The following is an 86308-nucleotide window of genomic DNA, read 5'->3' on the forward strand; positions in this document are numbered from 1 at the left end:
GGTCTTCCACGACCCGAAATGCGACGGGAGATCACGCCACGGAATACCTGCCCGGTAGCGGTAAATGATGCCCTCGGTCATCAACCGGTGGTCATTGAAAGGCCGTCCCGGTTTGCCGGACGAATCAGGCATCAACGGGGCAACGAACTCCCACTGGGCATCAGACAACAAGGCGTATCGCGAACTCACCCCTAAATCTTGCCAAATAGCCTACCCAGCCATTAGGAGACACGCCCTAGAAAGCGGGCCAGAAGTCAGGGCTAGGAGGCAAACACTCCGCGAAAAGGGCGCGCACCAGCAGCTTAGGCCGGGGTGGCGGTCATCTTCCATCCGCTAGTCAAAGTAATCATTTCGCCCAACCTCCTTTTCTGTTCAGCCGTTGCACCAGCAGACTGGCCCGGCAACGTGCGCCGTGACCTCGGCAAAGACGCTCTGGGGTCAGGACTAAAATTGTCTTACGACTGCGGCCGTTCGCCACTTAATTCGCAAAGATTTTTTCAAGAAAGTTTATGAATGGAGGTTTATAGTCCCCACCGGACAATGGCCGGCGTCTTTTTGTCCCAGCCCAAGGTGCAGACTTTCGCGGTCCCCAGCACGAAGTGGCGTCCTTCGGTGGGGGCCAATTCAAGCCAGCGCGCGGTAAGGATCCGGGAGAAATGTCCGTGGGCCACGATCAGGACGTTGTCGAGTCCTGATTCCAGCACGCGGGCCACAACCTTGTCCGCGCGGGCTGCCACCTCGTCCAGGCTTTCGCCGTTGGGCACCCCGTGCGACCAGATCAGGTAGTCCGGGTTGTCCTTGCGGATCAGGTCCGAGCTGATGCCCTCATAGTCGCCGTAGTTCCATTCCACTGCCAGGGGCTCGTGCTGCGCGCCGGGGAACCCGGCCAGTTCGGCTGTCCGCCGGGCGCGGCGCAGCGGTGACGTCAGGACCAGGTCAAAATCCACCTGGTCCAGCACCTTCCGGGATTCAACTGCCTGCTGCTCACCTTCGACAGTCAGGGGCAGGTCCGTGAGGCCGGTGTATTGCCCGCTCTTGGACCATTCGGTCTCACCGTGGCGCAGGATCCAGAGCTGGGGGCGGGGCGCAGTGTTCGGGACAGTCATTTGGACTCCTCGTTCGGGGAAGGTTCGACGGCGGCGGCTGGCTCTGGTGCTTCCGGAACCGGAGGTGCCGCCTCGGGCTGCTGTGCCCACCAGGCGAGCAGCCTGGTTTGGGCGTCCTCCGGCTGCAGCGGGCCGTGCTCCATCCGTTCCTCCAGCAGGAACTTGTAGGCACGGCCCACCACCGGACCGGGTCTGAGGTTCAGGAGGCCCATGATCTGGGCCCCGTCCAGGTCGGGGCGGACGGCCTCCAGGGACTCCTGCTCGCGCAGGGTGGCGATCCGGTCTTCCAGGTCGTCGTAGGCGAAGGCGAGCCGTTCAGCCTTCCGCTGGTTGCGGGTGGTGACGTCGGAGCGGGTCAGCCGGTGCAGCCGTTCCAGCAGGGGCCCGGCGTCCGTGACGTAGCGGCGGACAGCGGAGTCACTCCAGCCGGCGTCGCCGTAGCCATAAAAGCGCATGTGCAGTTCCACCAGCCGGGCAACGGCCTTGATGCTGTCATTGTCGAAACGCAGGGTTTTCATCCGCTTTGACGTGAGTTTGGATCCCACCATGTCGTGGTGGCGGAAGCTGACCGCGCCGCCCGGTTCGAAACGCCGCGTAGCCGGTTTGCCGACGTCGTGCATTAACGCTGCGAACCGCAGCACAAAGTCGGGGGCCGGCACAGCGCCGTCGGCCTCGGTTTCCAGGGCCGCGGCCTGCTCCAGCACCTGCAGGGAGTGCTGGTAGACGTCCTTGTGTCGGTGGTGCTCGTCAGATTCCAGCCGCAGGGCGGACACTTCGGGCAGCACGAACTCGGCCAGTCCGGTGTCCACCAGCAGGTCCACACCAATCCGGGGGCGCGCGCCGCAGATGAGCTTAACCAGTTCGTCGCGGACGCGTTCGGCGGAGATGATGGTGATGCGTTCGGCCATCTGGCTCATGGCCCGACGGACGTCGGGGTGCACTGACACGCCCAGCTGGGAGGCGAACCGGGCGGCGCGCATCATGCGGAGGGGATCGTCGGAGAAGGAGTCCTCGGGGGAGCCGGGTGTAGTCAGGACGGAGGCGTGGAGGTCCCGGACGCCGCCGAACGGGTCAACGAGTTCAAGGGACGGGAGCCGCAGGGCCATGGCGTTGATGGTGAAGTCCCGGCGCAGCAGGTCGTCAGTCAGCGACCTTCCAAAAGCTACTACCGGCTTGCGTGACTCGGGATCGTACGCCTCCGCCCGGTAAGTGGTGATCTCGATCTGGAAACCGGCCTTGCGCATGCCGATTGTCCCGAAGGCCCGGCCGATTTCCCAGTAGTTGTCCGCCCATTTCTTGATCAGGGCTACGGTCTGGTCCGGGGTGGCGTCCGTGGTGAAGTCCAGGTCCAGCGAAGTGCGGCCGAGGAAAAGGTCCCGCACCGGGCCTCCCACCAGCGACAGTTCATGTCCGGCGTCGACAAAGCGCTGGCCGAGCTCCAGGACCACCGGGTCCACCTGGAAATCGACGGTGTGGGAATCAGTCTTGTGATGTGCGTGCGCCATAGTTACTTAAGCTTGGCAGAAACCAGCGGCTTGGCAGGCCAAATTCCGGTCAAGTTCGTGCGGATTCCCTCACGGGCCCGCAAAGTGCGTCACACGCAGTCCATCTTGATGTCATGTTCCGGTCATCAAGATTGGGCAAGAGTAGTTAGAGTGGACTGCATGGCCCATCCCGTACCGAGCGCTCCCGGCAGGAGGACAAATCCACCTTTGCCGTCGGCAATTGGTTCCCACGTCGCGCCTGCCCTGCATTCGGCTCCGGCCTCGCTCCCTACGGTGGAGGAAATCTCTGCGGGCGGCGTTGTGGTGGACACGTCCGATGCCGAACTTAGGGTTGCGATCATTGCCCGCCTTAACAGGGGCGGACGGCTGGAGTGGTGCCTGCCGAAGGGCCATCCGGAAGGCAAGGAAAACAACGAGCAGGCGGCTATCCGCGAGATTGCCGAGGAAACCGGCATCGAAGGCGACATCCTGGCGCCGCTGGGCAGCATCGACTACTGGTTCACCGTCAGCGGACACCGCGTCCACAAGACGGTTCACCACTATTTGCTGCGCGCTACCGGCGGTGAACTTACCATCGAAAACGATCCTGACCACGAAGCCGTGGACGTTGCATGGGTGCCCCTCAAGGAACTCGCACGGAAGCTCTCTTTTCCCAATGAACGCCGGATCGCAGACCTGGCCCGGGACGTTCTGCCCGAACGCCTCTGAGCGTGCCGCCCGCGGCCGGTGTCCTGCCAAGGACGACAGAGCAGGCCGGGCCGGTGCGGAACAAATAGGGTCCGGGTGAGACGATGAACTCGATGTCAGCTTCCAATTTCCCCTCCGAGAGAGCACGCCGCGCCGGACACACCGGTCCGGCGGCCGAGCCGACGGCTCCAGGCCACAATGCGCTTCCCGCCGAAGATCCGGCCAGCGATCCGGTTCCCCCCGAACCGGACGTTCCCACCGGCGCGAGCGAAACCCGGTCCAGCGCCATCATGGCCGCCGGTACCCTGGTCTCGCGTTTTCTCGGCTTCGGCAAGACCTGGATGCTGGGTGCCGCCCTGGGCCTCGGCTCCACCGTCAATGACACGTTCATCAACGCCAACAACCTGCCCAACCTGATCTTCCTGTTGGTGGCCGGCGGCGTGTTTAACGCCGTGCTGGTTCCGCAGATCATCAAGGCGAGCAAGGCCCCGGACAGGGGAGCGGACTACATCAGCCGGCTGCTGACCCTGGCGGTGCTGCTGCTGCTCGGCCTCACTGCGCTGGTCACGCTAGCCGCGCCCTGGGTGATTGAGCTGACCACCCAGGGCTACTCGCCCCAGCAACAGGCCGTCGCTGTGTCCTTTGCATTCTGGTGCCTGCCGCAGATCTTCTTCTACGGCCTGTACGCCCTCCTCACACAGGTCCTCAACGCCAATGGAGCGTTCGGCCCGGCCATGTGGGCCCCCATCCTGAACAACGTGGTGGGCATCGCCGGCCTGGGCATGTTCATCTGGATCTTCGGCCAAAACGCCATCAACCCGCACACGCTGGATAACTGGGGTCCCAACCAGACCCTGCTCGTGGCCGGCTTCTCCACCATCGGTGTGGTGGCCCAAACAGCCATCCTGCTGATCCCGGTCTTCCGGCTGAAACTGGGCCTCCGGCCAAAGTTCGGGTGGCGGGGCGTGGGACTGGGCCAGGCAGCGAAGCTGAGCGTCTGGACGCTCCTGACGGCCGCCGTCGGGCAGTTGTCTTTCCTGTATGTCATGCGCATCGCCACTATTCCCGGTGCAGAGCGCCTCCGGTTGAAGGAGGCGGGGGATCCGGCGGCGGACATGCTGCCCGGCAACGCTGTCCTGGAGGTGGCCAGCCAGCTGTACCTGCTGCCGCACTCGATCATCGCACTGTCCCTCGCCACCGTCCTCTTCAATCGGATGACGCGCGCATCGCAGGACGGCAACCGGGCCGAGCTGCGCGATGCCCTCTCGCACGGGCTCCGCACCATGGCCGTCGCCACCGTCTTCGGTGCGCTGGCACTCTTCGCCCTGGCCGGGCCGCTGGGCATGTTCTTCTCCGGCGGGCTGCGCCAGGACGGCGTGATGCTGGCACAGACGCTGACCATCCTGGCGCTCAGCACACCGTTTATGAGCGCCAACTTCATGATGTCCCGCGTCTTTTACGCCAACGAGGACGCCCGCACGCCGTTCTACATCCAGCTCCTGCTGGCGCTGGTCTACGTGGCCGGGGCGTTTGCCATCCAGTTCATGCCGGTGGGCCAGATCATCTACGCCATCGCCATTCTGTACATGGCGGGCAACATCCTGTCGGTGGTCATCAGCGCCTATTTCCTGCGCCGCATGCTCGGCCACCTCGACGGTCCACGTATTGCCAACTCCTACATCCGGATGGGTTATGCGGCGCTGGGCTCGGCTGTTGCCGGTGCCGGCGCCCTGTGGCTGATGGGCAGCTACAGTGCGGACGGCTTCGCCTGGAGCGACCGGCTTGCCGCTCTGCTCACTCTGGTGGTGGTCGGCCCCATCATGCTGGTGGTTTACCTCTTCCTGCTCAAGATATTCCACGTCGCGGAGCTCCGCGATCTGCTGCGCCCCCTGCTTGGACGGCTGAGACGCGGCGGCGGGGGACCGTCGGGCGGAACCGGGGGGACGCCGTCGTCGTCAGCTTCCAGCACGGGTTCCCGTTCCGCAGCGGAACGTCCGACGTCGGAACGCGCCACCGTCTCGGTGGACACCGGCCTGATTCCGCGGATTTCAGGCGAATTCGACGCGACGTCGTTCCGTGCCGGACCGGCGCCCGAACGTCATGCGGCTCCGGCACCTCCCGCCGCTCCCTTGGAGCACGGTTCGCAACCCGAAGGGGAATATCTGCCGGCTGAAGACGTGCCTGGCACTGCACGCGGTGGCCTGCTGCGCGACGAGATCCCGTTGCCAGGCCGGCGCACGTTCCAGGGCCAACCCGGCCAGAACCCGCATTTCCTTCCCCGGCGGCCCCGGAAAAAGTGAGCCTCCCTGACTTTCCGGTTGCCTGTCGCCCGCGGCGCCTATGGCCAGTCCGCTAGGATCGACAGTGAACAGGGGTAGTTGCAGGCAAGCGTAAAACGGCCGCCTGCCGGTTTTTGACCGGCGGCGGCATCGTCTACGCCGGCAATTCCCGGACAGTCTAGGAGGAACACGTGTCCCACCCGATCGACGTTGGATCAGTACTCGGCGGCCGCTACAAGGTCACAGCCACGGTATTGACCTCGCACGACCAGGATCTGGTGCTGGACGGGGTGGACCAAGTACTCAACCGTCCGGTCAGCATTCTGGTCGCAGGCCCGGACAACACCGAGCAGGTGGCCCAGAGCGCACGCGAGGTTGCTACCGGTGAGCGTCCCGGCAGCGTCCAGGTCCTTGACCTCGGCGTCACCGATGCTGCCACGTACCTTATTACCAACCACACTTCTGCGGCAGATCTGCTCGATCTGGTGGTCGGGGCCGATGCGCCCTACGTTGAGCCGTTCTTCACGGATACCCTCGGCAGCGAAATTTTCGGCCAGGCACGTTCACACGAGCCTGAACCGTACGACGACGAAGAGAACGTCGACGCCGGCTACATCAACTACGCGGACAATCACCCCAGCCAGGTTGACCCATACCGGTCAGCTCCCTCTGGTCCGCCTGTGGCACAGCCAGTGGTTCCGTCGCGGCCACCGATTCGTCCGGCGACGCGCCCCGCCGCTGGTGCCGCTGCTGCCCCGCGTCAGCAGGTCACCGCACCGCAGCAGGTGCTGCCGCCCGAGCGTGAGCCGGTTTCCGGCTCCGGTGCCGCGGCGGCCAGCCGGCCGGACAACCCCTCGGGCCCGGATACACCGAGGGTTTCACTATGGTCCGAGGACGACTACTCCCACGGTGACCAGGACACTGACTACGACGAATCCGTTGACTCCCCGCCAGCAAACCAGTCCAATCGTGCAGCGGCTGCCTTCCCCTCCCTGGCCCGGAAGACGTCCCCTGCGGCGTCGCCGCCAGCCGACGGTTCAGGCGCGTACTACGATGACGATGACGACGACGACGAGCCGGAGCGCGAGCCCCGTTCCATGCGGTGGCTCGTGGGCGGACTGCTTGCCGTAGTGCTGATTGCAGGGCTGGTGTTCGCCCTCACCAATCTGGGCAGCCAGTTCCAGTCCGCCCCCCAGGCCAACCCCGCTCCCAGTTCAGCCGGCACTACCGGTAAAGGCACGGGAACGGCTACCGCGCAACCGAGTTCGGCACCCCCAGCCGTGCCGCCAGCCGTGCCGCCAGCCATTGAAAACATCACCCGCCAGGGAAATTTTGACTTCGCAGCCACCTACGATGTGGACCTTGTGAAGGCGTTTGACGGCAACGCTGCCAGCTACTGGTCCGACATGGAGTTTGCCACTGAAGGTTGGGGCGGCCTGGCCGCGGACGGTGTACCGCTGTTTGTGAAGTTGAAGAGCCCCGCCAAGGTCTCTTCCATTACGCTGACCCAGCTCGGAGCCTCGGGCGGAAACCTCAGTGTCTACACCAACGACCGTCCGTCACTGGACGGTGCCAAGCTGGTGGGGACCAACAGCTTCACTTCCACCGACCTCACCCTGCCCCTGGCCGAACCGGTTGAAGCCCAGTACGTGATTGTGGCCATCAAGGCGCTGCCCAAGCTGGCCGCCCCGAAGACCCGTTACGGCTACGGAATCCGCTTGGCCGAAATCAAGGTCCAATAGCGGAAAGCCTGCATCGCTGCCGCTGAGCCGCGTCTGTCCTGCCCGGAGATGGTCCGAGTAACAGACGCGGCTCAGCTGTTTCCAGGCGGTAATCTGGAAAGGCACGCTGTTGAGGCGACTCTGTCATGACCATTCATGGTTCCTTCGTTCGTGCGGTGCCCGGAATATTCATCACCAAGATTCAGTTGTGCCATGTGGCCGGTCCATAAAGCCGGCGCATCGACTAAGGAAGAGGTTCACCGTTCAGTGAGCAACGCAGAAAACACCGCGTCCGAAGTACGTGATGTCATTATCGTCGGCTCAGGCCCGGCTGGGTACACGGCCGCGGTCTACACGGCCCGAGCCAACCTCAAGCCCCTGCTTCTGGCAGGTTCAGTCACCGCCGGCGGCGAACTGATGAACACCACCGACGTCGAAAACTACCCAGGTTTCCCTGAGGGCATCATGGGACCGGACCTCATGGAGAACTTCGAGAAGCAAGCGGCCCGTTTTGGCACCGACATCCAGTTTGAAGACGTCACAGCGCTTGACCTCGAAGGCGACATCAAGACAGTCACGATTGGTACCGGCGAGACCTTCCAGGCTCGGGCGGTCATCCTGTCCACCGGATCCGCCTATCGCGAGCTTGGCCTCCCCAATGAAAAGCGCCTCTCCGGTCACGGAGTCAGCTGGTGTGCAACCTGCGACGGTTTCTTTTTCAAGGACCAGGACATTGCGGTCATCGGCGGGGGAGACTCGGCCATGGAGGAAGCCCTCTTCCTCACCAAGTTCGCTAAGTCTGTCACCGTGGTCCACCGCCGCGACTCGCTCAAGGCCTCAAAGATCATGGCCGACCGGGCCCTGGCCCACGAGAAAATCTCGTTCCTTTGGAACAGCGCCGTGGACGACATCATCGGCGGGGACAAAGTTACCGGCCTGAAGATCAAGAACCTGCAGGACGGGACCGTATCCGACCTCGCCGTCACCGGCGTTTTCGTAGCCATCGGAAACGACCCCCGCACCGACCTGGTAAAAGACGCGCTGAAGATCACGGCTGAGGGCACCATCGCCGTGGACGGCCGAAGCTCCAGGACCAGCGTCCCGGGCGTCTTTGCTGCCGGTGACGTCGTGGACCCCACCTACCGCCAAGCGATCACCGCATCAGGTTCCGGCTGTGTCGCCGCAATCGATGTGGAACACTACCTCGCAGACCTGCACGCCTAATCCGCGTCACCGCTATTCGAAGAGAGAGACAAAGCTATGAGCAACGCTAAAGACGTAACGGATGCAAGCTTCGGCACGGACGTACTGTCAGCCGACAAACCGGTGATTGTGGATTTCTGGGCTGAATGGTGCGGTCCCTGCCGCAAGCTGGGACCCATCCTCGATGAGATCTCCGTCGAGTACAGCGAGAAGGTCAACGTCGTAAAGGTCAATGTCGATGACAACCCGGGGATTGCTGCCGAGTACGGCATCACCTCCATTCCGGCCGTTTACCTCTTCCAAGGTGGCGAAGTCAAGGGCACCGTCATTGGAGCCCGGCCGAAGCAATTCTTCGAGAAGGAATTCGCTGACGTCCTTTCGTAACGGCACGGTCCGTTCGAACTGCGCTAGGCTGCGCTGAACTGCACCCAAATGCGCTAGGAACGCAATGAAGTCCAGTCCTCTATGTCTTGCCCCTGGGGCGGATGCCTTCGAGGCTAGCGCTGTGGGTTTGTGGCCACTGCTTCTGTGAAGCGGTGGCCACAGCCATTTTGCCCTTCGGGACGATTGGTTCGAAACAAACTATCAACGTTTCAGACCGTCATCCAATGCTCCCGGTCATCTCTGGCCTGGCAGAAGCCGGGCCCACCACGGTGGCGGTGTCTTGCTTGCAGCAAAACACGCAGTCAGGCCGCCACTAAGTCCGCGGAACCGGTGGTGCCCCCTAGGTGGCGTCCGATATTGAACCGCGAGCCGTGAGGGCCTTGGCCGCTATGCCATGTTTCACGTGAAACAACCTGGGCAGCGACTTGCCTCATCCGGCCTTCCTGTATCTCTGGCCCTCCAGCCGTTGGCGCGGTCAGGGACATAAAACCAAACCCCCTTGCAAAAAGACCATTGACCAGAATTCCGGGTGGATGGGGGATGATCGAATTCGAGGGCTCTCCGACCACAGCGCGACTTACCTGGCGAACTTGACCCGACCGGGAACTGTGAGTGAAGGAAGATCTGCCGTCTGATTCAACCAATAATTGTCCAGGCAGTAGCACCCAAGAAATGGATAGGGGAAGAACTGGCTGTGGCGCCGGTCCTTCCTCCCTTCGTCCGGCGTACCTTGTACCTGAACAATGGGTGATAACCGCTCCTTCCGGCCTGGTCTGCATACACAACAGTGGGCAATGATTGGCGTGACGTACCCATCGACGCACGTTCGCTTCCATCCGGAGGTCATCGCGCCCTTGGGTGATCCTGAGCGTCTGTTACGGGCGCATCTCATTCGCAGACTGCGGCCCAACAAGTTCGGGCGATCTCAAGAGGCCGACGCGATCGCCTGTTGAGGGCACTCGATTCACTGATGACTCCTGGTTCCACCGCTCCGTTTCACGTGAAACATCGACGCTATCCGCTGCCGATCTAACGAACATTCAACGTAACAAGAATTTGCCTCGACGACCAAAGCAGGGGGACGTCTATTGGGACGTACATAGTGCATCTAGCCAAAGTGGCCTTGTCGGACGCCCGTTCCGGGCTGAAAATGATGCCGTGGACGCCCGCTGACGCCGTTCCCCCTATTGTTTCCTTGGAGCCGCCAGCTAGCCGGGCGTTGGGGGTCACGCTGTGGGCCCCCCTTGTTTCTTTGTCGAGAACGCGGATTAGTTTCTGAGGGCGCTTCGCTCCGCCCTGGGGATGGAAATTTGAGCGCGTCGCCTCCGCCTTTGTGTATGTCTGGTGCTTTCTGAGGCTCTGCCCGACTTGGTGTATGTTTTGGTCGACCCCGATCCGTGGATGTTGCCGGTGAGCCTGTGGATTAGTTTGGCGGTGGAGGGCACAGCTTTGTTGTCCGCGGGACCGCGGGGTCAAGTCCAAATGCGTGGTGTATTGCGGTTGCCGCGTGATCCTTGGTTTGTTTAGGCGCTGAGCGCCAGTTCTGTAGTTGTCGTTGGCTCCTTGGTTGTCGGGGTGCCGACGGTTTGGGCCTGTTGGATGAGCTCGAGGCCGAGGTAGCGGCGGGCTTCGATCCAGTCATCGTGTTGCTCGGCCAGAACGGCGCCGACGAGTCGGATCAACGAGTTCCGGTCGGGGAAGATCCCGACCACGTCGGTGCGGCGGCGGATCTCCCGGTTCAGGTGTTCCTGCGGGTTGTTGGACCATACCTGCCGCCAGAGGCCCTTCGGGAACGGCGTGAACGCGAGCACGTCGGCGCGGGCGGTTTCGAGGTGGTCCGCGACGTTGGGCAGTTTCTCTTCCGGGGCGCGCAGGACGCGGTCGAACTGGGCGTGCACGGCGTCCGCGTCGGGCTGGTCGTAAACACTGTGCAGCAGGGTTTTCACCCAGGGCCAGGAGGTCTTGGGTGTGAGGGACATCAGATTCGCCGCGTAATGGGGTTCGGCAGCGCTGCCAGGACGCGCCGGGCAGGGTTGCCCCGATCGCAGCGACGAGGCCGGCGTGCGCATCGGAGGTCACCAGTTTCACCCCGGTCAGCCCGCGGGCGGTGAGGTCGCGGAAGAAGCCGAGCCAGCCGGCCCCGTCCTCGGACGAGTGGCCTGGATCCCCAGGACCTCCCGGTGCCCGTCGGCGTTCACACCGGTCGCGACCAGGGCACGGACGTTGGCGACCCGCCCGCCCTCGCGGACCTTCAACACCAGCGCATCGGCGGCGACGAACGTGTACGGGCCGGCATCCAGAAGCCGGGTGCGGAACGCCTCGACCTGCTCATCGAGGTCCCGGGCCATGACCGAGACCTGGGACTTGGACAGCCGGGTTATGCCCAGGGATTCGACGAGTTCCTCCATCCGCCGGGTGGAGACCCCGAGCAGGTAGCAGGTCGCCACCACCGAGGTCAGTGCGGTCTCGGCCCGGCGGCGGCCCTCCAGCAGCCAGTCCGGGAAATACGTGCCCTGGCGCAGCTTGGGAATGGCGACATCCAGGCTCCCGGCGCGGGTGTCGAAGTCCCGGTGGCGGTAGCCGTTGCGGGAGTTCACCCGCTCGGTGGACGCCTGGCCGTATTCGGCGCCGCAGACGGCGTCGGCCTCGGCTCCCATCAGGGCTGTGATAAAGGTCTGGAGCATCTGGCGCAGCAGGTCAGGGCACGCCTGCTCGAGCTGCTCCGACAGGAAACGGGTCGGATCGATAGAATAGGGTGCGGTCATCGCGGAGTTCTCCTTCAGGAAAGACATTGGACTGTCATTTCCAAGGGATCACGCGGTGACCGCCTTCGCATCTGGCAAACACGCCCATCAGGTCCGGTTACACCACGCTAATGGACGTAACCGACCGTGGATTGTTGCCTTTGAGCACGAATGTCGGATTTGTTGTTTTGTCCGCCTTCCCCGGAACGCATGCACTTTGATTCCTGCAGGACGACTGGGAAGTGTGATCCGAGATGGAAGTGATCCACCAGCGGTGCGCGGGTATTGCTATTTCGAAGAAGGACGCGAAGGTCTGTATCCGTGTGCAGGGGCGGGGGCCGGGGCAACCGCGTCGACGGTCACCACGTGGGGTGCGATGACCGGACAGATCCTGGACCTGAAGGAACACCTGCTGACGGAGCGGGTGAGTCTGGTGGTGATGGAAGCGACCAGTGACTACTGGCGTCCCTTCTACTACTTGCTCGAGGACGAGGGATTGAACGTCATCCTGGTCAACGCCTGTGATGCCAGAAACGTCCCGGGCCGTAAAACCGATGTCTCCGACGCTGCCTGGCTGGCCGAGCCTCGGTGCTCACGGGCTGGTCCGAGCCTCGTTCGTGCCCCCGCCCCCGATCCGTGAACTGCGGGACCTGACCCGGGCCAGGACCATCATCACCCGGGAACGAACCCGGGAGATCCAGCGGCTCGAGAAACTCCTCGAGGATGCCTGCATCAAGCTCTCCTCGGTGGCCTCGGACATCACCGGGGTCTCGGGACGGCTGATGCTGAAGGCACTGATCGAGGGGCACCAGGACCCGGCGGTCCTGGCAAACCTCGCCCAGCGCAGGATGCGGTCAAAGATCCCTGAGCTCACCGACGCGCTCACTGGCCGGTTCAGCAGCCATCACCGCTACATGGCGGAACTCTACCTGCACCGGATCGACGCCCACACCGCCGATATCGAGGACCTGAGCGCCAGGATCGAGGCGGCGATGGAGCCCTTTCGTCTCGCCCGGGAGCTCCTGATCAGCATCCCGGGATTCAGCACCACCGTCGCAGAGATCGTCATCGCCGAAACCGGCGCCGACATGACCGAGTTCCCCACCGCCTCACCGCCCGGCGCGGGCCGTCCAAAGCACTCTTCGCGATCGAACACGCCATGCTCACCGCAGCCTGGCACGTGCTCACTACCGGCGAACTCTACAAAGACCCCGGCGCCGACTACTCCACCCGCCAGACACCGGCCACAACCAAGACCCGCGCCATCAGACAGCTCGAATCCCTCGGCTACCAAGTCACCCTCGAACCCCTCCACCAGACCGTATAAAACCAGCCTCATGACGTAGACCCGCGAGATCAACCAGTCGCGAGGACAACGTCACCTCCATTTTCATGTCAGATTACTGTTTTCCCGTTGATCCCCACAGGGCCGCTTCGATACATCAACATGTCCGCGCTGTGAGGAGTTGAATAGGATCATGCTGGCCGATTCCCAGGATGAGGAGCAGATCATTGCCAGGGTCGCCGCGATCGACATTGGCAAGGCCGAACTCGTCTGTTGTGTCCGGGTTCCTGCGGAGGGGAACCCGAAGAAGCGGTTGCAGGAGGTGTCCACGCATTCGACGATGAGCCGGTCCTTGGCTGAACTGGCCAACCATCTCGTGGACCTGCGCATCGAGCGGGTAGTGATGGAAGCGACCAGCGATTACTTGAAGCCGGTGTTCTACCTCCTCGAGGCGCACGGACTCGAACCGTGGCTGGTCAACGCCCGCGACGTGAAGCACCTGCCCGGACGTCCAAAAACCGACGTGCTCGATTCCGTGTGGCTGTGCAAGGTCGCCGAACGCCGGATGCTGGGCCGGATCGACGGAATCAATGCCGATACCGCCGCGGTCGATGAACAGATCGGGGCGCAACTGGCCCCTTTCGCGGTGGCGGCGGCACGCCTGGATGAGATCCCGGGCATAGGCCGCATCGCCGCATCGCCGCAACCATCATTCTGGCCGAGATCGGGGTCGACATGTCCCAGTTCCCGACCGCGGGGCACCTGTGTTCCTGGGCAAAGTTCTCCCCGGGCATCAACTCCTCCGTCGGGAAGACGAAGGGCAACGGCTCGACCGGGCACGGCAACCGCTATCTCGCCCGGGTCCTGGGCGAGGCCGCCGTCGGTGCCGGCAAAACGGATACCTTCCTCGGCGAACGCCACCGGCGCCTGGCCACACGGCGGGCAAGAAACGCGCCATCGTCGCTATCGGGCGCTCCATCCTTGTCATCATCTGGCACCTCCTGCATGACCCGGACGCCCGCTTCCACGACCTCGGCGCCGACCACTTCAACCGCCACACCACGACGGACACACCATAGCGCGCTGGCCACAGTCAGGTCACCCCAATTTCGGATCAATACAGTTCGATGGAAAACAGAACGAAAACGAGATTATTATGGAAACGACGCCTGATCCGATTCAGTCGCCTACAATCGTCCGATGAGCACAGCTATACTCCAAGCAGTTGTCCAGTCACTCCATCAACGCCAAGTAGCAACAGTGGCCGCTGACGTATATGCGAAATCGGAAGGGTGCCTCCGCATACGTGGGAGTTCCGCAGCCCCCTTCATGCGGGCGAGTGGCTGTTCACAACAGTTCAAGTGGGTGATCACTCATCTCGAACGGAAACTTAGCAGCGAGCCTCGAACTGTTGAGCGATAGGATCAGGCTCCTGGATGGGCAAGTCAGGCCGCTGAACAGGGACAGTCGAACAGTCTTACTCTCAGGGCCGTCTCAACGGCCGGCGCAGCACCGCTTCAGAGGTGACGCCAAGGCGATGTCGCCAAACGCGTAAAACTTAGGATTCACCGTTTCCTCCTGCCTGCGCGCCCAGGGGTCCAGGGGGGCCGTCTGGTTCTGTCGCTAGCGGCCAATAGGCGGTGCTGGGGAAGATCGGTTCAATGCCAGAGGACACAAGCTATCGACATTTGCGCCCGGTGTTTCACGTGAAACAATCCATCTTCATCGGAAGGAGGAAGCTGTCTCACGGAGTCGTGGTCTTTTCATACTCCCGTGGTCTCTGTTTCACGTGAAACATGCAGTCACCGGGCGTGGGCATCCGGTTGAACCTTAGACTTATGACCACGGATGAAGCATAAGCAGGAACCCAGTATCAAGTAGCCCAGCCGAAACACGGCGTGGAGACGGCGTTCTAACCATGCTGAGTTAGGAGGAGACCGCCAGGCGGCCGCTTACCCCCTCGGAACTGGCCGCCCGAAATACGGTCACGCCACATGCTCGCCTACCGCCTAAGTCGGTTGGCGAAGCCTGATGGTGAAACCTGATTGTTGAACCTGGCAAAGGCCGGTTGTGGAGCTCGCTGAGAGGGGGGCCGTTGATACCCCACTTACCGAGCACCGCACTCACACTCCGACGCCACCCCTAGGGCCCTAGGTTGTCAGGTGTCGGAACCGAATAGACCAGTCACCGTCCTAGGAGCGAAGGCCACGCAAAGGGAATCAACAAGGTGGTGGCCTGGATGGCGGCTCCTAGGGACGAATTAGGTACACCGTCGCGTGTCAATTGGACTCCAATATTGCCTGCCCTTGGGGGACAAAATACACTCGCTCTAGGAGTTATCCCCAGATGTTATCCACAACGATATCCACAGATTTATCCACTGGTTACTGAAATCACACATGCCTTCTCGGGTGGGCTCGGCACGCGAGTCAGACCTCACAGACGTCAAGAAAAACGGTCCCGACGAATCGTGCATCTCGGCCTGTCGGCGAGAACGGCTTTTTTGACTAGCAAACTATCTATAAATCCACCATTTTCTGTCGTCGGACGAACGAAAACGATCAGACTGAGGAACGGCAGGGGATATTTGGCCTTTGTTTCACGTGAAACGTGGCAGGAGGACGACTAGCCCAGCCTCGGACTCCCCATTCACTTCCCTTGTAGAGACAGAGTGGTCACGACGCTAGGCGTGTTTCCAGTCCGTCTATCCACAAAGTTATCCACAGAGCTATCCACTGCACTCTGCACCCATGGGCGCAGAGGAGCGGACGCGAGTTGACCCTTGAGACGGACCTGGCGTCGGCATAGGACAAAGAGAGTCCCACGAAACATTTCAATCGGCACCATAGAAGGCCCAAATCTCACCCCAACAGATCCCCATCCGACGGTCCTGGTGTCAGACCGTCCGTCGACGCTTCCGTTTAGCCCCAGCGGCGGATCCAGCCAAAAACTTTCGAAAGGACCTCAGCAGCAACGATCGCTGTGACCACGAACCACGGAATCCGTCCACCCCGCAGCACGACAATCCGACTCGCCCACATCTTCCCATCGTTGACGACGAGGGCCCCCGCCTTGGCGACGCCCAGGAAGACCGCGGCGCAGTTAGCGACGCACAGAAGGTCGGGGCGCTGGTGTCGCATCTGGGGCTTACGATTCCCGAGCCCCATCAACTCCTCGACGCATTCCTGCCACCTCAGCAGAGTTCCTTCGAGACAGTAGCTGGACAGTGAAGAAGCACGGCTGTTCACCTCGGCACCGACAGCCACACCGACACCGACACCGACACCGACACCGTAGCTAAACGCTAGGCCGTTAGCAGGCTGGCTCGCTAGTTGGAAGTCATGTACAGCCTGCGGTCTACGTCCGCCAATCCGTAGCGCGCCTCATATTTTATGATCGGATCGTGTCCTCGGCAGGCCACTTCGACAGGCGATCCCAAACCAGACGAGATCGTGGTAAAAGTTTCGCGGGGGAGTACTCTCAGTTCGCTGGAACTGTTGGGACACCGGACCCTTCGCGACGGAAGGGGCAAGGCCCGAAAGCACAAAGGGTCCGTACCCAGCGAGGTTGGAAATTACCACAACAGACCTCGGCTCATCCACCCCTTCCAACCAGGCTCCTACTCCTCACCTCGCCCACCATGGCCTGCTAAGTGAGCACATGGGCACTACACGAGCCGGCCTGTATCCCCATGGTGCCAATTCCGTGGCGCCCTAGCATCATGGGAAGGTGACTGGGGAATGGGCGCTCATACCGCCATCCTTGCGTTGGGTGGCGAGAGTCCTACCTGACCCCATAACGACGCTGAGCATGAGTTTCATCGCCTTGGAGGCCTCCTGCATCCAAAGCTACAGCTTGGCAGACACTTACGGTGTTGCGCCTGGGTTTGTTTCGATGATGTCACCCTAATCTGGCTGTTTTAATTCTGTAAACCACTGACTACTGGCCTGCGGGCGCCTGTCTTCAGAGGGAAGCCAGGCATGCATGGGCTTCCATGTTTCACGTGAAACGAACGCGGGCACGTGATTATGGCGCTTCCGTATCTTCGGAGGGTCGGCAATATTCGACTGCTCCCCGGAGCAGTACCACATCTCGGCGACACCCCTGTATTTTTCGAAGGAAGATGGTCAAGGGAGATGGTCAAGGGCATTGGCCTGCATTGGTCGCCTGCTCCTTGTCAAAGTGACTGGCCACGATTGAGATCGCCGCAGCCATACCCGATTATGTTTCGATCCATTGTTGCCTGCATGGCGAGTGGAACAAGACTCTTCGGACATGAAGGGATGCCTAGGGTGGGACAACACTGAGGCGGTCCCTGGCTTTTGGGGTCGGCTTCTGGCCACAGCGCTCAGGGCAGTCCAAATCCTTTTTCAATAGCCGGAGACGTGTGTGGGGGCTGTGTTTCACGTGAAACAGCTTGTCCTATCCTCTAGGTCAGCGGGGAGTCCCTGCGTGTCAGGATCGGGTGTGGCGGCAAACCCAAGTGTGCTGTGCGCCGTGCATACTGGTGAGCCATCGACGGCCAGAGGCAAGAATTGGTGTCGACAGAGGAATTTGGGTAGGCGAGGTGGTCGGAATTGCCATGCGATAAGCGGCGAACATCGATCGAAAGAATGACGGCGGAGGCGTTCTCTGCAAGAAGGCAGAAGGAGTATCAGTTTCGCCGCACTCCGCAGAAAACAATAGGGACTGTTTCACGTGAAACAGCCCCTACCATTGTTGCTAGAAGATCCATATCAGAGGACCTCCGACAGCCGAGACGTCTAGTTTTCAGATCCTGGTGCGAGAACTTCCATGATGCGGTTCAGGTCTTCCACACTCGCAAATTCAATGCTGACGCGGCCCTTGCGGACACCGAGGGAGATCTTCACGTTGGTATCCAACCGGTCTGACAGCGAAGACGCCAGATAGTCCAGCCGCTCGTGCCGTGCGCCGGGGCGCGGAATGTTGTTTTTGGCGGGCTTCGTCGGGTCCTGGTACAGGGTCACCGCTTCTTCGGTTGCCCGAACAGACATACCTTCAGCCACGATCTTCTGCGCGAGGCGTTCCATGGCGGCCGCGTCCGGGAGGGCGAGTAGGGCACGGGCATGCCCGGCGGACAGAACGCTGGCAGCCACCCGCCGCTGCACGAGGGGAGGAAGTTTGAGCAAACGCAGGGTGTTGGAGACCTGGGGACGTGAGCGCCCAATCTTGTCAGCAAGCTGTTCGTGGGTGGTCCCAAAATCTTCGAGCAACTGCTGGTAGGCCGCGGCCTCTTCCAGGGGGTTTAGCTGGCTGCGGTGCAGATTCTCCAGAAGAGCATCCCTAAGGAGGTCATCGTCCGTGGTGTCCCGTACGATGGCAGGGATAGTCTGCATGCCCGCGGCCTGGACTGCCCGCCAGCGACGTTCACCCATGACCAGTTCGTACGGTTCTCCACCATCTTCGGTTGAAGTCCGCACCACGATTGGCTGGAGGACTCCAATTTCACGCACAGAGTGAATCAGCTCCGCCATGTCCTCCTCATCGAAGACCGTGCGGGGCTGTTTGCGGTTCGGATGGATGTCGGAGACCGGAATCTCCGCAAAGCGTACCCCGGGTACCTCCACCAAGTCGACGCCGTTATCCGCATCAGTGTTCAAGACTTCAGGAGCAGGCGTCACAGACACGGGCTCTACCGCCAGCTCAGACGACGTCGAGGCACTGTCTGGGGACTTCTCCGCCGTACGGGACTTGGCGTCAACTTTGGCCGGGGTCTTCGTCCCGGCTGGTTGTTCAGATACTGTTGCCGCAGCCTTCGTAGGGGAGGCGACCTTCGGCGCAGTCTCATCCTTCGGCACCGGAAGATCCTCGACCGGTGCCTGCTTCTCTGAAGCCACCATGGAGTGTGGGGACAACAGCCGCGCGGCATCGCCATTCTCTACTGCATCGGCCGCGTGATCGATCTTCTTGCGGCCCTCAGGAAAAAAGAGGTCCACAGGCCGGGACACAGCTGTCCCATTACCCGAGCCATTGCCAGAGGCGGAACTTGGAATGAGTGCGCCAAGACCGCGGCCTAGGCCACGTCGCTTCTCGCTCATGGATAAATCCCTCCGATGGAAGAGTCAGGCGTGGCCGGACTCCGGTTGTTGCAGTTTTTGAAGATCTTAGCGCTCAGCGATTTCCGCTGCTGCTTCCAGGTAAGACAAGGCTCCACTGGAGGAAGGATCATACGTCATCACGGTCTGCTGGTAGCTCGGAGCTTCCGAGATCCTGACCGAGCGGGGGACCACAGCACCCAGGACCTGGTCCGGGAAGTGCTGGCGCACCTCGGCTGCAACCTGGGCGGCAAGGTTGGTGCGGCCGTCGTACATCGTGAGAAGAATCGTGGAGACCACCAGATCAGCATTGAGGTGCTTCTGAATCATCTCGATGTTCTTCAGGAGCTGGCTCAGGCCCTCCAGTGCGTAGTACTCACACTGGATTGGAATCAGGACTTCGCCGGCAGCACAGAAAGCGTTCACCGTGAGCAGACCAAGGCTCGGCGGGCAGTCGATGAAGATGTAGTCCAGCCGCTCTTCGCCGTTCTTGGCCCGGGTCTTAGCGTAGACGTCGATGGCCCTCCGCAACCGCTGCTCGCGAGCCACCAGCGAGACAAGCTCAATTTCCGCTCCGGCGAGATGAATGGTGGCGGGCGCACAAATCAGGTTGCTGATATCAGGGCAGGGAGCCACAACATCGGCTAAGGGGAAGTCGTTGATCAGGACATCGTAGATGCTGTCCACATCGGCGTGGTGTTCGACGCCCAAGGCTGTAGAGGCGTTGCCCTGCGGATCGATGTCAATGACCAGGACGTTCAAGCCGGCGGCAGCGAGGGCCGCGGCAATGTTCACGGTGGTAGTGGTCTTACCCACGCCGCCTTTTTGGTTGGACACAGTGAAGACCCGCGTCTTATCCGGCTTAGGCAGCTCCCGGCCAACCAGGCGCTCCCTGCGCTTCGTCTCGTGTGCCAGTTCCCTGGCGATGGGGCTGGAATCATCCATGGTGTCAATGACGTTCGTCTTGCCGCCTGATGTTGTTTCACGTGAAACCGAGGCAAAATTTGCCACGTCTACAACCGGGCTGGGGTGACTTTCCCCTCGCACCGGTCCGGAACCCATGCCAGCAACTGAACGTGCTGACCCCAAAGACACAAACGGGGGAATCCGTTGTGTGGAGGCTTCGCTACTGGTCACTGGAACACACTCACTCTCGTTCAGCTCTTGCTGCCGTTGTCTAGCCTAACCGCTTCATCCTGCAGACCAAGGTTACCGGGCCTGGACTAGCCAATCTTTCGAGACTTGTTTACGACGATGCGCACCACCGTGGTGGGTTCCTCCAAAAGGCTTTCACCAACAGTCACCACGGACGTCTGGACGCCGCCAAGTTTCCGGATAACTTTCGCGGCCTTTTCGATTTCTTCCCCGGCGCTGCGGCCCTTGATGGCCACCACCTCGCCCTTGCCTGCGAGCAGGGGGATAGTCAGACCAGCCAGGTTACTCAACGCGGAGACTGCACGGGCAGTCACCACGTCAGCGTCAACCATGCCTACTGCAAGTTCCGCGCGGGTCCGCATGACCGTGACGTTGGTCAGGCCCAGATCATCAACCACTTCCTGGAGCCAGATCACCCGGCGCTCCAGCGGTTCGATCAAAGTGAGCTCCAGATCAGGGCGCGCGATAGCGAGGCAGAGCCCTGGCAGTCCGGCGCCGCTTCCAACATCGGCAACATGGCTCCCGTGCGCGATCTCGCTTTCGATGACCGCACAGTTGAGCACATGCCGGCTCCACAGCCGGGGAATCTCGCGCGGTCCGATGAGCCCGCGTTCCGTCCCGGACGTAGCCAAGTGCTCAACGTAGCGCTTGGCCAGATCCAGCCGGGCGCCGAAGATCTTCTCAGCCGCGAGCAGTTCAGCTGCCGTGATTTCAACCATGATTAACGGTTCAGCAATTCTCTAGTCAGCGGATACAACGATGTGGCGGCCTGCGCCTTCGCCTTCGGACTCACTAACCAGGCCTAGGTCAGCAACGGCGTCATGCACGATCTTGCGTTCGTAGGCACTCATCGGTTCCAAAGCCACAGCCTTGCCGGATTCCTTAACCGAAGCGGCGGCATCCTCGGCGATCTTCTGGAGATGACCAGCGCGCTGCTGGCGGTAGCCGTTGATGTCGAGCACCAGACGCGAACGGTTCTCCGTTGCCGAAAGCACCGACAGCCGGGTCAGCTCCTGCAGCGCCTCGAGTACCTCGCCGTCTTCGCCTACCAGGCTGTCCAGACCATCGGTTTCATCCTCAGCAACGATGGAAATGTAGGTGCGGCCGTTGCGGACCTCGATATCAATGTCGCCATCGATGTCTGCAATGTCCAGGAGCTCCTCCAGATAATCGGCTGCAACGTCGCCTTCTTCTTCGAGGCGGCTTGCTGCGGTTCCCTTGGAGCCTGCGTCCGTGTCCGTCGAGGCCGCGTCCTGATCATCAATGACCTCGTCGGAAAGGGCGTTTTCGGTGCTTTCGGCTGACATTACTTCTTCTTCCTGTTCTTACGCTGGGGCTGGACGCGCTGTCCCTTTTGGTCAATAACCGCGGCGGCGGCTGCTGCCTCTGCTTCGGCGTCGACCTTTTTCCCGCCCAGAATGGGCAGTGCCGGCAGGCCCTTGGCCGCTCGGCGTTCGGCGAGGGCCTTGGCGGCGGGGGATCCCGGCGTCGGCATGCGGCGGATGACGAAGAACTGCTGGCCCATGGTCCAGAGGTTGGTGGTGGTCCAGTAGATGAGCACACCGATGGGGAAGTTGATGCCGCCCACACCGAAGACGATCGGCAGGATGTAGAGCATCATCTTCTGCTGGCGCATGAACGGGCTGGCCATAGCCTCTTCGGACATGTTCTTGGCCATGATCTGCTTCTGGGTGATGAACTGGGACGCCGTCATCGCGAGGATCATCACGATGGAGAGGATCCATACCGCCACCACGTTGCCACCCGCGGGCGTGCCGTGAAGCAGGGTTGCGGACAGCGGAGCTCCGAAGATGCTGGAGGAGTCGAACTGTTCAACCTGGGTAGGGCTCATTGCGCCGATGCCCTGGCCGCCCTGTTTGGCCGTGCTGATGCCGGAGAGAACCTGGAACAGCGCAAAGAAGAACGGCATCTGGATCAGCATCGGGAGGCATGCCGAGAAGGGGTTAGTGCCGTGCTTCTTGTACAGGGCCATCTGCTCCTGCGCCATGGCCTGGCGGGAGAGCTGATCAGTCTTGCCCTTGTACTTGTCCTGCATCTTCTTCAGGTCAGGCTGCAGCAGCTGCATACCGCGCTGGGCCTTGATCTGCTTGACGAATACGGGGATCAAGGCCGCACGGATGACCAACACCAATCCGATGATGGACAACGTCCAGGTCCAGCCGTTCGCGGCCGGAAGGCCGATGAAGCTCAGTCCGTCATGGAAGCCGACCATAATGACTGAGACCAGCCACTTGAACGGAAACATGATTGTTCCAAAGAAGTCCATACGATATCCCTATTCGTCAGGCCGCAAGGCGGCCTTCTCCATCAGTCTGAGCAGCCAGGTACTTGTCCGGGTTGTTCAGCACAACAATTGTGGGGGTCCGGTGTTCGGGCCAGTGGCGGTGGCCGGCGGGGACATGGTCCACACCACCGGCATTCCACGGATGGCAGCGTACGAGGCGGCGGGCCGCAAGCCAGCTGCCCTTCACTGCCCCATGGACAGTGATTGCTTCCAAGGCGTACGCCGAGCAGGAAGGAAAGAAGCGGCAAACCTGGCCATACAAGGGGGAAATCACCTTGCGGTAGGCCATGAGCAGCAGAATAAGAATGTTTCTGGGCAGGTTCCAGAGGAAGGTGCCCACGACGGCAGCACCGGACTGTAGGTAGTGGACGACGGCGGCAGGCGAGTTACGCACGCTGTGTCCCTTCCTGTGTTGTACCGGTTGAACCGTTTACAGCAGCCCGCGGAAGGCGGCTGCCCAACCGGTTCAAGGTCGTTTCCAGTGCGGCGTTGTAGTCTGCCAGCAGTTGATCCCAACTGGCGGTTGCCGACGCAGGCAGGGCCCGGACCACTATGGCGAACCCGCTACCGTACTCGCGAAGCGAGGCAGTAGCGGCTTCCCTCAGTCTTCTCTTAACGAGGTTCCTGACCACAGCGTTCCCGACGCCTTTGGAAACGATGAACCCGATCCGGCTGGGTTCGTCGGCAGCAATAGCTGCCGCATATAACACTACGTTCCGGCGCCCATTGCGGACACCGGAACGTACAGTTGTTGCAAAATCAGTTGCAGTTCTCACGCGGTTACGGGTGGCCAGCACCTTAAACTCGCAAAGAAATGTAAACCGACGAGTCAGTTATCTAGGCCGACAGTTCGGTGCGGCCCTTGCCACGACGGGCTGCCAGGATGGCACGGCCGGCACGGGTACGCATACGAAGGCGGAAGCCGTGCTTCTTGGCTCGACGGCGGTTATTCGGCTGAAAAGTCCGCTTGCTCACGTTAGTTACTCCAGTGGATCAAAGGTGCGCCCACCCGATCAGTAAAGGGAAGAACTGGCCGACGCTAAGTTTTGTATATGCACGCCTCCCCCAGCCGCTCAAACGCAGTGCGTAGGAGAGATTCAGATGGGGGCAGAAAGCGCACACAAAGGACTTCACAACATTAGGGCAAATTGCGCCCCCGAGTCAAGCCGGAGGGCGTCTCGTTGCCTGCCAGCGGCTGTGCTTAACCTGCCTCCGCAGCCTGTGGATGAAGTGGCTCACAGGGTCCGTTTTGAACCACAACGATGTAATTATCCACAAGCTACTTCCCAGCTATCTTCTGGCCTTTTGATCCCCTAGAGTGGCTCAGTAGCCGATTATCCACGGACTGTGTATAACTCTGTGGATGAAGCTGGTCCAGCATCCTGGTTCCGGACTTGTGGCTGCACGTAATGCAGACACGCAAGTTTTGAGGAACTGATTGATGACAGTAGACGAAGCCAACCACGCCAATACTGTCGGAAGTTCCTGGCGACGCGTGGTGACCCTCCTCGAGCAGGACGACCGCGTCTCGCCGCGGCAACGGGGGTTTGTCATCCTGGCCCAGGCCCAGGGCCTAATCGGATCCACCCTCTTGGTCGCCGTTCCCAACGAACTGACCCGCGAAGTCCTGCAGACCCAAGTCAAGGACGCCCTGGACGATGCCCTGCACAACGTCTTCTCGGAGGACATCCGGTGCGCCATCGACGTGGACACCGATCTGGTCCCCATCCACAAAGAGCCCGAACCCGTCGTCGAACCGTCCTATTCGGCAGACCAGCTGATCGAACAGAAGCCCCAGCCCATGCTGCCGAGCACCTCGCATGAGTTCGGCCGGCTGAATCCCAAGTACGTCTTCGATACGTTCGTGATCGGTTCGTCCAACCGTTTTGCCCACGCCGCCGCAGTGGCCGTGGCCGAAGCCCCAGCCAAGGCGTACAACCCCCTGTTCATTTACGGTGATTCAGGCCTTGGCAAGACGCACCTGCTGCACGCTATCGGCCACTATGCCCGCCGCCTGTACAGCGGGATCCGGGTCCGCTACGTGAATTCTGAAGAGTTCACCAACGACTTCATCAACTCCATCCGCGACGACGAAGGCGCCAGCTTCAAGACCACGTACCGCAATGTGGATGTGCTGCTGATCGATGACATCCAGTTCCTCGCCGGCAAGGACCGAACGCTGGAGGAGTTCTTCCACACATTCAATTCACTGCACAACAACAACAAGCAAGTGGTCATCACCTCTGACCTGCCGCCCAAACAGTTGGCGGGCTTTGAAGACCGGATGAAGTCCCGCTTTGAATGGGGCCTCCTCACGGACATCCAGCCGCCCGAACTGGAGACGCGCATTGCCATTCTGCGCAAAAAGGCGCTCAGCGAAGGCCTCTCCGCACCGGACGATGCTTTGGAATACATCGCCTCCAAGATCTCCAGCAACATCCGCGAACTTGAGGGTGCGCTGATCCGGGTCACGGCGTTCGCCAGCCTGAACCGACAGCCAGTGGACGTTGCCCTGGCCGAGATGGTCCTGAAAGACCTCATTACCGATGACGGCGCCCAGGAAATCACGTCGAGCCAGATCCTGATCCAGACGGCTGATTACTTCAAACTCACCATGGAGGAACTCTGCAGCAAGTCCCGGACCCGGACCCTGGTCACCGCCCGCCAGATCGCCATGTATCTCTGCCGGGAACTGACGGACATGTCGCTGCCCAAGATTGGCCAGGAACTCGGCGGACGGGACCACACCACAGTGATCCACGCCGACCGCAAAATCCGGGAGCTGATGGCTGAGCGGCGTGTGATTTACAACCAGGTTACCGAGCTCACCAACCGCATCAAGCAGCAACAGCGCGACTCTTGACCCCTCGCCTCTGTACCTTATTAACAGGTGCATGTGGATAACCCTGTGGATACTTAAGGGGACAACTCCGCTTAATAGGCTTAAAACCCTTAAGGCGCCTGTGGATCAGCGAAATCCCAAAAGTTGTTATCCCCATCCACAGCCTGTTTAAAACCTGTGTCGCCCACAATCGATGAACAGGGCTTAACCGCTGGATCCTGCGGCCGGATCGAGTTATCCACAGTTTCCACAGGGGTTATTAACACTACTAATCCCAAGAAATTGATTTCCCTCAAATAACAATCTCGATCCGCACTCCGACCGGGCCGGGACCAAAGGGCCCCACAGGCCTTGGCGGGATCGCCGGGGATGCGTTAATCACCGGTCTTCCGGCTAAGCTGTCAGCAGCGCTCCCATCCTTGGGTTTCTTTGTAGTTCCGTACTCGACGAACCATGCAGGTTCCGTGGTTGGGGCGCGACTACTTTTGGGCTCCCGCTGGGAGTCCCCGGTTCAGACATGGCAGCAGCAATGAAAGGCGGCACCCTTCCGTGAAGTTCAGAGTCGAACGGGATGTCCTGGCAGAAGCCGTCACCTGGACAGCCCGGTCGCTGTCTCCGCGGCCTCCGGTTCCAGTGCTGTCCGGCCTGCTCCTAAAGGCTGAAGCCGGCACGGTGAGCCTCTCGAGTTTTGACTACGAGACGTCCGCACGGCTGGAAATCCCTGCGGACATCAGCACTGAAGGCACCATCCTGGTTTCCGGCCGGCTCCTCGCTGACATTTGCCGTAGCCTTCCCTCCGCGCCGGTGGAAGTGGAAACAGACGGCAATAAAGTCACCCTGACCTGCCGCCGCAGCAGCTTCCACTTGGCCACCATGCCCGAGGCAGAGTACCCGCCGCTGCCAGCATTGCCCGCCATCAGCGGGACTGTCCCGGGAGACGCGTTCGCCCAGGCTGTGTCGCAGGTGATCATTGCGGCCAGTAAGGATGACACTCTTCCTATCCTCACCGGGGTTCGTATGGAGATCGAGGACGATCTCATCACGCTCCTGGCAACGGACCGCTACCGCCTGGCCATGCGGGAAGTGCCGTGGAAGCCGGCCACCCCGGGAATTTCCACCAGCGCGCTGGTCAAGGCAAAGACCCTCAACGAAGTCGCGAAGACCCTCGGCAACAGCGGCGACATTAACCTCGCCCTGGCTGATGACGACAGCCGCCTGATCGGTTTTGAAAGCGGCGGCCGCACCACCACCTCTCTGCTGGTAGACGGCGACTACCCCAAAATCCGGTCGCTGTTCCCGGACTCCACACCCATCCATGCGACGGTGCAGACCCAGGAGCTGGTGGAGGCGGTCCGCCGTGTATCCCTCGTGGCCGAACGGAACACCCCGGTACGGCTGGCCTTTACCGCTGGCCTGCTGCACCTGGACGCCGGCACCGGCGAGGACGCCCAGGCCTCCGAAGAACTCGAAGCCCAGCTGTCCGGTGACGACATCACCGTGGCGTTCAACCCGCACTACCTGGTGGAGGGACTCGCCGTCATCGAGACCAAGTACGTCCGGTTCTCCTTCACCACGGCACCGAAGCCCGCCATGATCACGGCCCAGGTGGACGCCGATGGTGAGGACCAGGACGACTACCGTTACCTGGTCATGCCCGTCCGCCTCCCCAACTAGGTAGCAGATAACGTCGTAAGTGCTCAAAACGACGCTTAGTGCTACCTAGTTGGGATGATTTCCGTTAACCAGCCAACCCGCGCAGAAAAGAGACTCACGTGCATATCGGACTGATCGGCCTTGGCAAAATGGGTTTCAACATGCGCGAACGGCTGCGCAAGCGTGGCATCGACGTCACTGGTTTTGACCGCAACCCCGATGTCACCGACGTCGCCTCCGTGGACGAGCTCATCGCGGCAGTTCCGGCTCCGCGGCTCATCTGGGTGATGGTCCCGTCCGGCGCAATTACCGATGCAGTGATTACCGAGCTCGGAAACAAGCTCAACGCCGGTGACCTCGTGATCGACGGCGGCAACTCCCGCTTTACTGAGGACCAGAAACATGGTGCCGCGCTGGCGGAAAAGGGTATCCAGTTCGCCGACTGCGGTGTGTCCGGCGGTGTGTGGGGACTCCAGAACGGGTACGGCCTCATGGCCGGAGGCGATACCGCCGATATTGAGCGTGCCCTGCCGGTTTTCGATGCCCTCCGTCCTGAGGGGGAACGAGCGGACAGCTTCGTCCACGTGGGCGGCGTCGGCGCAGGCCACTACGCCAAAATGGTGCACAACGGTATTGAATACGGCCTGATGCAGGCCTATGCCGAAGGCTACGAACTCCTCGCGGCCAAAGACATCGTTGATGACCTGCCCGGCACGTTCCGCGCCTGGCAAAAGGGCACGGTGGTCCGGTCCTGGCTGCTTGATCTGATGGTCAAGGCACTGGAAGAGGATCCGGGACTGGCCTCCATCGATGATTATGTGGAGGATTCAGGTGAGGGCCGCTGGACCGTTGAAGAGGCGATCGCCAATGCCGTGCCGGCACCGGCCATCACGGCCGCACTCTTTGCCCGCTTTTCGTCCCGTGAAGATAACTCGCCCGCCATGAAGATGGTTTCCGCCCTGCGCCACCAGTTCGGCGGACATGCCACCCGTCCCGCCAAGTAGCATCCACCCCTCAACCCGCGGGGTTCCGAGAATTCTGAAGACCGAGTGTACCTAGAACACCTTTCGCTGACCGATTTCCGCAGCTACGCCCAGGTTGACCTTGCCCTCGGGCCGGGTGTGACGGTTCTGGTAGGATCCAACGGAATCGGCAAGACGAACCTGATGGAGGCCATCGGTTACCTGGCTACGCTCAGTTCGCACCGGGTCAGTTCCGACGGTCCGCTGCTGAGGTTCGGTACGGAACGTTCGCTGGTCCGGGCCCGTGTGGTCCGCGGCGGGCAGACCACGGTGCTGGAACTCGAAATCAACGCCGGCCGGGCCAACCGCGGCCGGATTAACCGCAGCAATCCGGTCCCTGCCAGGGATCTGCTGGGAATCTGCCAGACAGTGCTGTTCGCGCCCGAGGACCTGGCGCTGGTCAAGGGGGATCCGTCAAGCCGCCGCCGGTTCCTCGACGAGCTGCTGGTCAGCCTGATTCCGCGGCATTCGGCCACCCGCACCGATTACGACCGGGTCCTCAAACAGCGCAATGCGCTGCTCAAATCCGCCCGCACCGGAAAATTCACTGCCGGCCATGAAGCCACGCTCGATGTCTGGGACATGCACATGGCCCGGGCCGGCGCCGAGCTGCTGTATGCCAGGCTGGAACTCGTGGAACGGCTTCGCCCTCACCTGGCCAAGGCGTATGCCCAGCTCACCGACGGTTCCAAGGAAGCCGGCGCCGTGTACCGGTCCACACTCCAGAACCTAATGGACGACGACGGCTCGGCCCCGGATGCCGGCGGCGGTTCCGCGGTGGCCGGGTCCGCCGGAGCCGACGATCTCCGTTTCCTCACCGTCGAGGAACTCACCCACCGCTATGTCCAGGCCTTCGCAGCGTCGCGCCGAAAGGAACTGGAACGGGGAATTTCTTTGGTGGGACCGCACCGGGACGAGCTGGCACTGATCCTCGGCGAAGCGCCCGCAAAGGGGTATGCCTCGCACGGCGAAACGTGGTCGATGTGCCTCTCATTGCGGCTTGCCTCGTACTACGTCATGCTGGACGACGCCCGGACCGGCGGGTCTGCTCCGATCCTCATCCTCGACGACGTTTTTGCCGAGCTCGATGTCCAGCGACGGCGTAAACTGGCGGCAATAGTCTCCGGCGCGGAGCAGGTCCTGGTGACAGCCGCCGTCGACGCCGACATCCCGGACGAGCTCTCCGGCCGGCGGGTGAAGGTTATCCCGGGAGGTATCGATGAATAAGGATGAAAAGGGCGGGCTGCAGCCCGGCCGGGATCCTGACAACATCGACGCGCCCCAGGCGGCACTGAACAGGATGCGCGAGGCCGCTGCGTCCCGCGGCGAAATCCGCCGTAAGGCACTTCCTTCCGGCGGGGCCGCGAAAGCCAAACGCGGCGTCAGGGACACCCGGGGCTTCAGTCAGTTCCATTCGACTGGCCGGGATCCCCTTGGACTTGGCAAAGTCGTGGGACGCCTCGTGGCCGAACGCGGGTGGACCTCGCCGGTGGCGGTGGGTTCCGTCATGGCGGAGTGGGCCACCCTGGTGGGTCCGGAAATCTCGGCGCATTGCACACCTGAGAGTTTTACCGACACCACCCTGCACGTCCGCTGTGATTCGACCGCCTGGGCCACGCAGCTGCGGCTGCTGAGCATCAGCCTCCTGGAGAAATTCCGCACCGAACTGGGCGACGGAGTGGTCACCAGCATCCAGGTGCTCGGACCATCGGCACCGAGTTGGCGCAAGGGCGGCCGTACCGTCAACGGCCGGGGGCCGCGCGATACGTACGGTTAGCCGCCGTCGTCGGCTCTTGAATATTGGCCGGACGGCGTGTAGGGCGGTCTAACGCCCTTGGGGCGTATAGGAACCCGGAGGTGGGACCGCGAGGGCGGCCAAGGCGGGATCAACGGCCTCACGCAGGCATTTTGGGACTCCGCGTCCCCTCTGGAATGCGGGAATAGCAGCCATTTCACGGTAGAATTGCAACAGATAACTGGGCGCCGGTGAAACGTTGACTGAGTCCGTTTTCCGCGCGCTCAACGCAGCCGGATCTCGTTCTGCAGGTCGACCTACTCGTCAGTGCCATCACCTTGTGCCTGTTGGCGGCCGCTTTTCCTTGGGAAAGTTACCGCCGGCCATCATCGAAAAAGAGGAGTCGACAGCACCTGTGGCTAACGACAATACAGATACCCAGGCAGTGGAACGCGCAGTGGAGGGCGTGCCTACGCCCGATACGCCGGCGGAGGCCGTGGCACCGCGGGAGTATGGCGCAAGCGATATTACAGTACTTGAAGGCCTTGAGGCAGTCCGGAAACGTCCGGGCATGTACATCGGTTCCACCGGACCGCGCGGCCTGCACCACCTGGTCTATGAAGTGGTGGACAACTCCGTTGACGAGGCCCTGGCAGGCTACTGCACGCACATCGAAGTTGTCTTGCAGGCGGACGGCGGCGTGAAAGTTGTTGATGATGGCCGCGGAATCCCCGTGGATATGCACCCCACCGAGCACAAGCCCACCGTTGAGGTGGTGATGACGATCCTGCACGCCGGCGGCAAGTTCGGCGGCGGTGGTTATGCCGTTTCCGGCGGCCTCCACGGTGTGGGTATTTCCGTGGTTAACGCCCTCTCCAGCCGGGTGGACACCGCGGTCCGGCGCCAGGGTAACGCCTGGCGGATGTCCTTCGCCGACGGCGGCAAGCCCCAGGGAGGCCTGGTCAAGGGTGAAGAAACCACCGAGACCGGCACCACCCAGACGTTCTACCCTGACGCCAGCATCTTCGATTCCATCGATTTCGATTTTGAGACGCTTCGGGCCCGCTTCCAGCAGATGGCCTTCCTGAACAAGGGCCTCCGCATCACCCTCACGGACGAGCGCCCCGTTGCGGTGAAGTCGGAGTCCGACGACGACCTCGACCTTGATGGTGTTGTCACCGAAGGCGAAGTCGCCGCAGATCACCGCACCGTGGTGTATCAATACGACGACGGCCTCCTGGACTACGTGAAGCACCTGAACTCGGGCAAAAAGGTTGATGTTGTGCACGAGGACGTCATTGCCTTTGAAACCGAGGATAAGGACCGCAAAATTGCCTTGGAAATGGCGATGCAGTGGACCAGCGCGTACTCCGAAAGCGTCCACACCTACGCCAACACCATCAACACCCATGAGGGCGGCACCCACGAAGAGGGCTTCCGGGCCGCGATGACATCGCTCATCAACCGCTACGCGCGGGAGAAGAGCATCATCAAGGAAAAGGATGACAACCTCACCGGTGATGACATCCGTGAAGGCCTCACGGCAGTCATCTCGGTCAAGCTCGCAGAGCCGCAGTTCGAAGGCCAGACCAAGACCAAGCTTGGCAACTCCGAGGTCAAGGGTTTTGTCCAGCGCGTTGTGACTGACGGTCTTGGCGACTGGCTGGAACGCAACCCCGGCCCGGCCCGCGACGTTATCCGCAAGGCCATCTCGGCGGCCCAGGCCCGCATGGCCGCCCGCAAGGCCCGCGATAACGCCCGCCGCAAGAGCCCGCTGGAGTCCTTCGGCATGCCGGGTAAGCTCTCCGACTGCTCCTCGAAGGACCCCGCGCGCTGCGAGGTCTATATTGTGGAGGGCGACTCCGCCGGTGGTTCGGCCAAGCGCGGACGCAACCCCGAAACCCAGGCCATCCTGCCCCTCCGCGGCAAGATCCTGAACGTGGAACGGGCCCGGCTGGACAAGGCACTGGGCAACGCCGAGGTCCAGTCCATGATCACGGCGTTCGGCACCGGCATCGGCGAGGATTTCGACCTGAGCAAGCTCCGGTACCACAAGATCGTGCTGATGGCCGATGCCGACGTTGACGGCCAGCACATCACCACCCTCCTGATGACGCTCCTGTTCCGCTACATGCGTCCGCTCATCGAAAACGGCTACGTCTACCTGGCACAGCCGCCGCTGTACCGGATCAAGTGGTCCAATGCGCCGCACGACTACGTCTTCAGTGACAAGCAGCGGGATGCGAAGCTCCTTGCCGGCCAGGCTGCCGGCCGCCGCATCCCGAAGGACAACGGTATCCAGCGCTACAAGGGCCTGGGCGAGATGGACTACACCGAACTGTGGGACACCACCATGGACCCGGACCACCGCACCCTCCTGCAGGTCACCATGGACGATGCCCTGGCAGCGGACCAGACCTTCGCCACCCTGATGGGTGAAGACGTGGAGTCCCGCCGAAACTTCATCCAGCAGAACGCCAAGGACGTCAGGTTCCTGGATATCTAGCCGGCCTCACCGACTGATATTCCATAACCGACATATACCTGAAACGGAAAATATAAACGATGAGTGACGAGACACCCGAGAACCCGGCGGATTCCGCCGATCTTCCGGAAACCGTACTTGAAGGCGATGTGTTGATCGACCGCGTTGAGCAGGTGGACCTGCAGACCGAAATGCAGCGTTCCTACCTCGACTACGCCATGGCCGTAATTGTGGGCCGCGCCCTTCCCGACGTGCGCGACGGCCTCAAACCCGTGCACCGCCGCGTGATTTATGCGATGTTCGACGGCGGCTACCGCCCGGAGCGTTCGTTCAACAAATGCGCACGTGTGGTGGGCGAAGTCATGGGCCAGTACCATCCCCATGGCGACACCGCGATTTACGACGCCTTGGTGCGCCTGATCCAGGACTGGACCATGCGCTACCCCCTGGCGCTGGGACAGGGCAACTTCGGTTCGCCAGGCAATGACGGTGCAGCCGCCCCGCGGTACACCGAAACCAAAATGGCGCAGCTGGCCATGGAGATGGTCCGGGACATCGACGAGGAAACGGTCGACTTCCAGGACAACTACGACGGAAAGAACCAGGAACCCACCATCCTGCCGGCGCGGTTCCCCAACCTGCTGGTCAACGGTTCCTCCGGCATCGCAGTGGGCATGGCAACCAACATCCCGCCACACAACCTCCGCGAAGTAGCCGACGGTGTCCAGTGGTACCTGGCCAACCCGACGGCCACCCGCGAGGAACTTCTCGAAGAGCTGATGGTGCGCGTCAAGGGACCCGATTTCCCCACCGGCGCAACCATTCTTGGTCGGAAGGGCATCGAGGACGCCTACCGGACCGGCCGTGGTTCCGTCACGATGCGCGCGGTAGTCAATGTGGAGGAACTCCAGGGACGCACCTGCCTGGTGGTCACCGAACTGCCGTACCAGGCCAACCCGGACAACCTGGCCATCAAGATCGCTGAACTGGTCAAGGACGGCAAGATCTCCGGCATCGCGGACCTCCGCGACGAAACCTCCGGCCGCACCGGCCAGCGCCTGGTGATCGTCCTCAAGCGCGACGCCGTGGCCAAGGTGGTGCTGAACAACCTTTACAAGCACACCGAGCTGCAGAGCAACTTCTCCGCCAACATGCTGGCCATTGTGGACGGCGTTCCGCGGACCCTGAGCCTGGACGCGTTCATCCGTCACTGGGTCATCCACCAGATGGATGTCATTGCGCGCCGGACGCGGTACCGCCTGCGCAAGGCCGAAGAGGAAGCCCACATCCTGCGGGCACTACTCAAGGCACTGGACATGCTGGACGAAGTGATCGCCCTTATCCGGGCATCCAACACCACCGAGGCTGCGCGCGACGGCCTGATGCAGCTGCTCGACATCGATGAGCTGCAGGCCCGGGCCATCCTGGACATGCAGCTGCGCAGGCTGGCTGCCCTGGAACGTCAGAAGATCCAGGACCGGCATGCCGAACTGGAGTCTGCGATCGCGGAGTACAACTCGATCCTGGCCTCGGAGACGCGCCAGCGCGAGATCATCAGTACAGAGCTGGCGGAAATCGTGGCCAAGCATGGTGATGACCGCCGCACGAAGATCCTCATGGGCTTCGACGGCGACATGTCCATCGAGGACCTGATCCCCGAGGAGGAAATGGTTGTCACCATTACCCGCGGCGGCTACGTCAAGCGCACCCGCAGCGACAACTACCGTTCGCAGCAGCGCGGCGGCAAGGGCATCAAGGGTGCCCAGCTTCGCGGCGACGACGTGGTGGAGCACTTCTTTGTCACCACCACCCACCACTGGCTCCTCTTCTTCACCAACCTTGGCCGCGTCTACCGTGCCAAGGCTTATGAGCTGGTGGAGGCCGGGCGTGACGCCAAGGGCCAGCATGTGGCCAACCTGCTGGCCTTCCAGCCGGACGAACACATCGCCCAGGTGCTGGACCTCAAGGACTACCAGCAGTCGCCGTATCTGGTGCTGGCCACCAAACGTGGCCTAGTCAAAAAGACCCGGCTGGAGGACTACGACACCAACCGCTCCGCCGGTGTCATAGCGATCAACCTGCGCGACGAGGACGAATTGGTTTCGGCCCAGCTCGTGTCGGAATCAGATGATCTGATGCTCGTCTCACGCATGGGCCAGTCCATCCGCTTTACCGCCACCGACGACGCACTGCGCCCCATGGGCAGGGCCACCTCCGGTGTCACCGGAATGAAGTTCCGTGAGGATGATGAGCTGTTGGCCGCCGACGTGGTCACGGACGGCTCGTTTGTCTTCATCGTCACCGAGGGTGGCTACGCCAAACGGACTGCGGTGGAGGAATACCGCCTGCAGGGCCGCGGCGGCCTCGGCATCAAGGTGGGCAAATACCAGGAGGAACGCGGCCATCTCGTCGGTGCCCTGATTGTCCAGGAAGAGGACGAGGTCCTGGTGGTCATGGAGGGCGGCAAGGTGGTCCGTTCATCCGTGGCCGGTGTGCCTGCCAAGGGCCGGGACACCATGGGTGTCATCTTCGCAAAACCGGACAAAAACGACCGCATCATCGAAGTGGCCCGGAACAGCGAACGCGGTCTCGAGGGCGAAGAGTCCGAGGATGATGACGTAACGTTGACCGAAGAGGCCGGGTCCCCGGAGGGATCCGCAGGGTCAGCAACAAAACCAGACACATCGCCGGCTGTTGAGTCAGAGGACGCCTCCGGCGACGCTGAGCCGAACGAAGACTACACCGGAGGTAACGAGTGAGTAATCCCGACTCATATCCCAAGCCGAGCAGCACTGTACCCGGCGAAACGCCGCAGCCCGCGGCCGCACCCCGGGTGAACGCGCCCATCCGTCCGCAGCAGCGGCCGGCAGCCCCGGCCGGAGCGCCGGGACAGCGCGCAGCGCAGGGACAACCCGGCCAGCGGCCCGTGCAAGGCCAGCCAGGGCAACGTCCCGTACAGGGCCAACGTCCTGCGGCCCCCGGTCAGCGCCCAGCCGCTGCGGGCCAGCGTCCCGTTCAGGGCCAGCCCAACCTCGTCAAGCCCGCGCCCAAGGCCAAGGTCAGGCGTGCCCGGCTGTTGGTCAGCAAAGTGGATGCCTGGTCGGTCCTGAAGATGGCATTCCTCCTGTCCGTGGCGCTGGGAATCGTCACGGTGGTGGCCTCCATCGTGCTCTGGACCGTGCTGGACCTCACCGGAATCTTTGACCAGGTGGACAGTCTCCTGGGCACCCTGGCAGGTTCCGAGGGCGGCGGCTTCGAGCTCAAGAAGGTCGCGTCCCTGGGCCAGGTGGCCTCGTTCGCCACCATCATCGCCGTTGTCAACGTGGTCCTGCTGACGGCCCTTTCCATGCTTTCGGCAGTATTGTACAACATCTCAGCTACCCTCGTGGGCGGCATTGGTGTGACCCTGACGGACGACTAAATCCCAGATTTTTCACCGGAATTTCGCGGTGAAATGCCTCGATTTGAGATCGGGCCGGGATGTGCTGTACAGTCATATCTCGGCCCGATGAGGCATCGGGGCGTATAGCTCAGGCGGTTAGAGCGCTTCGCTGATAACGAAGAGGTCCCAGGTTCAAGTCCTGGTACGCCCACGGAACCTGTGCAGGTTCACGGATGGTTCGGTTTGCTTTGGCAGGCTGAGCCGGGAACGGGGTGCATGTGAAGAAGTTGCTGGTACTTGCAGCTGCGATCGCAGGCGTCCTGCTCTACAGGAAAGCACAGGAATCCGAGGCCCGGAAAACAGTCTGGAGCCAGTCGACCGATCAGGTCGAATAGGCCGGATCCCGGACAGGAAGCTGTCAAAAGGCTTCACGGTTCTAGGGTATGATTGACGGGTTGCTTCTTATGGGGGCATGGCGCAATTGGTAGCGCACCTGCTTTGCAAGCAGGGGGTTCGGGGTTCGAGTCCCCGTGCCTCCACCATAAGAAAGTCCCGGACAGCGGAAACGCTGTCCGGGACTTTTCGTTGTGCCGAACAATAGGGTGAAACAGTGAACCTCCTTCTCGCAGCACTCGGAGTGCTGGGCGTGGCCTCATCCGGGCCACTGATCGCAGCCACCCTCGGAGCCACCACCGTCAGTGCCCTCGCCATTGCCTTCTGGCGCAACGCCATCGCGGCCGTGGTGATGGCCACCCCCACCCTGGTCCGCGAACCGCGGCAGTTCGGCCGCATCACCGCACCAGAATTCCGCTGGTCCCTGTTGGCCGCCGTCGCGCTGGCCCTTCACTTCGCCTGCTTCATCACCTCCCTGCAACTGACCTCCGTCGCCGCCGCCACCGCGTTGGTGTGCCTGCAGTCGGCGTGGATCGCGGTCTTCCAGCTCTTCCGCGGGACCAGGCACCGGTGGCAGGTGCTGGCAGGACTGGGCATCGCCTTTGTCGGCGTGGTTACCATCACCGGGTTCGACATGGCCTCCTCGCCTGAGGCCTTTCTGGGCGATGTCCTGGCTATGGCCGGAGGTGCATTGGCCGGCCTCTACACCCTGGCTGGCGGCAAGGCCCGCCAGACCATGACCACCGGAACCTACACCACACTCTGCTACGGGATGTGCGCGGCGCTGGTGGCGGTGCTGGCGCTGTTCAGCGGCCAGCCACTGGCAGGGTTCGACGCCGTTGGCTGGGTGGGGATCGTGGCCATCACCGTATGTGCCCAACTGGTGGGCCACACCGCTTTTAATCACCTGCTGGCCACCATGAGCCCGCTGCTGGTGTCCATGATCATCCTGCTGGAAATCCCCGGCGCGGCTCTGCTGGCAGCGGTATTCCTCAACGAAACGCTTCCAGCCGGCACCTACTCCGGTCTGGGGCTCATCCTCGCCGGACTTGCCGTTGTGGTGATGGGACAGCGCTTCCGCGCGGGCCGCCGTCGGGGCAACGGATCAGTCGATGGCAACCAAACCGAGGAACCGCCGTCGGACCATCTCGCCGAACTGGGCACGGACTGAGGGCGCCCCCTCTCTGGCGGCAGGGCGCAGCCTATTGTCCGCCGCGGCGGACAGGCTGGGCGGTATTGACCGTGTGGATCGCACGCAGGAGTTTGGCCGGGAAGTACACCGAGAAAAAGACCACCATCGGTGCCTTGAGGGCCATCTTCTTGACGTTGTGCGCTTTGTAGGTACGGTCGAAGCGGGTCACGTAGTAGCGGTAGTCCCGCGGTGAGTCTTCCAGCCGGCGGGCGGACATGCCGGAGACCATCTGAGGCCAGTACTGGACCTTGAGTTCGTGGTCGGCGAGGTGCAGGGAGAGGTCGATGTCCTCGTGCATCTCGTCCTTCTCATCACGGCAGGTTTCATCCCGGATGGTTTCCCAGGCGGTGGCACGCAGTGCCATGTTGGAACCGAAGAGGAAATGGTACTGGTGCTTGGCGAGCTTGAGCATCAGTTGGCGCATTTTATCGTCAGCCTTGAGGCCGAAGCGGCGCATGGGCATGTCGTAATAGACCACCGGACCCGTTGCCGCCTGTACTGACGGGTCCTGGAATGCCTGCTGGACCTGCTCCACCCAATCCGGCTCCACCACGGAGTCGGCGTCGATGCGGCCCAGAACGTCGCCGGTGGCGTGGTTGAGTCCGAAATTGCGGGTAGGAATCAGTCCTTGGTCCTGGTCCTGGCTGAGCAGAATGACGGGGCTCTCCGGATACTCAAGTTGCATCTGCGCCACGATGGCGGCGGTTCGGTCCGTGGAGAGGTTGTCTACCACGATGATTTCGTGGGCCGGCACTGATTGGTAGACGGCAGCGATGAGACACTGCCGGATAACACTTTCCTCGTTATAAGCCGGGATCACAATGGACACGCGCGGCAGCTGCGCTGCGTCGTTCAAGGCATCCCCAGAGGATTTATCGGCTGACATCAGTCCAAATTTAGCACCGATCGGGGTCCTGCCCAGCGGTGACAGGGCTTGGGCCCGGACAAACACTGGGAAAACACTGAAGGGGCCCCGCGCCAGGCGGAGCCCCTTCAGTGGACGGCGCGACTGCGCCGGAATGATCAGTTGGTGTTCTTGTCCGCGGAACCGTTCATGTTGGACGCGATGTTCTTCATGGCCGTTTTGGCGTCCGTGGAAGCCTTGGCCTCCGCGACCGCCGACTCGTCGGCCAGGTGCTTGGCCTTATCGGCAGCATCACCCGAGCTGCCCTTGGCATCCCCGGCAACGTCCTCTGCCTCGTCAGCAACAGCGTCTGCCTTGTCAGCAACAATGTCAGAGGCCGAGGCAGTGGCGGCTGCAGCCTTGCTGGCGGCGTCCTCTGCAGTGTCCTTGGCGTCGTTCACCGTCGTGGCAGGCACCGGAGCCGGAGTGGGCGTGACCGGAGACGGCGTCTTCCAGGGATCTTCCACGGGCTTGGACGCCTTCCAAGCGGCAACGCCTGCGGCCACAGCGGCCGCGATGATGCCGAACACCAGCCAGCCACGCTTCTTCGGTTTCTGGGGCTCCGCGATCTGGATGCCTACGGCCTTACCCGCTCCATGCGCGGCGGCCCGGAGCTGGGTGCCAGCCGACTGAGCCTGCTCCTGAAGGGAATGCACTACACCGGAATCGGTGAGCCGTTTGGCAACGGCGTCCACATGCGTGGGAGCACTTTCCAGCGTGCGGTGTACAGCCTCCGAGGCGTGGCCGATCTGGTCCGAGAGGCGCGGCAGGTACTCCACCACCACGCGGTCACGAGCGTTCATGATGACGGGGGTGGCCCTGTCCACGGCCTCATGCAGCCGCGGTGTGGTCACTTCAACGGCGTCGTGGATTTTCGGGGCAAGCTGCGCGAGGCCGTCCTGGATGCGAGGTGTCACTGTTGCGACGCCACCGGCCAGGTTGTGGGCTGCAGTCTTTAGCCCTTCCTGGATCCTGGGGGATGCCGTGTCCAGGCCGTGCTGCAGGCGGGGAACTGCCCAATCCACTGCTGCTTCCACGCGGGGGGATGCCCAGTCCTTTGCATACTCAACTGCGTTGTTGACTGACTGTTCAAGGTCACGGGCAATACGATCCGATTTCTTCACAACTACCTCCCGATTAATGTGACGGTTCTGGTGTTAGCCTACGTGGATTGACCTGCACCGGCTATTCTTCCAGCGGATTTACGGCTGATTTCACCCAGCGCGGAACTCCAGGTCCTTCCGCTTTCCGCGTTGACCCGCCGTGGAAGAATGGGCGGTATGACTGCCATCGCAACTGCAAAAGCAACCATCCACACCAGCCTCGGCGACATCGTCGTCAACCTCTTCGGCAACCACGCGCCCAAGACGGTCAAGAACTTCGTTGGCCTCGCCACCGGCGAGCAGGCCTGGACCCACCCCGAGACGGGCGAGGACAAAACGGGCACGCCGCTGTACGACGGCACCATCTTCCACCGCATCATCAAGGACTTCATGGTCCAGGCCGGCGATCCGCTGGGCCGCGGCGTGGGCGGACCGGGCTACAAGTTCGACGACGAGATCCACCCTGAGCTCAGCTTCAACGCCCCCTACAAGCTGGCCATGGCCAATGCCGGCATCCAGATGGGCAAGGGCACCAACGGATCACAGTTCTTCATCACCACCATTCCCACCGACTGGCTGCAGGGCAAGCACAGCATCTTCGGCGAGGTGGCCGACGACGAATCCAAGAAGGTCGTCGACGCCATCGAAGGCGTTCGTACCGGCATGGGCGACCGCCCGGTGGAGGATGTCACCATCAACAGCATCGACATCGAGCAGCTCTAACCCCATCGCATGAGCTACGGAATTCCGGCGGCTGAGCCGTCCGCGCAGGTTCCGGTGTGCCCAAGGCACCCGGACAGGCCCTCTTACGTGCGCTGCCAGCGCTGCGGGCGCCCTGCCTGCCCGGACTGCCAGCGGGCGGCCGCCGTCGGATTCCAGTGCGTTGATTGCGTCAACGAAATAAAACGGACGACGCCGGCCGTCAAGAGCGCCTACGGCGGCGCTGTGGCTACCGGCAAACCACTGGTGACGTTCGGCATCATTGGGGTTTGCGTGGTGCTGTATGTCCTGCAGTGGCTGGTTCCGAACGAGTGGATCTACCAGAACCTGGCGTTCGCCAACGTCTTTGCTGCGCCCGAATTCGGCCAGTTCGAACCCTGGCGCATGCTGACGGCCGCGTTCCTGCACTCCCAGGGGTTCATCCTCCACATTGTGCTGAACATGTACATGCTGTGGATTTTCGGACAGGCACTCGAACCGCTCATGGGACGGATCCGCTTCCTCGCCTTGTATCTGATCTCGGCATTCGGCGGTTCAGTCGGTTACCTGGCGCTCACTCCCGGCTACGAACCGGGCGTTCCCCTTACCGGTGTTGTGGGTGCCTCCGGTGCCATCTTCGGTCTCTTCGGGGCTATGCTCCTGGTGCAGCGGCACCGCGGCGGAGATACCCGCCAGCTGTGGATCCTGATCGCCATCAACGGCGTGATTGGTTTTGTGGTCCCCCAGATCGCTTGGCAGGCCCACCTCGGGGGCCTGATCGCCGGTGGCCTGTGCGCTGCCGTTATTGCCTACACGCCCCGCGGTCCGCGCCAGGGACTGATCCAGGCTGCCGGGCTCGCCGCCGTGTTGGTCCTCCTCGTTGCCGTGAGCTGGGTCAAGGTCACCTCAGGCTAGGTCACGCCAGGCTAGGTCCCCTCTGGGTAGACCGCCCACTCGTTAGCGTGCACTTGCTGCCGCGACCCTCCATACTTCAGACCCCGGCGTCCCCAGCGGACGCCGGGGTCTTTTGCGCTCTTGCGAGCTGCACTGCAAGCCGGGCCCATGACTGCTGCCTCGTCTCGCCATGCCGTGCCTGAGGCCCCTGGCCCTCCCGGCGCCTCGGCCCTCTGCGGAGCCTTGGCCACTATTGCAGTCAGCGGGTGAAGGACTCTTACGGTCCTCCCACTGGTATTGAGCTCCAGAGTTATACACAAGGGTTATCCACACTGTTGGTAACTTACACACGTGTAGTTCAGGTGCCGGTCAGGTCTCAACTCCCGGAAGCCAGCTATTTTCCAGGATTTTCCGCCTGTACTATCCACAAGTGTGGAAAACCTCTGGGGACGAGCCTGTGGTTATGTGGAGAAACCGGCCCGTTTCGGCTAGTCCTGTGGACAACTTGCCCATTTTTGGCTTCCCAGCCCGGTTATAAGCCATTTAACCGGCGGGTATCAACAGGGTTATTCACAATGTTAATAACTTACGGACTTGTAGTTAGGTGTCCTTTTCTCCCGCGTGGGGCCCATGAGGGCTTCCCTCCCGCCACCCTGTGGATTGTTGTCCACAGCTGTGGATAAGTTGTGGGTAGTCGATTGTTAGTAAGTGGAAAACTGTGGCTTGTTGCAAAATGCTTCCTGGCCCTCGACCCGCAAATGCCCCAGCAAGTGGGACCACCCTGAGCGCCACCACCGCAAACCCAGCACATCTACATGCGGAGCTCGCAGATCAACGGCTGCCCGTATTGCCTGGACCTGCACGTGAGGGACGCGGTGAAGGCCGGAGTGGCCCTGCAGCGGCTGGCTGTGCTGCCGGCCTGCGTGACACTGCGCTGTTCACGGAGAAGGAGTGGGCGGCACCGGCCTTGGCAGGGTCGATTACCGAATTCCCGTACCCGTGAGCATGAGGAAGCCACTGCGCGCGAACATCTCAGTGTTGAGGAGTTTCGATAATCAGCTGGGCTGGCGATCAACATCAACGCTTTCAACCACGTCTCCATCACCAGCCATCATCAGGTCCGGCAGGAGCGGTGAGCGAGAGCGTTAAGCCCGGCACTAGTAGGCGGGCAACACCAGTCCGGCAGAAGTAGCCCGGGGTGCTAAGCACGGCACCCCGAAGCCCCGGCAACAGTGGCCCGGGGGCGCTGAGTACGGGAGGCTTGGCTGTGTTTCCCCCGCGGGCCACGCGCGCGGAGAGTTAGGTTATCCACAGCTAATCCACACTGTTAATAACTGTGTGTTCGGTCATGGTGGCTTGTGTCCTGCACGTCAGGGCCTGCGCCCGGGCCCTACTGCCAGGCGTAAACAAAAGTTACGCACATTGTGGATAACTTTTCCAACAGCTGGGGAGAACCCGCTCCACGGCAGGGCTGGTCAGGCGGGCCAGACGCCCGAGGACCCGCGCCGGTGGCTCGCCAGCAAATGCGTGTCCACCATGCCGATGGCCTCCATCAGCGCATACATAGTGGTGGGGCCAACAAAGGAAAACCCGTGCTTACGCAATGCTTTGGACAGTGCTGCCGATTCGGGCGATTGACTGGGGATGTCTGCATGTGTGGCCGGCTGGGGCGTGGCGGCGGGCTGGAACTGCCAGACAAAATCAGCGAGGCCTCCGCACTCCCGGAGCGCGACGGTAGCGCGGGCGTTGGTGATGGTGGCGCGGATCTTGAGCCGGTTGCGGACAATGCCGGGATTCTGCAGGAGCCGCTCAACGTCCGCCTCGGTATATGCGGCAATGGTGTCCGGGTGGAAATTGTGGAAGGCGCTCCGGAAGGCCGGACGCTTGCGGAGGATGGTGGCCCACGACAGGCCGGCCTGAAATCCCTCCAGGCTGATGCGTTCGTACAGACCGTGCTCGTCCCGGACCGGGAGGCCCCACTCGGTGTCATAGTACTTACGCAGGAGAGCATCGACGGAAGCCCACGGCGGACGGGCAAGGCCGTCATCGCCAAGGATCGTGCCGTCCAGGCCTCCGGCCGCGGGGGTCATGCTGATACTGCAGCCAGCGCTATGAGCGCCAGCGCGTGGTCATGAGGAACCCGATAATGGCAATGCCGAAACCGGCCACAATGTTCCACGACCCCCAGGCCTGGACCGGGAAACGGCCTTCGCTGATGTAGAAGGTGATGATCCACAGGAGGCCGATGATCATCAGGCCGAACATCACGGGCTTAAACCAGATGGCGTTGGGTTTGTACGCCTGCGTCGCGGATGCGGGCTGCGCTGCGCTGGAAGTCTTCCGGCGTGGCTTTGACTCGGGCACGTGCTCTCCTTGGCGGACTGGAGCAAGCTCGGCGCCGCGGGCTTGATATCCTGCAAGAAGGAAGTTGCCAGCGGTCTGCGCGATCTTGGTCAAATCTGGATTCTTACTAGCAGCCAATTCTAGCCGCAGTTCGGGGTGCACTATGGCCCGGCGCGGCCACCCCGGAGGAGAACGCGTGGTAGTGCAGGAAAGGGCGAGGCGTGCCGCCAGGCCGCCCGCGCGTGTCCAGCCCTCCCGCGCCTCTATCCTGCGAGGAACGGTGCAGGTGTTCGGCGAACTGCTCATCACGGCCGGCATCATTCTCTTGTTGTTTGTGGGGTGGCAATTGTGGTGGACGAACGTGGAGTCGGACGCCAAGCAAAGCGCCGTGATCAAGGACTTCGCCCAGCAGCTCGGCAGTGCAGCACCGCCGGCGCCGTCCGGCACCGGCCTGGGAGCGTCGTCGGAGCCAGTGGATCACGGCACTCCTGCGGTCGCCACGGCACCTGGCCATGCCGGCACCATCGGCATCATGTACATCCCCCGGTTCGGCAACTACTACACCCGGCCCATCGTGCAAGGGACCAGCAGCGACGTCCTGGACACCCTGGGCCTGGGCCATTACGCCAACACAGCCATGCCGGGCGCCGTCGGGAACTTCGCGGTGGCCGGGCACCGGCAGACCCATGGCGCCGTCCTGGACAACATCCATACCCTTGTTCCGGGCGACAAGGTATATGTCCAGACGAAGGACGGCTACTACGTCTACGTCTTCCGTAACAACCAGATTGTGATGCCGTCCCGGACCGATGTCCTGGAACCGGTCCCCACCCGCCCCGGCGTCACTCCCACCGAAAGCTTCCTCACCATGACCAGTTGCAACCCGCGTTTCGGCTCCGAGGAGCGCATCATCGCCTACGCTGTGCTGGACAGCTGGCGCCCTGCATCGGCCGGGCCGCCGGCCGAGATCGCCGCCCAGGTTGCGGCAGCAGTAGGGGGAGGCTGAGTATGTACGGCTGGATTTTCCGCCACCTGCCGGGCCCCTTCTGGCTGCGGCTCCTCACGTCGCTGGCGCTCATCGCCGGTGCTCTGGTCCTGATGGTCCAGTTCCTCTTCCCCTGGATGTCCGGATTCACCGCATTCACCGACTCAACGATTGGTTCTGCAAGCCAGCCATGACCACAACCAAAATCCTCGTCGTCGATAACTACGACAGCTTTGTTTACACCCTGGTGGGCTACCTCCAGGAACTCGGCGCCGAAACAACGGTGGTGCGCAATGACGATGTGACTCTCGCGGAGGCCATCGAAATGGCTGAAACGCGCGATGGCGTCCTCGTCTCACCGGGCCCCGGCAACCCAGCCGAGGCAGGTGTGTGCATCGAGTTGATTAAATGGTGCGGCGGGAACAACAAACCGATGTTCGGCGTCTGCCTGGGCCACCAGGCACTGGCAGAAGCCTACGGTGGCACGGTCACCCACGCTCCTGAACTGATGCACGGCAAAACGTCCCTTGTGGAGCACAACGGCACCAGTGTGTTCGCCGGGCTCCCCTCCCCCGTGACGGCTACTCGGTACCACTCGCTGGCGGCCGTGCGGGACACCATTCCGGATGTCCTGGAGATCACCGCCGAAACGGCCTCCGGCGTAATCATGGGGCTTCAGCACAGGACGGCCCCGCTGTGCGGCGTGCAGTTCCACCCGGAGTCCGTCCTGACCGAAGGCGGCTACCAGATGCTGGGCAACTGGCTCGAATCGCTGGGCATGACCGGTGCGGCCGCCCGTGCGGCCACGCTGAGCCCGCTCATCCAGCACTGACTGGCCGGCTTTAAACCAGCGCGGGGTCACGTCGCGCCCATTTTCCCCTGCGGGATGGGCAGGAAGTGACCCCGCGTTGCTGTTGGCTGTGGGTGGAGGGTCAGTCCCTCCTGCTGGGTTTGTCGCTGGGTGTGGCGCTGGGTGTGGCGGTTGGTGTGGCTGTTGGCGAAGGCGGCGGCGCCGGCTCCTTGGCGACCACCACATTGACGGTCTTACCCTGGTCAACCGCTACGTTCACTGGCTCGCTCTGGTCCGTCACCCTACCGGCCTCCACCTGGGAGTTCTCCACTTCCTGGACGTTGGGCACCAGGCCCAGGTCCTTGAGCGCCGTTTCCGCCTCTGCGCGGGTGCGGCCACGCAACTCCGGCATGGCCACCTTGCCGGTGGAAACAACAATCTCCACTGTGCTGCCCGGAGCCACCATCTGGCCGGGTGCAGGGCTGGTGGTGATCACTCTGCCGCGGGGCACCGTCGCGCTGTTGGCCTCGGTGGTGGATTGTGCTCCGACCAGCCCCGTCTGCCGCAGAATGTCGCGGGCTGCGGCTTCGGTCTGGCCGGGAAGGTTCTCCGGGATCTTCAGGACGCTGGGACCTTCGGAGATATTCAAGATCACCGCGGCATTGGGACCCACCGCTGTTCCAGCCGCCGGATCTGTGTCAATTGCCGTCCCCTTGGGCACGGTCTTATGAGTGCTGCGTTTGATTTCCGGACGCAGGTTGGCGCCCCAGAGTTCCTGGAGTGCCGCAGACTCAGTCAGGGAGACCACTGCGGGCACCACCACCTTGGGAGGTGGCGGAGGCGGCTGGTTCATGAGCTGGAACAGCCACAGGCCCCCGCCGGCGAGCACCAGCAGGGTGAAGATCACCAGCGTGGCAATCCACGTACGACGGCGGGACTTCTGCCGTGCGGTCCGCTCCCGTTCCGGCGGGAGGCCCAGGGGCAAATCGTCCGTTTCCTGCGGTTCCATCGTTGCGGACGCCTGCACGGGAACTGTTGCCCCGTCGTCGTACGTTTCCGTGAGGTTATAGCGCCCGGTGGGGGCATCGCCCAGGAAACTGGCGCTGGTGACGGCAAAAGCCTCGGTTGCCGGCGTGGGTGCCGGCGTGGGGACGTGGTCGTTGGGGTCGGTGGGCGCCTCCGTGGACGGGAGCGCGGGAACAGGGACGCCCGCCCGGGCCGCGCGCAGGGCGCTACGGAAGGCCGCCGCATCCTGGAATCGATCGTCCCTGTTCTTCTGCAGGGCCTTCGCAAGGACACTGTCCAGCGCCGGCGAAACCTCAGGATTCAGGCTGCTGGCCGCTCCGGGGATTTCTCGGACGTGCTGGTACGCCACTGATACTGGGCTGTCGCCCACGAACGGCGGGCGTCCCGTGAGCATTTCGTACAGCAGGCAGGCCGCCGAGTAGAGGTCGCTGCGTGCATCCACGGTTTCGCCCCGGGCCTGTTCGGGCGACAGGTACTGGGCAGTTCCCACCACGGCCTGGGTCTGGGTCATGGTGGCCGAGGAATCCGCCATGGCCCGGGCGATCCCGAAGTCCATGACCTTCACGGAGTTGGATCCCTCGCAGTACATCACGTTTGCTGGCTTGATGTCCCGGTGGACAATGCCCGCCTTGTGGCTGTACTCGAGGGCCGAGAGGACACCGAGACAGAACTCAATGGCCTGGTCAATACTGACTTCCTTGGCCCGGATCAGATCGCGGAGCGTCTTACCCTCCACAAACTCCATCACGATGTAGGGCACCCGGACACTGTCCTCGGAGCCGTCCTGCACCAAGTGTTCGCCCGTGTCGTAGATGGCCACAATGGAAGAATGGTTCAGCGCCGCCACAGACTGCGCTTCCCGCTTGAAACGGGCCCGGAACTGGGGATCCCGGGCCATGTCCGGACGGAGCAGCTTCACGGCCACCGTACGGCCCAGCCGGGTGTCCAGTCCGCGGTGGACGTCTGCCATGCCCCCACGTCCGATCAGCCCGCCGAGTTCGTAGCGTTCACTCAGGACACGCTGATTAGTCACCGTGGGGGCGTCCTCACGGTGTAGCGGGGTGCGGGGGGAATCATTCACGTGCGGTCCTGGCGGCTACGGTGCGCAGGTGGGAGTCAGTCCCGGCGCCTGGCCCGGGTTGCAGTTGGGCAGGGTGGAGGCTGCTGCCGGCGTTGATGGGGCAGTTGTTGGGCGAGGTGCTGCACTGGTCTGCGTCGGTGTGGGCGCCGGGGGTGCAGGGGGTGCAGGGGGTGCCACAGCATAAGTGACAGTCACCAATGTTCCCTTGGGGACTGTCCCCGTGGGGTTGAGGTCGAGGACCTCGCCCGGCGTTTCAGTGCTCTGCTGTGGGAGGCCTGTCACGGATAACCCCAACGTTTCCAATGCCGACCGGACGGCCTGGTAGTCCTTACCAAGGTAGCCAGCGGCCACGATGTTCACCATTTCCGGCGTCGGAGTGGGCGTGGCACTTGGCTGGCTGGGAGTAGGGGTTGCCGACTGCGACGTCCTCGAGGGGCTGGCACTCGTGGGGGGAGCGCTGCTGGACACAGAGTTGGTGGTGGTGTTCTGGGCGGGGGAGAAAATCCCCTGCTGGGTCAGGAAGAACCCCACCAACGCGAACAGCACCAGCACGATCAGGGCGATCAGCGGCCACGTCCAGGGGCTCCGGCCGCGGCGGTCGGGTTCGTCGGCGGGTTCGTCGTCGTACGTATCTTCCTGGACCCAGCTGCGTTCGGCGGCAAGGGCGTCCGCGCGCGAGAGTGTGCTCCCCGCGCCGGACATGGCGGTGGTAGCCGGGCCGTCGGATGCATCCGGACTGGCTGCATCCGCGGCGCCACCCGCAGCCGCTGCGCCGAGCACCGGCAGGGCGGAAGTCGTCGCATTGCTGTCGTTCTGGCTGATGACGCCAGTGGGCGCCGTGGCAACGTCCACCGGTGCGGTGATGGGGCCAGTAGCGGCTTCGAACAAAAGCATGCCCGGAACGGCTGCATGCGCGGCGCTGATGTCGCCGTTGCGGATGGCCTCCGCGGCTTCGGACAGCTTAATCGCGTTGGCCGGCCGGTTCTTGGGATCCTTGGCTAGCATGGACATCAGGAGCGCCCGCACCGGTTTGGGCAGGGTGTCCGGCAGCGGCGGCGGGGCGTCGTTGACCTGGGCCAGGGCGATCGCGATCTGGGATTCGCCGGAGAACGGCCGGTGTCCCGTGAGGCACTCGTAGCCGATCACGCCCAGTGCGTAGATGTCTGAGGCGCCTGTGGCGGTCTGGCCCGTTGCCTGTTCCGGGGCGAGATACTGGGCGGTGCCCATGACCTGGCCGGTCTGCGTCAACGGCACCTGGTCAGCAAGGCGGGCGATGCCGAAGTCGGTGACCTTGACCCGGCCGTCCGGGGTGATCAGCAGGTTGCCCGGCTTGACGTCCCGGTGCACCAGGCCCTGCGAATGGGCCGCCGAAAGGGCACGCGCGGTCTGCGCGATCATGGACAGCGTTCGGTCCGGGGACAGCACCTGCTCGTGTTCGATGATGCTGCTCAGTGGCTGGCCCGGAACCAACTCCATGACCAGGTACGCCGAACCTTCTTCCTCGCCGTAGTCAAAGACATTGGCGATGCCCACGTGGTTCAGCAGGGCCGTGTGGCGTGCCTCGGCGCGGAACCGTTGGAGGAAGCCGGGATCGCCCGTGTACTCCTCTTTCAGTACCTTGATGGCGACGATGCGGCCCAGAACAAGGTCTTTGGCCCTCCAGACCTCGCCCATCCCGCCGATCGCGATCCGCGTGGTCAGCTGGAATCTGCCGCCGAGGGTGATCCCCGTTGTTGGCCTCACTTATTCAACACCGCCTCAAAAATCTTCTTCGCGTTCGGACTGGTTAGCTTTGCGCCGGTGTAGATGTCCACGCCCTCCATGACGATGGTGACACCCACCTGCGGGTTGTTCGCGGGGGCAAACCCGGTGAACCAGGAGTTGTTCAGGCCGTTGCCCAGTTCTGCGGTCCCGGTCTTACCGGCAACCTGGACGCCGGGGACACCCGCGGCGCCGGCTATGCCCTGGCTCACGGCACTGGTCATCCATTCCGTGATCTGCTTGGCAATTTCCGGCGTGGTGGACGTCCGGAGCACTTCTGGCTTGGGCTCGTCAATCACGCGCAGGTCCGGGGACCGCACCGTCTTGACCAGGCTGGGGCTCATCTGGACGCCGTTGTTAGCGATCGCGGCAGTCATCAGGGCTATCTGCAGGGGTGTGGCCCTGACATCCTTCTGGCCGATCACTGACTGGGCCAGGCCCGGCTGGTCCAGTTCGTCCGGGAAGCCGTTGGCCTTGGCGTACGCGAGTTTGAGCTGGCCGCCCATGTCCTCGCCGAAACCGAACTTTGCCGCCTGTGCTGCGATGGCATCCCGGCCGAGGTCGAGGGCGATGCTGGCGAAGGGCGTATTGCAGGATTGCTGCAGGGCAAAGGCGAAGCTGGCGGTGTCACGGGTGTAGCAGGTGCCGCCGGCGTAGTTGGGCAGCGTATAAGCGATTCCCGGGAACGGCATCTGCGCAGGATTGGGCAGGTCGCTGTCCTTGTTGTATTTTCCGGAGTTCAGGGCGGCCGCCGTGGTCACCAGCTTGAATACGGAACCCGGGGCAAGCATCTCTCCGGTGGGTCCGCTGACGTTCGGGTACAGGTTGATCCCCGGAACTTTGAGAAGCTCTTTGATGCTGGCGGTTTCCGCCGTGGGGTTCTGGATGGCGATGAGATTGGGGTCGTAGGACGGCTTGGAGGCCATGGCGAGGATGGCGCCGGTCTTGGGATTGGTGACCACAATGGATCCCCGCTGGCCATCCGGGATCAGGTCGTACGCCAACTTCTGGAGGGTGGGATCCACTGTGAGTTCCACCGACGCCCCCTTAGGCTGGCTGCCCAGAAAGAGCTGGCCGATCCGGTCCAGGAACTGCTGATCCGAGCTGCCCGCGAGCTGCTCACGCATGGCCTGCTCCAGGCCCGTGGCACCGTGGTTCTGCGAGAAAAAGCCGGTCAGGCCGGCATAGAGCTCGGGCTGCGGATAGGTCCGCTGGAACCCGCACTGCTCCGAACCCGCGACGGATTCGGCCACGGGGTCCCCGCCCACAATGATGGCGCCGCGGTCGTTGCAGTAATTCTGCAGGATGGCGCGCCGGTTCAACGGGTTGGCCTTGAGGTCATCGGCGCCCACTACCTGGACGAAGCTGATCGCGCCGAAGATCAGGGCAAACAGGGCGATGGCTGCTACCCAGGAGTTGCGGATTGCCTGATTCATGCCTGCTTCACTGCCTTGGTGGGAATGTCAATGCCGGAGGATTCGGCAGCGCCGCCGGGAGGCAGCGGAGTGGTGTCCACCGGGCCCCGTGCGGTGTGTGAGATCAGCAGGAGAAGGCCCACGATGATCCAGTTGGCCAGCAGCGATGAACCGCCAGCCGCCAGGAACGGGGTGGTCAGGCCCGTGAGAGGAATCAGCCTGGTTACGCCGCCGATCACCACGAAGCACTGCAGGGCGATGGCGAACGACAGGCCACACGCCAGAAGTTTGCCGAAAGCGTCCCGGGTGCCCAGCGCGGCGCGGAATCCGCGGGTGAAGAGCAGCACGTACATCAGCACCACTGCGAAGAGTCCGATCAGGCCAAGCTCTTCGCCAATGGAGGCGATGATCATGTCACTGTTGGCGAACGGAACCAGGTCCGGCCTGCCCTGGCCGAGTCCTGTACCCACCAGTCCGCCGTTGGCCATGCCGAAGAGGCCCTCGATGACTTGCCGGCTGCCGTTCTCGTAAACATCCGGGCTGAATGCGTTCAGCCAGCCGTAGATTCGCACTTCCACGTGGGAGAAGACCTGCGCGGCGATGATGCCGCCACCCAGGAGCAGCACCAGGCCGATGACTACCCAGCTGATGCGGCTGGTTGCCACATAAATCATGACGATGAACAGCCCGAAGAAGAGCACGGACGATCCGAGGTCCCGCTGGAAGACGAGCACGCCGATGCTTACCAGCCAGGCGGTGATCATGGGGCCCATGTCCTTGAACCGGGGGAACTGCAGTGGGCCCACTTTACGGCCGGCCAGCAGGATGAGGTCGCGGTTGGAGGAAAGATACCCGGCGAAGAATATGGCCAGCGTAATCTTGGCCACCTCGCCGGGCTGGAAGGTCATGGGGCCGATCTGGATCCATACCCGGGCCCCCAGGATTTCGCCGGCGCTGATGCCCGGGAGCAGGGGCAGGATCAGCAAGAGCGCACTAACGGCCAACGAGATGTATGTGAAGCGGCGGAGGATCCTGTGGTCCTTGAGGAACCAGATGACCGAAATGGCCACAGCCATGGCGATGAGGGTCCACCGCAGCTGGTTGTTGCCCGTGTCCTGCCCAGGTGCGTCAAGTCGGTGGATCACGGCCAGTCCGAGGCCGTTCAGGGTCACCACAATAGGAAGTATTACCGGATCGGCATACTTTGCGCGGAACCGGAGCACCACGTGGAAGACCAGGGCTGCCACGGCCAGGAGGCTGGATTGGAACCAGAAATCTGAGTCGAACGCCTTCTTCTGGTCCACGCCCACCAGCATGTTGGCGCCGATACCAACGGCCAGTGCGAGGAGAAGCAGCAGCAGCTCAACGTTACGTCGCGGCTTGGGGACCGTGCTCAGCTGGCTCATTTGCCCCCCTCGCAAGTAACGGTGGGGCTGGGTGAGGCGGTGGCGGCCGGCGCCGCTGCCGGGTTGGCAGCGTCCGGGGACGGAGCGGGCGCCGTCGGCGTGGCGGTTGCCGGTGAGGAAGGTACCGGCGCGATGGGCGAGGCCGGGAGACATTCGTCAGCGGGGGCAATGGTGCCGGTGCCTTCGAGATTCTTAACGATCCGCTGTGCATCGTAAAGGTCTCGCGCAGGGACCGTCTGGCGAACACGCTGTTGGGAGAACTGGGGCAAGGAATCCATCCGGATCTCTGTCACCGTTTCCAGGGTCGAAAGCTGGAGGGGGCCGAGCCGCTGTGAGACGCCATTGTAGATGGCAACACGCGAATCGAACTCCCCGATGTAGTACCTGGTCTGGGTCCATGCGTAGCCAAGCCAGAGGCCGACGGTCAGGACCAGCAGCACGGACGCGGCGATGGACCAGGTCACCCAGCGGCGGGGCTTGGGCCGTTCCTGGGTCTCGTCCGGTTCTGGCGCGGGGGTCTCGGCCTTGTGTGTGAGCACAGTTGCAGCGCGCCGGGCAACAGTTCGCCCGGCAAGGGTGGGAATGGAGCCGGTTTCCGCCGCAGTGGCCGCAGCTCCGACCAGTTCGTGGGGACGCGACGCCAGTTCCTGCCGCAGGACTTGGGCTGAAAGGTGCTCGCCCAGGTGCGGGTCCGTGGACGTGGAAGGTTCTGTGGCGGGCGACGGTTCCGTGGAGGCAGACTGTTCTGCGGTCGCGGCCGGTTCGGCGGCCGCCGTTTTGGGGGTGTCTTCTTTCGGCGCCGGCGCCGACTCATCACGGACGCCGGCGTCAGCGGTATCCGCTTCAACGGCTTCGGTGACCACTGTGGAAGGGATGATGTCGACGGCGGCGGTACTGACGTCGTCGGACGTTTCCTCCACGATTTCCATCATGATCACGGTGACGTTGTCCGGTGCGCCGGCCTCAAGGGTCAGGTCAACCAGGGTTTCCGCGCACTCGCGCAGGTCTTTAGTTTCACGGACGGTGCGTTCCACCACGTGACCGGCCACGTAGTTCAGTCCGTCCGAGCAGAGCAGCCAGCGTTCCCCGGGTTTGACGTCCAACGTGTCCAGGTCCAGCTCGGGGCTGGCATCCACGTCGCCGAGGACGCGCATCAGGACGTTCTTGTGGGGGTGGGTCTCGGCTTCCTCGGGGCGCAGCCGGCCCTCGTCGATGAGCCGCTGGACGAACGTGTGGTCCACGCTGACCTGTTCGAACTCACCGTCCCGCAGACGGTAAGCCCGGGAATCGCCAATGTGCGCGAAGTGGAGCTTGCCCTCGGCAAGCAGCAGGGATGTGACAGTGGTGCCCATGCCGGCAAGTTTGGGGTTGACGTGCACCAGCTCGGACAGCAGCGAGTTGGCGGTCTGGATTTCGTCGGCCAGGACGGTGATGGCATCCCCGTTGTAGTCCCCGTGGTCCAGGTGCAGCATGTCCAGAACCGTTGCGGCCGAGGCGACATCGCCGCCAGCGTGGCCGCCCATACCGTCCGCCACGACTGCCAGGTGAAGGCCCACATAGGCGGAATCGTCGTTCTTGGCGCGAATACGGCCCACATCCGAGCGCGCTGCATAACGCATGATCAGGGGCCGCTGCACGGGCTGGGTCTCGTCTGCGGGGGTTTCGGCCGCCACGGCTATGGCCTCAATTCGATGACCGTCTTGCCGATTCTCACGGGTACGCCAAGTTCAACGGGCAGGGCCCGGGTTAGTTGCTGGTCGGCCAGATAGGTGCCGTTCGTGGAACCCAGGTCCTCGATGAACCAGCGGCTCCCTTGCGGGAACAGCCGGGCGTGACGGCCCGAAGCGTAGTCGTCCTCGAGCACCAGGGTTGCTTCCTGCGCGCGGCCCAGCAGGATGGGGCTGGCGGCAAGCGGGACCGTGGTGCCCTTGAGCGGGCCTTCGGTGACCACAAGCTGGTGGGCATGCTGTTTGAGCGGCTGCGGCGGAGCTTCGGCCAGATCAGGGTTTTTGCGGACCTGCCGCGCTGTTGGAGTCCCCGCGGCTGCTTTCCGGCCAACCATGAGGTCACGGCGCATGGCCGAGACAATGCTGAAGACGAGGACCCAGAGCAGGATCAGGAAGCCAAACCGCAAGGCGGTAATGGTCAGTTCGCTCATGTCGCTCACGGGCGGCCACCAGGGCTGGCGCGAAGCAGGCGGAAGATGATCTTTGTCCGTCCCATCGTGATGGTGGAGCCGTCGGTCAGTTCGGTGCTGCCTGCCACTTTGTGGCCGTTGACGTAGCTGCCGTTGGTGGAGCCCAGATCCACGGCGCTGGTCACCCCGCTGGCGGTGCGGATCTCCAGGTGGCGCCGCGAAACCCCGGTGTCGTCAACCAGGATGTCGGCCTCTGAGGAGCGGCCGAGGACGATGGACGGCGCGTTGAGGGAGTACCGCTGGCCGTCAATGTCCAGGACGGGCTGCAGTCGGACGGGCTGGCGGGTGGGCGCCGAAGGCAGGTTCGGGCGGGGGGGCGGTGCAGCCGGCGCGCCGGTGGACTTCTCGGTGGATGATTCAATTTCGAAATCGCCGGCACGCAGTTTTTCGGCGCGGCGGAACGAGATCCGGACCGGGCCCTGCAGGGTGTAGCCCTGGCTGCGGACGTGGTTGATGACGACGTCGCACAGTTCCTCAGCCAGCGGGGTGCCCCATTCCTGCGCCCTGGTGAAGTCGTCCCCACTGAGTTGGACGTCGAACACGTTGGGGGCCAAAGTTCGGCCGGCCGAAACTGTGAGGGACTTGTGGTCCAGTTCGCGGCGGAGGCGGCTGGCGATTTCCACCGGTTCCACCTGGGCCCGGGAGCCGGTGGAGAAGACACCGCGGACGGCCTTTTCGATGCGGCGCTCGACCTTGTCCAGCAATCCCATGGCCTGTCTCCTTTCCCCCCGGCTGCGGGGCAGTTATCGTTCGGGAACTCAACCAGCAACGCAGTTAAGTACGCAGTGTTCCGCCATGCAGGGGCAGGCACTACTACATCAGATACTACTGGGCAGGCCCGTGAATGACCTTAATCCCCAACGGCCGGGCGCCCGGAAAAGTCGGGTTTCCCGGGTCTGCCGGGCGTTTCCCTGGAGGGTTTTGGCGGCCCTCCGGAGCTCAATTGGTGTTTTGGCGCTGGTGTCCGTTATGCTAGATCTCGCTGCTTTTACAAGGTTGCGGATCCGGGAAACCGGCCGTGATTCGAGGAAAAGAAGTTGCGCGCGAGTGGCGGAACGGCAGACGCGCTGGCTTCAGGTGCCAGTGTCCGAAAGGGCGTGGGGGTTCAAATCCCCCCTCGCGCACGCAGTCAAATACAAAGAGCCCCGGTCTTCGGACCGGGGCTCTTTCGCGTCTAGGCTAACTTGGGCCCGGTTGGGGGCGGCTGCTTCTGGCCATGGGACGGCTTTTCCCCGCCTAGTGGTCGTATCCCCGGGTAACGCCGCGGGGAAAAGACCATCAGACGGGGAAATCTCGCTGGGGCCGGTTGGCGATGCCGGCGGACTGAGAGCCGGTGAAGCCCACGGCCTTGATGGCGGGATCGGCCACGAGGGCCTGGCCCGATACTGGCGCCGTGGCCGTAAATCAGGGAAAAGACGCCAGGGAGCAGGCCAGCGGGAAAGTTGCTGGCACCGAAGACGGCCACGGGGCCGAGCGGGATCTGGCGCTGGCGGATGTCGGCGCGCGGAAGGGGCGTGCGCGCCGGCAGGGCGGGGTCGATCCGGACGCCGCGGAAGTCGCCCTGGCGGACAACGTCCGCGAAGAGCACCCGCAGCTGGTTGGTGGTGCGGCCACGTTCACCCTGGCAACGCCGAGGCAACCGTGATGCAGCCGCCTTAAATGAATGATCTGGCCGACGAGTTCCTGGACGTGGCACGCCAGGTGGACGCGTCCCTGATTGTCATCGGGCTGCGCCACCGTTCGCAGGTGGGCAAGTACATCCTCGGCAGCCACGCCCAAAGGATCCTGACGCAGGCCGACCGGCCCGTGCTCGCCGTCAAGGCCGGCAACTCCCCCTTCTGCGGGGCGCTTCACTTATTTTGCTGCTGCCGGGTAGATATGAAGCATGCTTACCAATAGGCTGGCCGGGGGAACTTCCCCATTGGAGCAAAACGAGGTGAGAGCATGACGGACACTGAGAACATCAGCAAAGTTACGGACATCATCAACGATTCCCACATCGGGATGTTCACCACCATCAACGAAGAAGGCGCCCTGGTCAGCCGCCCCCTCGCCGTCCAGGACGTGGAGGAGGACGGTGATCTGTGGTTCTTCACGGGCCGCGGCACCTCGCAGGTGGCTCACGTCCAGGCCGATCCGCGGGTGAATGTCTCCTTCGGCAAGCGCACCGAGTGGGTGTCAGTGGCCGGTACTGCCGAGGTGGTTACCGACCGCGCCAAGATCCACGAAATGTGGAACCAGACCGTTGAAGCCTGGTATCCGGACGGACCGGACACTCCTGAAGTATGCCTGCTTCGGGTTGACTCGGACTCCGCCGAATACTGGACCAGCCCCGGCGGGACCGCGGCCACGGTCCTGCAGTGGGTGAAGTCCAAGGTGACCCACAGCCGCATGCGTGTCGGCGACAGCGGCACGGTAGAGCTGTAGGGCTTCGAGTTACAGGGGTCGTGCCGGCCGCGCAAGCGCTCGGCCCGCCCGTGTATCTAGGCCCGGGCGGTCAATGCTGCGTAGACGGCCATCAGCAGCACGTCATTCCGGCCCCAGACCGGGTCCACGATTTCCACGTACCAGGAATCCGCAAGCAGCAACGCCAGCGACTCGTTGGTTTCGTCCGCCCAGTCCTGGATCTGTTCCTCGTCCACCGGGTTCTCGCTGGAGCCGAGGACGGTGACTACTTCGCCGCCGTCGGGCGTTACCGGGATGGCGGCGCTGCTGGACTCGCCGGGGGCGTGCGCAACGGTCACCAGCTCGGTGCGGGTGGAGAGTTTCAGCAGCCCAGCGGCCACCTCGGCGCTGCCGGTCACGGATGTCCGCTTCTGTGGGTTCCATCCTCGGATGCTGCGGCTTCCCGCCGCCGAACTCCGGCCACGGCTACACAGCGGTTAACCTCGGGCGGGGACGCCCGCAGCCAGCTCAGCCGCGCTCAAGGCAAGGCCCAAGCGTACGACGGCGGGAGCGTAGCCCTGGTGCCGCGCAGACCGCAGCCGCTCGGCCTCCCGCATGGCTTTGATCAGGGCCGATGTCTCGGGAAACCGGACATCCGTCATGGCCGGATAGTCGATGCAGCAGGCAGGATCCAGCTCGTAGCGGCCCCACCGGGCCAGCAGCGTGTCATGCTCGGCCTCCGCTGCGCAGTGAACAGGCCGGTCTTGCCGCCGCTGGCGGCGACGCGATTGCCAGGCCAGGATCCGCGGGCTTTCCCGGTAGGCAGCCACCCCCGCACCAACGCCCAGGACGGTGATGGCCGCACTGGCCCACGGCGACGCCAGGGCGGGAATCAGAATGGCCGGAAGCGCCACGACGGAGCCCATAAAAACGTCCCAGAACACCGGGTCCGGGGCCCTGATGCCAGGGTCCTGCGTCGAATGGTGGCGGACGGCCAGGACGGTGACAACCACCGCGCACACCAGCACCGCAGCCCAGAAGAGCAGCTGCAACGCTCCCACCGGGACAGATTCTGCAAATGCCGGCACCGCGGCACCTCCCCGCATCAGGCCCGGCCCAGAATTCCGGACTGCTCCTTCTATTGCATCCCCTGCGGCCGCCGGGGTCAATGGCGCAGGCGGGCTCCATGGTGGCGATTCGGCGCCGGAGGTTCTCAGGCCTGCGACAGGCCGGGTAGCTTGGGACTATGAGACTGAAAATGTGCAGCCTTCACGTCCAGGATCCGGCTGCGGCCCACACGTTCTACACCGAGACCCTCGGGTTTGAGACGCTGATGGCGATGCCCGAACACAACCTGTTCATCATCAAGGATCCGGGCGCCGATGCGGGTTCGGTGGGGCTGATGCTGCAGCCCAGTGACAACCCGATCGGCGCGGGCTACATGAACGCGGTGCACGACGCCGGGATGCCGGCCATCGTTTTCGGCGTTCCGGATGTTCAGGCCGAGTATGAGCGGCTGGTGGCTGCCGGAGTGAAGTTCAAGGGCGAACCGTCTGAGGATCCGTCCGGGATCAGCGCCGTGTTCGAGGATGGCTGCGGCAACTTCGTGCAGCTGCACCAGGACTGAACTGGCTCCACGCCGGAACGAACGGGCCCGAGCCTGCTACTCAGCCTTGGCGCGCGCCTGCTTGGCGTCTTTCTTCGCAGCGTCGTCCTTGACGCGCTGGGCTTCTGCGCGGACGGCGGCGTGGGTGGAGCGTTCGGTGACCAGCCAGGCCGGGGGAGCCTGCAGCAGCGCGGTGATTTCCGCCGTCGTCAGCGCTTCCTCAACGCCGCCACGGGCGAGGCCGCTGATGGAAACGTTAAGCTTCTGGGCAACTACCGGGCGGGGGTGCGGCCCGTTGCGGCGGAGCTCCGCGAGCCACTCCGGCGGGTTGGCCTGGAGTTCGGCGAAATCGGCGCGCGAGATGGTTGAATCCTGGAACTCCTGCGGTGTTGCCGGCAGGTAGATGCCGAGTTTCTTGGCAACGGTGGCCGGCTTCAGGGACTGGGAGTTTGCAGAGGTCATGCTTCAAGGGTATCCGGGCTGGCGGTACTGTGAAGACGTGCCCGCTGACAATGATTCCCCCCAGAACGCCGTGCCCTCCAACGACAGCCTCGCTGAATCGGCGGAGCAGGAGGCGCCGCGCGTGCTGCGCTTCGCCTATGTGGCAGGCGTGACGCCGGGGAAGTGGGCCCGCCGCTGGGAAGAGCGGGTGCTGGATATCCCGCTGCAGTCGTTTATGTCCGACGACGGCGCCCAACTGGATGTGCTGCGGAACGGTTCGGCGGACCTCAGCTTCGTCCGGCTTCCGGTGGAGCGCGAAGGCCTCAACGTGATTCCGCTGTATGAAGAGCAGCCCGTGGTGGTGGCGCCCAAGGGGCACGAGATTTCCGTGTTCGAGGAAGTGGCCCTGGCCGACCTGGGCGAGGAGACGTTCCTGGACGTCGCGGAACTGGGCGGACCGGAGATGGCCATGCAGGTGGTTGCTTCCGGCGCAGGCCTGGTGATCCTGCCAATGTCGGTGGCCCGGCACTTCAACGTCAAGGACACTGTGGCGCGGCGGCTCACGGGGGCTCCCGTCACGGAGATTGCGCTGGCCTGGCCGAGCGATTCCACGGACGAGATCATCGAGGAGTTCATCGGGATCGTCCGCGGCCGCACGGCACAGAGCTCGCGGCAGCCCTCCGCGCAGCAGGAGAAACCCAAAAAGGAACCGAAGCCTGACCGGCGCGGACCGGCCGTCAAGAAGCCCAAGGTGGCGCAGCGCTACGCGCCCAACCCGGACAAAGGCCGCGGCAAGGGCTCACGCAAAAAGGGCAAGCGCTAGGTCTCCGGCCACTGGCGGTCAGCCGCCAGCTCCCCGCACCTACGCGTAGTTCTCCGGAACCTAGGCCGTGCAGGCATCCTTGAGCGCCGTGACCGAGCCAGCCGGCACCTGGTCGCCGGCTTCGGCGATCTGCCCCAGCGGCGTCGTGATTTCAGCAGGAACACCCGCGGCGTCAGCCGCGGATACCAGTCCGCCCAGCAGTGCCTTGTCCTGGACGCTGACCAGCCCGTCCTCCACCATGGTGCAGACCTGGTTCCGCACCTCGTCGGCGGCTGCAGTGGCCACTTTCGAGGCGGCGTCGTTCGCAGCGTTTTCGGCGACTTCCTGAACTTGGCCGCAGCCCGTCAGGACGATCATGAGGGCGGCAGCGAACAGGGCGGCAAGGCGGACTTTCATGCAGCCACCCTAACAAGCGCGGCTGAACGGCAGCAGTCAGCGGGCTGCCCCACGGCACCTTCCGCGTCTTTCGAAAGCCCGCCACATCGGTAAGGAGACGAACCCCACGAGCCGGCTTCCGCTGGACAGAAGGAGGCTGTTGCCAGCGGACCTGGCTGGGGTGACGCTGGGTGATGACAAAAATACAGTCGGCAGCGAATCACTCGGGTCTCGATGTGGCGACAGTTGCCGCTGCGATCGAAGCGGAGCCGGACGGTGTTATTGCCCTGGACCCCGGTATGGCCGCGATCTGGGAGCTTGCAGCGTCGCTGTTGAAGGTCAGGGATAACGACGCCCATACGCTCTACGCTTTCGGTATTGCCGTCGCTTTGCTGGACACGCACCCGGAAGCGGACGCCGCCGTCGTGCTTCCGGCCATCATGCTCCACGACATCGGCTGGTCCCAAGTGCGGGCGTCGGAAGTCCTGCAGGCGATCGCACCCGGCGGTGGCCGGCCGGACCTGGTGCTGCTGCATGAGAAGGAAGGGCCCCGTCTTGCCGCCGGAATCCTGGCGGAGGCCGGCTACGACCCCACGAAGGTCCCGGCGAGTCTGGACATCATTGACGGTCACGACTCCCGCAGGGAAGCGCTCTCCCTCGAAGATGCAATTGTGAAAGATGCTGACAAAACGTGGCGGCTCAGCCCGCATGGCATCGACACCGTCATGGACTGGTTTGGGTTGGACCGGGAACAGGCGCTGCGGCTGTGCAGGTAGCGCGTCCACGGCCACTTGTTTACCGCCGAGGCAAGGTCTATGGCAAGGGCGCTGTCTGCCCACCCGGGCACCTCGAGTTCGTCCGCACCCATGCCTGCCGGCCCGCCCTACTCTTCGTGGACTTCCGTCTGCTTTTCCTCAGAGCGGTCCAGGTAGGCCAGCAGCAGTTCGGCGGCCCGGTCCAGCTCGTTGGCCTCCAAGGCAACACAGATCTCCTCGTTGTCCTCGAGGTACCGGCTGTAGAAGTGCCCGTCCAGGGTGGCCTTGTGGAAGAACAGCCGCATCTCGGCCAGCACCTGGGACATGATGGTGTTCAGCCGGCGGCTCCCCGCCAGGGCCACGATGGCGCCGTGAAAGTGCTGGTTTGCAGTACCCAGCCCCTCGTCGTCATTCGCCGCGGCCGCCCGCTTCCCTTCCTCCACCGCCGCCCGGACGGCGGCTACAGCCTCGGGGCTGCCCCCGCCGCGGATGGCGCTGACCTCCACCGACCGCCGGACCGTGTAGACGTCGTGGACATCGCCCGGTTCCAGGCTGGCCACAAAGACGCCGCGGTTGGGATGCCGGACCACCAGCCGTTCACTGGCGAGCTCGGCAAAGGCCTCACGCACCGTGTTGCGGGAGACGCCCAAATCCTCGGCGAGCGTTGACTCGGTCAGCCGCGCGCCGGGGAGCAGGATGCCTTCTGCCAGCTGTAGACGGAGCTCGTCAGCCACCCGGTCGGCCACCGATGGCATGGCGACGCGGAGCCTCGCTGCTGCGCGGGACGTCTCTTTCCGTGGTGCTTCAGAAGTGGCCATACTCCAGAATTTACACGATCGTCACATCGCCGAATCGAAGGATTGTTGAACAATTGTTACATTGGTGCATTCTAGTAAGAGCAAACGCATGAGACGAGGATCACAATGGTGTACATGGACCTGGACAGCGACGTAGGCGAGTCCTTCGGTCACTGGACTTTGGGCGACGACACAGCGATTTTCCGGTCCGTGTCCAGCGCCAATGTGGCCTGCGGGGTCCATGCAGGTGATCCCACGGTCATCAGGCGCACCTGCCGCGAAGCCGTGGCTGCCGGGGTGACCATCGGCGCCCACGTGGGGTACCGCGATCTCGCCGGATTCGGCCGCCGCTTTGTGGTCCGCTACGTGAAGCCGCACGGCGGCCTGTACAACGCGATCGTCTCGCACACTGCCCAGGCACGCGCCGTCGTCTACGCCGTCAAGTCGGTCGATCCGGACCTGCCCATCCTCGGCCTGCCCGGTTCGGACGTGCTACGTCCTGCGGATGGCCACCGACTCCGCCGTCCGCACCGTGGACGGCTCCATCCTGAAAATCGATGCAGACAGCATCTGCGTCCATGGCGATTTCCCCAGGGCCGTTCCCATGGCTGTCGGAGTGAAGGCTGCGCTTTCCGACGCCGGCATCGCCATCAGGGCGTTCGCCTAACCGCGTCACCACACCCGGTCACGGCGCCCCGGAGTCACCGGCTCCAGCTCGCGGCACACACCCCAATCAGCATGCAGGCAGCACCACCGCACACCTGAAGGAACACCATGACTACACACCACACCGCCGCCCGCACCGGCCGAAAAATCCCACCCGGCGCACTGAAGGCCTACATTGCCAGCCTCACCGGCACCTCGCTGGAGTACTACGACTTCGCTATCTACTCCGTGGCGTCGGCCCTGGTCTTCCCCAAGATCTTCTTTCCGGGCAATGACGAGTTCGTGGGCCTTCTGCTCTCCTTCTCCGCCTTTGCTGTGGGTTACTTGGCGCGCCCCATCGGCGGTGTGATCTTCGGCCGCCTGGGCGACAAGATCGGCCGCAAGCAGGTCCTGGTGGTCACCCTGGTGCTGATCGGGGTGGCCACCGTGCTCATCGGTGCACTGCCGGATTACTCGGTCATCGGCGTCGCAGCCCCCACGCTCCTGGTGCTCTTGCGCCTGGCTCAAGGCATCGGCGTCGGCGGCGAATGGGGCGGCGCGGTCCTGCTGTCCAGCGAATTCGGCGACGCGCACAAGCGCGGTTTCTGGTCCTCCGCAGCACAGATCGGCCCGCCCGCCGGCAACCTGATGGCCAACGGCGTCCTGGCCGTGCTCGCAGCAACTCTCAGCACCGACGCCTTCCTCTCCTGGGGCTGGCGTGTTGCCTTCCTGGCCTCGGCGCTGCTGGTGGTCTTCGGCCTCATCATCCGCCTGAAGCTGGAAGAAACACCGGTGTTCAAGGCCATCAAGGCCCACGGCGAACAGCCCAAGGCTCCCATCAAGGATGTTTTCACCAAGGAACCGCGGGCCCTCATTGCCGCTGCCCTGGCCCGCGTCTGCCCGGACGTCCTCTACGCCCTGTTCACCGTATTCGTGGCGGTCTACGCCACGAAGGAACTGGGCATGACCACGGGCAACGTCCTCACGGCCATCCTCATCGGTTCGGCCTTCCAGCTGTTCCTGATCCCCCTGGCCGGTGCCGTCACGGACCGGTTCAACCGCCGCCTCGTTTACGGCATCGCAGCTGTAGGCACCGCACTTTACATCCCGCTGTTCTTCCTTATGGTCGAGGGCAAGTCTGTGCTGATGCTGACCATCGGTGTCGTGATCGGCCTGGCCTTCCACGCCTTCATGTACGGTCCCCAGGCCGCCTACATCACCGAGCAGTTCCCGGCCCGGCTGCGCTACGCGGGCAGCTCGCTTGCCTACACCCTGGCCGGCGTGATCGGCGGTGCCGTGGCACCGCTGATTTTCACCGCCCTCTATGCGGCCTCCGGTGACTGGGTCCTCATCGCGGTTTACCTCCTGGTGGCCTCTGCGGTCACCGTCGTAGGACTGGCCCTGGGCCGGAACCCGCAGACGGCTGAGGAAGACCGCCTCCTGCACGACACCCCCGCCACAGCCTGACGTTCCTTCCGGCCATCAGGCGACCAGACCAAACCAGTGATTGAGGCAGCCATGGAAACCCAGACCGTGCACAGGGTCCTCTCGGTGCTACCTGTGGGAACGCGGACGGTGCTCGCGGAGCTCGCCGGAACCCAGGACGTGCTGGCCCTGCAGGCCCGGCTTCTGGAATCGCCACTCCCCGGTCAGGTGGACGTGCTGGCGGCCGCGCAGACCGTCATGGTCCGCGCGGACTCGCCCGCGGCTGCCCGCCGGATCGGTGCGCTCCTGCCGGACCTCGACCTGACCGCCGCGGCTGCACACGAGGGCGGCCTGGTGTTCATCGATACCGTGTACGACGGCGAGGACCTCGCCGAAGTGGGGCGGTTCACCGGCCTCGGAACCGACCGCGTCATCGAGACCCACACCGGACAGGTCTGGACGGTGGCATTCAGCGGGTTCGCGCCGGGATTCGGCTACATGCTGGGGCAGAACCAGCTCCTGGAGGTGCCGCGCCGGAGCTCGCCGCGCACCGCCGTGCCGGCCGGGTCGGTGGCGCTGGCCGGCAATTATTCGGCGGTGTATCCGCGCAAATCGCCCGGCGGCTGGCAGCTGATCGGCCGCACTGGGGCCCGCATGTGGGACCTCAACCGGGCCGAACCTGCCCTGGCCAGCCCGGGCCACCGCGTGCAGTTCCGCGCCGTCCGCGATGTGGTGACCATGGCGGAAGAGCCCGGGGCTTCCGCAACGGTGCCTGCCTCCCCGCAGGAGGTCGCCTCGGGCCTCCGGATCGTTTCACCCGGACTGCAGAGCCTCATCCAGGACCTCGGCCGCTACGGCCACTCGTCGCTGGGCGTCTCCGCCGCCGGTGCGTTGGACCGGGCTTCGCTGCGCCGGGCCAACCGGCTGGTGGGCAACGGCCCCTCGGCGGCAGCTATCGAAACCGTTGCCGGCGGACTCAGGATCCAGGCCGTTGGGGACCAGGTCCTGGCCGTCGCCGGGGCGACGTCGGCACTGACTGTTGACCCGCCGTCGGACGCTGAATCCGGTGCTGACTCCGAAGCGCAGGCACGCCCGCGCACCGTCCCCGTGGCTACCCCGTTTGCCCTGCTCGACGGCGAGATCCTGACCCTGGGTGCGCCGGCGTCAGGCTTCCGCAGCTACGTTGCCATCCGCGGCGGGGTGGATGCCGCGCCGGTGCTGGGCAGCCGGTCAACGGACACGATGTCCGGCATCGGCCCTGCGCCGTTGGCCGCCGGTCAACTCATCGCCGCCGGCGACGTCACCGAGTCCGGCGTGGTGGGCACCCCAGAACTCCAGCCGGACTTCCCCGGCGAGGGTGTCACGGTGCTGGACATCGTCCCGGGCCCGCGGGCTGACTGGTTCGACGAGGCTGGTTTGGAGTCCCTGTGCGGGCAGGACTGGGTGGTGAAGCCCCAATCGAACCGGGTGGGCATGCGGCTGGACGGCACGCCCCTGCAACGCAGCCGGCCCGGCGAACTGCCCAGCGAGGGCACGGTGGCCGGCGCCATCCAGGTCCCGCCCGAAGGCCTCCCGGTCCTGTTCCTCGCCGACCACCCAATCACGGGCGGCTACCCGGTAATCGGGGTTGTGGTGGACCACCAGCTGGACCTTGCCGGCCAGGTGCCGATCGGCGGCAGCATCCGCTTCCGCCGAGTTCCTGAACAGACTGCCCACGAGCAGACTTCCCAAGAAAAAGTGAGTAACTGATGCGCAAGGTCCTGATCGCCAACCGCGGTGAAATCGCCGTCCGGATTGCCCGCGCCGGCGCGGACGCCATCCACCCCGGCTAGGGCTTCCTCTCCGAGAACGCCGACTTCGCCCAGGCAGCGCTCGAATCCGGGCTCGACTGGATCGGGCCCACCCCCGAAGCCATCCGGCAGCTGGGCAACAAGATCACCGGCCGCGAAATCGCCGTCCGCGCCGGGGCGCCACTCGTGGCCGGGAGTGACGGGACTGTGGAATCCGCCACGGAGGCCCGCGCCTTCCGGACGAACATGGCCTGCCGATCGCCCTTAAGGCAGCCTTCGGCGGCGGGGGGCTACCTTGACCGGACCGCCAGCATCCTGGCGGATTCGGAGTTCGGTACATCCGGTCCGGACCGGAGCTGCGCACCATCACGGTGGAGGTTGACGGCCGCCGCCTCGCCGTGGGTCTTCCGAGGAACCGTGACGGGTATCCGGGCGGAAGCAGGCGGGATGGTGAGCGCCGGGGCAGTGCTGGCATTGATCGGCTAGCAGTCCGGCCTGGCGCGGCTCCGGCATGAGGGTCCGGCCGGATGACGCCAACCGGCCGGACCCTCCTTCGTTCTGTGGTGTGGCTCTAGTCCACGTGCTTTGCGAGTGCCACCAGAACGCCGGCGATGGCAAAGTGCTTGTTGCTGCCGAGGTCGCGGACGGTTTTAATGCCCATGCCGGCAAGGATCTCGTCATGCTTGGCCGTGAGTCCGGCCAGGGCGGAAGGCGGGGCATCCAGGACTTCGGCAAGGCTCTTGTTCTCGTAGTCCTTGTCGAGTTTTTTGCCCAGCTCGATTGAAACAGCCATTGATCATCCTTTGCTCGAACGAAACATCAGACACAACCCGACGGCTACGTTGCCACCGGATCCGGGGACGCCGGGAACTCCCGGACCCCATTGGCTACGCTATCCCAGGCCTACGCGCTGGTGGGGCCCTTTTTAGCAATTCTTTGGTCATTCTTGCGCCAAGGGCCGATGCCCCGACCCGCCACTTCAGTCAACATCACGACGTCACTCAATTTCATGTCAGGGTGACTGCAGGGATTTGCAGTTGACAGGACGCGTTGTGCTCGTAGTCGGAGGAACCGGGGTGATTGGCGGCGCAGTGGTGGAGCGACTTCGTGCGGAGGGTGCCGTTGCCGTGGCTGCGTCGCGCAGCGGGCGCGCGGGTCTTGTCCTGGACGCCCGGGACGATGCCTCCGTCGGTGCGGGGATCTCCACGCTGCTCGAAGAGCATGTGCGGCAAGTAGGTTAAAAAATGTCCGACGCTAACGCGCCCCCCAATCCCCCGGCTCAACACGCCCGCCTACCGCCGCCAGAATCGCCTGGCCCAACTCATGCGGTTTGGTGAACTGGGGCCAGTGCCCGGTGGGCAAGTCCACGTAATCGACGTCGCCGATACGGGCCAGTTCCGCGGTGAAGGGGTGGCCGGCGTCGATCCATTCCCTGAGGAGCGACGACGGGAATTCGCACGCGATCACGGTGGCGGGGACGTCGTAGCGGCGGACGTCGTGCAGGCGCTGTTTACCGTAAGCCACACCCTTGGGTTCGGGGATGGCGCGGGCCCGGAACGATGCGCGCAGCTCGTCGGTCAGGTCCACGAGGTCGGCGTCCTCGAAGCCCTCCCACGGAGGCAGGGGCACGTCGTCGCCGTCGGCCGGCAGTTCATTGTTGATCACGTCACCCTCGCCCAGGGGCCCGCTGTCCACGTAAATATTCCGGGCAACGCGGTCCGGCCGCGCATCCGCCACGCCATGAATGATCGCGCCACCGCCGGAGTGCCCCACCAGGACAACCTTCCCGTCCAGGCCGTCCAGAACGTTGACGACGGCGGCAATGTGGTCCTGCAGCGTGATGCCCGCCCGGGGCGCGTCCACGGATTCAAGACCCGGCAGGGTGACGGGATGGATGGTGTGCCCCGCCGCCTCCAGCGCAGGCGTGACCTGCTTCCACGATGACGCGTCCAGCCAGAAACCGGGTACCAGGATGATGTCCATGACGGAACCCTACCCCGTGGCACCTGCCCCAAGTAAGGCACCGGAACTGGTGCCCGGCAACGCCGGGGCGGTGAGGCCGCCGTCGCGCATTACCGCCACCGCGTCCGTCAGCGGGACAAACTCGGTGTCGTGCGTGACCATCACGGTGGCCACCTGAAATTCGTCGGTGACCCGCCGCAGCAGCCCCACGATCGAGGCGCTGCGCTCATGGTCCAGCGCCGCCGTCGGCTCATCCACCAGCAGCACCCGGGGATCACCCATCAGCGCGCGGGCGATGTTCACCCGCTGCCGCTGCCCGCCCGACAGCTGGTGTGGCCGCCTGTCCGCGGAGGGGCCCAGCCCCACGAGGCCCAACAGCTCGAGGGCCCCGGCGCGTGCGGCTTTCAGCGGCATGCCGCGCAGGTGGTGGGCAAGCATCAACTGCTCGACGGCGGTGAGCGACGCCAACAGGTTGGGCTGCTGGAAGATGATGCCCACCTTCTCCCGGCGCAGCGCGGTTAGTTCCGCGTCCTTCAGATCCGCCGTCGGGATCCCGTCGATCACCACCTGCCCGGACGTCGGGCGGACCAAAGTCGCGGCTACGGCGAGGAGGCTGGACTTGCCTGAGCCGGACGGCCCCACCAGCGAGACCATTCGGCCCGCCGAAACGGACACGCTGACGCTATTCAGGGCTTTGATGGTTCCGCCTCCGTCCGGGTACTCGAGGGTGACGTCATCCAGTGTCAGCGGGAAAGCAGCGCCGGCAGGGGCGGGGGGTGTATCGGTCAAAGGGGAGATAGACATAGAGGGGCCTTTCGGGGGTAGGGAGGGAGTTCAGTTGCCGCCGAGGGCGATCAGCGGATCCACTGTGGTGACCCGCCGGACTGCCAGTGCGGCGCCAGCCAGGCCGAGGGCAACGATCCCCAGCACGGGAAGCAGTGTGGTTTCGGGCGTGACGAGGAAGGGTGCGGCCTGCGCCGCCGCGAAACCGCCCAGGACGCCGATCGCCCCTCCCAGTCCCGCACCGGCCACAAGCACAATGGCCGCCTGGGTCATCGCATCCCGCAGCACGTAGCCGCCGGACGCGCCCATCGCCTTGAGGACGGCGATGTCCCGCGTCCGCTGGACGGTCCACACCGTCAGGAACGCCACGATCACCAGCGCCGAAATCCCATACAGGAAGGCCTGCATCAGCAGGAGGGACCCGTTCTCACTTTTGAAGGAACCCAGCGCCTGGAACGATCCTGTGCGGCTGGCGCTGACCGTGCCCGCCGCCGCGTTCGCGGCGTCCTCGTCCACCACCGCACCCTCCTGATAAGTGACCGCGATTACTGTCGCCACGGGGGGATTGCCCGGCGCGCTGCCCGGGGAGCTGCCGCCCGCCGGCGACAGGTGCGCCACCTCAGCCCAGGACGGCAGTGCCGTCCACACCACGCCGGTGTGCGAATACCACTGGTCGGCCACGACGGCGGCAACGGTCAGGTCGGTGCCACCCACCGTGGCGGTATCGCCGACGTCGAGCGCCAGGTCCGTGGCGACAGTCGAGCCGATCACCACTGTCCCCGCCCGGACCGGTGCCGGTGCCAGCTGCCCTGCCTCGGCAACGCCGAACACCGCCACGTTGGTGGTGCCGCCGTCGCCCGCCAAGAGGCGCGACTGGCTGATGCCCAAAGGCTCGGCCGTGGCCACCCCCGGGACGTGCTGCCAGCTGTCCACTTGGGCCGCGGTCACCTCACTTTCGGTGAAGGACGCCGTCGGCTGGTTCGTCCCGGGTGCACCAAAAACGACGCGGTCCACCGGCCTGAAGCCGTCGCCGGACCCGCTCCCGGACCCGGCGCCCACTTGCCCGGCGCCGAGCTTCCCGATCGCGGAGGTGGACTGGTCGCCCAGGCCGGCGGTCAGCCCGGACAGCAGGACCAGCAGCAGCGTCACCAGGGCCACCACACCGCCCATCAGTGCGAACCGGCCTTTAGCGAACCGGATGTCACGTATAGCGAGAAACACGTTGTACTTCCTTCAGTGGGGGTGGAATTCCTTCTGAATCCACTCTCCTGCGTGCCGCCGCTGCCTACATCGGGCACGTGGTTGAGTTCCGCGGGGCAAACGGTTGAGCGGCCGGTCAACCGTTTGATTGATCCGTACGCGCGCCCCGGCGCCTAAGCTGGTGAAATGCCAGCCGCGGACCCACAGACCACCCCGTCCGGGGCTGCCATCCTGCGGTTCCTGCGGGTGACGCTGCATACCGGCTTCGCCGGCCTGCTGCTGGTCGCCATTCTGCGGCTCCACTTCGCGGCGGGCGCTCCTGACGGCGGAACGCCCGACGGCGGAACCCCGGCGGGTGCGCTGCGCTTCGCCTGGTCCGCGCTCGCCGTTGCCCTGGCCGTGGTGTACCTCGCCGGCACCTTGCTGGAGAAGCGGTACGACGCCGGCCGCTCATCTTTTAATCCGCACCCTTACGCAGTCCTGTGGCTCGGGCTGGTCACCGCACTGTGGGGCATCCTGCTCGCCGGCAGCGCCGAGTTCTCCTGGGTCGCCTTTCCGCTGTTTTTCCTGCACCTGCACGTGTTGCCCCGCCGCTTTGCCCTAGTTACCATCGCCGTAATGACGGCGGCTGTGGTGGCCTCGCAGTGGGTGGCCAGCGGACTGCCTGCGCCCACCTTGCCCATGGTCCTGGGGCCGGCCCTGGGTGCCGGGTTCGCCGTGGTCACCGGGCTGGCTTACCGCGCCCTCTACCTTGAGGGGGAGGCCCAGCGGCTGGCCGCGGACGAGCTCCGGCGGACCCGGGCCGAGCTGGCCCGGACCCAGCACGAAGCCGGCGTGGTGGCCGAGCGTGAACGCCTCGCCCGCGAAATCCATGACACCCTGGCGCAGGGCCTCTCGAGCATCGTCCTCGTGGCCCGCGCGGCCGAGAAGTCCCTGGCCAGCGGCGATCTTGCCGCCGCGGCCGAACGGTTCGCACTGGTCCAGCAGACGGCCTCGGAAAACCTGTCCGAGGCCCGCAGCTTCGTCCGGGGGCTCACAGCACCCCGGCTTCAGGACTCCTCGCTGCCCGAAAGCCTGCAGCGGCTCTGCGGCGAAACCGAAACCCTGGCCGCCGCACGCGGCGAGGGACTCCGCTGCCGGTTCGAGCTGGTGGGCCATCCGGCGGAACTCCCGCCGCAGTACAGCGTCACGCTGCTCCGTGCCGCCCAGGCCAGCCTCGCCAACGTGCGGCTCCACGCGAAGGCTCGCACCGCCGTCGTCACCCTCGCGTTCCTCGGGGACGAGGTCACTTTGGACGTGTACGACGACGGCACGGGCTTTGCGCCCGAAGCCTCGGGGCCCGGCGTGGCTGCTCGCGCGGACGGCAGCGGCTTCGGTCTGCGCTCGCTGGCTGCCCGGGTGGCGGAACTGAACGGTTCACTGGAGGTCGAATCGGCACCGGGGGAGGGGACCGTCGTCGCGGTCCGGCTGCCGCTTACCGGTCCGGCCGGGGAGCGGCGCTGATGGGGACGCTGCAAATTTTGCTCGTGGACGACCACCCCGTGGTCCGTGCCGGACTGCGCGCCATGCTCACCGAATTCGAAGACTTCAGTGTGGCCGCCGAGGCTGCCGACGGGGACGCCGCGCTGCGCGAGCTCACCCGGCTTCGGGCCCTGGGGGAGCGCGTGGATGTGGTGCTGATGGACCTGCAGATGGGCGCGGGAATGGACGGCGTCACTGCGACGGCGGCCATCCGGAAACTGGATGCCGCGCCGCCGGTCCTGATCCTCACCACGTATGACACCGAGGCGGACATCCTGGCCGCGGTGGAGGCCGGCGCCAGCGGCTACATGCTAAAGGACGCGCCGCCCGAGCAGATCCGCCAGGCCGTGCTGTCCGCGGCGGCCGGCCAGACGGCGCTGGCCCCCAAGGTGGCGGCGCTGCTGATGCGGCGGATCAGCAGCCCGGAAACTGCACTGACTCCCCGCGAGGTGGAACTGCTGGAACTGCTGGCCACCGGCCTGACCAACCGCGCCATTGCAAGGCAGCTCTTCATTTCCGAGGCCACGGTCAAGACCCACCTGGTGCATATTTACGGCAAGCTCGGCGTCGATAATCGGACGTCCGCGATCGCCCTCGCCGCCCAGCGACGGATCATCCGCACGCCGGGTTCCTAACCCCCGCCCCCGAGTTTTTGGGCAGATACCGGCCCCTGGATAGCCCTAAAAGCGGATTATGTGGACAAAAACTCCGGGGGTAGGGATGTTTTTGTGCCGGGCAGTAAATTGTCCGACGGCGGTGCGATACTGGGGGTTGCATCAGCCTGCGGACGGGGGAACGTCGGAAATGGTTTTGGATACAGCGACGCTGCGGGTCGCCTTCGGCGTCATGGCCCTGGTGCTCGGGCTGCTGTTCTACTTTTCGTCCTACCGCACCACCCGCTCACCGTACAGCGGCTGGTGGTGCCTCGCGCTGGTGTTCTTCCTGGCCGGATCCGCAGCCTTCCTCCTCGACGGAACACGCCAGCAGTGGTGGGCTAACCCGGTGGGCAACGTCCTGCTGGTCCACGGCGGTGTGGCGGTCTGGGCAGGCGCCAGATCCCTCCGGGAAATCCCGCCGCGGCGGTGGCTATTCACCGCGGTGCCCCTGGTAACACTCGTGGCGTCCGCACTCGATAACCCCGCCACTAACACGTGGTCCGGCGGCCCGGTTTTCCTCGCCGGGATGTGCCTGACGCTGGGACTCGCATCGCAGGAACTCTGGCGGCTGGAACCAGGCTATTCGCGGGTACGGGTGCCGATGGCCGCGGCGGCCGCGGCGATATCCGCGTTCTATTTCGGCAGGCTCGTGTTCTTCCTGCTGGATGGCCAGGACGGACCCATTTTTGTGACGTACTTCGGGTCAGAGGTGACCACCATGGTCACCATGGTCCTGTTGGTGGTGGTGTCCTTCAGTATGGCCGGGCTCAGCACCGAACAGCAGACCCGCGCCCTGCGCATGGTGGCCACCCGCGACGACCTCACCGGGCTGCTCAACCGCAAAGCGTTCTTTGACCTAGCCGCCGGCCTGCTGAAAGACCGCGCCGTCACGCAGGGAGCAGGCGCCCTGATCCTTGCGGACCTGGACCATTTCAAGGTGGTCAACGACACCCACGGCCATGCCGCCGGCGACGTCGCTCTGCAGGCCTTCGCCGAAGCGTGCAAGGAGACCGTACGCAGCACTGACCTCGTGGGGCGGTACGGCGGGGAAGAGTTCGTTCTGCTGATTCCGGGCTCCTCCTCCGCGCGGGCCGAACATATAGCGCAGGAGATCAGCCGGCGCCTCGCTCAGGCCCCCACCGCAGACGGACTCCACATGCCTACGGTCAGTTACGGTGTGGCGCTTTACGACGCGGGGACGTCCGATGTGGAAGATCTGATCGCCGCCGCTGACGAGGCTCTCTACGCGGCCAAGTCACAGGGCCGGAACCGTACCGTCCACAGCGACCGCCGCGGCTAGTCAGGCAATAAGCATGGCCCGGAGGCTCTGCGCTTCTGCACCCGGGTAAGACCGCGGCGATAAGGGTACATTACCGTGGAACGCATTGGAATCGTCGGCGGGGGCATTGTGGGGATGGCACTGGCACGGTCGCTCCTGCAGCGCGGACTCGGAACGTCACAGTCTTTGAGAAGGAGCATCGGCTTGCTGCATACCAGACCGGCCACAATTCGGGTGTTGTGCACGCAAGTCTCTACTGCACGGCGGGATCACTGAAGGCCCAGCTGTGTGTTTCCGGCCGCGCAGCACCCAAGGGAATACTGCCAGGAGAAAAAATCTGCCCTACCGCGAAATCGGCAAGCTGGTGGTGGCTGTGGATGACTCGGAGTTGCCTGCGTTGGCCGACATCGAAAAGCGGGCCCGGGCGAACGGCGCCCCTGACTTGGACCGGATCGATGACGTTGCGCGCCTGCGGGAAATCGAGCCCCACGCGGCAGGGGTTGCGGCCGCGCATTCACCGCATACCGCCGTCGTAGATTTTGCGGCGATTACCGAAGCGATGGCGCAGGACGTGCGGACTGCCAGCTGCACCATCCTGCTGGGTCAGGAGGTGCCAGCAAGAGCTGTGGACGGGGCAAAGGTGAGTGTCCGGACGGCGGTGTCCGAGCACGTCTTTGACCGGCTGATCGTCTGCGCGGGTCTGCAGTCCGACGTCGTTGCCCGCCTGAACGCGTTGCGGGTTAGTTCATCGGGCGTGTTCCTTTCCCATTTCGGGCTTGCATCAGCTGCCGTCGTCGATGAACTCTAGCAGCCACTCCGTGGCGTGCGGCTGCGGGCCGCAGCGTGAAAGTCCGCATCCCGGAGGTGGAGCTGAGACGGACGATCTCCCCCTCCAACAGCGTTGACTCAGGTCAGCCGAAGGACATTGCAAGGCGCGTTGGCCGCGTCCGGATCGGGTGTCGTCGAGTCACCGAAGCGGTCAGGCGGCTGAACCAGTGGGAGGATTCGGTGTCAGGGTCAACGGCCCGGTGGTGTCTAGGGCTCGACGAGCGTCAGAATTGTTTCCGGGCGGACGCCGTCGAATTTCATCGCATCGGCTACAGCTTCAGACTCCATTATTCGCTGGAACGTATCCATGTCGGGGACTTGGACGATTAGGCCTACACGGTGGGTGTTCGCCGGGTCGATGAACGTTCGAACCGTGATGCCCAGAGGCCCGAAGATTTCTTCCCGTTTTGGTGAGCTGAGCCAGTGCTCAACGTCGTCGACCTCGTGGAAGATCATTATTGTTGGCATCGTTGCCTCTGCTTTCTGAAGTTGCGTCAGGAGCCGGATTGGAGAGGGACCGCGTTAGGACATCGTGATCACGCTGAACGTACCATGGCCTCGATTGTAGCGATAGGGAAGCGAAACTGCGGTGTGGCCCCTCACCAGCCGGCCAGCCCAGAAGACAGTGAAGGTACCAGCTGGCTGCGGAATGCAGTTCGCAGCAGGGCGTGGACGCGCCAGTGTCAACGCTGTTTCCGGGGGCCTGCGCATGGGTCACGGTGAAAGTAACGTAACTCGGGTGGATATGCAGCTCCAGTTTGCCTGTCATCGGATGTGACGGTGCTGATCAACAACGCCGGTGCGAACCCGCTTAGCTCGAGCCTGCTGGACATCACCGAGGCCGAGATCCAACAGAACATGGAGACGAACTTCTTCGGCCCCGTGCTCCTCGCCCGCGCGTTCGCCCCGATACTCGCGGCGGCGCCGAACCCGGTCCTGGTTGACGTACACTCCGTGGCGAGCTGGTACGCGTTCGGCGGGGTCTACAGTGCGTCCAAGGCGGCGCTGTGGTCGGCGACGAACTCCTTCCGGCTTGAGCTGGCACCGCAGGGCGTTCACGTGGCCGGCGTACACATGGGCTACGTCGACACCGCAATGGCCGCGCACGCCGGCGGGCCCAAGATGACCCCCGCTGACCTTGTTCAGGCCGTGTACACCGCGGTCGAGGCGGGTGCGTACGCGGTTATCACCGACGCCACCCAACGCGTAGCTGACAGTCTGATGGCGTCGCGGACCCTATCTCGGGAGGTCCGCGACGCGATCAGTTATATGGCGAACTCTGCTCGGTGTCGAGAAACGGTCGTGGAGTCCATCGATATAGACGACAAAACGGGGATTCTGGTCGCCTCTGTCAGGCCGACAGGCTCGATGCGGAACCGGTGCGGGATCTGCCGCCGCCGTTGCCCGAAATACGACCAGGGCAAGGGCCGACGCCGCTGGCGGGCACCGGACGCCGGGGCCATCCGAATCGAGTTGGAAGCCGACGCCCCGAGGGTGGCCTGCCGGGTCCACCGCGTGACCGTGGCTGCCGTGCCGTGGGCCCGGCATCAGGCCGGCCGCCCCATCTTTTCGACGCGCAGGCCGCCTGGCTGGCCACGCAAACGTCCAAGACCGCCATCACGGAGCTGATGCGGATCGCCGGGCGCACGGTCGGCGCGATCCTCACCCGGGTCTGGATGGTTTGATTCAAACCATCGATTTGGCGTTCTCCCCGGGTCAGCTGTCGCAATCGACAATCATGCGGCCGCTATTGCCGCCGGCCAGGAGCGACGCGAACGCCTCAGGGATCTGGCCAAAGCCGCCAACGAGGGTGTGGACGCTGCGAATCTTTCCCGCGCGCAACCAGCTGGCAACGTCGGTCTCGAATTCCTGGCGCAGGTCCTCGTTTGAGGTCACGTCGAAGCCCCGCAGGGTCAGCTGCTGATAGATCATTCGCAGGTAGTTCGAGGGGCCCCTGCGTTCGCTTCCCTTCCCGTACTGCGACGCGGCACCGCAGACCACAACGCGCCCGCCGAATCGGAGGGCCTCCAGTGCGGCTTCCAGCTGTTCTCCGCCCACGTTGTCATAAAACAGGTCGATCCCATCCGGTGCTGCTTCACGAAGCAGGTCCAGTGCCGCGCCGTCGTGGTGATTGAAAGCAGCATCGGTACCCAATGCGTTCAGAAGCCTGACCTTCTGGGCTGAACCCGTACTGCCGATGACGGTGGCGCCGACGGCTTTGGCGAACTGCACGGCGCAGCTGCCCACGCCACCTGCCGCTCCGGAAACATAGACGGTATCCTCAGCACGCACGCCGCCAAAGCGCATCATGCCGGTGTACGCGGTGAAGCCGGTATGTCCAAGCACCGTCAGATGCGCCTCCAACGCAACGCCAGCCTCCGGTGCGGGAATGCGGCGCAGTTCACCCTCGGCGGCAATGTCAATACTGCGCCACGGTGATTTTCGCACCGCCAGATCACCTGGCTTGAACGCTTCGCTGCGGGATTCAACGATCTCCACGACGCCGTCGCTCGCCGGCACGTCCCCCGGGTTGATGCCCGGTCCATAAGCGGTGTCCGGACCCCCAATCCGGTTGGCCAGCCCGGCGTTTAGGCCCAGCCTGCGCAGGCGAACCTTCACTTGGCCGTCGGTGAGCTCCGGGACAGGCACCGTATTGATCCTGAAATTCCGCGCCGTCATGACGCCGACCGGGTAACTGGCCAGCTGTACTTCGTGTGCATCCATGGCACCAGCCTAGGGCTCTCGGTGTCCGAACGCGTTGGATGGTATTTACGCGCCGGCTGCCCTTTTGGCGGAGACCCAGAAGTGCTCGATTGGTTAATTTCCGACGGCAAAGACCGGCAGCTCATGTCCCAGGAACAAGAGCAGCGAGCCGCCCGCACACCTTCATCCGGCACTGCAACTTGAGGGCGCTCAGCGAAAAGCCCAGGCCGGACCGGCCCACGAATTGAATGCGCTGACCGGGTAATAAAGGCACTCGGCGTTCCGCGTGGCTGGCCCGTACCAACTGCATCCGAATGAAAATTCTCACACCGAACAGGGGAATGAAATGGACGCCCCGCGCAGGTCCGCGGCGGCAGGGAAAACATCTGCGCTTGTGCATCCAAAGGCTCCAACGTAGGGACTTTTTCGAGTGATACATTGAAAATCCAGTCCTCCCACGCGAATGACATGGAATGCCTGCCCACGCTTCGAACGTCTCCAGCTCCTTTCCACCAGACTGGTTGTCATCGCGATCACGTCAATCGAAAGCAGCGGAAATGAACAAGAAGTGCGTGGCCATCGTGGGCGCCGGTCCGGGCGTCAGTGCCGGAGTGGCCAGGAAGTTTGGCGCCAACGGCTTCACGGTGATCCTTCTGGCCAGGACCCTTGAATCACTTCAGCTTCGGGTATCGGAGCTCCAAGATGCTGGCATCGAGGCCCACGGTATCGTCGCCGATGTGACGGACCCGCAGAGCCTGCAATCGGCTTTCGGCCGCATTCAGGCCGAACACGGAATCTTGGATGTGCTGGTCTACAACGTCGGTGCCAACACGATTGCCAACCCCTCCGCCCTGGACGCCGCGGACCTGACCCGGGATTTCGCGGTCAACGTGGTCGGGGCGCTGAGCTGCGCCCAGCTGGTGGCTCCCGCCATGACTACGCGCGGTTCGGGTTCCATCCTTTTCACCGGCGGACTCCTGGGCTTGAATCCCGTTGCGTCCAGGGCATCGGCCTCCATCAGCAAGGCCGGGCTACGCAACCTGACCTTCACCCTGGCCGATGAACTCGCCGCACAAGGACTTAATGTGGGCACCGTGACCATCGGGGGCGCCGTCCAAACCGGCACGTTCTTCGATCCGGATTTGATCGCCGAAGCATATTGGGACCTGCACAGCGGAAAGTCAGCAGGAGAGGTCCTGTACGTACAGCCCTAAACCTCGATCCATCGAACCGCTCCCGGGTCCACTGGATTTTGTAACCCGGGGCAGTTTCGTTTCCGGGACGCGGACAGCCGATCGGCTTCACTGCCACTAGGCCATCTGTGGGGAATTCGACCGCTACCAGTTCATCGATGCGATCACAGGGGCACAGCGCGATGGTCTTCCCGACTTCGACCTAATCATTTGCGACGAGGCGCACCGCACCGACGGTGTCACGCTCCAGGGCGACACGAAGGAATCCACATTCGTAAAGGTGCACGACAACAAGAATGTTGCGGGGGCGAAACGCCTCTATAAGACGGCGACGCAATACGGCCCGAGTGCCAGGGTGCGGGGGCGATCAGGAAGTCCTCGGGCCGCAGCACAATCTCGGAGGAGCGGGCATCGGTGATGAAGTTGTCGCGCACGTAGCCGTTCAGTCCGCCGAAAGGTGCAAGGTGTTCGCGGAAGACCCGGGCCAGGTCCTCTTCTGCCACCCGTCGGTTGCGTTCCGGCCAGCGGGCGTTATAGAAGATGTAGGCCAGCTCGGAGTTGACCTCGGAACGGGAACGCAGGAGGCCGCGTTGTTGGAAAGCTACGACGCCAAACTACCCTTTTGCCGGCCGGCGGAGCAGACGAAGGATGACAGCCATTGATTGCATGCCGTGACTAGCTGGGGTTCAGCTTTCCGGCCAGCCGTTCCCGCATCTGGGCGCTCGCCGAGTTCAGCCCGATCAGCTCCACTTCCCGGCCATGCCGGCGGTACTTTTCCGTGACGGCGTCCAGCACCGCGATGGTGGATGCGTCCCACAGGTGCGAGGCGTGCAGGTCCACCACCACCCGGGCGATGCCCGGCTCGGCATCCAGCGCGTACTCGAACTGGGTGTAAAGGTCGTTGGAGGAGGCGAAGAACAGCTCCCCGTCCACCGTGTAGGTGGCAACGTTTTCGCCGTTAAGCTCGACGACGGTCCGCTCCACCGTGGCGAAATGCGCCACCCGCCGGGCGAACAGCGCCGTGGCCGCCAGCACGCCCGCACCCACACCGATGGCCAGGTTGTGCGTAGCTGACACGACTGCCACGGTGATCAGCATGACGGCGGTCTCGGACTTGGGCATCCGGCGAAGGGTACGCGGGGCGATGGAGTGCCACTCGAAAGTGATGGCCGAAACGAAAATCATCACGGCCACCAGGGCGGCCATCGGGATCATGCCTACAACGTCACCGAGCGTCACCACAAGGACCAGCAGGAAGACGCCGGCCAGGAACGTGGATACCCGGCTCCGCGCGCCGGAGCCTTTGACGTTGATCATGGTCTGGCCGATCACGGCGCAGCCGCCCATGCCGCCGAAGAAGCCGGTGACGATGTTCGCCACGCCCTGGCCCCAGGACTCGCGGGTCTTGTTGGAGCGGGTGTCGGTGATGTCGTCCACGAGCTTGGCGGTCATCAGCGATTCCAGCAGCCCCACCAGGGCCATCGAGAGCGAGAACGGCGCCAGGACCTGGAACGTCTCCCATGTCAGGGGAACGTTGGGAATAAATAGGGACGGCAGGCTCTCGGGCAGTTGGCCTTTGTCCTGGACCGTGGGGACATCCACCCCGGCGAGGACGGCAAACAAGGTGAGCACCACGATGGCCACCAAAGGTGAGGGCACCGCCGTCGTAATTCTTGGCAGTCCCACCACGATCACCAAGCCCACGGCGACCAGCGGATAAACCAGCCAGGGAACGCCGACCAGTTCGGGCACCTGGGCCATAAACACTAGGATGGCCAGGGCGTTCACAAAGCCCACCATCACCGACCGGGGGATAAAGCGCATCAGCCTGGTCACACCCAGGACCGCCAGCAGGATCTGGAAAACGCCCGCCAGGATCACGGCGGCAATGAGGTGGTCCAGGCCGTGGCTGCGCATCAGCGGCGCAATGACCAGGGCAACGGCGCCGGTGGCAGCGGAAATCATTGCCGGCCGGCCTCCCACAAACGAGATAGTGACCGCCATGATGAAGGACGCGAACAGACCGATCCGCGGATCCACGCCCGCGATCACCGAGAACGCAATGGCCTCCGGAATTAGGGCCAGTGCCACTACCAGTCCGGCCAGCGCCTCGGTCTTAAGTCGCCGCGGGGAACGTAATGTTGCGCGGACCGACTGGAGCTGCTGAGGCGTGCTGGGCCGGGCGTCCGGGACGCTTCGTGCGGGCATTGCTGGGTCCAATCGTGCTGGTGAAGTGCGCTTTTGGCAGCTTCGTCCTTCGGGGGAGGAGGTGAGGCGCGCCGGTTCGTCGGCAATTGAGAGGGCGCGGCCGCCCTACCAGTCTGGGGCACGCCGCATCCCAACTGCTAAAATGGCTTGGTCCTAGACCGGCCTTTAGCTGGTCCAGCCAGCGCCGTAACGTAAGTAGGGGACCACACAAGACATGACGGCAGGCGGTTCGCACCTCAGCACTTCGGAGAGTTCCCCGGGACCGTCGAAAAAGACGTCCGCTGGCATGGAGCTCCCGAAGTCATATGCGCCTGCCGTTGCAGTAGCCGCCGCACCGGCTGCCGCACCCGCGAAGCGTCGGGCCTACATCGCCATCTGGCAGGGTTTCCTCGGCGCCCTGATGATGTTTGTGGGGTCCATCGGCACGGGCTGGATTGCCAACGGTTCACCCATGATCCGCCAGCCCGTGGTCATCGCCTTGCGGACCGAGGGTTGGGGAGTCACCCTGTCCACCGTCCTGCTAACTGTCGGGGCCATGCTGCTGATGCGCTCCTGGCTGCGGGTCGGCCAACGGCTGGGGGACTGGGGCGAACAATCCCTGCGGTCCGTGGTGATCGCCATCTCAGCCTGGTCCCTGCCGCTTCTGCTGGCCGTTCCTATCTTCTCCCGCGACGTCTACGCCTACACGGGCCAGGGCCGTCTGGTGATGGAGGGCCAAAACCCTTACGACGTCGGCATTTCCACCCTCAGCAACTGGTTTGCCCTCGGCGCGGACCCGGCTTGGGCCGAGAACAGGACCCCTTACGGGCCGTACTTCCTGTGGCTCGCCCGCGGCGTGGTGGGGCTGACCGGCGCCCAACCCGACTTTTCCGTCCTGTTGTTCCGGTTGCTGGCTGGCGTCGGAGTGGTCCTCTGTGTCATCTACGTGCCCAAGCTCGCCGAACTCCACGGCATCAATGGGGCCCGGGCGCTCTGGATCGCAGTGGCCAATCCGCTGTTCCTGATCAGTTTCGTGGCAAGCGCCCACAACGACGCACTCATGGTGGGGCTCGCCGTCGCCGGTGTCTACTTGGCCGCGACGAAGCATTACCTCACCGGCATACTTCTTGTCACCGCCTCCATCGGCATCAAGCCGATCACCGTACTGCTGCTCCCGTTCATCGGGGTCATGTGGGCAGGGCCTGCCGCTTCGTGGACCCGCAAGTTCCTCATGTGGGGCGCGACGGCGGGAATCAGCTTTGGTGTGCTGGCGCTCAGCGGCATACCGTACAACCTTGGCTTGGGCTGGGTGTGGGCGATCATGGATCCGACGCCGGGGTACACCGGCTATTCGCCGTCAGGTTTCCTGGGCCAGCAGGTGGAGTTCCTCGGCAACGTGCTCGGGCTGCCCGGCGGCACCTTCGCGGACCTGCTGCGGACCGGGACGAAGTGGGCGGCCATCGGGCTGGTCCTGCTGCTGATGTTCCGCGGCGACTACTCGCGCGCGGTGCGCCGAATGGCCCTGGCGTTCACCGCCGTCGTGATGCTTTCACCCATCATCCAGCCCTGGTACATCCTCTGGTTCCTGCCGTTTTTGGCCGTCACCGGCATCCGGAACGACTGGCAGATCCGGAGCCTCTACGTGGGTGTGACCTTCTTTGTGGTGTTCGGCGCGCAGGACCAGCTCTCGGTCTGGTCCTTTGTGGAGCTGGCCGTGGACGCGTCGTCGTTGGCGTTCGTGACGGCGCTGCTGTTCACGTTCTACCTGCTGGTCCTGGACATCCACACCCGGAAGCTCCTCGTGGAGGGCAAGCCCGTGGACTGGGCCCGGCGGGCGTTGGGCCGGGTCAAAAAGCAGCGGGCGGCGCGGCGCTGACTACGGCCTTGGAAGGTAGAGTTCGCTGGCATGAGGACAATCGCCGACGACCTTGAAGCTCCTGATGATGTCCATACCCGTATTGTGGTGGCCGCCTACGGATTATTTTCGCGCCGTGGGATCCGCGATGTCGGGGTCGACGAGCTGATCCGCGTGTCCGGCGTCGCAAAGGCAACGTTCTACCGGCCGCTTCCGTCGAAGGACGATCTGGTGCTGGCTTTTCTGAAGCGTCGCGACGAACTGTGGATGATGGGATCCGTCGTCCCGGAGGCCAGAAGCAGGGCGGAGAACCCCGCGGACCAGCTGCTGGCCATCTTCGATGTTTACGACCAATGGTTCCAGGACGATGATTTTGAAGCATGTTCCTTCGTGAAAGTGCTGCTGGAAATGGGGGCAGCCCATCCCCTGGGTAAGGCGAGCATCGAATACCTGGGCAGGATCCGACAGCAGGTTCGAATCCTGGCCGATGAAGCCGGCCTGGAGGACTCCGAGGCATTCGCCCTCTCCTGGCACATCCTCATGAAGGGCTCAATCATCGCCGCTGCCGAAGGCGACAAGATGGCCGCCCGCCGGGCCCGACGGATGGCCGCCGGACTCATTGCAGAACACCGGCCCCAAAGCTCCACGGAAGGTTAGATCGGGGACCTTTTGCGTTGGGCCGGCTGCGGCACCGCCGTCGACTTCCGGCCGAGCTCAGCCGTCCGCCTCACCGACCACCACAGGGGCACGTTGCGGGTGGTGGAGATCGCAGCCATGACCGGGTGGGCGTGGATGAGCGGCGTGTAAAACAGCACGTAGATCACCAACATCTTCATGGCGATGCCCATCAGCAGCACGGCCGGGACCTTCCAGCGCTGCCGGCTGAAGAGGACCGGATGAAGGCCTGCGGATTTGTGCACTGTCGCCGAGGCCCTCACCACTGGCCTGGTCCTGGTCCTGGTCCTGGTCCCGGCCAGTGGTGCCGGTGGCCTGGAGGAAGGGCGCGTTCAAGCGCGCCCGGGTCGATAAGGCCGCCCGGTATCCAATGAGGGGCCGGCTCAGATGCCCCACCACAGCGCTGACTGCGGCGATTGCCTGCCCAAACCTGCACTGATCGCCCTGAACGAGCTGGCCAACGTCGTCCGCCGGGCCGGCTTACCGGACAAGTTCAGCCACTACGGCTCCAAGGGCCCTGATCGTCATGGCCGTCCTGCACTCCTGGTCACCGGGCGTCGAACTGTGGGGGAGGCGAACATGCGGAAAATCTGGTCGCCGCCAACGTCAAAATCTACGGCGGCGGCGTTGCGGAAGACGGCTTCCTCCGCGCCAAGCTCGGGATTCTGGGTGCCTTGTCCGGCACCTACGCGAAACGCGCCAGGTCTTCCCCCAGGCCTAGTCCTGTTGGTCGGGTTGGATCTGGGGGAGTGGTTCCGGGGCCGGAGTGTCCGGTCGCGACAGGGTTTTGTAAATGGTCCAGGCGACTGCGGTGAGTGGTACTGCGAGCAACGCGCCGACGACTCCCGCCAGAGTTGCCCCTGCTGCCAGCGACAGAATGATGACCAGTCCGTGGATGCGTAGGACGCGGCCCATGAAGAGCGGCTGCAGGAGGTGATGTTCGAACTGGTTTGCCGCGACAAGGATGATGAGCACCACGAGGGCCGGTAAGGGGCCGTTCTCGACCAGGGCAACCAGGACAGCGAGGCTTCCGGCGGCCGTCGCTCCGATGATGGGGATAAAGCCGCCGAGGAAGACCACCGCGGCCAGGGGGAAGGCCAGCGGGACCCGCAGGATCAGCAGGCCCGCCAGCACGATTGCGGCGTCAATGGCGGCAACAATGAGGGTTCCGCGGACGTAACCCCCGAGCACGATGATGCTGCGGTCCGCAGCCAGATGCGCGGTGCCCCGATGAGGCTTCGGGAGAAAACCGATGAGGAAGGTCCGGATCTTTTCTCCGTCCTTGAGGAAGAAGAACAAAATCACTGCGGTCAGGATGGTCCCTGCCACGATTTCGCCGGCCGTCCTCAGCCCTGTCAAAGCGTCGGCGCCGAGGCTGCCCCCGGTCAGAAATTTCTGGAACTCATTTCGGGCCGCGTCGATCTGAGTGCTGGATAGCGCTACGGGTCCGGTGGTGATGAATTCCTGGAGCCGGCCGATGCCCGCTTCGGCCCCGGCCGCCAAGGCGCCGGCTTGTTGACGCACGAGGGCGACGATGCCGCCAACGATGCCGGCTCCGACAACCAGGATCATCAGGAATGACGACAGAACCGCCACTGCACGAGGCCAGCCGCGGGCTGCCAGTAATCGCACAACCGGCGCCATCGCTGAGGCCAGGATCAAGGCGATGAGAACTGGTGTTGTCACGAGTGGGACACGAGTCGCAGCCTCCACCAATACCCAGAGCAGTGCGATCAGAGCCAGGGTTTGGATGGCCCGAATGCTCGCCCGGCCCAGCCTGTCCGCCCACATCAAGGCCATTTTGGATGCAACGGTTGGTGGCGTCGGCCGTTCAGGCTGAGATTCCTTGGAGTTTTCAGTTTTGTCCATTAGATATTCCCTTGCTGGTAGGGCCATCGGGCGATGCTCGTCGTCTGCGGTTCTTCAACAGTTCAACTCCGCTGGGGCGAATGAGAACAGTACGATCGCGGTAAGGATCAGGTCGATGTTCGTCCCGATCCATTCGTACCGGCCTAGCCAGAAGCCCAACAGCGTGACGCCAACACCCCACTGAAGCGCACCGAGGGCGTTGATGGCGATGAAGGGCCGGCAGGTCATCCTGGCGACCCCGGCACCGACGGGAAGGAACGTCCTCACTATGGGACCGAAGCGGGCCAGGACAACGGACCGCCGCCCGTACTTTTCGAAGAAGCCGTAATCATTGTCCACGTATTCACTGCGCATTAGAGGCAATTGGGTTGTTGAAGACGGAGGGTCCTGCCTGGCGGCCGATCAGGTAACCTGTCTGGTCGCCGGCGAAGAACACAGCTGCAGCGAGGAGCAGGATGTTGACCTGGATGGTGCGGGTGGCTACAAGGAAGCCGGCGGCGACCAGCGGCGAATCTCCGTGCAGGAAAAAGCCGGCGAGCAGACCGGTTTCAATGAAAAGGAAAGCACACACGATGGCAACCACCCAATGCGCGAAGGCGGGGTTGCGCAGAAACTCAATAGGGTCCAACCACGGCGGCAGAAACCCCATCACGGGCGTGATCGGACGGGCGGGCAGGGTCATTGTGAACGCGAGAGGGTTCATGGCCCCAGAATAAGCCAGTGACCTCCGCCGCTGCTGGAGTCCGGCCGTCGAGACGGTCGAAGGGACCGACGGACCTGGAAAGTCCGTTCCCGGACTAGAAAACGAGGGGCATTGCCCCGATGGAACCCGGTGGAGTCCCGGGCAGGGGCACTCATGGACTGGCTGGCGTCGGGGGGACGGGGCTGTTGTGCCGGCATTGGCTGGCGGGGCCGAAACCCTATGGCCACCCTGGGCCATGGTTAACAGCTGCCCGGCGCCCCTGCCCGTGGCTTTTTTCGTATGATCGGATCGTGACCGACCAGCAGACCGGGACTTAGTTCAGCGGACCAGCGGACGGCGCCGCACCCGGCGGACAGAAGGTGGCATGACTTCATCGTTGTTGGCACTGAACATCGTCGACGGGCCGCTCGTCCTGATGTTTTTCGTCCTCAGTAGTGTGTGCGTGGGTGCACTTCTGGTCCGCGGCCATCACGGACTCTTCTACTGTCCGGGTTTGCCGGTGGAATCGCCGCGGCCGCGGCCGCGGGGGCGGTGCTTCTGCTTGTGTTTGAGCGCCTTTTGCATACTTTCGGCGGTCCTCTTGGGTGGCCGGTCAGGATCTGGATCGTAGCCTTTTGCGCGGGTCTTGGCGTGTGCGGAGCGAACCTGCGAAATTAACGGCTGTGGCGCAAAGTACTGGCTCGCGTCTCGGCGGTCGTTTTCGCTGCGACCGCCGTTCTGGGGGTCAATGCCTACTATGGGCTGCACCGGACGGTGGCGTCTTTTCTCGGAATTTCTCTTGCCCCGGAAATCACTGTGGCTCCCGTCAGTCCGCTCACCGCCAAGCCCCAAGCCCCGCTATGGGAGACCTGGAAACCGCTCGAGGGGCTACCGGCCATTGGCACGACCGCCCAGGTTTCGATTTCGCCGCAGGTTTCCGGATTTTCCTCGCGGCCGGCGGGTCTGTATCTTCCCCCGGCCGCGCAAGCGCCGAACCCGCCCGCTCTTCCGCCGATGGTTCTCATGATTGGACAACCAGGGGACCCGGACCCGCAATATGTCGAGGCGATCTTGAATGACTTCGCCTCCCGCCACAACGGGCTGGCACCCATTGTCATCGTTGCAGACCAACTCGGTGACCCGCTGGTTGACAATCTGTGCCTGGATTCTTCCGTGTATGGACGGCCAGAGACGTTCATCAACCGTGACGTGGTGGACTGGGCACGGACCCACCTGAATATCCTTGACGACCGGAAATTCTGGACTATTGCGGGGTTATTCCCCCGGTGGGCAGTGCGCGATTTACTTCGCTGCCAAATACCCCTCACTCTGGGGAAATGTCCTGGACATTTCCGGGGGAGAATACCCTGGCGCGGAAGAACCAGTTACGAACCTCAGGGAGGTATTCGGGGGAAACCAAGCAGCCTACGATGCCCAGAAGCCGGCAAATATTGTAGGAAAGAGAACTTACCCGGACACGACCGCCATATTTACCGCCTCCACGGACGACGCCGTCTACCTCGAGGCGGCCCGCCACCTCTCGGCTGCGGCTGAAGCTTCGGGAATGACGCTTACTTATTACAGAGTACCTAACGGCGGTCACGTCATCGGCGCGCTGAATGGCGGCCTGGAGAAGGGCTTCGAAGTACTTTATCCCCGGCTCGGACTATCCCGCCCCGGGGTCCCATGATCTGGAGACCGGGTAGCGGCCGGCGCCCCGAGTGTCGGTGTGGACAGAGTCCCGACGCTTCTGGAGGACTCCACACACCCACCACGGTTGCACAGTGGCGTGGTAAACCGCCGCCACTTCAGCTTCGGGCGCTTGACCTAAGAGAAAGGGAAAGCCCCTCGTGAGGGGCTTTCAGCGAACGGGAGGGAAAATTTTTGGCGTGGTCAGCGGTGATGAGCGCCTCCTTCCGGGCCAGCAGCGGCCTAATCGGGTTCAATAGTGAAAGATGCTAATAAAGTCATGTGTTATCTGTCCAGTCAGGTCAGGGCTTTTGTTCGGGCGCCTTCGCGGACTGGGGTCGGAGGTAGGCGCTAGGTGCGTGGGTCGGTAATTGTTTGAGGGTTCCTCAGGTTTGAGCCGTAACGGCCCGAGGCCGGTTTCCTTGTCTTGGAAAGGGGCCGGCCTT

73 protein-coding genes, 3 tRNA genes and 11 pseudogenes are annotated in these 86308 nt (G+C 63.6%); 46 read left to right on the forward strand and 41 right to left on the reverse strand.

Annotation, left to right across the window (positions count from 1 at the left end; genetic code table 11):
* The 3 genes from ABIB45_RS18210 to ABIB45_RS18220 all read right to left on the reverse strand — a co-directional run.
* On the reverse strand, nt 1-189 hold a 189-nt coding region (locus ABIB45_RS18210), incomplete at its 3' end, for a transposase (protein ID WP_354217256.1).
* Nucleotides 190-521: 332 nt separating this feature from the next.
* Nucleotides 522-1106 (reverse strand): histidine phosphatase family protein, encoded by a 585-nt coding sequence (locus ABIB45_RS18215; protein ID WP_354217257.1) that lies wholly within the window; start codon nt 1104-1106, stop codon nt 522-524.
* Nucleotides 1103-2611: a CCA tRNA nucleotidyltransferase gene (locus tag ABIB45_RS18220; RefSeq protein ID WP_354217258.1), complete on the reverse strand. Its 1509-nt coding sequence runs from the start codon at nt 2609-2611 to the stop codon at nt 1103-1105. The genes ABIB45_RS18215 and ABIB45_RS18220 overlap by 4 nt, the downstream gene beginning before the upstream one ends.
* A gap of 207 nt (nt 2612-2818) precedes the next feature.
* Here ABIB45_RS18220 and ABIB45_RS18225 point away from each other — a divergent pair, with 207 nt between their 5' ends.
* The 5 genes from ABIB45_RS18225 to trxA all read left to right on the forward strand — a co-directional run bounded on the left by ABIB45_RS18225 (nt 2819) and on the right by trxA (nt 8885).
* Complete coding sequence (locus ABIB45_RS18225; protein WP_354217259.1) at nt 2819-3319, forward strand: NUDIX hydrolase; 501 nt, start codon at nt 2819-2821, stop codon at nt 3317-3319.
* Between the two features lie 92 nt (nt 3320-3411).
* The gene (gene murJ / locus ABIB45_RS18230) at nt 3412-5598 is read left to right on the forward strand and encodes a murein biosynthesis integral membrane protein MurJ (RefSeq protein WP_354217260.1); all 2187 of its coding nucleotides are present in this window, start codon (nt 3412-3414) and stop codon (nt 5596-5598) included.
* A gap of 170 nt (nt 5599-5768) precedes the next feature.
* Nucleotides 5769-7319 (forward strand): protein kinase family protein, encoded by a 1551-nt coding sequence (locus ABIB45_RS18235; RefSeq protein ID WP_354217261.1) that lies wholly within the window; start codon nt 5769-5771, stop codon nt 7317-7319.
* A 246-nt stretch (nt 7320-7565) separates the two neighbouring features.
* The gene (gene trxB / locus ABIB45_RS18240) at nt 7566-8522 is read left to right on the forward strand and encodes a thioredoxin-disulfide reductase (RefSeq protein WP_354217263.1); all 957 of its coding nucleotides are present in this window, start codon (nt 7566-7568) and stop codon (nt 8520-8522) included.
* Nucleotides 8523-8558: 36 nt separating this feature from the next.
* On the forward strand, nt 8559-8885 hold the full coding sequence (gene trxA / locus ABIB45_RS18245) for a thioredoxin (protein WP_354217264.1): 327 nt from the start codon (nt 8559-8561) through the stop codon (nt 8883-8885).
* A 1523-nt stretch (nt 8886-10408) separates the two neighbouring features.
* Here the strand turns inward: trxA and ABIB45_RS18250 are convergent.
* A pseudogene (locus ABIB45_RS18250) lies at nt 10409-11650 on the reverse strand (IS256 family transposase).
* Nucleotides 11651-11883: 233 nt separating this feature from the next.
* On the opposite strand from ABIB45_RS18250, the pseudogene ABIB45_RS18255 reads away from it, so the two are divergent.
* From ABIB45_RS18255 to ABIB45_RS18265, 3 genes and pseudogenes are all read left to right on the forward strand, one after another.
* Nucleotides 11884-12956, forward strand: a pseudogene (locus ABIB45_RS18255) (IS110 family RNA-guided transposase).
* 151 nt (nt 12957-13107) lie between these two features.
* Nucleotides 13108-13452: pseudogene (locus ABIB45_RS18260) on the forward strand (IS110 family transposase); the annotation flags it as partial.
* Between the two features lie 197 nt (nt 13453-13649).
* Complete coding sequence (locus ABIB45_RS18265; protein ID WP_354217325.1) at nt 13650-14087, forward strand: transposase; 438 nt, start codon at nt 13650-13652, stop codon at nt 14085-14087.
* Between the two features lie 1748 nt (nt 14088-15835).
* Here the strand turns inward: ABIB45_RS18265 and ABIB45_RS18270 are convergent.
* From ABIB45_RS18270 to rpmH, 9 genes are all read right to left on the reverse strand, one after another.
* Nucleotides 15836-16054 (reverse strand): hypothetical protein, encoded by a 219-nt coding sequence (locus tag ABIB45_RS18270; RefSeq protein WP_354217265.1) that lies wholly within the window; start codon nt 16052-16054, stop codon nt 15836-15838.
* A 1623-nt stretch (nt 16055-17677) separates the two neighbouring features.
* Nucleotides 17678-18973: a ParB/RepB/Spo0J family partition protein gene (locus ABIB45_RS18275; RefSeq protein WP_354217266.1), complete on the reverse strand. Its 1296-nt coding sequence runs from the start codon at nt 18971-18973 to the stop codon at nt 17678-17680.
* A 66-nt stretch (nt 18974-19039) separates the two neighbouring features.
* Nucleotides 19040-20107 carry a ParA family protein gene (locus tag ABIB45_RS18280; RefSeq protein ID WP_354217267.1) on the reverse strand — a complete coding sequence of 356 codons (1068 nt, stop codon included), beginning with the start codon at nt 20105-20107 and terminating at the stop codon, nt 19040-19042.
* An 86-nt stretch (nt 20108-20193) separates the two neighbouring features.
* Nucleotides 20194-20844, reverse strand: coding sequence for a 16S rRNA (guanine(527)-N(7))-methyltransferase RsmG (gene rsmG / locus ABIB45_RS18285; RefSeq protein ID WP_354217268.1), 651 nt, complete (start codon nt 20842-20844; stop codon nt 20194-20196).
* Between the two features lie 21 nt (nt 20845-20865).
* Entirely contained in the window at nt 20866-21432 is a 567-nt protein-coding gene (locus ABIB45_RS18290; protein WP_354217269.1) for a Jag family protein, read from the reverse strand.
* The gene (gene yidC / locus ABIB45_RS18295) at nt 21432-22412 is read right to left on the reverse strand and encodes a membrane protein insertase YidC (RefSeq protein WP_354217270.1); all 981 of its coding nucleotides are present in this window, start codon (nt 22410-22412) and stop codon (nt 21432-21434) included. Before yidC ends, ABIB45_RS18290 begins: the two co-directional genes overlap by 1 nt.
* 16 nt (nt 22413-22428) lie before the next feature.
* Nucleotides 22429-22824, reverse strand: a complete 396-nt coding sequence (yidD, locus tag ABIB45_RS18300; RefSeq protein ID WP_354217271.1) for a membrane protein insertion efficiency factor YidD — start codon at nt 22822-22824, stop codon at nt 22429-22431.
* On the reverse strand, nt 22817-23227 hold the full coding sequence (rnpA, locus tag ABIB45_RS18305; RefSeq protein WP_354217272.1) for a ribonuclease P protein component: 411 nt from the start codon (nt 23225-23227) through the stop codon (nt 22817-22819). The genes yidD and rnpA overlap by 8 nt, the downstream gene beginning before the upstream one ends.
* Before the next feature lie 40 nt (nt 23228-23267).
* Nucleotides 23268-23405 carry a 50S ribosomal protein L34 gene (rpmH, locus tag ABIB45_RS18310; RefSeq protein WP_003800212.1) on the reverse strand — a complete coding sequence of 46 codons (138 nt, stop codon included), beginning with the start codon at nt 23403-23405 and terminating at the stop codon, nt 23268-23270.
* Nucleotides 23406-23871: 466 nt separating this feature from the next.
* On the opposite strand from rpmH, the gene dnaA reads away from it, so the two are divergent.
* From dnaA to ABIB45_RS18370, 12 genes are all read left to right on the forward strand, one after another.
* Nucleotides 23872-25293, forward strand: a complete 1422-nt coding sequence (dnaA, locus tag ABIB45_RS18315; RefSeq protein ID WP_354217273.1) for a chromosomal replication initiator protein DnaA — start codon at nt 23872-23874, stop codon at nt 25291-25293.
* A 528-nt stretch (nt 25294-25821) separates the two neighbouring features.
* The gene (gene dnaN / locus ABIB45_RS18320) at nt 25822-26946 is read left to right on the forward strand and encodes a DNA polymerase III subunit beta (protein WP_354217274.1); all 1125 of its coding nucleotides are present in this window, start codon (nt 25822-25824) and stop codon (nt 26944-26946) included.
* A 98-nt stretch (nt 26947-27044) separates the two neighbouring features.
* On the forward strand, nt 27045-27929 hold the full coding sequence (gene gnd / locus ABIB45_RS18325; RefSeq protein ID WP_354217275.1) for a phosphogluconate dehydrogenase (NAD(+)-dependent, decarboxylating): 885 nt from the start codon (nt 27045-27047) through the stop codon (nt 27927-27929).
* A 45-nt stretch (nt 27930-27974) separates the two neighbouring features.
* Entirely contained in the window at nt 27975-29174 is a 1200-nt protein-coding gene (gene recF / locus ABIB45_RS18330) for a DNA replication/repair protein RecF (protein ID WP_354217276.1), read from the forward strand.
* Entirely contained in the window at nt 29167-29724 is a 558-nt protein-coding gene (locus tag ABIB45_RS18335; protein ID WP_354217277.1) for a DciA family protein, read from the forward strand. The genes recF and ABIB45_RS18335 overlap by 8 nt, the downstream gene beginning before the upstream one ends.
* 373 nt (nt 29725-30097) lie before the next feature.
* Nucleotides 30098-32188: a DNA topoisomerase (ATP-hydrolyzing) subunit B gene (gene gyrB / locus ABIB45_RS18340; protein WP_354217278.1), complete on the forward strand. Its 2091-nt coding sequence runs from the start codon at nt 30098-30100 to the stop codon at nt 32186-32188.
* Nucleotides 32189-32247: 59 nt separating this feature from the next.
* The gene (gene gyrA / locus ABIB45_RS18345) at nt 32248-34926 is read left to right on the forward strand and encodes a DNA gyrase subunit A (RefSeq protein WP_354217280.1); all 2679 of its coding nucleotides are present in this window, start codon (nt 32248-32250) and stop codon (nt 34924-34926) included.
* A complete protein-coding gene (locus ABIB45_RS18350) occupies nt 34923-35588 on the forward strand; it encodes a DUF3566 domain-containing protein (RefSeq protein WP_354217281.1) in 666 nt (221 codons plus the stop codon). Before gyrA ends, ABIB45_RS18350 begins: the two co-directional genes overlap by 4 nt.
* Before the next feature lie 98 nt (nt 35589-35686).
* A tRNA-Ile gene (locus ABIB45_RS18355) sits at nt 35687-35760 on the forward strand.
* A 67-nt stretch (nt 35761-35827) separates the two neighbouring features.
* The gene (locus ABIB45_RS18360) at nt 35828-35944 is read left to right on the forward strand and encodes a DLW-39 family protein (RefSeq protein ID WP_354217282.1); all 117 of its coding nucleotides are present in this window, start codon (nt 35828-35830) and stop codon (nt 35942-35944) included.
* A gap of 71 nt (nt 35945-36015) precedes the next feature.
* Nucleotides 36016-36091, forward strand: a tRNA-Ala gene (locus ABIB45_RS18365).
* A 68-nt stretch (nt 36092-36159) separates the two neighbouring features.
* Nucleotides 36160-37113: a DMT family transporter gene (locus ABIB45_RS18370; RefSeq protein WP_354217284.1), complete on the forward strand. Its 954-nt coding sequence runs from the start codon at nt 36160-36162 to the stop codon at nt 37111-37113.
* 31 nt (nt 37114-37144) lie between these two features.
* On the opposite strand, the gene ABIB45_RS18375 is transcribed toward ABIB45_RS18370, so the two are convergent.
* Together ABIB45_RS18375 and ABIB45_RS18380 are read right to left on the reverse strand one after the other, a co-directional pair.
* On the reverse strand, nt 37145-38020 hold the full coding sequence (locus tag ABIB45_RS18375) for a glycosyltransferase family 2 protein (protein WP_354217285.1): 876 nt from the start codon (nt 38018-38020) through the stop codon (nt 37145-37147).
* Nucleotides 38021-38157: 137 nt separating this feature from the next.
* Nucleotides 38158-39162: a hypothetical protein gene (locus tag ABIB45_RS18380; protein WP_354217286.1), complete on the reverse strand. Its 1005-nt coding sequence runs from the start codon at nt 39160-39162 to the stop codon at nt 38158-38160.
* A gap of 156 nt (nt 39163-39318) precedes the next feature.
* On the opposite strand from ABIB45_RS18380, the gene ABIB45_RS18385 reads away from it, so the two are divergent.
* The 3 genes from ABIB45_RS18385 (at nt 39319) to ABIB45_RS18395 (ending at nt 41789) form a co-directional block, all read left to right on the forward strand.
* Nucleotides 39319-39864, forward strand: a complete 546-nt coding sequence (locus ABIB45_RS18385) for a peptidylprolyl isomerase (protein ID WP_354217287.1) — start codon at nt 39319-39321, stop codon at nt 39862-39864.
* A gap of 9 nt (nt 39865-39873) precedes the next feature.
* Nucleotides 39874-40755, forward strand: a complete 882-nt coding sequence (locus tag ABIB45_RS18390; protein ID WP_354217288.1) for a rhomboid family intramembrane serine protease — start codon at nt 39874-39876, stop codon at nt 40753-40755.
* Between the two features lie 788 nt (nt 40756-41543).
* On the forward strand, nt 41544-41789 hold the full coding sequence (locus tag ABIB45_RS18395; RefSeq protein WP_354217326.1) for a carboxymuconolactone decarboxylase family protein: 246 nt from the start codon (nt 41544-41546) through the stop codon (nt 41787-41789).
* Between the two features lie 420 nt (nt 41790-42209).
* On the opposite strand, the gene ABIB45_RS18400 is transcribed toward ABIB45_RS18395, so the two are convergent.
* Nucleotides 42210-42824: a DNA-3-methyladenine glycosylase I gene (locus tag ABIB45_RS18400; protein ID WP_354217289.1), complete on the reverse strand. Its 615-nt coding sequence runs from the start codon at nt 42822-42824 to the stop codon at nt 42210-42212.
* Between the two features lie 19 nt (nt 42825-42843).
* Nucleotides 42844-43098, reverse strand: a complete 255-nt coding sequence (locus tag ABIB45_RS18405) for a cell division protein CrgA (RefSeq protein WP_354217327.1) — start codon at nt 43096-43098, stop codon at nt 42844-42846.
* 175 nt (nt 43099-43273) lie between these two features.
* On the opposite strand from ABIB45_RS18405, the gene ABIB45_RS18410 reads away from it, so the two are divergent.
* Genes ABIB45_RS18410 through ABIB45_RS18420 form a run of 3 tightly spaced genes read left to right on the forward strand, consistent with a single transcriptional unit; the run spans nt 43274 to nt 44894 of the window.
* Nucleotides 43274-44083 carry a class E sortase gene (locus ABIB45_RS18410; RefSeq protein ID WP_502909127.1) on the forward strand — a complete coding sequence of 270 codons (810 nt, stop codon included), beginning with the start codon at nt 43274-43276 and terminating at the stop codon, nt 44081-44083.
* Nucleotides 44084-44085: 2 nt separating this feature from the next.
* Nucleotides 44086-44256 (forward strand): hypothetical protein, encoded by a 171-nt coding sequence (locus tag ABIB45_RS18415; RefSeq protein ID WP_354217290.1) that lies wholly within the window; start codon nt 44086-44088, stop codon nt 44254-44256.
* A complete protein-coding gene (locus ABIB45_RS18420; RefSeq protein ID WP_354217291.1) occupies nt 44253-44894 on the forward strand; it encodes an aminodeoxychorismate/anthranilate synthase component II in 642 nt (213 codons plus the stop codon). Before ABIB45_RS18415 ends, ABIB45_RS18420 begins: the two co-directional genes overlap by 4 nt.
* A gap of 100 nt (nt 44895-44994) precedes the next feature.
* Here the strand turns inward: ABIB45_RS18420 and pknB are convergent, their stop codons facing one another.
* Genes pknB through ABIB45_RS18455 form a run of 7 tightly spaced genes read right to left on the reverse strand, consistent with a single transcriptional unit; the run spans nt 44995 to nt 54448 of the window.
* On the reverse strand, nt 44995-46959 hold the full coding sequence (gene pknB, locus ABIB45_RS18425) for a Stk1 family PASTA domain-containing Ser/Thr kinase (RefSeq protein WP_354217292.1): 1965 nt from the start codon (nt 46957-46959) through the stop codon (nt 44995-44997).
* Nucleotides 46960-46974: 15 nt separating this feature from the next.
* The gene (locus ABIB45_RS18430; RefSeq protein WP_354217293.1) at nt 46975-48702 is read right to left on the reverse strand and encodes a protein kinase domain-containing protein; all 1728 of its coding nucleotides are present in this window, start codon (nt 48700-48702) and stop codon (nt 46975-46977) included.
* Nucleotides 48699-50156 (reverse strand): penicillin-binding transpeptidase domain-containing protein, encoded by a 1458-nt coding sequence (locus ABIB45_RS18435; protein WP_354217294.1) that lies wholly within the window; start codon nt 50154-50156, stop codon nt 48699-48701. Before ABIB45_RS18435 ends, ABIB45_RS18430 begins: the two co-directional genes overlap by 4 nt.
* A complete protein-coding gene (locus tag ABIB45_RS18440) occupies nt 50153-51541 on the reverse strand; it encodes an FtsW/RodA/SpoVE family cell cycle protein (RefSeq protein WP_354217295.1) in 1389 nt (462 codons plus the stop codon). Before ABIB45_RS18440 ends, ABIB45_RS18435 begins: the two co-directional genes overlap by 4 nt.
* Entirely contained in the window at nt 51538-53160 is a 1623-nt protein-coding gene (locus tag ABIB45_RS18445; RefSeq protein ID WP_354217329.1) for a PP2C family protein-serine/threonine phosphatase, read from the reverse strand. Before ABIB45_RS18445 ends, ABIB45_RS18440 begins: the two co-directional genes overlap by 4 nt.
* Before the next feature lie 56 nt (nt 53161-53216).
* On the reverse strand, nt 53217-53699 hold the full coding sequence (locus tag ABIB45_RS18450; RefSeq protein ID WP_354217330.1) for an FHA domain-containing protein FhaB/FipA: 483 nt from the start codon (nt 53697-53699) through the stop codon (nt 53217-53219).
* 5 nt (nt 53700-53704) lie between these two features.
* Entirely contained in the window at nt 53705-54448 is a 744-nt protein-coding gene (locus ABIB45_RS18455; protein WP_354217296.1) for an FHA domain-containing protein, read from the reverse strand.
* Between the two features lie 331 nt (nt 54449-54779).
* On the opposite strand from ABIB45_RS18455, the gene ABIB45_RS18460 reads away from it, so the two are divergent.
* A tRNA-Leu gene (locus tag ABIB45_RS18460) sits at nt 54780-54862 on the forward strand.
* 184 nt (nt 54863-55046) lie between these two features.
* Here ABIB45_RS18460 and ABIB45_RS18465 read toward each other — a convergent pair.
* Nucleotides 55047-55368: pseudogene (locus ABIB45_RS18465) on the reverse strand (aldehyde dehydrogenase family protein); the annotation flags it as partial.
* Nucleotides 55369-55373: 5 nt separating this feature from the next.
* Here ABIB45_RS18465 and ABIB45_RS18470 point away from each other — a divergent pair.
* Nucleotides 55374-55637, forward strand: a pseudogene (locus ABIB45_RS18470) (universal stress protein); the annotation flags it as partial.
* Between the two features lie 45 nt (nt 55638-55682).
* The gene (locus ABIB45_RS18475) at nt 55683-56165 is read left to right on the forward strand and encodes a pyridoxamine 5'-phosphate oxidase family protein (RefSeq protein ID WP_354217297.1); all 483 of its coding nucleotides are present in this window, start codon (nt 55683-55685) and stop codon (nt 56163-56165) included.
* A 56-nt stretch (nt 56166-56221) separates the two neighbouring features.
* On the opposite strand, the pseudogene ABIB45_RS18480 reads toward ABIB45_RS18475, so the two are convergent.
* Together ABIB45_RS18480 and ABIB45_RS18485 are read right to left on the reverse strand one after the other, a co-directional pair.
* A pseudogene (locus ABIB45_RS18480) lies at nt 56222-56551 on the reverse strand (DUF6919 domain-containing protein); the annotation flags it as partial.
* A gap of 69 nt (nt 56552-56620) precedes the next feature.
* The gene (locus ABIB45_RS18485; RefSeq protein WP_354217298.1) at nt 56621-57211 is read right to left on the reverse strand and encodes a hypothetical protein; all 591 of its coding nucleotides are present in this window, start codon (nt 57209-57211) and stop codon (nt 56621-56623) included.
* 158 nt (nt 57212-57369) lie between these two features.
* Between ABIB45_RS18485 and ABIB45_RS18490 the strand changes: the two genes are divergently transcribed.
* On the forward strand, nt 57370-57750 hold the full coding sequence (locus ABIB45_RS18490) for a VOC family protein (protein ID WP_354217299.1): 381 nt from the start codon (nt 57370-57372) through the stop codon (nt 57748-57750).
* A gap of 36 nt (nt 57751-57786) precedes the next feature.
* Here ABIB45_RS18490 and ABIB45_RS18495 read toward each other — a convergent pair whose 3' ends face one another.
* On the reverse strand, nt 57787-58191 hold the full coding sequence (locus ABIB45_RS18495) for a DUF5997 family protein (protein ID WP_354217300.1): 405 nt from the start codon (nt 58189-58191) through the stop codon (nt 57787-57789).
* On the opposite strand from ABIB45_RS18495, the gene ABIB45_RS18500 reads away from it, so the two are divergent.
* On the forward strand, nt 58190-58993 hold the full coding sequence (locus ABIB45_RS18500; protein WP_502914546.1) for a LysR family transcriptional regulator substrate-binding protein: 804 nt from the start codon (nt 58190-58192) through the stop codon (nt 58991-58993). The genes ABIB45_RS18495 and ABIB45_RS18500 overlap by 2 nt on opposite strands.
* 60 nt (nt 58994-59053) lie before the next feature.
* Here ABIB45_RS18500 and ABIB45_RS18505 read toward each other — a convergent pair whose 3' ends face one another.
* Nucleotides 59054-59389 (reverse strand): hypothetical protein, encoded by a 336-nt coding sequence (locus tag ABIB45_RS18505; RefSeq protein WP_354217302.1) that lies wholly within the window; start codon nt 59387-59389, stop codon nt 59054-59056.
* Between the two features lie 215 nt (nt 59390-59604).
* Here ABIB45_RS18505 and ABIB45_RS18510 point away from each other — a divergent pair, with 215 nt between their 5' ends.
* A complete protein-coding gene (locus tag ABIB45_RS18510; RefSeq protein ID WP_354217303.1) occupies nt 59605-60144 on the forward strand; it encodes an HD domain-containing protein in 540 nt (179 codons plus the stop codon).
* A gap of 107 nt (nt 60145-60251) precedes the next feature.
* On the opposite strand, the gene ABIB45_RS18515 is transcribed toward ABIB45_RS18510, so the two are convergent.
* Nucleotides 60252-60941 carry a GntR family transcriptional regulator gene (locus ABIB45_RS18515; RefSeq protein ID WP_354217304.1) on the reverse strand — a complete coding sequence of 230 codons (690 nt, stop codon included), beginning with the start codon at nt 60939-60941 and terminating at the stop codon, nt 60252-60254.
* A 105-nt stretch (nt 60942-61046) separates the two neighbouring features.
* Between ABIB45_RS18515 and ABIB45_RS18520 the strand changes: the two are divergent.
* The 4 genes and pseudogenes from ABIB45_RS18520 to ABIB45_RS18535 form a co-directional block, all read left to right on the forward strand.
* Nucleotides 61047-61587, forward strand: a pseudogene (locus ABIB45_RS18520) (LamB/YcsF family protein).
* Nucleotides 61588-61694: 107 nt separating this feature from the next.
* Nucleotides 61695-63032: an MFS transporter gene (locus ABIB45_RS18525; protein WP_354217305.1), complete on the forward strand. Its 1338-nt coding sequence runs from the start codon at nt 61695-61697 to the stop codon at nt 63030-63032.
* Nucleotides 63033-63083: 51 nt separating this feature from the next.
* On the forward strand, nt 63084-64739 hold the full coding sequence (locus ABIB45_RS18530; RefSeq protein WP_354217306.1) for a 5-oxoprolinase subunit B/C family protein: 1656 nt from the start codon (nt 63084-63086) through the stop codon (nt 64737-64739).
* A pseudogene (locus tag ABIB45_RS18535) lies at nt 64739-65070 on the forward strand (biotin carboxylase N-terminal domain-containing protein); the annotation flags it as partial. The gene ABIB45_RS18530 and the pseudogene ABIB45_RS18535, both read left to right, overlap by 1 nt.
* Before the next feature lie 281 nt (nt 65071-65351).
* Here ABIB45_RS18535 and ABIB45_RS18540 read toward each other — a convergent pair.
* The gene (locus tag ABIB45_RS18540) at nt 65352-65573 is read right to left on the reverse strand and encodes a hypothetical protein (RefSeq protein ID WP_354217307.1); all 222 of its coding nucleotides are present in this window, start codon (nt 65571-65573) and stop codon (nt 65352-65354) included.
* A 244-nt stretch (nt 65574-65817) separates the two neighbouring features.
* On the opposite strand from ABIB45_RS18540, the gene ABIB45_RS18545 reads away from it, so the two are divergent.
* Nucleotides 65818-66021, forward strand: a complete 204-nt coding sequence (locus ABIB45_RS18545) for a hypothetical protein (RefSeq protein ID WP_354217308.1) — start codon at nt 65818-65820, stop codon at nt 66019-66021.
* A 13-nt stretch (nt 66022-66034) separates the two neighbouring features.
* Here ABIB45_RS18545 and ABIB45_RS18550 read toward each other — a convergent pair whose 3' ends face one another.
* Genes ABIB45_RS18550 through ABIB45_RS18560 form a run of 3 tightly spaced genes read right to left on the reverse strand, consistent with a single transcriptional unit; the run spans nt 66035 to nt 68746 of the window.
* Nucleotides 66035-66763, reverse strand: a complete 729-nt coding sequence (locus ABIB45_RS18550; RefSeq protein ID WP_354217309.1) for an alpha/beta fold hydrolase — start codon at nt 66761-66763, stop codon at nt 66035-66037.
* Between the two features lie 9 nt (nt 66764-66772).
* Entirely contained in the window at nt 66773-67546 is a 774-nt protein-coding gene (locus ABIB45_RS18555; protein WP_354217310.1) for an ABC transporter ATP-binding protein, read from the reverse strand.
* Between the two features lie 30 nt (nt 67547-67576).
* Nucleotides 67577-68746, reverse strand: a complete 1170-nt coding sequence (locus ABIB45_RS18560; RefSeq protein ID WP_354217311.1) for an ABC transporter permease — start codon at nt 68744-68746, stop codon at nt 67577-67579.
* Nucleotides 68747-68911: 165 nt separating this feature from the next.
* Between ABIB45_RS18560 and ABIB45_RS18565 the strand changes: the two genes are divergently transcribed.
* The 4 genes from ABIB45_RS18565 to ABIB45_RS18580 all read left to right on the forward strand — a co-directional run bounded on the left by ABIB45_RS18565 (nt 68912) and on the right by ABIB45_RS18580 (nt 72989).
* Nucleotides 68912-70228: a sensor histidine kinase gene (locus ABIB45_RS18565; RefSeq protein WP_354217312.1), complete on the forward strand. Its 1317-nt coding sequence runs from the start codon at nt 68912-68914 to the stop codon at nt 70226-70228.
* Nucleotides 70228-70881, forward strand: coding sequence for a response regulator (locus ABIB45_RS18570; RefSeq protein ID WP_354217313.1), 654 nt, complete (start codon nt 70228-70230; stop codon nt 70879-70881). Before ABIB45_RS18565 ends, ABIB45_RS18570 begins: the two co-directional genes overlap by 1 nt.
* A 169-nt stretch (nt 70882-71050) precedes the next feature.
* Complete coding sequence (locus ABIB45_RS18575) at nt 71051-72202, forward strand: GGDEF domain-containing protein (protein ID WP_354217314.1); 1152 nt, start codon at nt 71051-71053, stop codon at nt 72200-72202.
* Nucleotides 72203-72467: 265 nt separating this feature from the next.
* Complete coding sequence (locus ABIB45_RS18580; protein ID WP_354217315.1) at nt 72468-72989, forward strand: FAD-dependent oxidoreductase; 522 nt, start codon at nt 72468-72470, stop codon at nt 72987-72989.
* 227 nt (nt 72990-73216) lie between these two features.
* On the opposite strand, the gene ABIB45_RS18585 is transcribed toward ABIB45_RS18580, so the two are convergent.
* Nucleotides 73217-73477, reverse strand: a complete 261-nt coding sequence (locus tag ABIB45_RS18585) for a hypothetical protein (RefSeq protein ID WP_354217316.1) — start codon at nt 73475-73477, stop codon at nt 73217-73219.
* A gap of 312 nt (nt 73478-73789) precedes the next feature.
* Here ABIB45_RS18585 and ABIB45_RS18590 point away from each other — a divergent pair.
* A pseudogene (locus ABIB45_RS18590) lies at nt 73790-74116 on the forward strand (SDR family NAD(P)-dependent oxidoreductase); the annotation flags it as partial.
* Nucleotides 74117-74276: 160 nt separating this feature from the next.
* Nucleotides 74277-74685, forward strand: a pseudogene (locus ABIB45_RS18595) (helix-turn-helix domain-containing protein); the annotation flags it as partial.
* A gap of 40 nt (nt 74686-74725) precedes the next feature.
* Here the strand turns inward: ABIB45_RS18595 and ABIB45_RS18600 are convergent.
* Entirely contained in the window at nt 74726-75733 is a 1008-nt protein-coding gene (locus ABIB45_RS18600; RefSeq protein ID WP_354217317.1) for a zinc-binding dehydrogenase, read from the reverse strand.
* Nucleotides 75734-76269: 536 nt separating this feature from the next.
* Here ABIB45_RS18600 and ABIB45_RS18605 point away from each other — a divergent pair.
* On the forward strand, nt 76270-76926 hold the full coding sequence (locus tag ABIB45_RS18605) for an SDR family NAD(P)-dependent oxidoreductase (protein ID WP_354217318.1): 657 nt from the start codon (nt 76270-76272) through the stop codon (nt 76924-76926).
* Nucleotides 76927-77580: 654 nt separating this feature from the next.
* Here ABIB45_RS18605 and ABIB45_RS18610 read toward each other — a convergent pair.
* On the reverse strand, nt 77581-79113 hold the full coding sequence (locus tag ABIB45_RS18610) for a SulP family inorganic anion transporter (RefSeq protein ID WP_354217319.1): 1533 nt from the start codon (nt 79111-79113) through the stop codon (nt 77581-77583).
* Nucleotides 79114-79399: 286 nt separating this feature from the next.
* Between ABIB45_RS18610 and mptB the strand changes: the two genes are divergently transcribed.
* On the forward strand, nt 79400-80968 hold the full coding sequence (gene mptB, locus ABIB45_RS18615; protein WP_502914547.1) for a polyprenol phosphomannose-dependent alpha 1,6 mannosyltransferase MptB: 1569 nt from the start codon (nt 79400-79402) through the stop codon (nt 80966-80968).
* Between the two features lie 30 nt (nt 80969-80998).
* Entirely contained in the window at nt 80999-81604 is a 606-nt protein-coding gene (locus ABIB45_RS18620; protein WP_354217321.1) for a TetR/AcrR family transcriptional regulator, read from the forward strand.
* Here ABIB45_RS18620 and ABIB45_RS18625 read toward each other — a convergent pair.
* The 4 genes and pseudogenes from ABIB45_RS18625 to ABIB45_RS18640 form a co-directional block, all read right to left on the reverse strand.
* Nucleotides 81601-81822: pseudogene (locus tag ABIB45_RS18625) on the reverse strand (hypothetical protein); the annotation flags it as partial. The gene ABIB45_RS18620 and the pseudogene ABIB45_RS18625 overlap by 4 nt on opposite strands.
* Nucleotides 81823-82339: 517 nt before the next feature.
* On the reverse strand, nt 82340-83491 hold the full coding sequence (locus ABIB45_RS18630) for an AI-2E family transporter (RefSeq protein ID WP_354217322.1): 1152 nt from the start codon (nt 83489-83491) through the stop codon (nt 82340-82342).
* A 54-nt stretch (nt 83492-83545) separates the two neighbouring features.
* Complete coding sequence (locus ABIB45_RS18635) at nt 83546-83845, reverse strand: VTT domain-containing protein (protein WP_354217323.1); 300 nt, start codon at nt 83843-83845, stop codon at nt 83546-83548.
* Nucleotides 83835-84173 carry an SNARE-associated domain-containing protein gene (locus tag ABIB45_RS18640; RefSeq protein ID WP_354217324.1) on the reverse strand — a complete coding sequence of 113 codons (339 nt, stop codon included), beginning with the start codon at nt 84171-84173 and terminating at the stop codon, nt 83835-83837. The genes ABIB45_RS18635 and ABIB45_RS18640 overlap by 11 nt, the downstream gene beginning before the upstream one ends.
* Between the last annotated feature and the right edge of the window lie 2135 nt (nt 84174-86308).

The sequence above is a fragment of the Arthrobacter sp. UYCo732 genome (assembly GCF_040547265.1).
Classification (GTDB): Bacteria; Actinomycetota; Actinomycetes; order Actinomycetales; family Micrococcaceae; genus Arthrobacter.

What these genes read in the sequence shown, in the direction of transcription:
- ABIB45_RS18375 (WP_354217285.1), bottom strand. Translation starts at nt 38,020, where the DNA reads ATGTCAGCCGATAAATCCTCTGGGGATGCCTTGAACGACGCAGCGCAG.
- ABIB45_RS18515 (WP_354217304.1), bottom strand. Translation starts at nt 60,941, where the DNA reads ATGGCCACTTCTGAAGCACCACGGAAAGAGACGTCCCGCGCAGCAGCG.
- ABIB45_RS18475 (WP_354217297.1), top strand. Translation starts at nt 55,683, where the DNA reads ATGACGGACACTGAGAACATCAGCAAAGTTACGGACATCATCAACGAT.
- ABIB45_RS18490 (WP_354217299.1), top strand. Translation starts at nt 57,370, where the DNA reads ATGAGACTGAAAATGTGCAGCCTTCACGTCCAGGATCCGGCTGCGGCC.
- ABIB45_RS18530 (WP_354217306.1), top strand. Translation starts at nt 63,084, where the DNA reads ATGGAAACCCAGACCGTGCACAGGGTCCTCTCGGTGCTACCTGTGGGA.
- ABIB45_RS18275 (WP_354217266.1), bottom strand. Translation starts at nt 18,973, where the DNA reads ATGAGCGAGAAGCGACGTGGCCTAGGCCGCGGTCTTGGCGCACTCATT.
- trxA (WP_354217264.1), top strand. Translation starts at nt 8,559, where the DNA reads ATGAGCAACGCTAAAGACGTAACGGATGCAAGCTTCGGCACGGACGTA.
- dnaA (WP_354217273.1), top strand. Translation starts at nt 23,872, where the DNA reads ATGACAGTAGACGAAGCCAACCACGCCAATACTGTCGGAAGTTCCTGG.
- ABIB45_RS18600 (WP_354217317.1), bottom strand. Translation starts at nt 75,733, where the DNA reads ATGGATGCACACGAAGTACAGCTGGCCAGTTACCCGGTCGGCGTCATG.
- ABIB45_RS18610 (WP_354217319.1), bottom strand. Translation starts at nt 79,113, where the DNA reads ATGCCCGCACGAAGCGTCCCGGACGCCCGGCCCAGCACGCCTCAGCAG.
- ABIB45_RS18290 (WP_354217269.1), bottom strand. Translation starts at nt 21,432, where the DNA reads ATGTCAGCCGAAAGCACCGAAAACGCCCTTTCCGACGAGGTCATTGAT.
- ABIB45_RS18575 (WP_354217314.1), top strand. Translation starts at nt 71,051, where the DNA reads ATGGTTTTGGATACAGCGACGCTGCGGGTCGCCTTCGGCGTCATGGCC.
- ABIB45_RS18435 (WP_354217294.1), bottom strand. Translation starts at nt 50,156, where the DNA reads ATGAATCAGGCAATCCGCAACTCCTGGGTAGCAGCCATCGCCCTGTTT.
- ABIB45_RS18605 (WP_354217318.1), top strand. Translation starts at nt 76,270, where the DNA reads ATGAACAAGAAGTGCGTGGCCATCGTGGGCGCCGGTCCGGGCGTCAGT.
- mptB (WP_502914547.1), top strand. Translation starts at nt 79,400, where the DNA reads ATGGAGCTCCCGAAGTCATATGCGCCTGCCGTTGCAGTAGCCGCCGCA.
- ABIB45_RS18265 (WP_354217325.1), top strand. Translation starts at nt 13,650, where the DNA reads ATGTCCCAGTTCCCGACCGCGGGGCACCTGTGTTCCTGGGCAAAGTTC.
- ABIB45_RS18400 (WP_354217289.1), bottom strand. Translation starts at nt 42,824, where the DNA reads ATGACCCCCGCGGCCGGAGGCCTGGACGGCACGATCCTTGGCGATGAC.
- ABIB45_RS18495 (WP_354217300.1), bottom strand. Translation starts at nt 58,191, where the DNA reads ATGACCTCTGCAAACTCCCAGTCCCTGAAGCCGGCCACCGTTGCCAAG.
- ABIB45_RS18620 (WP_354217321.1), top strand. Translation starts at nt 80,999, where the DNA reads ATGAGGACAATCGCCGACGACCTTGAAGCTCCTGATGATGTCCATACC.
- ABIB45_RS18505 (WP_354217302.1), bottom strand. Translation starts at nt 59,389, where the DNA reads ATGAAAGTCCGCCTTGCCGCCCTGTTCGCTGCCGCCCTCATGATCGTC.
- ABIB45_RS18555 (WP_354217310.1), bottom strand. Translation starts at nt 67,546, where the DNA reads ATGTCTATCTCCCCTTTGACCGATACACCCCCCGCCCCTGCCGGCGCT.
- ABIB45_RS18415 (WP_354217290.1), top strand. Translation starts at nt 44,086, where the DNA reads ATGTACGGCTGGATTTTCCGCCACCTGCCGGGCCCCTTCTGGCTGCGG.
- ABIB45_RS18570 (WP_354217313.1), top strand. Translation starts at nt 70,228, where the DNA reads ATGGGGACGCTGCAAATTTTGCTCGTGGACGACCACCCCGTGGTCCGT.
- ABIB45_RS18445 (WP_354217329.1), bottom strand. Translation starts at nt 53,160, where the DNA reads ATGCGTTATGCAGCGCGCTCGGATGTGGGCCGTATTCGCGCCAAGAAC.
- ABIB45_RS18420 (WP_354217291.1), top strand. Translation starts at nt 44,253, where the DNA reads ATGACCACAACCAAAATCCTCGTCGTCGATAACTACGACAGCTTTGTT.
- ABIB45_RS18630 (WP_354217322.1), bottom strand. Translation starts at nt 83,491, where the DNA reads ATGGACAAAACTGAAAACTCCAAGGAATCTCAGCCTGAACGGCCGACG.
- ABIB45_RS18455 (WP_354217296.1), bottom strand. Translation starts at nt 54,448, where the DNA reads ATGGGATTGCTGGACAAGGTCGAGCGCCGCATCGAAAAGGCCGTCCGC.
- ABIB45_RS18220 (WP_354217258.1), bottom strand. Translation starts at nt 2,611, where the DNA reads ATGGCGCACGCACATCACAAGACTGATTCCCACACCGTCGATTTCCAG.
- ABIB45_RS18335 (WP_354217277.1), top strand. Translation starts at nt 29,167, where the DNA reads ATGAATAAGGATGAAAAGGGCGGGCTGCAGCCCGGCCGGGATCCTGAC.
- yidC (WP_354217270.1), bottom strand. Translation starts at nt 22,412, where the DNA reads ATGGACTTCTTTGGAACAATCATGTTTCCGTTCAAGTGGCTGGTCTCA.
- ABIB45_RS18550 (WP_354217309.1), bottom strand. Translation starts at nt 66,763, where the DNA reads ATGGACATCATCCTGGTACCCGGTTTCTGGCTGGACGCGTCATCGTGG.
- ABIB45_RS18540 (WP_354217307.1), bottom strand. Translation starts at nt 65,573, where the DNA reads ATGGCTGTTTCAATCGAGCTGGGCAAAAAACTCGACAAGGACTACGAG.
- ABIB45_RS18390 (WP_354217288.1), top strand. Translation starts at nt 39,874, where the DNA reads ATGAGCTACGGAATTCCGGCGGCTGAGCCGTCCGCGCAGGTTCCGGTG.
- ABIB45_RS18635 (WP_354217323.1), bottom strand. Translation starts at nt 83,845, where the DNA reads ATGCGCAGTGAATACGTGGACAATGATTACGGCTTCTTCGAAAAGTAC.
- rsmG (WP_354217268.1), bottom strand. Translation starts at nt 20,844, where the DNA reads ATGGTTGAAATCACGGCAGCTGAACTGCTCGCGGCTGAGAAGATCTTC.
- ABIB45_RS18500 (WP_502914546.1), top strand. Translation starts at nt 58,190, where the DNA reads ATGCTTCAAGGGTATCCGGGCTGGCGGTACTGTGAAGACGTGCCCGCT.
- ABIB45_RS18525 (WP_354217305.1), top strand. Translation starts at nt 61,695, where the DNA reads ATGACTACACACCACACCGCCGCCCGCACCGGCCGAAAAATCCCACCC.
- ABIB45_RS18215 (WP_354217257.1), bottom strand. Translation starts at nt 1,106, where the DNA reads ATGACTGTCCCGAACACTGCGCCCCGCCCCCAGCTCTGGATCCTGCGC.
- ABIB45_RS18385 (WP_354217287.1), top strand. Translation starts at nt 39,319, where the DNA reads ATGACTGCCATCGCAACTGCAAAAGCAACCATCCACACCAGCCTCGGC.
- ABIB45_RS18565 (WP_354217312.1), top strand. Translation starts at nt 68,912, where the DNA reads ATGCCAGCCGCGGACCCACAGACCACCCCGTCCGGGGCTGCCATCCTG.
- ABIB45_RS18640 (WP_354217324.1), bottom strand. Translation starts at nt 84,173, where the DNA reads ATGACCCTGCCCGCCCGTCCGATCACGCCCGTGATGGGGTTTCTGCCG.
- ABIB45_RS18270 (WP_354217265.1), bottom strand. Translation starts at nt 16,054, where the DNA reads ATGCGACACCAGCGCCCCGACCTTCTGTGCGTCGCTAACTGCGCCGCG.
- ABIB45_RS18585 (WP_354217316.1), bottom strand. Translation starts at nt 73,477, where the DNA reads ATGCCAACAATAATGATCTTCCACGAGGTCGACGACGTTGAGCACTGG.
- ABIB45_RS18450 (WP_354217330.1), bottom strand. Translation starts at nt 53,699, where the DNA reads ATGAGCGAACTGACCATTACCGCCTTGCGGTTTGGCTTCCTGATCCTG.
- gyrA (WP_354217280.1), top strand. Translation starts at nt 32,248, where the DNA reads ATGAGTGACGAGACACCCGAGAACCCGGCGGATTCCGCCGATCTTCCG.
- ABIB45_RS18440 (WP_354217295.1), bottom strand. Translation starts at nt 51,541, where the DNA reads ATGAGCCAGCTGAGCACGGTCCCCAAGCCGCGACGTAACGTTGAGCTG.
- murJ (WP_354217260.1), top strand. Translation starts at nt 3,412, where the DNA reads ATGTCAGCTTCCAATTTCCCCTCCGAGAGAGCACGCCGCGCCGGACAC.